The organism is Enterobacter cloacae complex sp. FDA-CDC-AR_0164 (assembly GCF_003071645.1).
Lineage (GTDB): Bacteria > Pseudomonadota > Gammaproteobacteria > Enterobacterales > Enterobacteriaceae > Enterobacter > Enterobacter ludwigii.
This window is the reverse complement of the sequence record NZ_CP028950.1, coordinates 3,506,861-3,622,203: the sequence shown is the minus strand read 5'-3', so window position 1 is coordinate 3,622,203 and position 115,343 is coordinate 3,506,861. Positions and strand designations below refer to the sequence as shown.

General features: G+C 50.7%; 102 protein-coding genes, 2 tRNA genes and 15 pseudogenes (2 of these 119 running past the window's edge). 22 read left to right on the top strand and 97 right to left on the bottom strand.

Going from position 1 to position 115,343, the window contains the following annotated elements:
- The 6 genes from oppF to AM410_RS17885 form a co-directional block, all read right to left on the bottom strand.
- A protein-coding gene (gene oppF, locus AM410_RS17910) for a murein tripeptide/oligopeptide ABC transporter ATP-binding protein OppF (RefSeq protein ID WP_014170444.1) crosses the window boundary here: on the bottom strand, positions 1-494 show its start. 511 nt of this gene lie to the left of the window's left edge; 494 of the gene's 1,005 nt are visible here — the first part of the coding sequence; the start codon lies at positions 492-494; the stop codon falls past the left edge of the window.
- Positions 491-1,504 carry an ABC transporter ATP-binding protein gene (locus AM410_RS17905; protein WP_014170445.1) on the bottom strand — a complete coding sequence of 338 codons (1,014 nt, stop codon included), beginning with the start codon at positions 1,502-1,504 and terminating at the stop codon, positions 491-493. Before AM410_RS17905 ends, oppF begins: the two co-directional genes overlap by 4 nt.
- A gap of 11 nt (positions 1,505-1,515) precedes the next feature.
- Positions 1,516-2,424, bottom strand: a complete 909-nt coding sequence (oppC, locus tag AM410_RS17900) for an oligopeptide ABC transporter permease OppC (protein WP_014170446.1) — start codon at positions 2,422-2,424, stop codon at positions 1,516-1,518.
- Between the two features lie 14 nt (positions 2,425-2,438).
- Positions 2,439-3,359 carry an oligopeptide ABC transporter permease OppB gene (gene oppB, locus AM410_RS17895; protein ID WP_014170447.1) on the bottom strand — a complete coding sequence of 307 codons (921 nt, stop codon included), beginning with the start codon at positions 3,357-3,359 and terminating at the stop codon, positions 2,439-2,441.
- An 83-nt stretch (positions 3,360-3,442) separates the two neighbouring features.
- Positions 3,443-5,074, bottom strand: a complete 1,632-nt coding sequence (oppA, locus tag AM410_RS17890) for an oligopeptide ABC transporter substrate-binding protein OppA (protein WP_020882381.1) — start codon at positions 5,072-5,074, stop codon at positions 3,443-3,445.
- 772 nt (positions 5,075-5,846) lie between these two features.
- Positions 5,847-6,494, bottom strand: a complete 648-nt coding sequence (locus AM410_RS17885; RefSeq protein ID WP_014170449.1) for a YchE family NAAT transporter — start codon at positions 6,492-6,494, stop codon at positions 5,847-5,849.
- A gap of 479 nt (positions 6,495-6,973) precedes the next feature.
- On the opposite strand from AM410_RS17885, the gene adhE reads away from it, so the two are divergent.
- Positions 6,974-9,652 (top strand): bifunctional acetaldehyde-CoA/alcohol dehydrogenase, encoded by a 2,679-nt coding sequence (gene adhE, locus AM410_RS17880; RefSeq protein ID WP_020882380.1) that lies wholly within the window; start codon positions 6,974-6,976, stop codon positions 9,650-9,652.
- 65 nt (positions 9,653-9,717) lie between these two features.
- Here the strand turns inward: adhE and tdk are convergent, their stop codons facing one another.
- Positions 9,718-10,332, bottom strand: a complete 615-nt coding sequence (gene tdk / locus AM410_RS17875; RefSeq protein ID WP_025203928.1) for a thymidine kinase — start codon at positions 10,330-10,332, stop codon at positions 9,718-9,720.
- Positions 10,333-10,881: 549 nt separating this feature from the next.
- Between tdk and hns the strand changes: the two genes are divergently transcribed.
- Positions 10,882-11,295: a histone-like nucleoid-structuring protein H-NS gene (gene hns / locus AM410_RS17870; RefSeq protein ID WP_008502781.1), complete on the top strand. Its 414-nt coding sequence runs from the start codon at positions 10,882-10,884 to the stop codon at positions 11,293-11,295.
- Between the two features lie 199 nt (positions 11,296-11,494).
- Here hns and galU read toward each other — a convergent pair whose 3' ends face one another.
- The 3 genes from galU to rssA all read right to left on the bottom strand — a co-directional run bounded on the left by galU (position 11,495) and on the right by rssA (position 14,611).
- On the bottom strand, positions 11,495-12,403 hold the full coding sequence (galU, locus tag AM410_RS17865) for a UTP--glucose-1-phosphate uridylyltransferase GalU (RefSeq protein ID WP_014170452.1): 909 nt from the start codon (positions 12,401-12,403) through the stop codon (positions 11,495-11,497).
- A 200-nt stretch (positions 12,404-12,603) separates the two neighbouring features.
- Positions 12,604-13,617: a two-component system response regulator RssB gene (rssB, locus tag AM410_RS17860; protein WP_014170453.1), complete on the bottom strand. Its 1,014-nt coding sequence runs from the start codon at positions 13,615-13,617 to the stop codon at positions 12,604-12,606.
- A gap of 91 nt (positions 13,618-13,708) precedes the next feature.
- Positions 13,709-14,611, bottom strand: coding sequence for a patatin-like phospholipase RssA (gene rssA / locus AM410_RS17855; RefSeq protein ID WP_032669742.1), 903 nt, complete (start codon positions 14,609-14,611; stop codon positions 13,709-13,711).
- 114 nt (positions 14,612-14,725) lie between these two features.
- Here rssA and AM410_RS17850 point away from each other — a divergent pair, with 114 nt between their 5' ends.
- From AM410_RS17850 to AM410_RS17835, 4 genes are all read left to right on the top strand, one after another.
- Entirely contained in the window at positions 14,726-15,184 is a 459-nt protein-coding gene (locus AM410_RS17850) for a YchJ family protein (protein WP_025203926.1), read from the top strand.
- Positions 15,185-15,232: 48 nt separating this feature from the next.
- Complete coding sequence (purU, locus tag AM410_RS17845) at positions 15,233-16,075, top strand: formyltetrahydrofolate deformylase (protein WP_014170456.1); 843 nt, start codon at positions 15,233-15,235, stop codon at positions 16,073-16,075.
- Between the two features lie 157 nt (positions 16,076-16,232).
- Positions 16,233-16,317, top strand: a tRNA-Tyr gene (locus AM410_RS17840).
- A 35-nt stretch (positions 16,318-16,352) separates the two neighbouring features.
- Positions 16,353-16,437 (top strand) — tRNA-Tyr (locus tag AM410_RS17835).
- Between the two features lie 61 nt (positions 16,438-16,498).
- Here AM410_RS17835 and AM410_RS17830 read toward each other — a convergent pair.
- Complete coding sequence (locus AM410_RS17830) at positions 16,499-16,942, bottom strand: Lrp/AsnC family transcriptional regulator (protein WP_014170457.1); 444 nt, start codon at positions 16,940-16,942, stop codon at positions 16,499-16,501.
- A gap of 107 nt (positions 16,943-17,049) precedes the next feature.
- Between AM410_RS17830 and AM410_RS17825 the strand changes: the two genes are divergently transcribed.
- Positions 17,050-17,946: a DMT family transporter gene (locus AM410_RS17825; protein WP_083599686.1), complete on the top strand. Its 897-nt coding sequence runs from the start codon at positions 17,050-17,052 to the stop codon at positions 17,944-17,946.
- A gap of 17 nt (positions 17,947-17,963) precedes the next feature.
- Here AM410_RS17825 and AM410_RS17820 read toward each other — a convergent pair whose 3' ends face one another.
- The 15 genes from AM410_RS17820 to AM410_RS17745 all read right to left on the bottom strand — a co-directional run bounded on the left by AM410_RS17820 (position 17,964) and on the right by AM410_RS17745 (position 37,272).
- Positions 17,964-19,154, bottom strand: a complete 1,191-nt coding sequence (locus AM410_RS17820) for a nucleotide disphospho-sugar-binding domain-containing protein (RefSeq protein ID WP_073397365.1) — start codon at positions 19,152-19,154, stop codon at positions 17,964-17,966.
- Positions 19,155-19,719: 565 nt separating this feature from the next.
- The gene (locus AM410_RS17810) at positions 19,720-20,844 is read right to left on the bottom strand and encodes a glycosyltransferase (RefSeq protein WP_073397367.1); all 1,125 of its coding nucleotides are present in this window, start codon (positions 20,842-20,844) and stop codon (positions 19,720-19,722) included.
- The gene (locus tag AM410_RS17805) at positions 20,838-21,812 is read right to left on the bottom strand and encodes an NAD-dependent epimerase/dehydratase family protein (protein WP_073397368.1); all 975 of its coding nucleotides are present in this window, start codon (positions 21,810-21,812) and stop codon (positions 20,838-20,840) included. Before AM410_RS17805 ends, AM410_RS17810 begins: the two co-directional genes overlap by 7 nt.
- Positions 21,803-22,915, bottom strand: coding sequence for a fatty acid desaturase family protein (locus AM410_RS17800; protein ID WP_073397369.1), 1,113 nt, complete (start codon positions 22,913-22,915; stop codon positions 21,803-21,805). Before AM410_RS17800 ends, AM410_RS17805 begins: the two co-directional genes overlap by 10 nt.
- A complete protein-coding gene (locus tag AM410_RS17795) occupies positions 22,902-24,029 on the bottom strand; it encodes a sterol desaturase family protein (protein ID WP_073397372.1) in 1,128 nt (375 codons plus the stop codon). Before AM410_RS17795 ends, AM410_RS17800 begins: the two co-directional genes overlap by 14 nt.
- Complete coding sequence (locus tag AM410_RS17790; protein WP_020882369.1) at positions 24,022-24,639, bottom strand: phosphatase PAP2 family protein; 618 nt, start codon at positions 24,637-24,639, stop codon at positions 24,022-24,024. Before AM410_RS17790 ends, AM410_RS17795 begins: the two co-directional genes overlap by 8 nt.
- Positions 24,636-25,910, bottom strand: a complete 1,275-nt coding sequence (locus AM410_RS17785) for a F390 synthetase-related protein (protein ID WP_073397469.1) — start codon at positions 25,908-25,910, stop codon at positions 24,636-24,638. The genes AM410_RS17790 and AM410_RS17785 overlap by 4 nt, the downstream gene beginning before the upstream one ends.
- 8 nt (positions 25,911-25,918) lie before the next feature.
- Positions 25,919-26,725 carry an MBL fold metallo-hydrolase gene (locus tag AM410_RS17780; RefSeq protein WP_032680838.1) on the bottom strand — a complete coding sequence of 269 codons (807 nt, stop codon included), beginning with the start codon at positions 26,723-26,725 and terminating at the stop codon, positions 25,919-25,921.
- A complete protein-coding gene (locus AM410_RS17775) occupies positions 26,703-27,719 on the bottom strand; it encodes an NAD-dependent epimerase/dehydratase family protein (RefSeq protein ID WP_108648187.1) in 1,017 nt (338 codons plus the stop codon). The genes AM410_RS17780 and AM410_RS17775 overlap by 23 nt, the downstream gene beginning before the upstream one ends.
- Positions 27,716-28,723: a 3-oxoacyl-[acyl-carrier-protein] synthase III C-terminal domain-containing protein gene (locus AM410_RS17770; RefSeq protein WP_050736921.1), complete on the bottom strand. Its 1,008-nt coding sequence runs from the start codon at positions 28,721-28,723 to the stop codon at positions 27,716-27,718. Before AM410_RS17770 ends, AM410_RS17775 begins: the two co-directional genes overlap by 4 nt.
- 110 nt (positions 28,724-28,833) lie before the next feature.
- Positions 28,834-29,511 (bottom strand): respiratory nitrate reductase subunit gamma, encoded by a 678-nt coding sequence (gene narI / locus AM410_RS17765; protein WP_014170469.1) that lies wholly within the window; start codon positions 29,509-29,511, stop codon positions 28,834-28,836.
- Positions 29,511-30,221, bottom strand: a complete 711-nt coding sequence (gene narJ, locus AM410_RS17760) for a nitrate reductase molybdenum cofactor assembly chaperone (protein WP_040017698.1) — start codon at positions 30,219-30,221, stop codon at positions 29,511-29,513. The genes narI and narJ overlap by 1 nt, the downstream gene beginning before the upstream one ends.
- Positions 30,218-31,753: a nitrate reductase subunit beta gene (gene narH / locus AM410_RS17755; protein ID WP_020882363.1), complete on the bottom strand. Its 1,536-nt coding sequence runs from the start codon at positions 31,751-31,753 to the stop codon at positions 30,218-30,220. Before narH ends, narJ begins: the two co-directional genes overlap by 4 nt.
- A complete protein-coding gene (locus tag AM410_RS17750) occupies positions 31,750-35,493 on the bottom strand; it encodes a nitrate reductase subunit alpha (protein ID WP_032680833.1) in 3,744 nt (1,247 codons plus the stop codon). The genes narH and AM410_RS17750 overlap by 4 nt, the downstream gene beginning before the upstream one ends.
- Positions 35,494-35,874: 381 nt before the next feature.
- Positions 35,875-37,272 (bottom strand): NarK family nitrate/nitrite MFS transporter, encoded by a 1,398-nt coding sequence (locus AM410_RS17745; RefSeq protein WP_073397379.1) that lies wholly within the window; start codon positions 37,270-37,272, stop codon positions 35,875-35,877.
- A gap of 309 nt (positions 37,273-37,581) precedes the next feature.
- Between AM410_RS17745 and narX the strand changes: the two genes are divergently transcribed.
- Both narX and narL read left to right on the top strand, forming a co-directional pair.
- Positions 37,582-39,378 carry a nitrate/nitrite two-component system sensor histidine kinase NarX gene (gene narX, locus AM410_RS17735; RefSeq protein ID WP_025203922.1) on the top strand — a complete coding sequence of 599 codons (1,797 nt, stop codon included), beginning with the start codon at positions 37,582-37,584 and terminating at the stop codon, positions 39,376-39,378.
- A complete protein-coding gene (gene narL / locus AM410_RS17730; RefSeq protein WP_003856701.1) occupies positions 39,371-40,021 on the top strand; it encodes a two-component system response regulator NarL in 651 nt (216 codons plus the stop codon). The genes narX and narL overlap by 8 nt, the downstream gene beginning before the upstream one ends.
- 3 nt (positions 40,022-40,024) lie before the next feature.
- Here the strand turns inward: narL and AM410_RS17725 are convergent, their stop codons facing one another.
- From AM410_RS17725 to nasR, 7 genes are all read right to left on the bottom strand, one after another.
- Positions 40,025-41,431: a YchO/YchP family invasin gene (locus AM410_RS17725; protein ID WP_063156524.1), complete on the bottom strand. Its 1,407-nt coding sequence runs from the start codon at positions 41,429-41,431 to the stop codon at positions 40,025-40,027.
- Between the two features lie 75 nt (positions 41,432-41,506).
- A complete protein-coding gene (locus AM410_RS17720; RefSeq protein WP_073397382.1) occupies positions 41,507-44,005 on the bottom strand; it encodes a nitrate reductase in 2,499 nt (832 codons plus the stop codon).
- Positions 44,002-47,988 (bottom strand): nitrite reductase large subunit NirB, encoded by a 3,987-nt coding sequence (nirB, locus tag AM410_RS17715; protein WP_073397386.1) that lies wholly within the window; start codon positions 47,986-47,988, stop codon positions 44,002-44,004. The genes AM410_RS17720 and nirB overlap by 4 nt, the downstream gene beginning before the upstream one ends.
- Positions 47,989-47,999: 11 nt before the next feature.
- Positions 48,000-48,788, bottom strand: coding sequence for an ABC transporter ATP-binding protein (locus AM410_RS17710; RefSeq protein ID WP_014170481.1), 789 nt, complete (start codon positions 48,786-48,788; stop codon positions 48,000-48,002).
- Between the two features lie 9 nt (positions 48,789-48,797).
- Positions 48,798-49,679: a nitrate ABC transporter permease gene (gene ntrB, locus AM410_RS17705; protein ID WP_073397387.1), complete on the bottom strand. Its 882-nt coding sequence runs from the start codon at positions 49,677-49,679 to the stop codon at positions 48,798-48,800.
- Positions 49,680-49,681: 2 nt separating this feature from the next.
- Complete coding sequence (locus AM410_RS17700; RefSeq protein WP_083599687.1) at positions 49,682-50,929, bottom strand: CmpA/NrtA family ABC transporter substrate-binding protein; 1,248 nt, start codon at positions 50,927-50,929, stop codon at positions 49,682-49,684.
- Positions 50,930-51,157: 228 nt separating this feature from the next.
- Positions 51,158-52,342: a nitrate regulatory protein NasR gene (gene nasR, locus AM410_RS17690; RefSeq protein WP_108648186.1), complete on the bottom strand. Its 1,185-nt coding sequence runs from the start codon at positions 52,340-52,342 to the stop codon at positions 51,158-51,160.
- Positions 52,343-52,414: 72 nt separating this feature from the next.
- On the opposite strand from nasR, the gene AM410_RS17685 reads away from it, so the two are divergent.
- The 3 genes from AM410_RS17685 (at position 52,415) to AM410_RS17675 (ending at position 55,110) form a co-directional block, all read left to right on the top strand.
- On the top strand, positions 52,415-52,768 hold the full coding sequence (locus tag AM410_RS17685) for a DsrE/DsrF/TusD sulfur relay family protein (RefSeq protein WP_020882353.1): 354 nt from the start codon (positions 52,415-52,417) through the stop codon (positions 52,766-52,768).
- Between the two features lie 106 nt (positions 52,769-52,874).
- The gene (locus AM410_RS17680) at positions 52,875-54,659 is read left to right on the top strand and encodes a methyl-accepting chemotaxis protein (RefSeq protein WP_014170487.1); all 1,785 of its coding nucleotides are present in this window, start codon (positions 52,875-52,877) and stop codon (positions 54,657-54,659) included.
- Between the two features lie 211 nt (positions 54,660-54,870).
- A complete protein-coding gene (locus AM410_RS17675) occupies positions 54,871-55,110 on the top strand; it encodes a DUF1883 domain-containing protein (protein ID WP_014170489.1) in 240 nt (79 codons plus the stop codon).
- A 40-nt stretch (positions 55,111-55,150) separates the two neighbouring features.
- Here the strand turns inward: AM410_RS17675 and AM410_RS17670 are convergent, their stop codons facing one another.
- Positions 55,151-55,846 (bottom strand): gamma-glutamylcyclotransferase, encoded by a 696-nt coding sequence (locus AM410_RS17670; protein ID WP_020882351.1) that lies wholly within the window; start codon positions 55,844-55,846, stop codon positions 55,151-55,153.
- A 177-nt stretch (positions 55,847-56,023) separates the two neighbouring features.
- Complete coding sequence (chaB, locus tag AM410_RS17665; protein ID WP_032680829.1) at positions 56,024-56,254, bottom strand: putative cation transport regulator ChaB; 231 nt, start codon at positions 56,252-56,254, stop codon at positions 56,024-56,026.
- A gap of 269 nt (positions 56,255-56,523) precedes the next feature.
- Here chaB and chaA point away from each other — a divergent pair, with 269 nt between their 5' ends.
- Positions 56,524-57,618: a sodium-potassium/proton antiporter ChaA gene (chaA, locus tag AM410_RS17660; RefSeq protein ID WP_020882349.1), complete on the top strand. Its 1,095-nt coding sequence runs from the start codon at positions 56,524-56,526 to the stop codon at positions 57,616-57,618.
- Positions 57,619-57,710: 92 nt separating this feature from the next.
- Here chaA and kdsA read toward each other — a convergent pair whose 3' ends face one another.
- From kdsA to hemA, 6 genes are read right to left on the bottom strand one after another with little or no spacing between them, the layout of a single operon-like run.
- Positions 57,711-58,565, bottom strand: coding sequence for a 3-deoxy-8-phosphooctulonate synthase (gene kdsA / locus AM410_RS17655; protein ID WP_014170494.1), 855 nt, complete (start codon positions 58,563-58,565; stop codon positions 57,711-57,713).
- Positions 58,566-58,601: 36 nt separating this feature from the next.
- Positions 58,602-59,411 carry an invasion regulator SirB1 gene (sirB1, locus tag AM410_RS17650; protein WP_014170496.1) on the bottom strand — a complete coding sequence of 270 codons (810 nt, stop codon included), beginning with the start codon at positions 59,409-59,411 and terminating at the stop codon, positions 58,602-58,604.
- 3 nt (positions 59,412-59,414) lie between these two features.
- The gene (gene sirB2 / locus AM410_RS17645; protein ID WP_020882348.1) at positions 59,415-59,807 is read right to left on the bottom strand and encodes an invasion regulator SirB2; all 393 of its coding nucleotides are present in this window, start codon (positions 59,805-59,807) and stop codon (positions 59,415-59,417) included.
- Positions 59,804-60,634 carry a peptide chain release factor N(5)-glutamine methyltransferase gene (gene prmC, locus AM410_RS17640; RefSeq protein ID WP_073397390.1) on the bottom strand — a complete coding sequence of 277 codons (831 nt, stop codon included), beginning with the start codon at positions 60,632-60,634 and terminating at the stop codon, positions 59,804-59,806. The genes sirB2 and prmC overlap by 4 nt, the downstream gene beginning before the upstream one ends.
- Positions 60,634-61,716 (bottom strand): peptide chain release factor 1, encoded by a 1,083-nt coding sequence (gene prfA, locus AM410_RS17635; protein ID WP_020882346.1) that lies wholly within the window; start codon positions 61,714-61,716, stop codon positions 60,634-60,636. The genes prmC and prfA overlap by 1 nt, the downstream gene beginning before the upstream one ends.
- Before the next feature lie 41 nt (positions 61,717-61,757).
- Positions 61,758-63,014, bottom strand: a complete 1,257-nt coding sequence (gene hemA / locus AM410_RS17630; protein ID WP_073397392.1) for a glutamyl-tRNA reductase — start codon at positions 63,012-63,014, stop codon at positions 61,758-61,760.
- A 201-nt stretch (positions 63,015-63,215) separates the two neighbouring features.
- On the opposite strand from hemA, the gene lolB reads away from it, so the two are divergent.
- The 4 genes from lolB to dauA all read left to right on the top strand — a co-directional run bounded on the left by lolB (position 63,216) and on the right by dauA (position 67,571).
- On the top strand, positions 63,216-63,827 hold the full coding sequence (gene lolB / locus AM410_RS17625) for a lipoprotein insertase outer membrane protein LolB (protein WP_025203912.1): 612 nt from the start codon (positions 63,216-63,218) through the stop codon (positions 63,825-63,827).
- Positions 63,824-64,693, top strand: a complete 870-nt coding sequence (gene ispE / locus AM410_RS17620; RefSeq protein WP_073397394.1) for a 4-(cytidine 5'-diphospho)-2-C-methyl-D-erythritol kinase — start codon at positions 63,824-63,826, stop codon at positions 64,691-64,693. The genes lolB and ispE overlap by 4 nt, the downstream gene beginning before the upstream one ends.
- 126 nt (positions 64,694-64,819) lie before the next feature.
- The gene (gene prs, locus AM410_RS17610; protein ID WP_003856663.1) at positions 64,820-65,767 is read left to right on the top strand and encodes a ribose-phosphate diphosphokinase; all 948 of its coding nucleotides are present in this window, start codon (positions 64,820-64,822) and stop codon (positions 65,765-65,767) included.
- Positions 65,768-65,891: 124 nt separating this feature from the next.
- On the top strand, positions 65,892-67,571 hold the full coding sequence (gene dauA / locus AM410_RS17605; RefSeq protein ID WP_108648185.1) for a C4-dicarboxylic acid transporter DauA: 1,680 nt from the start codon (positions 65,892-65,894) through the stop codon (positions 67,569-67,571).
- Here dauA and AM410_RS17600 read toward each other — a convergent pair.
- Positions 67,557-68,615 (bottom strand): MerR family transcriptional regulator, encoded by a 1,059-nt coding sequence (locus tag AM410_RS17600; RefSeq protein ID WP_073397398.1) that lies wholly within the window; start codon positions 68,613-68,615, stop codon positions 67,557-67,559. The genes dauA and AM410_RS17600 overlap by 15 nt on opposite strands.
- Positions 68,616-68,739: 124 nt before the next feature.
- Positions 68,740-69,015: a stress-induced protein YchH gene (gene ychH, locus AM410_RS17595; RefSeq protein WP_014170506.1), complete on the bottom strand. Its 276-nt coding sequence runs from the start codon at positions 69,013-69,015 to the stop codon at positions 68,740-68,742.
- Between the two features lie 274 nt (positions 69,016-69,289).
- Here ychH and pth point away from each other — a divergent pair, with 274 nt between their 5' ends.
- Together pth and ychF are read left to right on the top strand one after the other, a co-directional pair.
- Positions 69,290-69,874 (top strand): aminoacyl-tRNA hydrolase, encoded by a 585-nt coding sequence (pth, locus tag AM410_RS17590; RefSeq protein WP_006175913.1) that lies wholly within the window; start codon positions 69,290-69,292, stop codon positions 69,872-69,874.
- Between the two features lie 126 nt (positions 69,875-70,000).
- A complete protein-coding gene (ychF, locus tag AM410_RS17585) occupies positions 70,001-71,095 on the top strand; it encodes a redox-regulated ATPase YchF (protein WP_014170508.1) in 1,095 nt (364 codons plus the stop codon).
- Positions 71,096-71,149: 54 nt separating this feature from the next.
- Here ychF and AM410_RS17580 read toward each other — a convergent pair whose 3' ends face one another.
- The 10 genes and pseudogenes from AM410_RS17580 to AM410_RS23995 all read right to left on the bottom strand — a co-directional run.
- A complete protein-coding gene (locus AM410_RS17580) occupies positions 71,150-71,443 on the bottom strand; it encodes a YciI family protein (RefSeq protein WP_014170518.1) in 294 nt (97 codons plus the stop codon).
- Positions 71,444-71,930: 487 nt separating this feature from the next.
- On the bottom strand, positions 71,931-72,311 hold the full coding sequence (locus AM410_RS17570) for a hypothetical protein (RefSeq protein WP_073397400.1): 381 nt from the start codon (positions 72,309-72,311) through the stop codon (positions 71,931-71,933).
- Positions 72,312-72,412: 101 nt separating this feature from the next.
- Positions 72,413-72,895: a hypothetical protein gene (locus tag AM410_RS17565; RefSeq protein WP_049022525.1), complete on the bottom strand. Its 483-nt coding sequence runs from the start codon at positions 72,893-72,895 to the stop codon at positions 72,413-72,415.
- 220 nt (positions 72,896-73,115) lie between these two features.
- Positions 73,116-73,361 (bottom strand): hypothetical protein, encoded by a 246-nt coding sequence (locus AM410_RS17560; protein WP_049022524.1) that lies wholly within the window; start codon positions 73,359-73,361, stop codon positions 73,116-73,118.
- 18 nt (positions 73,362-73,379) lie between these two features.
- Positions 73,380-73,787, bottom strand: a complete 408-nt coding sequence (locus tag AM410_RS24185) for a hypothetical protein (RefSeq protein ID WP_131828540.1) — start codon at positions 73,785-73,787, stop codon at positions 73,380-73,382.
- Positions 73,788-73,855: 68 nt separating this feature from the next.
- Positions 73,856-74,614: pseudogene (locus AM410_RS24180) on the bottom strand (RHS repeat-associated core domain-containing protein); the annotation flags it as partial.
- A 205-nt stretch (positions 74,615-74,819) separates the two neighbouring features.
- Positions 74,820-75,302, bottom strand: coding sequence for a competence protein ComJ (gene comJ / locus AM410_RS17550; protein WP_041162703.1), 483 nt, complete (start codon positions 75,300-75,302; stop codon positions 74,820-74,822).
- A 141-nt stretch (positions 75,303-75,443) separates the two neighbouring features.
- Entirely contained in the window at positions 75,444-75,875 is a 432-nt protein-coding gene (locus AM410_RS17545) for an immunity 26/phosphotriesterase HocA family protein (RefSeq protein ID WP_049023296.1), read from the bottom strand.
- The gene (locus tag AM410_RS24050; RefSeq protein ID WP_175556441.1) at positions 75,872-76,192 is read right to left on the bottom strand and encodes a hypothetical protein; all 321 of its coding nucleotides are present in this window, start codon (positions 76,190-76,192) and stop codon (positions 75,872-75,874) included. The genes AM410_RS17545 and AM410_RS24050 overlap by 4 nt, the downstream gene beginning before the upstream one ends.
- A gap of 71 nt (positions 76,193-76,263) precedes the next feature.
- Positions 76,264-76,791: pseudogene (locus AM410_RS23995) on the bottom strand (RHS repeat-associated core domain-containing protein); the annotation flags it as partial.
- Here AM410_RS23995 and AM410_RS17535 point away from each other — a divergent pair.
- Positions 76,787-76,870: pseudogene (locus AM410_RS17535) on the top strand (DUF933 domain-containing protein); the annotation flags it as partial. The pseudogenes AM410_RS23995 and AM410_RS17535 sit on opposite strands and share 5 nt — an antisense overlap.
- Before the next feature lie 19 nt (positions 76,871-76,889).
- On the opposite strand, the pseudogene AM410_RS24175 reads toward AM410_RS17535, so the two are convergent.
- From AM410_RS24175 to AM410_RS24385, 9 genes and pseudogenes are all read right to left on the bottom strand, one after another.
- Positions 76,890-77,183, bottom strand: a pseudogene (locus AM410_RS24175) (YciI family protein).
- Positions 77,184-77,396: 213 nt separating this feature from the next.
- Complete coding sequence (locus AM410_RS17525) at positions 77,397-77,762, bottom strand: hypothetical protein (protein WP_049023180.1); 366 nt, start codon at positions 77,760-77,762, stop codon at positions 77,397-77,399.
- Between the two features lie 276 nt (positions 77,763-78,038).
- Positions 78,039-78,455, bottom strand: a pseudogene (locus AM410_RS17520) (DUF6386 family protein).
- A 166-nt stretch (positions 78,456-78,621) separates the two neighbouring features.
- Positions 78,622-79,092, bottom strand: a complete 471-nt coding sequence (locus AM410_RS17515) for an Imm26 family immunity protein (RefSeq protein WP_049023181.1) — start codon at positions 79,090-79,092, stop codon at positions 78,622-78,624.
- A gap of 369 nt (positions 79,093-79,461) precedes the next feature.
- Positions 79,462-79,931, bottom strand: a pseudogene (locus tag AM410_RS17510) (RHS repeat-associated core domain-containing protein); the annotation flags it as partial.
- A 728-nt stretch (positions 79,932-80,659) separates the two neighbouring features.
- Entirely contained in the window at positions 80,660-81,406 is a 747-nt protein-coding gene (locus tag AM410_RS17495) for a macro domain-containing protein (RefSeq protein ID WP_047744796.1), read from the bottom strand.
- A 430-nt stretch (positions 81,407-81,836) separates the two neighbouring features.
- A complete protein-coding gene (locus tag AM410_RS24395) occupies positions 81,837-81,920 on the bottom strand; it encodes an RHS repeat-associated core domain-containing protein (RefSeq protein WP_376740034.1) in 84 nt (27 codons plus the stop codon).
- Complete coding sequence (locus AM410_RS24390) at positions 81,921-82,043, bottom strand: RHS domain-containing protein (protein ID WP_369827181.1); 123 nt, start codon at positions 82,041-82,043, stop codon at positions 81,921-81,923. It abuts the gene before it with no gap.
- Between the two features lie 73 nt (positions 82,044-82,116).
- The gene (locus tag AM410_RS24385; protein WP_073397411.1) at positions 82,117-82,407 is read right to left on the bottom strand and encodes a hypothetical protein; all 291 of its coding nucleotides are present in this window, start codon (positions 82,405-82,407) and stop codon (positions 82,117-82,119) included.
- 268 nt (positions 82,408-82,675) lie between these two features.
- Here AM410_RS24385 and AM410_RS24380 point away from each other — a divergent pair.
- A pseudogene (locus AM410_RS24380) lies at positions 82,676-82,775 on the top strand (DUF933 domain-containing protein); the annotation flags it as partial.
- 13 nt (positions 82,776-82,788) lie between these two features.
- Here the strand turns inward: AM410_RS24380 and AM410_RS24165 are convergent.
- The 4 genes and pseudogenes from AM410_RS24165 to AM410_RS17470 form a co-directional block, all read right to left on the bottom strand.
- Positions 82,789-83,081, bottom strand: a pseudogene (locus tag AM410_RS24165) (YciI family protein).
- A 394-nt stretch (positions 83,082-83,475) separates the two neighbouring features.
- Positions 83,476-83,994 carry a hypothetical protein gene (locus tag AM410_RS17475; protein WP_073397415.1) on the bottom strand — a complete coding sequence of 173 codons (519 nt, stop codon included), beginning with the start codon at positions 83,992-83,994 and terminating at the stop codon, positions 83,476-83,478.
- 8 nt (positions 83,995-84,002) lie between these two features.
- Entirely contained in the window at positions 84,003-84,308 is a 306-nt protein-coding gene (locus tag AM410_RS23945) for a hypothetical protein (protein WP_126488231.1), read from the bottom strand.
- 139 nt (positions 84,309-84,447) lie between these two features.
- Positions 84,448-85,227 (bottom strand): annotated as a pseudogene (locus AM410_RS17470) (RHS repeat domain-containing protein); the annotation flags it as partial.
- 3 nt (positions 85,228-85,230) lie between these two features.
- Between AM410_RS17470 and AM410_RS24310 the strand changes: the two are divergent.
- Positions 85,231-85,351, top strand: a pseudogene (locus AM410_RS24310) (DUF933 domain-containing protein); the annotation flags it as partial.
- A 70-nt stretch (positions 85,352-85,421) separates the two neighbouring features.
- Here the strand turns inward: AM410_RS24310 and AM410_RS17460 are convergent.
- From AM410_RS17460 to AM410_RS17305, 31 genes and pseudogenes are all read right to left on the bottom strand, one after another.
- A complete protein-coding gene (locus AM410_RS17460; protein ID WP_063215743.1) occupies positions 85,422-85,619 on the bottom strand; it encodes a bacteriocin immunity protein in 198 nt (65 codons plus the stop codon).
- 8 nt (positions 85,620-85,627) lie between these two features.
- A pseudogene (locus AM410_RS24305) lies at positions 85,628-85,932 on the bottom strand (colicin); the annotation flags it as partial.
- Positions 85,933-85,978: 46 nt separating this feature from the next.
- Positions 85,979-86,356: a hypothetical protein gene (locus AM410_RS17455; protein WP_073397423.1), complete on the bottom strand. Its 378-nt coding sequence runs from the start codon at positions 86,354-86,356 to the stop codon at positions 85,979-85,981.
- Positions 86,337-87,858, bottom strand: a pseudogene (locus AM410_RS17445) (glycohydrolase toxin TNT-related protein); the annotation flags it as partial. The pseudogene AM410_RS17445 and the gene AM410_RS17455, both read right to left, overlap by 20 nt.
- 162 nt (positions 87,859-88,020) lie before the next feature.
- Positions 88,021-88,464, bottom strand: coding sequence for a DUF6386 family protein (locus AM410_RS17440; RefSeq protein WP_049021894.1), 444 nt, complete (start codon positions 88,462-88,464; stop codon positions 88,021-88,023).
- Between the two features lie 259 nt (positions 88,465-88,723).
- Positions 88,724-89,089, bottom strand: coding sequence for a hypothetical protein (locus AM410_RS17435; RefSeq protein ID WP_071820438.1), 366 nt, complete (start codon positions 89,087-89,089; stop codon positions 88,724-88,726).
- A gap of 844 nt (positions 89,090-89,933) precedes the next feature.
- Positions 89,934-90,416 carry an SMI1/KNR4 family protein gene (locus AM410_RS17425; protein WP_108648182.1) on the bottom strand — a complete coding sequence of 161 codons (483 nt, stop codon included), beginning with the start codon at positions 90,414-90,416 and terminating at the stop codon, positions 89,934-89,936.
- Between the two features lie 88 nt (positions 90,417-90,504).
- Positions 90,505-90,930: a hypothetical protein gene (locus AM410_RS17420; protein WP_032669715.1), complete on the bottom strand. Its 426-nt coding sequence runs from the start codon at positions 90,928-90,930 to the stop codon at positions 90,505-90,507.
- 126 nt (positions 90,931-91,056) lie between these two features.
- Positions 91,057-91,623, bottom strand: a complete 567-nt coding sequence (locus AM410_RS17415) for a hypothetical protein (RefSeq protein WP_236900080.1) — start codon at positions 91,621-91,623, stop codon at positions 91,057-91,059.
- A gap of 143 nt (positions 91,624-91,766) precedes the next feature.
- Positions 91,767-92,426 carry an Imm43 family immunity protein gene (locus AM410_RS17410; RefSeq protein ID WP_073397437.1) on the bottom strand — a complete coding sequence of 220 codons (660 nt, stop codon included), beginning with the start codon at positions 92,424-92,426 and terminating at the stop codon, positions 91,767-91,769.
- Positions 92,427-92,830: 404 nt separating this feature from the next.
- Positions 92,831-93,413: pseudogene (locus tag AM410_RS17400) on the bottom strand (RHS repeat-associated core domain-containing protein); the annotation flags it as partial.
- Positions 93,414-93,637: 224 nt separating this feature from the next.
- Positions 93,638-94,129, bottom strand: a complete 492-nt coding sequence (locus tag AM410_RS23935; RefSeq protein WP_073397441.1) for a hypothetical protein — start codon at positions 94,127-94,129, stop codon at positions 93,638-93,640.
- 157 nt (positions 94,130-94,286) lie between these two features.
- Positions 94,287-95,507 (bottom strand): annotated as a pseudogene (locus tag AM410_RS17395) (RHS repeat domain-containing protein); the annotation flags it as partial.
- A 456-nt stretch (positions 95,508-95,963) separates the two neighbouring features.
- On the bottom strand, positions 95,964-96,446 hold the full coding sequence (locus AM410_RS17390; RefSeq protein WP_044867402.1) for a hypothetical protein: 483 nt from the start codon (positions 96,444-96,446) through the stop codon (positions 95,964-95,966).
- Between the two features lie 761 nt (positions 96,447-97,207).
- The gene (locus AM410_RS17385) at positions 97,208-98,206 is read right to left on the bottom strand and encodes a hypothetical protein (protein WP_073397445.1); all 999 of its coding nucleotides are present in this window, start codon (positions 98,204-98,206) and stop codon (positions 97,208-97,210) included.
- Complete coding sequence (locus AM410_RS17380; protein WP_108648181.1) at positions 98,206-102,594, bottom strand: RHS repeat-associated core domain-containing protein; 4,389 nt, start codon at positions 102,592-102,594, stop codon at positions 98,206-98,208. The genes AM410_RS17385 and AM410_RS17380 overlap by 1 nt, the downstream gene beginning before the upstream one ends.
- A 3-nt stretch (positions 102,595-102,597) precedes the next feature.
- Positions 102,598-103,038: a DcrB-related protein gene (locus tag AM410_RS17375; protein WP_041162718.1), complete on the bottom strand. Its 441-nt coding sequence runs from the start codon at positions 103,036-103,038 to the stop codon at positions 102,598-102,600.
- A gap of 76 nt (positions 103,039-103,114) precedes the next feature.
- The gene (locus AM410_RS17370; protein WP_073397450.1) at positions 103,115-104,191 is read right to left on the bottom strand and encodes a hypothetical protein; all 1,077 of its coding nucleotides are present in this window, start codon (positions 104,189-104,191) and stop codon (positions 103,115-103,117) included.
- A gap of 3 nt (positions 104,192-104,194) precedes the next feature.
- Positions 104,195-104,749 (bottom strand): hypothetical protein, encoded by a 555-nt coding sequence (locus tag AM410_RS17365; RefSeq protein WP_236900077.1) that lies wholly within the window; start codon positions 104,747-104,749, stop codon positions 104,195-104,197.
- Between the two features lie 75 nt (positions 104,750-104,824).
- Positions 104,825-105,301 carry a hypothetical protein gene (locus tag AM410_RS17360; RefSeq protein WP_232937565.1) on the bottom strand — a complete coding sequence of 159 codons (477 nt, stop codon included), beginning with the start codon at positions 105,299-105,301 and terminating at the stop codon, positions 104,825-104,827.
- A 10-nt stretch (positions 105,302-105,311) separates the two neighbouring features.
- Positions 105,312-107,234, bottom strand: a complete 1,923-nt coding sequence (locus AM410_RS17355; RefSeq protein ID WP_040017724.1) for a type VI secretion system Vgr family protein — start codon at positions 107,232-107,234, stop codon at positions 105,312-105,314.
- 492 nt (positions 107,235-107,726) lie between these two features.
- On the bottom strand, positions 107,727-108,173 hold the full coding sequence (locus AM410_RS17350) for a hypothetical protein (protein ID WP_108648179.1): 447 nt from the start codon (positions 108,171-108,173) through the stop codon (positions 107,727-107,729).
- 231 nt (positions 108,174-108,404) lie between these two features.
- Complete coding sequence (locus AM410_RS17345) at positions 108,405-108,854, bottom strand: hypothetical protein (protein ID WP_050816912.1); 450 nt, start codon at positions 108,852-108,854, stop codon at positions 108,405-108,407.
- Positions 108,855-108,973: 119 nt separating this feature from the next.
- Positions 108,974-110,074, bottom strand: coding sequence for an ADP-ribosylarginine hydrolase Tri1 (tri1, locus tag AM410_RS17340; RefSeq protein WP_032669867.1), 1,101 nt, complete (start codon positions 110,072-110,074; stop codon positions 108,974-108,976).
- Between the two features lie 35 nt (positions 110,075-110,109).
- On the bottom strand, positions 110,110-110,490 hold the full coding sequence (locus AM410_RS17335; RefSeq protein ID WP_108648178.1) for an immunity protein Tsi6 family protein: 381 nt from the start codon (positions 110,488-110,490) through the stop codon (positions 110,110-110,112).
- 300 nt (positions 110,491-110,790) lie between these two features.
- Positions 110,791-110,976 (bottom strand): annotated as a pseudogene (locus AM410_RS17330) (ADP-ribosylglycohydrolase family protein); the annotation flags it as partial.
- Between the two features lie 16 nt (positions 110,977-110,992).
- On the bottom strand, positions 110,993-111,340 hold the full coding sequence (locus AM410_RS17325; RefSeq protein ID WP_108648176.1) for an immunity protein Tsi6 family protein: 348 nt from the start codon (positions 111,338-111,340) through the stop codon (positions 110,993-110,995).
- A 257-nt stretch (positions 111,341-111,597) separates the two neighbouring features.
- Positions 111,598-112,668 (bottom strand): ADP-ribosylarginine hydrolase Tri1, encoded by a 1,071-nt coding sequence (tri1, locus tag AM410_RS17320; RefSeq protein WP_032678389.1) that lies wholly within the window; start codon positions 112,666-112,668, stop codon positions 111,598-111,600.
- On the bottom strand, positions 112,665-113,999 hold the full coding sequence (locus AM410_RS17315) for a PAAR domain-containing protein (RefSeq protein WP_044867268.1): 1,335 nt from the start codon (positions 113,997-113,999) through the stop codon (positions 112,665-112,667). The genes tri1 (AM410_RS17320) and AM410_RS17315 overlap by 4 nt, the downstream gene beginning before the upstream one ends.
- A gap of 2 nt (positions 114,000-114,001) precedes the next feature.
- A complete protein-coding gene (locus AM410_RS17310; RefSeq protein ID WP_108648175.1) occupies positions 114,002-114,796 on the bottom strand; it encodes a DcrB-related protein in 795 nt (264 codons plus the stop codon).
- Between the two features lie 11 nt (positions 114,797-114,807).
- A protein-coding gene (locus AM410_RS17305; RefSeq protein WP_108648174.1) for a type VI secretion system Vgr family protein crosses the window boundary here: on the bottom strand, positions 114,808-115,343 show its 3' portion. The gene runs 1,393 nt beyond the window's last position; only the last 536 of its 1,929 coding nucleotides appear in the window; the start codon falls outside the window, past its right edge — the gene reads right to left on this strand; it ends in the stop codon at positions 114,808-114,810.

The window sequence follows — 115,343 nt, the reverse complement described above, 5'->3', positions numbered from 1 at the left end:
AATTCGTGCGGGTAACGGTTGACGAGGTTAGGCAACAAGCCCACTTTCATCATCATTGCCTTCACACGGTCGCGTACTTCCTGACGCGGCATCTTTGGATGATAGGTCCGCAGTGGCTCAGCAATGATCTCCCCGATGGTCATACGCGGGTTCAATGAGGCCAGCGGATCCTGGAAAATCATCTGGATGTCGCTACGCACATCGCGCCACTCGTCTGGCTTCATGCCCAGCAGATCTTTACCCAGCCAGGCAACTTTGCCGTCGGTGGCTTTCACGAGGCCTATGATGGCACGCGCAAACGTGGATTTACCGCAGCCGGACTCACCCACCACCCCCAGGGTTTCCCCTTCATACAGACGAAGCGTTACGCCATCGACCGCTTTCAGGGTTTTCGGCGGCTGCCAGAACCACTGTTTTCCGTCTTTAATGTCGAAATGCACCTTAAGGTCAGCAATTTCGAGCAGGACATTTCTTTTTTCATCTAATGCGTTCATACCAGATCCTCCTGCGGCTTAAAGCAGGCGCGCAGACGGCCTGGTGCAAACTCTTCCAGCGGCGGCGCGGTATTGCAGATTTCCATCGCGTGCGGGCAGCGTGGCTGGAACGGACAGCCTTTCGGCAGACGCAGCAGGTTTGGCGGGTTGCCAGGGATGGTCAGCAGGGATTCCCCTTCTGCATCGAGGCGCGGCACCGCATTCAGCAGACCAATGGAGTAAGGGTGTGCAGGCTGGTAGAACACGTCGCGCGCCTTACCATATTCCATGGTGCGACCGGCATACATCACCAGTACCTTGTCACAGATACCGGCCACTACGCCCAGATCGTGAGTGATCATGATAATCGCGGTGTTGAACTCACGCTTAAGCTCGTTCAGCAGCGTCATGATCTGTGCCTGGACGGTCACATCAAGCGCGGTGGTCGGTTCATCGGCAATCAGCAGTTTTGGCCGGCACATTAGCGCCATCGCAATCATGACACGCTGACGCATACCGCCGGAGAACTCATGCGGGAACATGCGCATACGCTTGCGCGCTTCCGGCATTTTCACCGCGTCGAGCATTTTGACGGACTCCTCAAAGGCTTCCGCTTTGCCCAGGCCTTTGTGCAGCATCAGCACTTCCATCAGCTGCTCGCCGACACGCATATACGGGTTCAGCGAGGTCATCGGGTCCTGGAATATCATCGAAATCTGCTCAGCGCGCAGCTTGTTCAGCTCGTATTCCGGCAGGTTGAGGATCTCACGCCCGTTGAATTTGGCGGAACCCCCAATGACACCGTTAGACGCCAGCAGCCCCATCAACGCAAAGGCGGTTTGGGATTTACCGGAACCCGACTCGCCCACGATCCCCAGCGTTTCACCCGCACGCAGGTTGAAGTTGAGATCGTTCACGGCGGTCACATCGCCATCCGGCGTTTTAAAGGTCACGCGGAGGTCTTTTACGTCCAGCAGAAGGTTACCCTGCTGTTGCGCCTGTGGCGCAGTGGCCGTTTCAATAATCGTCATGACGGCGCTCCTTAACGGTCTTTCGGGTCGAGGGCATCACGCAGGCCATCGCCGATAAAGTTGAAACAAAACAGGGTGACGACCAGGAAGCCCGCCGGGTACAGAAGCAACCACGGTGAGACTTCCATTGAGTTTGCACCATCACTCAGAAGCGCGCCCCAGCTGCTCAGTGGCTCTTGTGTACCCAGACCCAGGAAGCTCAGGAAAGATTCAAACAGGATCATGCTTGGTACCAGCAGCGAGGCATATACCACCACCACGCCGAGCACGTTAGGAACGATATGGCGAACCACAATATTACCGGTGGAGACACCGCCCACCTGCGCCGCTTCGATAAACTCTTTACGCTTAAGACTCAGCGTCTGACCACGAACGATTCGCGCCATATCCAGCCAGGACACCATCCCGATTGCCACGAAGATCAACAGGATATTCTGGCCAAAGAAGGTCACCAGCAGGATAACGAAGAACATGAACGGGAAGGAGTTTAAGATTTCCAGCATACGCATCATGACGGAGTCCACTTTACCGCCAAGGTAGCCTGAGAGTGAGCCGTAAAGCGTACCCACGATCACCGCCACCAGGGCGGCAGCAATACCGACCATCAGCGAAATGCGGCCACCGATAGCGACACGCACCAGCAGGTCGCGCCCTGAGGAATCCGTACCAAAATAGTGCCCGGACGTCATATCGGGTGCGCTGGACATCATGCCCCAGTCGGTGTCGAAATAGGTAAATTGCGACAGAATCGGTGCCAGGGTGACAAACAGCGCGATGAGCACCAGAACAACCAGACTGGCGACCGCGGCGCGGTTATGCATAAAGCGACGGCGGGCGTCTTGCCAGAGGCTACGACCTTCTACTTCCAGTTTTTCACTGAAGTTTTCCAGCGCCTCGCTGTTTTTCTTACTCAACATCATGGCGTGCTCCAGTATCAGTAACGGATTTTCGGGTCGATAACGGCATACAGCACATCGACGATAGCGTTAAACAAAATGGTCAGTGCGCCGACAAGGATTGTCAGGCTCAGTACCAGTGAATAGTCGCGGTTCAGCGCGCCATTAACGAACAGCTGACCAATGCCCGGCAGACCGTAGATGGTTTCGATAACCATTGAGCCGGTGATGATCCCAACGAATGCCGGCCCCAGGTAGGAGAGCACGGGCAGGAGTGCAGGCTTGAGTGCATGGCGGAATATAATCCGGCGCATCGGCAGCCCTTTCGCACGCGCGGTACGGATGAAGTTCGAGTGCAGGACTTCAATCATGGAACCGCGGGTGATACGCGCGATACTGGCGATATAGGCCAGGGAGAGTGCCACCATTGGCAAAATCATGAACTTCAGCGCCCCACCGTTCCAGCCGCCTCCGGGCAGCCATTTCAGCGTAATGGCAAATATCATCACCAGTAATGGCGCGACAACGAAGCTGGGTATAACCACCCCGGTCATCGCCACCCCCATTACGGTATAATCCCATTTGGTATTTTGTTTGAGCGCGGCAATAACGCCCGCGGTGACGCCGAGAACGACGGCAAGGATGAATGCTGCAGCACCCAGTTTCGCCGAGACAGGGAAGCTGGACGCCACCAGGTCGTTAACGGAATAGTCTTTGTATTTGAATGACGGCCCAAAATCACCGTGCGCCAGTTGCTTCAGATAGTTGAAGTACTGCGTGGAGATAGGATCGTTTAAGTGATACTTCGCTTCGATATTGGCCATCACTTCCGGTGGCAGCGTACGTTCACCGGTAAATGGACTTCCCGGCGCGAGACGCATCATAAAGAAGGAAATCGTAATTAGAATAAATAACGTTGGTATCGCTTCTAAGCAGCGACGCAGGATAAATTTCAACATTGCCCGTACCTTCTGGCGTGTGCCTGATGAATGTTACAAAGTAGACACAGTGGGGCAAGCCAGGCCTGCCCCACGTATTGCCATTAATGCTTGATAATATAAAGATTCTTAACGGAAATATTATCCAACGGGTCTTTACCGGTATAACCCCCTACCCACGGTTTCACCAGGCGGGCGTTAACGTAGTAATAGACCGGTACAATTGCAGAGTCTTTATCGAGCTGCTCTTCTGATTTCGCGTACAGATCAGCGCGCTGCGCATCGTCTGTGACTTTCAGCGTATCAGTAATGATCTTATCGAATGCCGGGCTCTTATAGTGCGCGGTGTTATTCGAACTGTCACTCAGCATGGTGTTCAGGAAGGATGTTGGTTCGTTATAGTCCGCACACCAGCCGGCACGCGCCACGTCGAACGTCCCCTGATGGCGGGTATCCAGGAAGGTTTTCCACTCCTGGTTTTCCAGCTTCACGTTCACGCCCAGGTTTTTCTTCCAGATAGACGCGACGGCGATAGCCAGTTTTTTATGCAGGTCAGACGTGTTGTACAGCAGGTTAAACGTCAGCGGCTTGTCAGCAGTATAACCGGCTTCAGCCAGCAGTTTTTTCGCTTCTTCGTTACGTTTTTCCTGTGACCACTTGAACCACTCAGGCTCAACCAGTTTCATACCGTCGGTATAAGGAGGGGTATAGCTGTATGCCGGCAGATCGCCCTGGTTTTTCACTTTGTTCACGATAATATCGCGATCCAGTGCCAGCTTCAGCGCTGTACGCACGCGCACATCAGTGAATGGTGCTTTCTGGTTGTTGATTTCGTAGTAGTAAGTGCAGAGATACGGATCAACATGCACTTCTTTCGGGATCTCTTTTTTCAGTTTCTGGAACAGTTCAATCGGCATGTTGTTATAGGTCATGTCGATTTCGCCGCTGCGGTAACGGTTAACGTCAGTGACTTCAGAAGAGATTGGCAGGTAGGTTACCTGATTAATGACGGTTTTCGCGTTATCCCAGTACTGCGGGTTACGCTCCAGAACCATACGTTCGTTGACCACCCAGTCTTTCAGTTTATAAGCACCGTTGGTCACGATATTGGCAGGCTGGGTCCATTTTTCACCAAATTTTTCCACCGCGGATTTTGGTACCGGGGAAACGGACGGGTGAACCAGTAATTTGTAGAAGTACGGAACAGGCTCGCTCAACGTCACTTCAAAGGTATTGGCATCAATCGCTTTCACACCCAGGTCGGTGACCGGTTTTTTACCGGCGATGATGTCATCAATATTGGCGATGTGGCCATATTGCAGGTAGCTCGCATACGGAGAGGCGGTGGTTGGATTCGCCAGACGCTGCCAGCTATACACGAAATCTTCGGCGGTAACCGGCGTACCGTCGGACCATTTCGCATCTTTACGCAGATGGAAGGTCCAGACTTTGAAATCTTTATTTTCCCATTTTTCCGCCACACCCGGTGCCGGGTGGCCGTCTACGTCGGTCACCAGCAAGCCTTCGAACAGGTCGCGGTTGACGTTAGACTCCGGAACACCTTCAATTTTGTGCGGGTCAAGAGACTGCACTTCCGCACCGTTGTTACGAACCAGCGTCTGTTTCTCAGCCAGTTGAACGCCTGCAGGAACGTCCGCAGCCATTGCAGCGTTGCCCGCGATTAGCGCAGTTAAAATCCCCGCCGCTACCAGATTTTTTTTTGTGATGATGGACATTGTGTTGGTACTCCACTCATTATAATTACTGGCCTTCGCCAGCTGTGTAATCCCCTGTTGGGGCCTGTACAGCGCAGGAGTTTTTTTTGCTGCTGTCAGGTTCTTCTTTTTACTTCTTGCTATCACCGACTTTTTTATTACTGACCGCTCGTATGGCCGTCTTGCGTCGATTCTTCACAGGTCTCCCCTGTCTGAGGCCTGCGCTGGATATCTGAGAAGAGGACTATATGAAAATAATTCTCATCTGCTTGTTTTATGCTGCAAAATATTAGGCCGGAAAGTATCAAATGGCGTAAACGCGCGCCAATACATTTTGCAAATTTGTTAAGCAATTCTCTTTTACGGTGAGTACCGTATCTCGGGGGGCAGCCCTGCCTGACATCAAATACCGCATAAAAACATTGGTATTCAATATGATAGAGAAAACATTCTCTACAAGCGCGTCGCTGCGCTATCATCGAGTGGTTTTGTACAAAAATTTAACAACTGATTATTATTTAGCACATTCCTCTAGGGGAACGTTGAAATTACTAATATCATTTCGGTTATGACTCAGCAAGCCCCAGAGTATCATGTGAGTAAAATAACAGATCGATTGAAGGTTTTATGCGCAGAGAGGCACGAGGTAAATTGATAACTTATTGAAATATAAGAAAAGCGGATTATTAGTAGAATTTATTATGATATGTGAGCATTTCAACTTTAGTTATATGATTTGCTGATAATCACGTAAAAAAACGGAGCCTCAGGCCCCGTTCTTTCATTTGAAATATTAGTGCAGTAAGCCGGGGAAAATGCTTTTAATACCGGTGACAATAAATTCGATGCCTAACGCCATCAACAACAGCCCCATGATACGCGTAATGACGTTGATGCCCGTTTGCCCCAGCCAGCGCACCAGCCAGGGTGCCATACGGAAAACACCCCAACAACACAGTGCGAAGATAGCGATGGCGACAGAAAAGCCAATCAGGTGCATAAGGCTATGGTAACGTGTCCCCCAGACAATGGTGGAACTGATTGCCCCAGGCCCTGCCATTAAAGGCAACGCAAGCGGGACCACGCCGATACTTTCGCGAATGGCGGTTTCTGATTTCTCCTGTTTGTTCTGTTTATCCTCACCCAGCTTACCGCTGATCATCGACATGGCAATGGTCACCACCAGGATGCCACCCGCGATGCGGAAAGAATCAATTGAAATGCCGAACAGCTGGAGAATGGCATCACCCAGGAAAAGCGAGGTGAGCAAGATAATGGCCACTGACAGGTTAGCGGTGAGGTTGGTTTTGTTCCTGGCCGCCGCCGTCTGGTAACTGGTCATACTAATGAAGACAGGGATGATCCCTACCGGGTTGACCAGGGCAAACAGACCAATAAAAAATTTAAAATACGTTGGAAAATCAAAGAGCGTTTGGATCACGTTTTGCTCCGCTTATGCACATGCCCGGGACTGACACTTTGTCATGAAAAATCGCGCTGAAGATACGCTTTTTATGAGCATACTTCACCAGAAATCTGTGCCTAAACGTTATCCTTTCAGGATGTTAAACAGATGTAGAATCAGTGATAGCATCACTTCCAATAGTTACTTAATTATTTAACACTGGAAATATCTACAATAAATAACCCTGCTGAAAGGTATCAGCTTGGGGAAAAATTGACGCAGATCATGATTTTCGTACTCAGAAGTGAGTAATCTTGATTACGCCCCCCAGGAAGGTCACCTGTCACAAAGGGATGATGTTAAGGTAAGGCTCTTTTAGTAAGTTAGCGCGCCAGAGCATAAAGTAACTCTTTGTTTTACTTTATCTAACGCAAGTCGTAGTGGCTCTGTCTATACTGTCAGACGTATCGAGCGCTGGTTTACTAAAAGAGTTTAAACATTATCAGGAGAGCATTATGGCTGTTACTAATATCGCTGAACTGAACGCACTCGTCGAGCGCGTGAAAAAAGCCCAGCGTGAATACGCCAATTTCACCCAAGAACAGGTTGATAAAATCTTCCGCGCGGCCGCTCTGGCTGCTGCAGATGCTCGAATCCCTCTCGCTAAAATGGCCGTTGCTGAATCCGGCATGGGTATCGTTGAAGATAAAGTGATCAAAAACCACTTTGCTTCAGAGTATATCTATAACGCCTATAAAGATGAGAAGACTTGCGGCGTCCTGGCTGAAGATCATACCTTCGGTACCATCACCATTGCTGAACCTATCGGTATTATTTGCGGTATCGTTCCAACGACTAACCCAACGTCTACTGCCATCTTCAAATCGCTGATCAGTCTGAAGACCCGTAACGCAATCATCTTCTCCCCTCACCCACGTGCTAAAGATGCCACCAACAAAGCAGCGGATATCGTGCTGCAGGCTGCTATCGCTGCGGGTGCGCCAAAAGATCTGATCGGCTGGATCGACCAACCGTCTGTTGAACTGTCTAACGCCCTGATGCACCACCCGGACATTAACCTGATCCTGGCAACCGGTGGTCCTGGCATGGTTAAAGCAGCATACAGCTCCGGTAAACCGGCTATCGGTGTAGGTGCGGGTAACACGCCTGTTGTTATCGACGAAACGGCCGATATTAAACGTGCTGTTGCATCTGTACTGATGTCTAAAACCTTCGACAACGGTGTTATCTGTGCGTCTGAACAGTCCGTTGTTGTTGTAGATTCCGTCTATGATGCGGTTCGCGAACGTTTCGCCAGCCACGGCGGCTACATGCTGCAGGGCAAAGAGCTGAAAGCCGTTCAGGATATCATTCTGAAAAACGGCGCGCTGAACGCCGCCATCGTTGGTCAGCCAGCCTATAAAATCGCTGAACTCGCCGGCTTTACCGTTCCGGCAACCACCAAGATTCTGATCGGCGAAGTTAAAGTTGTCGACGAAAGCGAACCGTTCGCTCACGAAAAACTCTCGCCTACGCTTGCTATGTACCGTGCGAAAGATTTCGAAGACGCGGTAGTAAAAGCGGAGAAACTGGTTGCAATGGGGGGGATCGGTCATACCTCTTGCCTGTACACCGACCAGGATAACCAGCCAGAGCGCGTTGCTCACTTCGGTCAGATGATGAAAACTGCGCGCATCCTGATTAACACCCCGGCTTCTCAGGGTGGTATCGGTGACCTGTACAACTTCAAACTCGCACCTTCCCTGACTCTGGGTTGTGGTTCCTGGGGTGGTAACTCCATCTCTGAAAACGTTGGTCCAAAACACCTGATCAACAAGAAAACCGTTGCTAAGCGAGCTGAAAACATGTTGTGGCACAAACTTCCGAAATCTATCTACTTCCGCCGTGGCTCTCTGCCAATCGCGCTGGATGAAGTGATTACTGATGGCCACAAACGTGCGCTCATCGTGACTGACCGTTTCCTGTTCAACAACGGCTACGCAGATCAGATCACTTCTGTTCTGAAAGCGGCTGGCGTTGAAACTGAAGTGTTCTTTGAAGTTGAAGCTGACCCAACCCTGACCGTAGTGCGTAAAGGTGCTGAACTGGCGAACTCCTTCAAACCCGATGTGATCATCGCACTGGGTGGTGGTTCCCCAATGGACGCCGCGAAAATCATGTGGGTTATGTACGAGCACCCAGAAACACACTTCGAAGAACTGGCGCTGCGCTTTATGGACATCCGTAAACGTATCTACAAGTTCCCGAAAATGGGCGTAAAAGCGAAAATGATCGCCGTTACCACCACTTCCGGTACAGGTTCAGAAGTCACGCCGTTTGCCGTTGTAACCGACGATGCAACCGGTCAGAAATACCCACTGGCTGACTACGCGCTGACGCCAGACATGGCTATCGTTGATGCCAACCTGGTCATGGAAATGCCGAAATCACTCTGTGCGTTCGGTGGTCTGGATGCAGTGACTCACGCCCTGGAAGCTTACGTTTCCGTACTGGCTTCTGAGTTCTCTGACGGTCAGGCTCTGCAGGCTCTGAAACTGCTGAAAGAAAACCTGCCAGCGTCTTATAATGAAGGGTCTAAAAACCCGGTTGCCCGTGAACGTGTTCACAGTGCAGCAACCATCGCCGGTATCGCGTTTGCTAACGCCTTCCTGGGTGTTTGCCACTCAATGGCACACAAACTGGGTTCACAGTTCCACATTCCTCACGGTCTGGCGAACGCCCTGTTGATCAGCAACGTTATCCGTTATAACGCGAACGACAACCCAACCAAGCAGACTGCTTTCAGCCAGTACGACCGTCCACAGGCACGTCGTCGTTACGCTGAAATCGCAGACCACCTGGGTCTGAGCGCACCGGGCGACCGTACTGCGGCGAAGATTGAGAAACTGCTGGCATGGCTGGAAAGCCTTAAAGCTGAGCTGGGTATTCCTAAATCTATCCGTGAAGCGGGCGTTCAGGAAGCTGACTTCCTCGCGCATGTTGATAAGCTGTCTGAAGATGCATTCGATGACCAGTGTACCGGTGCTAACCCGCGTTACCCGCTGATCTCTGAGCTGAAACAGATCCTGCTGGATACCTTCTACGGCCGCGAGTTCAAAGAAAATGACACTGTTGCTGTGAAAGCCGACGCACCTGTCATTAAAGCTGACAAGAAAGCGAAGAAAAACGCGTAACTGACAGCCTGATAAAAAACCCGCCTCTGGCGGGTTTTTTTATGTCTGCATTTTACTGTGAAGGATTATTTGCGGTTGTCAGGCTGAAGCGCCGTCAGTGAGCCGACAATCAACGCTTCCTTATAATGCTTACGGCACACCGATACGTAGCGCTCATTGCCACCTATCACCACCTGCTCGCCATCAGCATAGGGTTTTCCGGCCTGGTCGAGGCGAAGCACCATGCTGGCTTTACGGCCGCAAAAACAGATGGTTTTAAGTTCAACGAGTTTATCCGACCACGCAAGTAAATACTGGCTGCCGGCAAAAAGCTCGCCGCGAAAGTCAGTGCGCAGTCCATAGCACAGAACGGGAATATCAAGCTCATCGACAACCTCTGAAAGCGCATGAACTTGCTCACGCGTCAGAAACTGGCTTTCATCAACCAGAACACAATGGATGGGCTGTGAAGCATGCGCTGTGCGGATATCCTCCAGCAGGTCAGTTTGCGGGTTAAACAGCCTTGCAGGCGATGAGAGGCCTATTCTGGAACTCACCTTCCCTGCACCAAAGCGGTCGTCAATTTCAGCCGTATAAACAACGGTACGCATCCCACGTTCCTGGTAATTGTATGAGGATTGCAGTAGCGCTGTCGATTTCCCGGCATTCATTGCCGAATAGTAGAAATAAAGTTGTGCCATTGGCCGTAAAACCCTAATCAATGTGTAATATTACCGATGATTCATTGTACCATATTTTGTCTGGTTATCAGCGATACGACGCACAGACTATGCGGTTCAGCGCGAGGTTTACCGCCGGCGTTTTGCAAAAATAATGCGTTAAAACATGAAGTAAACGCATCCAACCCAGCCAATATGTTATAGGGTCAGCCAAACATAACACTTCATTTTATAGTGGAATCATCGTTCATTAAAATTCACTATTTATTAACTATTTCTGCCTTAACATACCCGGTGTAAACTAATACAAAAGGCTGATATTTATCCGCCGCAACTATAATTCCTGAGGCAAATGTCACAAAAAAAAGATGCAATCGACTGCGTTAAGCCACTTTACGTGATAACAAGCGAGACTGGCGGGTTATGAAATTTAAGTTAGCGTAATTAATAATAGCGGCAATATTCACTATTTTTTGAATTCCTTACATTCTCAGCTATTGCACAACTGAATTTATCGCTCTATTATTAGGACAACAAACCACCCCCCATTATAAGTTTGAGATTACTACAATGAGCGAAGCACTTAAAATTCTGAACAACATCCGTACTCTTCGTGCGCAGGCAAGAGAATGTACCCTCGAAACGCTTGAAGAAATGCTGGAAAAATTAGAAGTTGTAGTTAATGAACGTCGCGAAGAAGAAAGCGCTGCTGCTGCTGAAATCGAAGAGCGTACTCGTAAACTGCAGCAATATCGTGAAATGCTGATTGCTGATGGTATCGATCCAAATGAATTGCTGAACAGCATGGCTGCAGCTAAAACCGGTACCAAAGCAAAACGCGCTGCTCGTCCTGCTAAATATAGCTATGTTGACGAGAACGGCGAAACTAAAACCTGGACCGGCCAGGGTCGTACTCCCGCTGTTATCAAGAAAGCAATGGACGAGCAAGGTAAACAGCTGGATGACTTCCTGATCAAGGATTAATCATCTCGCTTCCAGAAAAATCCCGCGTAATGCGGGATTTTTTTACCCGTAATTTACCGCAAACATCCCCTTACACTCTGTCATAAAGCGTTATTTGGCTATTTAGCTTGCCTTACAATCGGACGTGATGACGGTGTGTTATGGGCATAAAAAAACCGGTGGGCAGAGCCTCACCGGTTCAGATCAAATGAAGCCTGAGTTATTTCTTAATACCCGCGCTCTCTTTGAGCCAGGCTTTAAATTCTTCACCGAGCGTATTGTGGCGAATGCCATATTCTACAAACGCCTGCATATAACCGAGCTTATTACCGCAGTCATGGCTCTTACCTTTCATATGGTAAGCTTCAACGGTCTCTTTCTCGATCAGCATATCAATGGCATCGGTAAGCTGGATTTCATCACCCGCTCCTGGAGGCGTTTTCGCCAGCAGAGGCCAGATTTCAGCACTCAGGACATAACGACCTACAACCGCCAGATTAGAAGGCGCTACGTCGGCTTTAGGTTTCTCAACCACGCCAATCATCGGCACGCTCTCACCCGGTTCAAGGTTAACGCCTTTGCAGTCAACAACACCGTAAGCGGTAACGTCATCCACAGGTTCAACCATGATCTGGCTGCTGCCTGTTTCATCGAAGCGTTTGATCATCTCAGCCAGATTGTCCTGAGAAAGATCTGATTCATATTCGTCCAGAATAACGTCAGGCAGGATCACCGCAACAGGCTCATCGCCTACAACGGGATGCGCACACATGACTGCGTGGCCCAGACCTTTAGCCAGACCCTGACGCACCTGCATAATGGTGACGTGTGGCGGGCAAATAGACTGAACTTCTTCCAGCAGCTGGCGCTTAACACGTTTTTCCAGCATGGCTTCGAGTTCAAAACTTGTATCGAAATGGTTTTCGATAGAGTTTTTTGATGAATGTGTAACCAGCACAATTTCAGTAATGCCGGCCGCGATACATTCGTTAACGACATACTGAATTAATGGCTTATCAACCAGAGGCAGCATCTCTTTAGGAATCGCCTTAGTTGCTGGTAACATCCTGGTCCCCAATCCCGCTACCGGGATGACGGCCTTTCTGACTTTCGAATTTAGGGCAGCCATTCAAATTCTCCTGAGCTGTTCAAGTTTTGAACTTTTATGCAATAAATAACGCGTTAAGTATATCAGCCTCATCCCGCAGTCCGGGTCTGAAAAGAACGCGTTGCCGATCAATTAGGACAAATACGCATGATTCCGGGCAGCGATAGTAGCACTCCCCATAAATCACAGGTAAAGCAATCTTAAAATTAAGATCCAACTGCTTATTCCGTGGACAACATTAAGCGTAGCCGTCCCCCGGCACCCCAAATTTGGCACTGCCAGGAGGAACAGCGATGGCTAATTTGATTAAGATAAGCCGTACCCAATGTTCCAAGCGGTACACCGTTACTGACCTGAATATGATGTTCCCCGGTATTCAGCGAGGCATTAAGCCCCGCGGAAACGAGGATAAGATTTTTCAAACCGCTGTGGTAATAACCTACCAACAGCGGAAACTGTCCGGGTAAATTGGCCTGACGAAAAAGCTGGTTTACCTGTTTGAGTAAACTGCCTAACTCGGGAAGCCGCTGTCCCTGATGGGAGAGTTGTTCCTGCAGCAACCCGTTAAATAGCGCGCGAAGTAATAACGCGGCTAATACACCATTATCCCCTGCCCGGGTGACATCAAGACAATAAAATGCAAGGTCTGAATCCGATAATGGCGCAATATCGAGCACCAGCCCTGGCTGGTCAGCGGCCACCAGCTGGCGATAATTCACACGACAGTGAGAAATATTTTGTTGCACCGGCGGTTGAAGTTCTTGCAACAGTTTCGCCGCCGCAGGGGGATTACTCACTAAGGCGTCCCAGTCCTGGAAAAGGCGTTCCTCTTCCTCAACCCGGGAATTAAACATATTGGGATAAAGACAGGCTAAGACGGTTTCACGAAGCCGGTTAAGATCTTTAACCGGTTTAAGCAGAATATCCTGAACCCCCAGACGCAAGGCTTTGGCTATATCCGCCATGTTCTCTGTGGCGGAAATCACCAGTATCGGCATCTGGTTGGCTTCATTGCGCAGATGTTCGACCAGCTTCAGTCCATTCATCCGTGGCATCTCAAGGTCACAAATCATCAGATCAGGCGTGATATTGACCATTTTTTCCAGCGCGTCGATGCCATCGTCAGCCAGTGAAGTGTTTGCCCCCAGTGATGATAACCACGAATCCAGTAGCGATCGGAAAACGGGCTCGTCTTCAACAATCAAAATGTGTTTTCCGGCCAATGGCTTCGTCATGGTTCCTCCCCTGGCTGACAGTAACTACATAGTGGCATGCTATCGGCACTGTCGCCTGTCAGATTTTGCTGAAGTAGTCAAAAAAAGGTGCTTAACGTGCTGTTCGCACAAAAGGCAGCAACTCATCTATTTTCTTTTCGACGGCTAACGAGCCCGCTGCGATGGCGGCCTCAGCCCGATGGAAATCAAGGGTAGAAATTTGCGGACAATACGGCTGAAGCAGAATATCCGGCGGGTCGCCAGCCATGCGGTTGCGCTTGAGGCGGTTCTCCAGGACCTGGATTGAGGTCGTCATAATTTCAATCGCCGTGGGTGCAGTTACCGCACGCCGGGCGGCCATGCGCCCGAGACGTCCGCGCAGACGCTCATGCCAGGCCAGTTTTTCGCCCTCGGCATCTTCACTCTGAAGATTGACTGGCATCAGGTCTTGTTGCATCAGATGAGCGTCGTGCTGTAAATCCACAGCAATAACGATATCGGCACCCATAGCGCGGGTCAGGGAAATGGGGACCGGGTTAACAACGCCTCCGTCGACAAGCCAGTAACCGTTGTGCGGAACAGGGGCCATTAAGCCCGGCATGCTGCAGGACGCGCGAACGGCAAGATGGATATCCCCTTCGGTAAGCCAGAGTTCGCGGCCGGTACTGAGGTTCGTCGCAACGGCACCGAAGGGTAACTGACAATGACTGAAGTCATCGAGAGGCATAATCTGACGGAACTGGTTAAAGACCCGTTCACCGCGCAGCAACCCACCGCGCTGCCACGAGAGATCCATCAGGCGCAATACGTCCCAGTAACTGAAGGAGCGTACCCAGGTTTCAAGTTCCGGAAGCTTTCCACACGCGTATGCGGACCCCACAAGCGATCCGATTGAACACCCTGCAACAATATCAACGTCAATGCCCATCTGCTTTAAGGCATTTATCACGCCGATGTGCGACCATCCCCGGGCTGCACCTGAGCCCAGCGCCAGTCCAATTTTAACCTTTCTCATTAGCCCTGTTTTACGTCCCCTGGATTCCTGACATAGCATCAACGCAACTGCTCAGTTAACATGGTGCTACCCGAAGCGTTTAACGCCCTTATTTTTTGTTCCAGGAAGAGAATCGTGTCTCAACTCTGCCCCTGTGGTAGCGCTCTGGAGTATAGCCTATGTTGCCAGCGATATCTGTCTGGCGATCAGGTTGCACCAGACCCGTCACACCTCATGCGTTCACGGTATACTGCTTTTGTGATCAAAGACGCAGACTACCTGATTAAAACCTGGCACCCATCCTGCCACGCTGCCGATTTCAGACAGGATATTGAAGCCGGGTTTGCTAATACCCAATGGCTCGGCCTTACCGTCTATGAATCGTCAACGGGAAGTGATGCTGATGAAGGTTATGTCAGCTTCGTTGCCCGCTTTATCGAACGCAATAAGCCCGGTGCCATTATCGAACGTTCCCGGTTCTTAAAGGAAAGCGGGCAATGGTATTATATTGACGGAACGCGCCCACAGTTTGGTCGTAACGATCCCTGCCCTTGTGGTTCAGGTAAAAAATTTAAAAAGTGTTGCGGGCAGTAATGCCTGACAACCCAGACTTCGCAAATACTCAAACAGGATTTCCCGGCGATGCAATCACTACAACGTAAAGTTCTGCGCACCATCTGTCCCGATCAAAAAGGGCTGATCGCACGAATTACCAACATTTGTTATAAGCATGAACTGAATATCGTGCAGAACAACGAGTTCGTTGACCACCGTACCGGACGCTTCTTTATGCGTACCGAACTCGAAGGGATTTTCAACGACACCACCCTGCTTGCCGATCTCGACAGCGCGCTGCCTGAAGGCTCCGTGCGTGAACTGACACCCGCTGGCCGTCGTCGCGTTGTTATTCTTGTGACGAAAGAAGCCCACTGTCTTGGCGATCTGTTGATGAAAGCAAACTACGGTGGCCTCGATGTTGAAATCGCTGCCGTTATCGGTAACCACGAGACGCTGCGCACGCTGGTTGAACGTTTTGATATTCCGTTTGAGCTGGTCAGCCATGAAGGCCATACCCGTGAAGAACATGACAACCTGATGGCCAATGCTATCGAAGCGCATAACCCGGATTACGTGGTACTGGCGAAATACATGCGTGTGCTGACCCCATCTTTCGTGGCGCGTTTCCCGAACAAGATCATCAACATCCATCACTCATTCCTGCCAGCCTTTATCGGTGCACGTCCTTATCACCAGGCGTACGAACGCGGTGTGAAAATCATCGGTGCCACCGCGCACTACGTGAATGACAATCTGGACGAAGGCCCAATCATTATGCAGGACGTGATTCACGTGGATCATACCTATACCGCAGAAGATATGATGCGCGCCGGGCGTGACGTAGAGAAGAACGTACTCAGTCGTGCGCTCTATCAGGTGCTGGCGCAACGTGTGTTCGTTTACGGTAACAGAACGATTATTCTTTAATCGACAAGAAAATGAACTGGTTAGCTTTACAGCTTAACGCGTAAAATTCAGGCAACCAGTTTATTTTTATTGTGGTAACGCTTTACAGGGGCGTCTCATTTGATATGATGCGCCCCGCTTCCAGCAGGAAGCAGGCCAGTAAATAGCATTACCCCGTGGTGGGGTTCCCGAGCGGCCAAAGGGAGCAGACTGTAAATCTGCCGTCATCGACTTCGAAGGTTCGAATCCTTCCCCCACCACCATCTCTCAGCATTACCTCAAAATTTGAATTACCCCTGGTGGGGTTCCCGAGCGGCCAAAGGGAGCAGACTGTAAATCTGCCGTCATCGACTTCGAAGGTTCGAATCCTTCCCCCACCACCATCATCTCAAAGCCAATCCAGTGATGTATTTCAAACGATGTGTCATGCATAGCAACAGACGATCACATTGGTGGCAACCGGCGCTTCACCGGTGAACTTTTTACGATCGACGTATTACACTGAGCATGTTCCGCCAGACCATCAAGCAACGCATCCAGTTGCTCAATCGACCGCACGACCAGCCTGATAACAAAGCAGTCTTCACCGGTGACTTTATCGCTCTCAATACATTCCGGCATGGCCTGAATGTACTTATCTACCTTTTGCAGCAACCCCGGTAAAGGACGAACCCGCACCAGCGCCTGCAACGTATACCCCAACGCCGTCAGATTGACTCGCGCGCCATACCCTTCAATCACCCCACGCTCTTCCAGTCTTTTCAGACGCTCTGCTGTACTGGGAGATGTCAGTCCAATACGTCCGCTGAGTACCTTTAGCGACATGCGCGCATCCTCAACCAGACAGGCCAGGATTTGGCGATCGATGTCATCGAGAAGGTTTTCCATCGTTTTTACCTAATTTAAAAAAGTCATCACTGTCTTTCACCTTATATCAGCCATGTTATTCCCGACAGCGGTATTCGACAATATCGTCATTAATCAGGAGGTGAATAATGGGTGATGTGCAAAAAGGCGTCTGGCAGATGAGCCTGGCAATGTTAATTTCCGGCTCGATTGGCGCGTTTGTTCTGCTTTCCGGCCTGCCGGTGACGGAAGTGGTTTTCTGGCGATGCCTGATCGGGGCGATGGCCCTTTTTATTTTCATCCGAATAAGTCGAAAACCATTTAGTCAACTCACCCGTTTCACGCTACTGCTGGCAATTCTGGGCGGTGTTGCGTTAGTGGTGAACTGGTTGCTGCTGTTCGCGGCTTATGAACGTATTTCAATCGGCCTTTCTACCGTGGTCTATAACACTCAGCCGTTTATGCTGGTGTTGATGGGGATGTTTTTAGGAGAACGCGTGAGCCTGGTGAAATGGGGTTGGCTCGTTCTCGCCTTTGGCGGCGTGGTCATCCTGCTCTCCAGTGAGCTGAATGGCGCACAGGGCGAAGGCTGGCTCGCAGGAATCGGTCTGGCGATGGGGGCCGCTTTCTTCTACGCACTGACAGCCATAATCGCCCGCAGACTTAAATCAGTTGCGCCCCAGCATATCGCCTTTATTCAGGTACTGACCGGCGTGGTCATGCTGTTGCCCTTCGCCCACCAGCCGGCATTATCAGCTGATTTCCCATGGCCGATTTTACTGGCGTTAGGTGTCGTCCACACCGGGATCATGTATCAGTTGCTGTATAGCGCGATCCAGAAGCTCCCGACGCCCGTTACCGGCTCTCTGTCTTTTATCTATCCCGTGGTGGCCATAATTGTCGATAACGTGGTGTTCGGACACTCGCTGAATATCACGCAACTGGCAGGGGGTGCATTGATACTGTTTGCGGCGGCAGGTAATAACCTGGGCTGGGGCGAGAAAAAACCCCGCGAGTGCGGGGTTAGGATCAAATCAGCACATTAGCGACGGGGGCGAACAGGCTAATCCTTGCGGATTAACGTGAGAAGTTGTTCACGAGCCTGTTCAAGTTGCCTGAGTCCGCCGCGCAGCCAGATACCTTTGCTGAAAAACTCGACCCGGGCGGCATGATCGAACTGATCGTAGTCAACCGGGTACACCAGGGCCGGGATCCCTTTTTGAATACAGTGCCACATAATCCCCGCCCCGCCGTGGTGTATCACGGCATCGTAACGAGATAACCAGGCATCATAATCAACCCAATGCATACGTAAGAAATTCCCTGCCCGCTCACATTCCGCACTTTCCAGGCTGCCATCCGTGAAATGGAACACCCAGTCTGGCATCGTTTTCGCCAGAGCTGTTGCCGCTTTCGCTACGTCATCTTTATGCCAGTCCAGATGTGTACCCAGCGTAATCAAGACATGCCGCTTTCCTTCAATGAAGGTCGGTTTCTCTCCATCTGCAGGCGGTGTGTACAGCGCAGGTCCAATAAAGGCTACCGATTCAGGCCAGGTCCGCTCAAATTCCATCTCTTTTTCGCCCAGAGCGAGAATGCGCAAGGGTGAATATGCCGTTTCACTGCCGTCAGACCGATAAAGCCGAGTTATGCCCGTCTGACGAATCACACCGCGAAAAAACCAAAAAACAAGACTCTTGAACAACCTGACTTTTTTCCTGTGGATCAGGTGGTTTATCCGTTCCCACGCGGTGATGGCCGGCATCAGCCCACCACAATAAGCGGGTGGGCCGTCCGGCGCTTCAAGAACGCAGGGCGACGGCAAGCTACTCCACCAGAGAACATTCATCCGGGTACAGACAGGCCCCACGACGGGAAGTGTAAAGTCGGCGATAGCCAAATCCGGCACGCCTTCCCGATGCCACGCCCTCTCAAGTTCGTCAGCAAAACCCTTAAGCAGGCCCACGACTGAACGAAACTGACGATAAAGCCTCACAGGATGCGTCTTTACGGCATATTTTGGATTGGCAATAGACACTAACGGTGTATCGAAATCGCCGTCAAGAATGAGTCCTTGCAGTCCGGACGCCGCAATCCGCGCGCTGGTACCGCGAGTACTGATAATACGGACCTGATAATGCGCTGAAAGCGCCCTCCCCATTGCCAGCACGGGATGCAAATGTCCGGAAAATGGCGGGGCCAACAAATCAATTCGCGTGACGTTGTCAGGAATCAGATCAAACAAGCGTTGCATATCAGACTCTATTTCCGTATTTGATTTATAAATCGCTGACATAAACAGACCAGCTCCGGCTGCGAGAGATAGTCCATATGACCGCAGGGTATGCGCTCGTCCGCCTGGTGAAACCAAAGGCGAGAAATCCAGTCTTGCTGCCCCTGAACCAAAAGATGATGGCAGTCAGGACGCTGACGAGCCACTGGGCCGTAAGCGAAAATACTCACGCGAGACAGGACTGAGGACGGCAGGTGAAGATTATTAAAGAGTTCCAATCCACAGCTTCCGGAAAGTAACAGCGTGTGATCCGCCGATTCCAGCAACGCGATCGCAATGTTTCGATAGCGCTCGCCAAACGCTGCCCTGCGAGAAGTGAGATAGTCCCGCGCATTGCTGCAACTTGCACGCAATAAACCCGTATCACACCATGGCTGGGTTTGAGGTATCCAGGGGAAATTTTCAGTGACAGGCATGGCCCCCTCCGTCAGCAAAGACTGGAGGAACAAACTCTGCACCGGGCTGAGCGCAAGGTTGCCGGGACGGCTTCTTCCCGTGATAAAAGCGATGTTAAGTCGCATGCCGGTCACAATGAGCTGAAGCGGTCATTGCTGAAAACGCGATAGCGACGCGAGCGCCAGTGAATATTCCGGTTGAACAAGGCATGAATTAAATGCACAGGCTGCAACAGCTCTGATAACACCGACATCACCGGCCTTGCGGAAATAGTCTCTGACACTAAGCGCTGTATACGGCGCAAGGCAACGTGGCGAACGAGAAGGACCACCGCCAGTAACACGCAATTTATCCCCCCACTGAATGCGAGCACCACCATCGCCCAAAGCAGTAACGGATGTAAACCCTGAAGAAGAAAGATTGCCAGATTCGTACCGGCAGGCTTCTCACGCATCAACAATGTGGCGAACAAAAACCAGCGGTGCATCTGACGAAAATACCGTCTGACGTCAGGTACGCTGGTTTGTACGCTCACTGGCGCGACAGACTGTACGATGTTTACCCCTTGCTGAGTAAGAAGCGTTGCCAGCGCGAGATCATCGGTCAGATGTCGAAGGATGGGCGAAAATCCCCCCACGTTTTCCAGCACACGTAAAGGTAACAGGTAGCACATGCCATTTAGCGTTAACGGTCTGACAAAAGGCAGCAACGGCAGATACGTCAGCGCTGAGTTATCATTAACAAATTGTGCCAGCAGTCGCGACGGTAAGTTGTCGGTAGCCACATACCAGGGCAACGCGGTGACAAGCGAATGATCATCAAGCGCGGCAAGCATCGTGTTCAGCGATGTCGCCGTCAGTACCGCATCGTCATCTAAAATCAGGACCGTCAGGGTCTTAACCTGCTTTCTTCCTTGCTCAAGCTTATATAACTTTGGATTTATCCCTTCCGGTGCTTCAGGGTATGCGCAGATATGAATAGCGCTCTGAGGGTAACGCGCCTGCAACCGCTGCGTTACCCTTGCGGCCTCCGCGTCGTCCACGTCAGTCAGCCAAAGAAATGTTGCGCCAGGCAAATTTTGAAGACTCGCGGCCAGCACCGTCTCTAACGCAGGATCACCGCTGAGTATGGGTTGCATGACCGTAATGTCGCTGAAAGAGCGAGAGATGTTATCCCTTGTGGCTGTAAGTATTTTCAGCGTGATACAGACTTTGAAAAGCAGAATGGCCAGCCATGCTATTGCGATAATTAACACAGGTGCTCTTCCTTGAGTTGTTGTAAAAACGTACGCAGGCTGACGTCAAAATCCATTGAAGGTGGACCAAAGTCATCCAGCATACGCGTAACATTCAGGGTGTTAGTGTAGCCAAAGACGGCAACGCCAAAACGGGTAATCGGCGGTTCTCCCGGCAACGGCAGCCAGCACCACAGCCTCTCAAGTATGCCAGCAAAACACATCGCTGTTCCCAGGCGCACGGTTTTATACGGTTGAGGCAAACCCAACTGCTGCAAGACGTCACATAACAGCCGATGGATTTCGACAGATTGACTGGCGGAGATGTTATAACACGGGCGGAGATGACTGCGTTTCACGGCACGCATCAGGTAATCCCCTAGCACATCGACGTGCATAATGTCGGCCTGCACTTTTACACCGCGGCTAAGGATAGAGGGCAGCTTTCCTTTTTTAGCCGCAGCCAACAGAGGCGGTAAGAGCAAGCGATCGCCCTCACCAAATACGGCACAAGGGCGAAAAATGGTTTTCTCACCCTGATACGTCTCAACAAGGCACTCTGCCTGACGTTTTGTGCGCCCATATTGGCTGCTAAATTCGGGGCCGATAGCATCACATTCACGCAGTCCTGGCTGGTGTGCAAAACGGTAATAAACCGCCGCGCTTGAAATAAATATGAGTCGTGGAAAGCCACGATGACGGCAAAAATCGATAACATGCCGGGTCGTCTCAACGTTATCCCGGTAATAATCGTGCTCACTACCCCAGGGCGAAGTCCTTCCTGCCGCGTGAATAACCACATCGGGTACGACATCAAGCGTTTGAAGCTGGTCTAACCCAAGTGCGAAATACTCAACTGATGCGGGCAACGCGACATGTTCACGGCGCCCGACGCCGCACAGCGAAACGCCGTCAGTATCGGCAAAACGCCGGATAAAAGCCCCGCCAATGAAACCCGATGCTCCGGTTACCATAATCTTCACGACCATTCTCCGTGTCGCTCCGGGCGTTCACCCATGCGCCTGAGAAAACGCTGCTGGAGAGACATTAAATCGGCGAGGGTAAGTCGTCGATAATCCAGCCCTTCTCGCGCGGCGACATCCTCGATGATTCGGCTCAACTGAGGATAATGGCGATGACTCCAGTGCGGGAAAAGATGATGAGTCAGATGAAGATTGAGGCCGCCCAGCCAATAACCCATGAACGCGGGCCGTGTCGACCAGTCAAAGGTCGTTGCAAAGGTATGGGAAAGCCTGCCTTGAGCCATTTTGCCCCCGTCAGGGGGGAGCTGAGCGCTGCCCTTTGCCCAGTGCGTCCCGATGACGAGCATGACGAATATCAGAGAAGAGATCATCTGACAGAGCATATAGGTCAGCAAAATTGAACCGGCGCTAAATCTGTCGGCCAACAACCACATGGGTAACACGAGGCTGAACGCTGCGTGCAAGGCTTTACCCGTCAAAAAAAACGTCCAGCCGATAATACCCTGCTGCGCCAGATGAGGCGTCACCGGTGTATATCCCCCTCTGTCGAGCCAGTCAACAATCCAGATATACCAGGGGAAGGTTAATGCGGCGACCAACGGCCAGTAGTAGCGCTGCGCCCGCATAAAGGGGCGCCAGCGCTGCCAGGGCGTCTGGCGCATAAGACCATTTTCTGCGGTGTCCGGATCGTAACATTCTATGTTGGTGAATCCATGATGAAATCTGACATGGCGAACGCGCCAGCAATCGGGATCCAGGCCGAGAGGGATAGCGACAATACGGTTTAACCACGCGTTAGCTTTTTTACTTTTCAGAAAGGCATTATGAGACGCATCATGCACGACGTTCACGGTCAGCAACATCGCGAAAACGATGGCGGCAAAATACCATGAAAAATACAGGGGCAGGTCACTCTGATGAAGCGCTAACGCATAACTTCCAATACAGCCACCAGCCAGCATCACTGTTTTAACCAGCATTCGGCCATCTGCATAGCGATGATCGCCCCGTTCTGTTAACAACGCGCGTGTTTCGCTGTGAAGTGCTGCAACCAGCCCGGGGGGATCGGCGGGAAAGGTCAACCGCTTGTCAGGATTAAACTGGTTCACTTATCCCCCTTTTTGATCTGCGCCCAAGACCATAGGTGAGTGCAATACCGTGTGCGGCCAGTGCCGCCATAACTGCAACCCAATAGACGTGATTCCAGCCCCAATAACCCAAGAAAAGCAGCGGTAAAGAGAGCGTGACCAGACACCACATCATCACTCCCCAGCGCTGACCCTCGCTGATCCCACCCAATGCGACAGAGCCAGCTGCCAGCAATATAAACAACAGGGACTGCGCAGCGCCCACGTTATCTATGCTGTATCCGTAGCGCTGGATGTAGCCCAGGACGAGCGCAAACAACAGAATAGCCCCGACACCTGTCATTAATATCGAACAGTCAAACTGGCGATGTCGGAGGCGAACCGTTTTCAAAATACCTGCCATTTGCAAAAAAGGAAGATTACTTTCCTGCATCGGGTTTAACGATGGCTTCCTGCCTTTTACCCCATAGGTCGACTTCTCCTGCGAGGGCATCTCGCAGAACGTACCGAATAATTTATCCCAGAAAATAAAGGTGCCACCGTAGTTGGTGTCGGCATAGCGCTTATTATTAAGGTGATGAACGCGATGATGTGTCGGGGTAACAAATACCTTTTCTAGCCACCCCAGCGTTGGCGTTAATGCGTTATGGTTAAAAAACTGAATACTGTAATGCACGATGGAAACCGTCAGAAAGACACTCAGCGGTACGCCAGCCAGCGCTAACACCAAAAAGAAAGGGATTGACGTTAATGACGAGTACCAGGAATTTCGCACCCCCAGCGACAGGTTATAGTTCTCCCCCTGATGGTGAACAACGTGAACAGCCCACAGTAGCCGAAGCTGGTGATGGAGACGATGCAGCCAGTAGAAACCAACGTCCCATGCTAACAATGTAAAGAGCCATACCCCGACGGCAGACCATCCCTCAAAAAGATTCAGGCTAAAGTGTTCCAGCACAAATCCGTAGCAAAGCACCTCCAGGCACCGGAAAAACCACAGCATAATGTGCCCGGAATTGAGATTGAAAATGATATCGAGCCAGTCAATATTCTGCCGCCGTGTGAACTGAAGAATACAGGCCTCAGCACACACGAAAAACAGCATAAAAAGAACGGGAAACAGGAGTTCACTCACCGGGTATTCCTTTATATTTTTGTCTGCGCACGTCCAGATGCCCTGCCAGCCATACACTGGCCCCTGCCAGCAAAACACCCGCCATTAAATCAATAAACAGATGCCTTCTCAGCTGAAGGATAGAGTAAGCAATAGCACACGCCCAGATGACGCTTGCAACCGCCATCCAGCGTAAACGCCCTGCCGCTATCGCCCAGACGGCGAGTGCCGTCAGCGCAGCGTGCAAAGAGGGAAAGCAATTTTGACGGGAATCGACAGAGACCAACCATCCTAATACTCTGGAAGAAACACCCTCTCCTGCCAGCGTGGGATACACCATGGTGGTCGGCCATAACAGATATATGATGCCCGCCCCCAGCGCCGAAAATTGCATGGACCGGGCAAGCCACCGCACTCGGTCATACGGCGTTAATAAATATCCCAACGGGACAATTAAGAAAAAGGACAAGTAGAGCCACACCGCATCAGGCGAAAAGGGAATTAACGCGTCAACCCGTAGTGGGGTTAAACGATAACCTTCACCCTGTAACCTGTCGCAAAGCGAATAAACGACCCCGACCGACCCCCACCCCAATAGCATCTGCTTGAGGCGTTGCAGAAACTCACTCATTCCTTTCCCCATTCACGGACTATGCGCCGTCGTTTTGCGTCAAAGTTCGGTGATACGCTTCGGGACTGCAGCACCCATACCAGCCGGGAAGTGTCTATTCCCTGTAACGTAAACAGCTCATTCAGCGCGTCGCGGCAATGAGAAAGTATTGCTGCGTCACAATCCGCGGTAAGACACAGTCTCTCTGCTTCTGTTTGTACCAGGCGATAGTCTGCGGTGAGTGGGAGCGTGACGGCCAGCACGCGGCTGCAGGGGTCGGCAAAAATAACCTGCGGTTTGCCCGTGCTATCCGGGAGAAGGAGTTGATCGTCCTGTCGACCCTCAATACGCTCAATCGCGCGCGCCGCACTTCCACACGGGCACCGCGCCTCGCGGGCAACCAGTATGTCATCAAGGCGGTAACGGACGATGGGCTGCGTGCTGCGGGTGAAATCGGTGATAACAGGCGTAAAGCGCTTCTCATCCAGCCAGTGGGGCTCAACGTGAATAAACTCTTCGTTCAGATGTAACGTCCCAAAAGAACAGGTTGAAGCTAAAAAACCCTCTGTTGCCTGGTAGATTTCACCCACGCTACCAAATACCTGGTGGATAAGTGCCCTGTCCTGTTCCTCCAGAACTTCGGCGACAGAAATCACCTTTTTGACATTCAGCTGCAGCGTTCCGTCCAGTACCGCCAGCGCCAGCGCACGTAATACCTGTGCGGGGGCAACAATGATCGTCGGGGAAAACTGTTCTACATGGCGCAATTGCGGCTGAAACGGCGCCAGTAAATCGTAAAATTCCAGGCTCAACCAGCGGCTGCTCACACTCTGGTAAAGGTTATTATTTGCCCTCAGAAACAGTGCAACCCGTTCCCGGGCAAAAAGACCGTCCGGTAAGGCCCTGGCAAGCATACCTGCAGCCCAAATTTGCTGCTCCTTCGGACTGACAACAAATAACCCGCGTCTGCCGGAAGTACCTGATGACAGGCCCACGCTAAATCGGCCTATTTTCGGACTGAAGTCCCGGCTCTGTTCACTTTTCAGCGCGCAGGCCATCAGCGCGTCACGCTTAAGACCTTCAGTGTTCATCTCATCGAAATGCGTCATCATCAGCGCCTTGTCCATCAGCGGCCACTGTCCGAACGGCACCGCGCGAAATCGCTGAAACCATGGGCTTTTCGATAACACGTTCCGCCTGAAGCGATGCAGTTTTTTTTCCTGCCATCTCTCCAGTTTTTCACGTTCGGTAAAACGCCGTCTGCGGGTGCAGAAATAGCGCCACATCAACATAATGAGGTTCACAAATCGCCCTCATGACACAGACGAATATCCACTTTACCGTTTTTCCAGAGTTGATTGAGTTGCCGGAGCGTCTGGTAATAAGCAGAGGGATCGGACATCACCAGACTGGCAAGCCGTGAAGGACCGCGCATCTCCCGGTAATTGTCAGGAGACCAGGCCGCATCTGCGGCCAAAAGTGTCCAGCCGTCCTCTGTCAGGACGAATGCCCCGAAGTGTCCGGCTGCATGGCCTGCAAGCGGGATCAAAATAATTTCGCCCTGACTGTCCGGCAAAACATAGCCCCGCTCAAACGGAGCAAGCGCCTCGGGCAGCCTCAGGGTTTCGAAACCTTCAATGAAGCGCAATGACGACTCAAACTCGGAGGGGAAAAGTCCTGGCACAAATGCCTGACGCAGGGCGGCAAATCCTCTCAGCGCTCTCACCTGCTGCCAGCCCTCACCAGAACAAATACAGCTAACATCGGGGAAATCACGCAGCCCTGCGACGTGATCGGCATGGAAGTGCGACAAGATAATCGCATCGATATCGCCCCCGACCAGGCCTTGTGCGTAAAGCTGTTGAGCCAGGGACTGTTTGGGGTCGAAATAGACCGGCGTGACTTGCCGGTAAATGCGAAAAATGCCCGAACGCGTGTAGTGTTCAAACCAGGAGGAATAGCCGGTATCCCATAGCCATCGGTGTGAACCGACTTCCAGGAGCCAGGCTCGAGAGGGAAATTTGCACACCCTGAGACCAGCGCCTTTTAGAGCCATGCAGCCGATATGGGTGCAATATCCTGTTTCAAACGCGGTAATCTTTGCCATTCGTCCTCAGCCATTCTCCCGTTAGCGCGATGCCTTCTGCCATAGAGAAACGTGGGGTATAGCCCAACTCCTCTACGGCTTTTTTAGCGCTCAGCGTCATATCGAAACAAACCGTTCCCGCACTGTAACGGGTGACGGGAGGTTCCTTATTGATGCACTTTCCGACTAATTCCATGCCACGCGCGGCCAGTGACACCACCGGCCAGGGAATTGACCGGATCTGATAGCGTAACCCCAGCTGCTGACGCAGCAACGCGTCAAGCATATCAACCAGCCGCTGCGGCTGGTGATTGGTCACGTTATAGATGCTGCCGGAATAAAGAGGCTGGCCCAAGGTTGCACGTTCCATAGCAAAGACCACGTTTTGTACGAAGGTCAAATCCAGAAGCGCTTCTCCTCCCCTGGGCAGGCGCAGTACCCCTCCGTCCTGATGGAGCTGACGCAGCAGGCGAGGAACGATCACCTTATCATGGGGACCGAAAAGCCCACGCGGGCGCAAAATGATGAACGTTGTCGCGCTGAAGTTTGCCACCGCATCTTCAATGATGCGTTCGGCTGCACGTTTGCTGCTGGCATAGTGGCTGGAAAATGTGTTCGCCAGGTAGGTTTCCGGAAGATCGTAGTGATGTTGAAAATCGAAGTAGACCGCAGGGGTAGAAATGTGGACAAAACGCGGAATGCCCGCGGTGCCCGCAGCCATCGCCAGTTTTTTTGTTGCAATGACGTTAGCCTGCCAGAAAGCGTCCCTCCCTCCCCAGGGAGAAGATTTCGCTGCGCAGTGCCACACGGCATCGCACCCCTCCATAAGCCTGGCGCATTGGTCCTGAGACGCCAGGGACAAGTCGAGAGGGATAAACGTCGCGCCCACATGCTTTAAATGTGCACCTTCGACCTGATTACGCCCCGTCGCCACTACGCTAAAGCCACGTTCCAGCAAATAGTGGACAGCGTTACGCCCCAGCCCGCTGGTTGCCCCTGTCACCAGGATCTTCATGGCATAAGTACCATGCCAGCCAGCGTCAGGCCTGCTGCAGTACCAATAAGCATTGCGGGTTTTCCCGGCGTGAAACGACCATGGGTTACCGCTTCATGCAGCGCCGTAGGGATGGAGGCGGCCACCTGGTTGCCGTAGTGACGGTAAACATCAATTAAGATGGATTCAGGGACGCCCAGCCGCTTACGCATGTGTTCAAGAGAAAGATGGCTGGCCTGATGCGGAATGACGGTACCGATATCCGACAGTTGCAGACCGCATTTTCCCAGCAGCCGCGCGAAGTAGTCATCAATCAGCGAAGAGGCATACCGGAACAGCGCCTTACCCTGCATATGGAACATAAAATCACTGTCGCTCATGCCTGCTCTTGGGTTGCGACGCGTTCCTCCCGCACGGATTTCACAGAGTTCGCTGCCATCCGGGTACATCTCGATCAGGCTGGTGATAATCCCACTGTTGCCGTCACCACGCTCCACGATCGCACACGCCGCACCATCACCGAAAATCAACGAAGACTCTTCGTGACTCCAGTCAATGCCGCGCGATGCTAAATCAGCTGAAACAATGGCGATGCGACGATATGCGCCTGTATTCAATAAACCTGCGGCAACTTCTAAAGCGGAAATAAAGCTGACACAGCTGCTGTTAATATCAAACCCCGCCAAACCCGCGGGCATACCCGCCGCCTTGATAATATGAACCGCACTGCAGGGAAGCGCTTGTATGGCAATAGCCGATGCACAAATCAACAGGTCTATGGAATCAGGTGATATCGTTCCGGCATGTAGCGCGTTATGTAGCGCCTGTGCGGCCAACCCGGCCTGGCTGGCGGTGTGAGAAGCGTGGTAGCGGGTAAGTATACCGGACCGTTTTTCAACGTAGCCAGGCGGTTTTCCTAACCATGAATCCAGATCGCTGGATGTCAGTCTTTCAGCAGGCAAGGCAATGCCTGTTGAGATAATTTTTATTGCGGCCGAAATTTCCGGCTCTGTTGATTGACCCACACCAGTGCTCCCTTCACTAGCTAATCCAACCGCTAATAATATAGGAGCCCCTTCTTTACACAATCTGAAATTAACGGGAGCGTCCTGCTCCCGTGTCGGTTTTCAGCAAATTAGCGACGGGCGCGAACAATCTGATATTTGCGCGTCAGATACTCCACCGGTGCGCTCCAGATATGCACCAGACGAGAGAATGGGAACAGCACAAACAGCGTCATCCCGAGCACCAGGTGCACGCGGAAGATAAACGCCACACCGTCAAGGTGCTCAGACGCACCACCGTGGAAAGTCACCACAGACTGCGCCCAGCCGACCAGCTTCATCATTTCGCTGCCATCCATATGCTGAGCCGAGAATGGAATGGTCAGTAGACCCAGCGCACACTGCACCATCAGCAGGGACAAAATCAGAATGTCCGCGCCGGTGGTGGTCGCGCGAACACGCGGGCTGAACAGACGGCGTTTGAGCAGCAGTAAACCGCCCACCAGCGTCATCACGCCGCAGGCACCGCCGGCAATCATCGCCATTTTCTGCTTCACCTCAATCGGCAGGAATGACTCATACATCCAGTGCGGCGTCAGCATTCCGAGGAAGTGACCCGCAAAAATCCCCAGGATCCCGATGTGGAACAGGTTAGAAGCCAGGTTCATCCCTTTGCGATCGAGCATCTGGCTGGAGGCAGCACGCCAGGTGTACTGGCCGTAGTCATAACGCAGCCAGCTTCCCACCAGGAACACGGTGCCCGCGATATACGGGTAAATGTCAAAGAAGAACATATTCAGGAAGTGCATTATTGCTGTCCTCCGTTAGAGATATTCAAATATTGCGGGGCAACGGCTCCGGCAAAACGACGTTGGTGAGCGGAGATTTCAGACTCACCGCAGTTCTGGTCAGCCATGAATTTCACCTGCTCTTCCTCCCAGACCGCATCCAGCGCCTGTGGCGTATCATCGCGGGCTTCATCGGCGATCTTCTCCGCAACTTTTTCACTGTCGACCGATGCGTTGGCCAGTTTCACCAGCAGGTCGAACAGCACCGCGTAACGGCTCTCGCGCTGCTGAAGTCGTGCGCCGAGCAACGCCAGGATCGGCGCGATGTCCTGCAGACCCCCCAGCGCCTCCTCTTTAGGCAACTGCGCCAGATACTCAAGATAGAGCGGCAGGTGGTCCGGCAGCTCGCGGCTGTCGAGCTGCAGGCCGTGTTGCTCGTACTGTCCCATCAGGTCAACCATCGCCTGACCGCGGTCACGTGACTCACCGTGAACATGTTCGAACAGCAGCAGCGACGTCGCGCGTCCGCGGTCAAACAGCTGGCTGTAATCCGCCTGCGCATCCAGTAAATCGCGCGCTAACAGGTCCCGGAGGAAAACGGCCAGTGTCTGGGCATCCTCTTTCTCAAGATTTTCAGATGACGCGAGTGCATCAAAGAGCTCCTGCTGATGCTGCGCAAGCGCAGCATCCGGGTACTCGAGCAGACGCGAAACAATGACAAGTTCAATCATTGGTGCGGCTCCGTTTTGCTCGTCACATCCAGGGCATCAATGCGGCGGCTGTTGAAGAGATTGAATTTCGTGTCTGAACCGTGGCAACCGTCGCCAAAGGTAAAGCCACAGCCATTTTTCTCCGGGAAGGCTTCGCGAGCCAGTTCACGATGGCTGCTCGGCACCACGAAACGGTCTTCGTAATTGGCAATCGCCAGGTAACGGTACATCTCCTGCGCCTGGGCTTCGGTCAGACCTACCGCTTCCAGTGCACGGGTATCGTTAACACCGTCAACGGTTTCAGCGCGTTTGAAGTGGCGCATCGCCAGCATACGTTTCAGCGCCAGCAGGACCGGCTGGGTATCCCCTGCGGTTAACAGGTTTGCCAGATACTGAACCGGGATACGCAGGCTTTCCACGTCTGGCAGAATGCCGTTGCTGCCGAGTTCACCTGCATCCGCAGCAGACTGGATCGGAGACAGCGGCGGCACGTACCAGACCATCGGCAGCGTGCGGTATTCCGGATGCAGCGGCAGCGCCAGCTTCCAGTCCATCGCCATTTTGTACACCGGAGACTGCTGCGCCGCGTCAATCACGCTCTGCGGAATGCCGTCTTTCAGCGCCTGCTCAATCACTTTCGGATCGTTAGGATCAAGGAAAACGTCCAGCTGACGCTGATAGAGATCTTTCTCGTTCTCGGTGCTGGCTGCATTTTCAATCGCGTCCGCGTCGTACAGCAGCACGCCGAGGTAACGAATACGGCCCACGCAGCTCTCAGAGCAGACGGTTGGCATACCGGCTTCAATACGCGGATAGCAGAAGATGCACTTCTCAGACTTGCCGCTCTTCCAGTTGAAGTAGATTTTTTTGTACGGGCAACCGGTAATACACATACGCCAGCCGCGGCACTTATCCTGGTCGATCAGCACAATGCCATCTTCTTCACGCTTATAGATGGCTCCGCTCGGACAGGTCGCCACGCACGCCGGGTTAAGGCAGTGCTCGCACAGACGCGGCAGATACATCATGAAGGTGTTTTCGAACTGGCCGTACATCGCCTTCTGCATGTTCTCGAAGTTCTGGTCTTTGGCGCGTTTTTCGAACTCGCCGCCCAGAATCTCTTCCCAGTTTGGACCGCTGGTGATCTTATCCATACGCTGTCCGGTAATGAGCGAGCGTGGACGTGCGATCGGCTGATGTTTGCTTTCCGGCGCGTTGTGCAGGTTCTGGTAGTCGTAATCAAACGGCTCGTAGTAATCATCGATGCCCGGCAGATGCGGGTTGGCGAAGATTTTACCGAGCAGCATCGCACGGTTACCCATGCGCGGCTGCAGTTTACCGTTGATTTTACGGATCCAGCCGCCCTTCCATTTCTCCTGGTTTTCCCAGTCGGTTGGGAAGCCTGTGCCGGGTTTACTTTCCACGTTATTGAACCACGCGTACTCCATCCCTTCGCGGCTGGTCCAGACGTTTTTACAGGTGACTGAGCAGGTATGACAGCCGATGCATTTATCCAGATTCAGCACCATGCCGACTTGTGAACGAATTTTCATTTTACGCTCTCCTGTACCTGGTCATTACCTTCGCCGTCTAACCAGTTAATATTCTTCATCTTACGTACCACCACGAACTCATCGCGGTTAGAACCTACCGTGCCGTAGTAGTTAAAGCCGTAGGCCAGCTGCGCATAGCCGCCGATCATGTGCGTCGGTTTTGGCGTAATACGGGTCACGGAGTTGTGAATGCCGCCGCGCTGCTCGGTGATTTCAGAACCCGGCAGGTTAACGATACGTTCCTGCGCGTGGTACATCATGGTCATCCCGGCCGGGACACGCTGGCTGACAACCGCACGCGCCGTCAGCGCACCGTTGCTGTTGAACACTTCGATCCAGTCGTTATCTTCAATGCCCAGATCTTTGGCGTCCGTCTCGCTCATCCACACAATCGGGCCACCGCGGGACAACGTCAGCATCAGCAGGTTGTCGCTGTAGGTGGAGTGAATGCCCCACTTCTGGTGCGGCGTCAGGAAGTTCAGCGCCTTCTCCGGGTTACCGTTCGATTTAGTACCCATTACCGCTTTCACGGAGCGGGTATCGATTGGCGGACGATAAACCAGCAGGCTCTCACCGAAGTCGCGCATCCACTGGTGATCCTGATACAGGGACTGACGACCGGACAGGGTACGCCATGGGATCAGTTCGTGAACGTTGGTGTAGCCGGCGTTGTAGGAGACGTGTTCATCTTCCAGGCCAGACCAGGTCGGGCTGGAGATAATTTTGCGCGGCTGAGCCTGAATATCGCGGAAGCGGATCTTCTCTTCCTCTTTATTCGTCGCCAGATGGGTATGATCGCGACCGGTAAACTCACTCAGTGCCGCCCATGCTTTCACCGCCACGTGACCGTTGGTTTCCGGTGCCAGAGTCAGGATCATTTCTGCAGCATCAATGGCCGTGTTCAGCATTGGCTGGCCTTTGGCCGGGCCGTCCGCTTTGGTGTAATTGAGCTTACGCAGCAGGTCCATTTCGCTCTGGGTATTCCACGCAATCCCTTTACCCCCGTTACCGATTTTTTCCATCAGCGGGCCGATAGAGGTAAAGCGTTCGTACGTTGCCGGGTAGTCACGTTCAACGGGAATAATGTGCGGCGCTGTCACCCCCGGGATCAGGTCACACTCGCCTTTTTTCCAGTCCTTCACGTCCAGCGGTTGCGCCAGTTCGGCTGCAGAGTCGTGCTGAATCGGCAGGGTCACCACATCGGTCTCTTTGCCCAGATGTCCTACGCACACTTCGGAGAATTTCTTCGCGATATCTTTGTAGATATCCCAGTCGCTTTTGGATTCCCACGCCGGGTCAACGGCTGCAGACAGCGGATGAATAAACGGATGCATATCCGAGGTATTCATGTCGTCTTTTTCATACCAGGTGGCGGTTGGCAGCACGATATCGGAATACAGGCAGGTACTGGACAGACGGAAGTCCAGCGTCACCACCAGATCCAGCTTGCCGTCCAGACCGTTGTCTTTCCACTCCACTTCTTCTGGTTTCACGCCGCCCTGCTTGCCCAGATCTTTCCCCTGAATACCGTTTTCAGTACCCAGCAGATATTTCAGCATGTACTCGTGGCCTTTACCGGAGGAGCCCAGCAGGTTAGAGCGCCAGATAAACAGGTTACGCGGATGGTTTTTGCCGTTTTCAGGCTGCTCGGCCGCAAAGCGAATGGTGCCTTCTTTCAGTGCCTTGACGGTGTAATCCGCCGGGGTCATGCCCGCTTTCTTCGCCTCGTCAGCAATGCGCAGCGGGTTAGTCCCTAACTGAGGGGCAGATGGCAGCCAGCCCATGCGTTCAGCGCGGACGTTGAAGTCGATCAGGTGGCCGCTGTAGCGGGATTTATCCGCCATTGGCGACAGCAGTTCCTGGGCTGTTACCGTCTCGTAGCGCCACTGGCTGGAGTGGTTGTAGAAGTAAGACGTACTGTTCATATGACGCGCCGGACGCTGCCAGTCGAGAGCAAACGCCAGTGGCTGCCAGCCCGTCTGCGGACGCAGTTTTTCCTGGCCGACATAGTGCGCCCAGCCGCCGCCGCTTTGACCCACACAACCGCAGAAGATCAGCATGTTGATCAGGCCACGATAGTTCATATCAAGGTGATACCAGTGGTTCAGACCGGCACCAACAATGATCATTGAACGGCCATGCGTCTTGTCAGCATTTTCAGCGAATTCACGGGCGATACGGGTGATGTGTGCACGCGGCACGCCGGTGATCTGCTCTGCCCAGGCCGGGGTATACGCTTTGATGTCGTCGTAGCTGGTTGCGCAGTTTTCATCATTCAGGCCGCGCTCCAGGCCGTAGTTGGCCAGCGTCAGGTCATACACGGTGGTCACCAGCGCCGTCGACCCATCCGCCAGCTGCAGACGTTTGACCGGCAGCTTATGCATCAGGATGTTCTGCAGCTCAACTTTGTTGAAATGCTCGGACCCTTCGCCGCCGAAGTACGGGAAGCCCACATCAGCAATTTCGTCCTGGCTACCCAGCATGCTCAGACGCAGTTCAGTCTCTTCACCGGTGGTACCGTTACGCTGCTCGAGGTTCCACTTGCCCTTCTCGCCCCAGCGGAAACCGATAGAGCCGTTGGGTGCCACCAGCTCGCCGTTATTGTTATAGGCGACCGTTTTCCACTCAGGATTGTTTTCCTGACCCAGCGCATCCACCAGATCGGCGGCACGCAGCGTGCGGCCCGCTGCATAGTAGCCATCACGCTCTTCCAGCATGACCAGCATCGGCATGTCGGTATAGCGACGGACATAGTCAGTAAAGTACTGGCTGGGTTTATCGAGGTGGAACTCACGCAGCATCACGTGGCCCATCGCCAGCGCCATCGCGGAGTCGGTACCCTGTTTAGGTGCCAGCCACAGGTCGCACAGCTTGGCAATTTCCGCATAGTCCGGGGTTACCGCAACGGTTTTGGTGCCTTTGTAACGCACTTCCGTGAAGAAGTGGGCATCCGGCGTACGGGTCTGCGGAACGTTAGAGCCCCAGGCAATAATGTAGCTGGAGTTGTACCAGTCAGCAGATTCCGGCACGTCGGTCTGCTCGCCCCAGGTCTGCGGAGAGGCTGGCGGCAGGTCGCAGTACCAGTCGTAGAAGCTCAGACAGGTTCCGCCGATAAGCGACAGATAACGAGCACCTGAGGCGTAAGAGACCATCGACATCGCCGGGATAGGCGAGAAGCCCGCGACGCGGTCCGGTCCGTAGGTTTTGACGGTATAAACGTTAGAGGCAGCAATCAGTTCGTTGACCTCTTTCCAGGAAGAACGAACAAAGCCACCGCGACCGCGCGCCTGCTTAAAGCTTTTTGCTTTGTCGGCATCTTCGATAATGGATGCCCAGGCATCAACCGGATCGCTGTGCAGCACTTTCGCTTCACGCCACATTTTCATCAGGCGTTTGCGCATCAGAGGGTATTTTAGACGGTTGGCGCTGTACAGATACCAGGAGTAGCTTGCACCACGCGGGCAGCCACGAGGTTCGTGGTTTGGCATATCCGGACGGGTACGTGGATAGTCGGTCTGCTGCATTTCCCATGTCACCAGGCCGTTTTTAACGAAAATCTTCCAGCTACATGAGCCAGTGCAGTTCACGCCGTGGGTCGAACGGACGACTTTGTCATGCTGCCAGCGCTGACGGTAACCGTCTTCCCAGTCCCGGTTGGTCTCCAGAACCTGGCCGTGCCCATCGGCAAAAGTTTCACCCTTCTGTTTGAAGTAGCGAAACCGGTCCAAAAATTTGCTCATCGGGTATCTCCTGTGTGGAGCCTGTGGCTCTCTAAATCGACATTGCTGATTTGCAGCGAAGGTAACGCTCTGATAGATGGCGAGAATTGATAACGATCAAGGCGGAGAGGGAGTTTCAGGTGGGGTATTAGATCGGATACCACCAAAGCGGTAGATTTTTAATTTCTATAAGCCATTAATTTATAATGATATTTATAATTTATCGTACAAAAAGCAGGGCTAAATTTAACATCTCAGGTATTAAGGGGTAGAACGCCCTGTAAAGCGATGGCGATCACAGTGTTACCCGCAGGCATTGTTCCTCAAACGCCATCAGTATGTTGTAACTACTGTAATAATAAAAAAACGCGGCCCGAAGGCCGCGCAAACGGATAATCACACTTACTTATTTTTCTTGGTATTACGGCCATATACCAGCCACGTAATCACTACGCAGGCGATATAGAAAACGAGGAAGACTTTCATTGCCCCTGCCGGAGAGCCGGTCAGGTCCAGAGAGATACCGAACGCTTTCGGAATAAAGAAGCCGCCAATTGCGCCGATGGCAGAGATAAAGCCCAGTGCAGCAGCCGTATCCGTCGCGGCTTCACGCATGGCCTGCTCTTCGCTTCCGCCCTGCGCTTTAACGCGATCCATCGTCAGTTTACGGAAGATAACGGAAATCATCTGGAAGGTCGATGCGCTACCCAGACCGGCCGTCAGGAACAGCACCATAAACACGCCGAAGAAGGCGGTAAAGTTGCCACCCTGGCCATTGGCGGGCAGCGTCAGGAACAGCAGCGCACAGAAAACAGCCATGATCACAAAGTTCACCAGCGTCACGCGTGTTCCGCCCAGACGGTCAGACACCATCCCGCCCAGTGAACGCGCCAGGGCACCGATGAACGGACCAAAGAAGGCAAACTGCAGGATCTGCACTTCCGGGAACTGTGTTTTGGACAGCATGGCAAAGCCTGCGGAGAAACCGATAAACGACCCGAAGGTTGCCAGATAAAGCAGCGCCATGACCCACAGGTGCCCGCGTTTCAGCACCGGCAACTGCTCGCTCAGCGAAGCCTTAGATGCCGACAGATCGTTCATAAAGAACCATGCCGCCAGGGTGAAGACCACCAGGAACGGAACCCAAATCCACGCCGCATTCTGCAGGTACAGGGAAGAACCATCCGCCTGCTCGACACCACCGCCACCAAAGGCTGCAAAAATGGAGACAGAGATTGCCAGCGGTGCAATTAACTGCATCACGCTTACGCCCATGTTTCCCAGACCGCCGTTAATACCCAGCGCACCGCCCTGCTTCGCTTTCGGGAAGAAGAAGCTGATGTTCGCCATACTGGAGGCGAAGTTAGCGCCAGCAAAACCGCACAGCAGGGAGATAATCACGAACACGCTGAAAGGCGTGGAGGTATCCTGCACCGCAAAACCCAGCCACACGCAAGGTACGATCATGATGCCCGTACTGAACGCCGTCCAGCGACGACCGCCAAACACCGGCACCATAAACGCGTAAGGGACGCGCAGCAGCGCACCGGACAGCGACGGCAACGCGGTCAGCATAAACAGCTGATCGGTCGTAAAGGTAAAACCCACTTTTGGCAGATTGACTGCCACTGCACTAAACAACATCCATACGCAAAACGCTAACAGCAAACACGGAACGGAAATCCACAGATTCCGGCTCGCTATACGATGGCCGCGCTGTTGCCAGAACGCCGGATCCTCTGGACGCCATTCAGTAATAACGGCACCATTTTCCCTTTCGGGAGCGGATAAGTGACTCATAGACACCTCTGATTCTCGAATGATGCTGCAAACATTAGGGTTTTAGGGCGGAGGTAAGTTGATATAAATCAAAGGAAAAGTGGGAGGTTTTAGAGCGCAAAAAAAGCCCTCATCCTTAGTGAGTAGGCTATTTCAGTAAAAAAGACGTGGTTTTTCACGGCACTGAAGCGTCTCCGATACCGCCTCCTCCTGCCGCTTACTCCGTTGGCAATTTAGGGGTAATCCTTTATTGGTATGGGTATACTCCTGGGTATGCACCAGAATAGCGCCATTCCTGCAAGCAGGCCACGTCAGGAGCCCGGCAACTCTATGTTAAAAAGATGTTTATCTCCGCTAACACTGGTTAACCAGTTGGCACTGATCGTTATGCTGTCCACCGCCCTCGGTGTGACCGGTATGGCGATTTCTGGCTGGCTGGTACAGGGCGTACAGGGTAATGCGCATGCCATCAACGAGGCAGGCTCTCTACGCATGCAGAGTTATCGCCTGCTGGCGTCGGTACCGCTGACGGAAGACGATCAGCCTCTGATCGACGAAATGGAGCGTACCGCGTTCAGCCCGGAGCTGGAACGCGCCGCCATCCGTGACGGGCAGGAATCACAGCTTAAATCCCTGCAAAACTACTGGCACACCCAGCTTCAGCCTGGTCTGAAACAGGCGCGCAATACTGAGACCGTGGCACGGGACGTCGCGGGCTTTGTGTCGCGCATTGACGCGCTGGTCTCCTCTTTCGATCAGACCACAGAATTGCGTATCGACCGGGTGCTGATGGTTCACCGCGCCATGGCGTTGTTTATGGGGCTGCTGCTGATTTTCACCATCCTCTGGCTGCGCGCCCGGCTGTTGAACCCCTGGAAACAGCTGCTGGCAATGGCCCGCGCGGTAACCGCACGCGATTTTACTCAGCGCACACATATCAGCGGGCGTAATGAAATGGCGATGCTGGGCCAGGCGCTCAATACCATGTCGGAAGAACTCTCCGAAAGCTACGCCGTGCTGGAAAAACGCGTGCAGGAGAAAACGGCAGGGCTGGAGCAGAAAAACGAAATCCTCTCCTTCCTGTGGCAGGCCAATCGTCGTCTGCATATGCAGGTGCCGTTATGTGAACGCCTCTCGCCGGTGCTGAATGGCCTGCAAAATCTGACCTTGCTGCATGACCTGGAGCTGCGGGTCTACGATGTGGAAGATGAAGATAATCATCAGGAATTTACCTGTCAGTCCGACATGTCCTGCGATGACAAAGGCTGTCATCTTTGCCCGCGAGGCTTGCCGCCCCTGACCTCCGGCGGTACGACGCTGAAGTGGCGACTGACGGACAGCCATACCCAGTACGGTATCTTGCTGGCCACGCTGCCCGCCGGGCGGCATCTGAGCCACGATCAGCAGCAGCTGGTCGATACGCTGGTCGAGCAGCTGACCGCTACACTGGCGCTCGACCGCCATCAGGAAAAGCAACAACAGCTGATCGTCATGGAAGAGCGTGCGACTATCGCGCGCGAACTGCATGACTCCATCGCCCAGTCGCTCTCCTGTATGAAAATGCAGGTCAGCTGTCTGCAGATGCAGGATGCGGAGATGCCGGAAAGCAACAAACAGCTGCTGAGCCAGATCCGCAACGAACTCAATACCTCATGGATCCAGCTTCGCGAGCTATTAACCACCTTCCGCCTGCAGCTGACCGAGCCTGGCCTGCGCCCCGCGCTGGAGTCCAGCTGCCATGAATTTAGCGCCCGACTGGGGTTCCCGGTGAAGCTTGATTATCAGCTGCCGCCGCGGTTTGTCCCCTCCCATCAGGCGATTCATCTACTGCAGATCGCCCGTGAAGCCCTGAGCAACGTGCTCAAACACGCTGACGCGACGGCGGTCACCGTTACCGTCAGCCAGCACGATAATCAGGTCAGGCTCACGGTTCATGACAACGGCTGCGGCGTGCCGGAAAATGCCGAAAGAACTAACCATTATGGTTTAATTATCATGCGAGACCGCGCCCAAAGCCTGCGCGGTGATTGCCAGGTTCGCCGGCGAGAGACAGGTGGCACGGAAGTCGTGGTCACCTTTATTCCCGAAAAACCGCTCACAACTGCTCAAGGAGAAACCCATGACTAATCAGGAACCGGCATCCATCCTGTTGATCGACGACCATCCGATGCTGCGTACTGGCGTTAAACAGCTGGTCAGCATGGCACCCGATATCACCGTCGTTGGCGAAGCCAGCAATGGCGAACAGGGCATTGAGCTTGCCGAATCGCTTGATCCCGATCTGATTCTGCTCGATCTCAACATGCCGGGCATGAACGGTCTGGAAACGCTCGACAAGCTGCGGGAAAAATCGCTCTCCGGACGCGTAGTGGTTTTTAGCGTCTCGAATCATGAAGAGGATGTGGTGACGGCGCTCAAGCGTGGCGCGGACGGCTACCTGCTGAAAGATATGGAGCCGGAAGATCTGCTCAAGGCCCTGCAACAGGCCGCCGCGGGTGAGATGGTACTGAGCGAAGCCTTAACGCCGGTGCTGGCCGCCAGCCTGCGGGCAAACCGCGCCACCTCGGATCGCGATGTCAGCCAGTTAACGCCGCGTGAGCGCGATATTCTGAAGCTGATTGCCCAGGGCCTGCCGAATAAAATGATTGCGCGTCGCCTGGATATCACCGAAAGCACGGTCAAAGTGCATGTGAAACATATGCTGAAGAAAATGAAGTTAAAATCCCGGGTTGAAGCCGCGGTATGGGTACACCAGGAACGTATTTTTTAAGCATTACTCATCCGGCAGCAGCTTCCAGCGCGGATCGTCGGTGGATAATGCCACAAGCGGTTGCGCCACAGCCAGCGTGATCTCATTGGACGAGACGCGCTTGCCATCATTATCTTCTACCACCACCGAAAGCCGCCAGCGGTTGCTCGCGCCCTCACTGTCATCCCAGGCAGGCATAATCACGCTCCAGCCGTCTTCGCTGGTATTGTTGGCCGGCGATGTCAGACTCAGCGCCTGCGTATCTCCCTGCCAGTGCAGCTGGCGAATCCCGTGCTTACTGCGGATCTGCAGCTTAAGCATCACGGTTTCGCCCCCTTTAAGATCCCACGGCGGTGTCGCCAGGTAGACGGACAACGTTTTGCTCTGGCGGAACTCCATCACCGGCAGGTTATCCCGCTCTGGCGAATCATAGCGACTGCCGCGCAGAGAACGGGTGGCGGCGACTTCACTGGCAGAAAGTTGCTTCACCAGCGGCACGCCAAAGCGGTAGTTGAGCTTGAGGCCAAGATTATTCTGGCTCACCCCACTCTCCCCTTGCTTATGCCCGGCGGTGAGGGTCACCAGCGGAACGGGGGTATAATTCAGCCCAAGATTGACCGCCACCGGGTTGTGATAACCGGTACCGCTGTTGAACAGGTCAACGTTATCACCAAAATATTGCTCAAAACTGACGCTGGTATTCAGGTGATGGAACCACGGCAACCACGCTTTAGCGGTCACGTCGTACCCCCGGGCCATACGTTGTTCCTGAATGTCGGAGCGATCGCGCCAGCCGGCAAAGGGCTGATAATAGTTCGCAGACAGACGCAGGTTCTCGCCCCACACTTCCGCACCTAACCCGGCACGCTGCAGGTTTTCATCCAGCAGGTTGTCGTAAAAGGTGTTGTAGCCGAGCAACCATTTTCCGGCAACCCAGCGCTGCCCAATGCCGGCATTGCTCACCAGACCGTCAGTCTGCTGCGTCAGGCCAAGCTGGCTCCAGCTCAGATAACGGTTGTTATCGTTCCACGGAATAAACCAGCTGCCGCTGCTGCCGTTAAATTTGCCGTCGTCATCCACCAGCAAGTTCACGCTGGCATTCCCCCACGGCGAAAGCCAGGATTCAATATGCTGGTTCACTTCGCCGCTCACCGCGTCACGCACCTTGCCAAAGGCAAACTGACGCGCCTGCTCGCCTGTCGTCAGGCCGTTATCGGTCATACTGGCTTCGCCAAACGCTTTCGCCATTTCTGCCAGATGTTTTTCGCCCTCGGTCGTGGGCGCCGCCATGCCGAGATCGGGCAGATTATCCCCGTTGTTATCAAAGGGGTTCTGTGCCTGTTGCACAAAGGAATTCGGCGCACCGTGAACGGCTCCGACCGGAATGAGGGGGAGTAAAGCAAGCAAACGAAGATGAGATGAAACAGCCATTAACGTCGTAAGAAATACCCGATGCTTACGTGAGAACACCGGGTACCTTACCGTTATTCCTCACGTTTTGCAGCCTTAAGAGGAATTTTCCGGAATATCCTGAAACATTGTTTTTAGTTCAGGCACACAGGAGCCGCAGTTCGTTCCGCAGCGCAGCCTGGCACCCAGCGCCGCGACGGAATCACACCCTCCCCCAATCGCCTCGCGTATGACGGTTTCCCCCACGCTGAAACAGCTGCAGATGATCCGGCCCGGATCGACACTGTCCCCGGTTCCCTGTCCATTCAACAACGCGTGGCGCTCAGCAAGCGTCACGGGAGGTGAACGAAACGCGGCTTCAATTACCGCGTGCGCCAGTGTCGGTAACGCAGTGCCTTCCCAGAACCCGAGCATCAGTTGTCCGTCATGCCAGGCCAGTACGCTGCTGCGCTCGCTGGTCTGCGCGACCTGCAGCTGCCAGCCCCGTTCACTGGCGTACTGCATAACCCACGCCAGCAACGGCTTATCCCCCGCCACCGTCAGACGTGAGACTTTACGCCACCAGCAGACAGAGGGGGGAAGCTCCGGCAGTTCACGGGCATAAAGCTCACCCTGCCAGCCCGGCTGCCAGGGCATAATCCTGACGGACGTCTGTTTACTCTCGGGCTGACCGGACAGCGGGTCACAGCGCCCTTCCACCAGCGCATTCACCTTCCCCTGGCGGGCAAACTGGGCATTCCAGTGCATTGGCACAAACAGCTCACCTTCTCGCTGCCCGTCAGTGATGCGCACTCTTGCCAGCATCACCCCACGCGGAGAGCTGATGCGCGCCAGCTGTCCGTCGTACAGTGAGAAGCGTATGGCATCGGCGGCGCCGATCTCAACACACGGCTCAGCACTATGCTGCATCAGTTTCGGGACGTACCCCGTCCGGGTCATGGTGTGCCACTGATCGCGGATACGTCCGGTATTGAGAATCAGCGGGTATAGTGCGTTTATTGCCGCACCGTGTGGCTGAGGCTCTACCGGCACAATTTCCCGACGCGCAAAGGCCCCCGCTGGCCACTGATAAGGCTCAAGCCGGTCCCATTCCTCACGGGTAAGTGACGCCAGTTCATGAAGGTTAAACGCCCGCGCACCGTCATTTTCAAAGGCCGAGAGCGCTGCATGCTCACAAAAAATTTGCTGCGGATGTTCCCAGGCGAAGGCTTCACCAAAGCCCAGCGCCTGTGCCACCCGGGCGATGACCCACCAGTCCGGTTTGGTCTCGCCTGGCGCCGGCAAAAAGGCGCGCTGGCGCGAAATACGCCGCTCGGAATTGGTTACCGTACCGTCTTTCTCCCCCCACGCCTGCACCGGGAAGCGGATATGGGCATAGCGGCTGGTGTCGGTCTCCTGCATCACCTCGGAGACAATCACCAGCGGGCAATGTTCCAGCGCCTGGCACACTGCGTGGCTGTCCGGCAGCGAGACGGCAGGATTGGTACCCATGATCCACACCGCTTTCACTTCGCCGCGGGCGATCGCATCAAACAACTCCACCGCCATCAGGCCCGGCGTCTGGGCCAGTCTTTCCGTCCCCCAGAAACGCGCCACCCGCGAAAGAGACTCCGGCTCGAAATTCATGTGAGCAGCAAGCTGGTTCGCCAGCCCACCCACCTCCCGCCCCCCCATCGCGTTAGGCTGTCCGGTCAGCGAAAACGGTCCGCAACCCTGACGGGCGAATTTTCCGCTGGCCAGATGAACGTTGATGATGGCATTACACTTGTCGCTGCCGCTTGAGGACTGATTAATGCCCATGGTGTAGAGCGTGATGGCCCGCGGCGCAGTCACAAACCAGTCGTAGAAGGTCCCCACGTCCTCGGTTGAGAGGCCACAAAACTCAGCCACCCGGGCGATGGGCCACGCGTCGGTTCCCTGAATCAGATTGAGTAAACCGACAAACAGCCCGGCGTCACTGCCGGGCGTAAGCGCCAGATGCAGGTCAGCAATATCGCAGGTGGCCGTTTTGCGCGGATCGATAACCACAACTTTCATCGCAGGGTTGTTCTGGCGCGCCTGTACCAGCCGCTGATACAGCACCGGATGGGTCCATGCCGCATTCGACCCGACCAGCACCACCACATCGCTGTTTTCCACATCCTCATAGCTACACGGCACCACATCTTCACCAAACGCGCGCTTGTAGCCCGTCACCGCGGACGACATACAGAGCCGCGAGTTGGTATCAATGTTTGCCGCACCAATAAACCCTTTCATCAGCTTATTGGCGGCGTAATAGTCCTCGGTCAGCAGCTGGCCGGAGGCGTAAAACGCCACCGCCTGTGGTCCCCAGGTGTCGATGATGGTCTGCAGCCGTTCACCAGCCGCCGCCAGCGCCCGGGACCATTCCACCTCCTGCCCGTCGACCACCGGGTGCAGCAATCGCCCCTGCAGACCGGTCGTTTCGCCTAATGCCGAGCCTTTAACGCACAGGCGTCCAAAACTGGCGGGATGTCGTTCATCTCCGCGCACGGTAACCTTCTCACCCTCTACCGTTGCGATCACGCCGCAACCCACCCCGCAGTAAGGGCACGTCGTTCGGGTTTCATTCATGACGCCTCCGCACGCAAGATCTGCGCGTCGTTCCCGACCCACACCTGACCGTTTTCTATTTTCACCGGCCAGGCGCGCACCGCAGGTTCCCCGTTATCGACCTGACAGCCGTCGCGCAGACGGATACGCTGCTTATAGATCGGAGAGATGACCACCGGCTCGCCGGCAGCATCGCCGAGAATACCGCGTGAAAGCACGTTTGCTGTGCTGCCCGGCTCGAGGTCGTCGAGGGCATAGACAGATTGACCAAAGCGGAAAAGCGCAATCGGTTTTCGCCCCAGCCGGGCGCCGATCCCCGCCTGCTCAGGGATCTCATCGATAGCGCAGACCGCTTGCCAGCGTTTATTCTCTTCCACCGGCTGACGGTTCACTTCGGTACGGAACAGCGCCAGGCGGCTCGGATCGTTAAGCGTGGTCTGCCATTCACACTGGTAGGTTTCCACCACGCGGGCCATCTCCTGTTCCAGCTCGTGCGCAATGCCCAGGCTGTCGTGAAGAATCACCTCGCGCAGGTAGTCGATCCCCCCTTCCAGATTGTCCATCCACGTACTGGTACGCTGCAGGCGATCCGCCGTGCGGATGTAGAACATCAGGAAACGGTCGACGGTGCGGATCAGCGTCTCGTCATCCAGATCGCTGGCAAAGAGATCCGCATGGCGCGGTTTCATGCCGCCGTTACCGCAGAGATAAAGGTTCCAGCCTTTGTCGGTCGCAATGACGCCCACGTCCTTGCTCTGAGCCTCCGCACATTCACGGGTACAACCGGACACGGCCATTTTAATTTTGTGCGGCGCGCGTAAGCCTTTATAGCGGTGCTCAAGCGTGACCGCGAGACGCGTTGAATCTTGCACGCCATAGCGGCACCAGGTCGACCCGACGCAGGATTTCACCGTGCGCAGGGATTTACCGTACGCGTGACCGGTCTCAAATCCGGCCTCCACCAGCGCCTGCCAGATCGCCGGCAGCTGGTCGAGCGTGGCGCCAAAGAGGTCGATACGCTGTCCGCCCGTGATTTTGCTGTACAGCTGGTAGCGTTTGGCGATCTGGCCGATAGCTATCAAGCCGTCGGCCGACACTTCCCCTGCAGGCATCCGGGGCACGATGGAGTACGTCCCGTCTTTCTGAATATTGGCAAAATAACGGTCGTTGGTGTCCTGCAGCGGCAGATGTGCCGGTTTCAGCAGGTACTCATTCCAGCAGGAGGCGAGCACTGACCCCACCAGCGGTTTACAGATTTCGCAACCGTGCCCCTGCCCGTAACGGCTGATAAGCTGGTCGAAGGTACGAATATGATTGACGCGCACCAGGTGATAGATTTCCTGACGCGACCACGGGAAGTGTTCGCAGATGTCCTTTTTTACCTCCACGCCCTGCTCCGCAAGCTGGTACTCCATCACCTGTTTCACCAGCGCGCTGCATCCTCCGCAACCGGTCGCGGCTTTGGTGCACTGTTTTATGGCTCCAATATCCGCGGCACCGGCACTTACCGCCTGACAGATATCACCTTTGCTGACGTTATGGCAGGAGCAGATCTGCGCACTGTCAGGCAGTGCCGCCACGCCGAGGGCTTTTGGCGCGCTCCCGGCGAAGGAAGGTAAAATCAGCGTTTCAGGCTCTTTGGGTAGCGCTATGCCGTTGAGCATCATCTGCACCAGGGTCGCATATTCGCTGGCATCCCCCACCAGTACGCCGCCCAACAGGGTTTTATTGTCCTCACTGACCACGATCTTTTTATAGATTTGTTGCGGACCATGCGTCCATTGATAGCTTAGCGCGCCGGGCGTTCTTCCATGGGCATCGCCAAACGAGGCCACATCTACCCCCAGCAGCTTCAGTTTGGTGCTCATGTCAGCCCCGGTAAAGGCGCTCGCCTCTCCCGCCAGCGTGGCCGATGCCACCCGCGCCATCTGATAACCCGGGGCGACCAGGCCAAAAATTTTACCCTCCCACAGCGCACATTCGCCGATAGCGAACACGTCTTTATCGGAAGTCTGGCACTGGTTATCAATGCAAATCCCGCCGCGCTCTCCGGTCACCAGGCCACTGCTGCGCCCCAGTGCATCCTGCGGGCGAATACCTGCAGAGAAGACCACGATGTCAGTTTCCAGCTGTTCACCGTCCGCAAAGCGCATCACCAGCCCGCCGTTCGCAGAGACGATGTCGGTGGTGGCTTTGCTGGTGTGAACGCCCACGCCGATCGCTTCGATTTTTTTGCGCAGCATGGCCGCGCCGTCGTTGTCGAGTTGTACCGCCATCAGGTGTGGCGCAAACTCCACGACATGCGTTTCCAGGCCCAGCTGTTTCAGGGCATTCGCGGCTTCCAGTCCCAGCAGGCCACCGCCAATGACCACCCCGCGACGGGATTGCTTTGCCTGCGCGGCGATGTTATCCAGGTCGTCCAGCGTACGGTAAACAAAGCAGCCCGGCAGCGTGCTGCCCGGTACCGGAGGCACAAACGGGTACGAGCCGGTCGCCAGCACCAGTTTGTCCCAGTGGGTTTCATGCCCACTGGCGGTACACACGACGTGTGCGTCGCGATCGATACTCACAATTTGCTGCGAGAGGCGAAGCTCAATGCCGTGTTCAGCAAAGAAATCACCGTCCACCAGCGAGAGCGATTCTGCGCTTCGTCCGCCAAAATACTCTGACAAATGCACACGATCGTAGGCGGCATAGCGCTCTTCGCCAAAAACGATAATCTGGTACTGCCGGTGCAAATTGCGCTTCACACAGTCTTCGAGAAAATGATGGCCGACCATACCGTGTCCAACCACCACCAGCGTAGGTTTTGTCATAGCGTTTTGTCCTGCAACCTGCGGTTGCGTAGTGAATCGATTGAACAGCCAGTCCGCGTGGGCGGGTGCAGCCGTTGCCAGTAAATCGGTGAATGTTGCCGCGTTGCGGCAATCCCCCATCAGCAGCACGCCAGCAAGCGCACCGCGATGCAGTAACAAACGGCGATAGTGACGGGTCAGCGGATCCCAGGCGCTCCAGACCACATCGTCCGGCAGAACCTCTGCTCGCCCGGCGCTGAACAACTCCACACCGGGCACTTTGAGGCGCATGCCGCTGTCGGTCAGGGCAAATGGCGTGCTAGCCTCCCCAGCCAGCCGGGCGGCGAGGATATCTGCCTGCGCCAGGCAAGGTGCAACCAGGCCGAACGTCTGGCCGTCGATTTCACAGCACTCACCGATGGCGCTGATCGCCGGGACTGAGGTCTGCATCTGGTGGTTAACCACAATGCCGCGGACACAGTGAATGCCGCTGGCTTTTGCCAGTGCGACATTGGGCTGCACGCCGGTCGCCAGCACCACGCGAGAGGCGTTAATCTTGCGTCCGTTGTGTAACGTCACGGCATCCGCCGCAATGGCGGTCATTCCCGATGACAGTTCGCAGCGAACGCCGCGCTCCGCCAGCGCCTCTTCAAGCAAAACGCCTGCCTGGCGATCGAGCTGCTGTTCCATCAGCCACGCACCACGATGCACCAGCGTGACGTTGTCACAAGACCGGGTCAGTGCCGCAGCGACCTCGACGCCGAGCACCCCACCGCCCAGCACTACAGCTGGCCCCGGGTTCTCCTGAATCGCGCGGATATCAGCCAGCGTACGAAAGGTGAAGACATGCGGAGCGTCACCGCCCGGAATGGGGGGTACAAAAGGCGTCGACCCGGTGGCAAAGACCAGTTCGTCCCAGGCCAGCGTGGTTGCTGTGGTATGGACCTCGCGTTTCTCAACATCCACGGAGAGCACCTTTTCGCCCCGTCGTACCGTCACACCCCGTGCGTGATACCAGGCGTCATCCTGCAGGCGGATCTGCTGCGCCTGTTTTTCCCCGCCCAGTACCGGCGAGAGCATGATGCGGTTGTAAGCGTGTTCCGACTCCTCGCCAAACACGGTGATCGTGAAGCGACCGGGCGCACGCTCGGTCAGCGAGGCAATCAGCCGTGTTGCGGCCATCCCATTACCGATAACGATCAGTCGCATCACCGCCTCCGTTACGCCGCTTTAGGCTGTTTTTCATAGAGGAAATGGAGGATCTGCTGACGCATATGGTGATAGCGGCTATCGTCCGCCAGCTGAACCCGATTGCGCGGGCGAGGCAGGTCAACGTGCAGCACCTCGCCGACGGTGGCCGCCGGGCCGTTAGTCATCATCAGTACCCGGTCAGAAAGCAGCACAGCCTCGTCCACATCGTGGGTGATAAGCACGATGGTGGTGTTCAGCGCCTGCTGGATTTGCATCACCGAGTCCTGCAGATGCGCGCGCGTGAGCGCATCCAGCGCGCCAAACGGTTCATCCATCAGCAGGACCTTAGGCTTCATCGCCAGCGCACGGGCAATGCCAACGCGCTGTTTCATGCCGCCGGAGATTTCCGAAGGCCGTTTATGCAGGGCATGCCCCATCTGGACGCGATCGAGGTTGTGTTCAATCCACTCCTTGCGCTCCGCCTTGCTCATGGTGCGGCGAAAGACCTGATCCACCGCCAGCGCAACGTTGTCGAAGCAGGTGAGCCACGGCAGCAGAGAATGGTTCTGAAACACCACCGCACGCTCCGGTCCTGGCCCGGCGATTTCGCGGTTATCGCAAATCAGCCCACCTTCGGTCGGCAGGGTGATCCCGGCAATCAGGTTCAGCAACGTCGATTTGCCGCACCCGGAGTGGCCAATCAGGCTCACGGTTTCGCCTTCGTGAATATCAAAAGAGACGTTCTGCAGCGCCAGAAACTCGCCGCTGGCGGTAGAAAAACGCTGGCTCACGGCCTGGACCTGAATTAATGGTTTCATCTTCGCTCCTTATTTTTCCTGCCAGCTAAAGCGACGGGCGATCAGCATCAGCCCCTGCTCCAGCAGCAACCCGACCACGCCAATGATGACGATGGCAATGAGAATGTTTTCGACGTTGAGGTTGTTCCACTCATTCCAGATCCAGAAGCCGATCCCCAGCCCACCGGTGAGCATCTCGGCGGCGACAATGACCAGCCAGGCGATGCCAATCGAGAGGCGAACCCCGGTCAGCACCGCGGGCAGCACGGCCGGGAAGAGGATCCGCCGCATGATGGTCCACTCGGAGAGCTGCAGCACGCGGGCAACGTTAAGGTAATCCTGCGGAATACGACGTACCCCTTCAGCGGTGTTAATCACCATTGGCCATATTGAGCAGATAAAAATGGTCCAGTTGGAGGCGGGCTCCGCTTTCTGGAACAGCAGCAGGCCGATAGGCAACCAGGCTAAAGGACTGACCGGGCGTAACAGTGCAATCAACGGGCTGAACATGCGCGAACAAAAGGTGAAGCGACCGATCAGGAAACCGAGCGGGATCCCCGCGAGCGCCGCCAGACCAAAGCCCACCGCCACGCGCTGCAGCGAAGCGAGCACGTTCCAGCCGATACCCATATCGTTTGGCCCGTCGCGGTAAAACGGGTCAGCGAAGAGCGTTAATGCGGAATCCAGCGTGCTGAGCGGCGTCGGGAACCCTTTGCTGTTGATCGCGGCCAGTTGCCAGAGCAACACCAGTAACCCGAGCCCCAGTAGCGCCGGAATCACGCGCTGCAGAAGGTCATTCATCCGTCGCGTGAACGTCGGTGCGCGGCGGCGAACCTGTACCGGAGGGAGGGTAATCACTTCCCCGCTCGCCGGCGTCTCGTCTTTCGATTTCGTGCTGTGCAGATGCTGCATAATCAGGCCCCTTTACGGTGAATAGCGAAGCGGTTGGCGTAACCGTCCGGATCGGTACCGTTCCAGACGGTACCGTCCATCAGGGTGCTGCTGCGATACGGTGATGACGGGGTGGATATGCCTCCCACCGCCGTGGCGGCATCCTGCCAGACCGAGGTCTGGTTAATGCGCTGCGCGATGGCGGCATAATCCGGCGCCGATTTGAGCAAGCCCCAGCGGCGGAACTGGGTTAAAAACCACATCCCGTCGGAGAGATACGGATAGCTGACGGCACCCTCGTTGAAGAAACGGATCGGATGCGCATCCTGCCAGCGCTGGCCAAGCCCGTTGTCGTACTCTCCCAGCATCCGTCCGGTGAGATACTGCTCTTTGGTGTTCAGCCACGCCCGGCGAGAGAGGATTTGGGCGGTCTCACGTTTGTTGTCTGGTGATGCATCGATCCAGCGTGCGGCTTCCAGTACCGCACTCACCAGCGCCCGCGCGGTGTTCGGGTTTTTCTCCACCCAGTCGCGACGTGTGCCAAGAATTTTTTCCGGATGATCGGCCCAGATCGACTGGGACGTTGCGGCGGTAAACCCGATGCGGTCGTTAATGGCGCGCGCATTCCACGGCTCACCAACGCAAAAGCCGACCATGTTGCCAATCCGCATGTTCATCACCATTTGCGGCGGCGGCACAACCACGGTCCGGACGTCATCGAACGGATTAATGCCCGCGCTGGCCAGCCAGTAGTACAGCCACATCGCATGCGTACCGGTCGGGAAAGTGTGTGCGAAGGTGTAAGTGCCCGGTGCCTGCTGCCCAATCAGCGTTTTCAGCCCGTCGAGATCGCGAACACCCTTCTCGGCCAGATCGCTGGAGAGCGTGATGGCCTGACCGTTCTGGTTCAGGGTCATCAGGTTTGCCATCTGCTGTGGCTTACCGGCAAGCCCCAGCTCCAGCCCGTACAGCAGGCCGTAAAGAATGTGGGCGGCGTCCAGTTCGCCGGCCACCAGCTTATCGCGCACGGCTGCCCAGCTTGCCTCTTTGGTTGGCACGATGGTGATGCCATATTTTTTATCAAACCCCTTCAGCGCCGCGATAACCACCGGCGCGCAGTCGGTTAACGGTATAAACCCGATGCGCACCGTCTCCTCCTCCGGTTTATCCGAGCCTGCCGCCCACGCGGCCTGCATGACGCCCGGTAACAACATGGCGCCGCTCGCCAGCATGCTGGCCTGTAAAAACCGCCGTCTCGACAAATCCGCCATGACCACTCCTGAAAAAAAGACAAAAAAAAGCGCCCACCCGTGCCGAAGCACCGCTGGACGCCTTTATCCCGAAGACAGATGCACCGCCGTTGGCGCACCGTCAAAAATGGTTAATCAGATAATGCAAAGGGAATGCCAGGTTTTACTGCCCTGTTTTCCGGGCGTTTACCGGGAATTCCCCACGACTGCGCACCTCAATCAGGCACTAAATGCCCACTGATTGTGCAGCTACTCCTTAGGGGTTACCTGCCACAAGCTCTTCACGGTGAGCAACGCGCGGGCGATATCTACCATGCGCTGATTTTTGTCCATCGCCATTTTACGCAGCGCCGTCCATGCCTGTTCCTCACTCATCTTTTGATGGGTCATCAGTACGCTTTTCGCTTTATCGATGGTTTTGCGTTCTTCGAGCGTATCGCGCAGTGACGCGAGCTGACGGGAAAGCTGTTCTATCTCGCGCGCCTGCTGGCGAACCAGGGTTAACAAGGGCTTATCCGGGTAAGAGGCCAGCGGATCGTCCTGCTCCTCAGCCGGGAGCGTGTACTCCTCCTGTCGATGGATACGCTCGTCCACCGCGATCATCAGATCGGCGATAACCATCTCCTCCAGGGTGCGCAGATGCTCAAGGCGTGCCGTTTGCAGAGCAAACCAGGCCAGCGCGGTATGGCCATTGTCAGCGGCTGGCTGGCGGGTACAGGCCACGCGCCTCAGTTGCTCCGTCTCACGTTCAGGCTGGCAATTCTGGGAAAAGGTGGTTTGCACATCCGCCGTGCTGTGGGTCATGAAAATCTCGAAGCAGGCCTGCTGTCCGTCAATCCGGTCCACCAGCCGCTGACGGATGCCATCGTCAAAATAGCCCTGCGTGAAGCCAATGGCGCCCAGCGCCCGCTCTTGTCCCGCCAGCTCTTTACCCTGCATCAGGCTATAAAGCGCGACAAAACGGCCTGCGATTTGCGGATCGTCAATGCTGTCATTAAGCTGCGGTACGATACTGAGCAGATGACGCAGGATGCGACAATAGTGATCCATCGCCTGCGGGGCCGTGATGGTTTGCTGAATAACGCCGTCACGAAGGGCTGACAGGTTATCCAGACTGAGCAGCGCGGCGGCTATACGTTCGCACACGCCGCTGCCCTGGAACGGGGAGTGATTATCCAGAACGTCATAAAGCGCAGTGAGGTTTTCATTTACCAGCGCCCGGCTCGCTTTGCATTCGGCAGCGTACAGCTTACCCTGTGAGCAGAGCCAGACGTTAGAGGCTCCACGCTCGCACTGCAGCATATGCACCAGCAAGCTGATGGCATTAACCAGCACGCCAAGCTGTGCCAGCCTGCTCAGTTGCTCCCGGCGCATCGACCTTGCACGCTGGAGCCATTCGGTCGCACCTGGCGAAATGCCAGCCATTAATGTCATGCTTACTCTCCCGGACAGCGAAACCCTGGATAGCTAAGCAATATTCGTGCCTTTAAAAGAACAGGAGTCAACATGCAGAAGATTGTTATCGTCGCCAACGGTGCGGCTTACGGCAGCGAATCCCTTTTTAACAGCCTGCGTCTGGCGATCGCGCTACGTGATAAAGAGAGTGAACTGGAGTTACGGCTCTTTTTAATGTCGGATGCGGTCACCGCCGGGCTGAAGGGACAAAAACCGGCAGAAGGTTACAACATCCAGCAGATGCTGGAGATCCTGACCGCGCAAAACGTTCCGGTCAAACTGTGCAAGACCTGCACCGATGGGCGCGGTATCACCGGATTGCCGCTGATTGAAGGTGTGGAAATCGGCACGCTCGTTGAACTGGCCGAGTGGACTCTGCGCGCCGATAAAGTATTAACTTTTTAATAATAAACCCGTAAAAATATTATTTTCTTATGGACGCGGTTTCAGCATCAAGTTTACCTGCAGGGTTGCCGATAGGCATGGAAACAACACAGCAGGTATTTCACTTATGTTCAGATCCATTCGTGCACGCATCATTGCCGCGACGACAGGTTGTCTGGTCGTCGCCCTTCTTCTTAATACTGTCATCAATTTTCAGGTCACACGTCAGGATAACCAGCAGTCGCAGCGTGACATCCTGACCAGCACCAGCGCCAGCCATAACATGGCGATTGCGGACTGGGTGAAGAGCAAAATGACGGTTATCGCCTCCGCACAAACCGTTGCGCTCAGTGACGATCCGGTTCCGGTCTTTAAACAGCTTGCCCAGGCGGGTGGGTTCACTAACGTATACGTTGGCTATGCCAGCAAAACGGCGAAATTCTCTGAACCAGCGGGCGTACCGGCGGATTATGACCCCACGATCCGTCCCTGGTATCAGCAGGTCGTAAGCCAGGATAGCCCGGTCGTGACCGCGCCATATGTTGACGCCGGTAGCGGAAAACTGGTGGTGACGTTTGCCGTGCCGGTGAAAGAAAACGGTACCCTGAAAGCCGTGGTGGCTGGCGATGTGGCGATGGACAGCGTTGTTGCTAATGTGCGCGGGATCCACCCAACCCCGGCAAGCAGCGGGCTGCTGCTGAATAGCGATGGCACCGTCATTGCCGCCAGCGACCCTGCCCTGACGCTTAAACCGTTCGCCGAAACCCTCAAAGGCATCGACTTTGCGGCGCTGAAAAGCGGAAACCCGGTAAACGGGACCTTCAATGGCGCCGAAAAAACCTTCGTGGCAACCGCCGTGCCGGGTACGAACTGGATGCTGGTTGTTGCCCTGGACACAGGCGATGCCACCTCCGGAATGCGCTCGCTGCTGAAAGCCTCGGCCATCTCGCTGGTGATCCTGGCCTTACTCAGCGGCGCCATTGTTCACTTCCTGATTGCGCGTCTGCTGAAGCGCCTGTCTGACATTCGCGATGCGATGCATAACATTGCGAACGGCACTAACGATCTGTCGCAACGCCTGCCGGACAGCGGCGATGACGAAGTGGCGCAGATAGCGCAGGCGTTTAACGCCTTCAGCGACAAGCTCTCGGTGGTGATGGTACAACTGCGTGATGCCAGCGCATCGGTGAAAAACGCCGCGCGGGAAATTGCGGCAGGTAACCAGGACCTCTCAGGGCGTACCGAGCAGGCCGCCTCCAGCCTTCGCGAAACGGCCAGCGCCGTGGAAGAGATCACCGCGTCGGTAACCCAGTCGAACGAGTCTGCGGCTGAAGCCAATGACCAGGCGAGTAAGGCCTCTGCGGCGGCGGCTCGCGGTGGCGAGGTGGTATCGCAGGCCATCAGCACCATGCAGTCCATTGAAGTGGCTTCCGCGAAGATTGGCGACATCACCAGCGTGATTGACGGGATTGCCTTCCAGACCAATATCCTGGCGCTGAACGCCTCGGTGGAAGCCGCACGCGCCGGTGAGCAAGGCCGTGGGTTTGCCGTGGTGGCCGGCGAGGTACGTAATCTGGCCAGCCGCAGCGCGCAGGCGGCGAAAGAGATTAAAACGCTTATCGATTCCACCACCAACAGCGTGGCCACCGGCTCCCGCTACGTTCATCTGGCCGGGGAAAGCATGAACGAAATCCGCTCCAGCATCGGTAGCGTGTCGGGCATCATGCGTGAAATCTCCATCGCCACCAGCGAGCAGATGAAAGGTATCCAGGAGATTAACCATGCGGTGACCCATCTGGACAGAATGGTTCAGCAGAACGCCGAACTGGTGGTGCAATCTGCGGCTGCAGCCGGCGCGCTGCAGAGCCAGGCGGGCGACCTTGCTGAAACTGCCGGGCATTTCCGCATTTAATTTTAGGGTGGCGCGCGTTCACCGGGCAAAACGCGCGCCAGAGTAAATTTTCAGGAATTTTGTCATTTTTGTTTAATCGTTACGCCATTTTTTGATCAAAGTCAGCATCCTCACCCTTCCCCTTTGGTGTTATGCCATGAGTGAATTGTGAACAATATCACGCTCGGATATGGCAGCAGGGAGAGCGTTGTTTAAGACTACGGGGTAAAAAATGGCACTGGTAAAAACAAGTTTGAAATTGTTTGGCGGGGATACGGTCGTTGTACGGTGTTCTGAGCGATGCCGCATTCATTTGATGAGTTCGAAAGCACAACAACACTCGCAGGCGGATATCCTGACCGTGCAGGATGACAAGGCATGGCTTACCGTGCCGTACACCGGCACGTGGGATGTCCTGATTGACAGCCATAGCCAGTCACTGGAGCATTCCGTAAGCTACGTTGCTGCATAAGTCACAAACGCCCGGTCTGCTCACGCAGCCGGGCGCATTCTCAGGCAAAACCGGGACGCAGCGTATTATTCAGCGGGTTCCCTTCCAGCAGCGCTTTCACCTTCACCACCAGCTCATTCAGACAATCGTCCTTCATGCCGAGGCGCGTCAGCTCCTGGTCGAGCGAAAAGAGATACTGCGCGTTGGTGCCCAGCGGTCCACTGGCGGCAGCGATCAACGGGGCAATGACCTGCGTGCGGGTATCCGCTTCATACAGCGGATGGCGCGGATCCATAATAAACACCAGCGCGTTAACGGTACGTCCGTCATCGAGTTCCAGCTTGCACCAGCTCGGCATATAGCAGCCGGTGATCATCTCGCGCTTCCACAGCAGCGTCAGTTCGTCTTCCAGCGTTGCATCCGGCAGACGGTAGGCCACCCCCGTGGTGCGTCCGCCTTCTTTTAGTGCAAGCATGCGTCCAGGCTGACACGCGCTACCTCGACCGGCCGTCAGGCGCAAACAAAATGCGCGATGCCAGCCAGGAAGTGTGCCTGTTGCCGATTCGACAAATTCGAGAGCCGGGTTCCACATCAGCGAACCGTAGCCAAAAATCCATACCGGGCCATCATCCGGGCGGCACGCCAGCGTGGCAGCGAGCGACGCCGCACGTTGTTCAGCTGACCAGAGAAGCGATTCCTCAATAGCACCAAATGCCGTCTTACAATCTGCCTTCATTAAGAAATCACGCGTTAACACTTTCCACCTCCGCCACTGCATGCTTCCTTGCGACATCTGTAATCCGCCTTCCCGGCATTGTGTGCTGGTCATTTTGCCAGCAGTTGAGTAACGATAAGCAATTCACGGGCCAGTTGCAATACAACGGAAGTTCAACCGCCTGAAAAGTCAAAACGAAGGCAGCGAATGATTTCACGGCTATTTCTTTTTATGCCATTTATCGTCGTCTCCTTTCTCATATTCATGTTTTACTGCGGCCCAGGCGACTTTGTGCGCGGTCTCTTCACGGCTGGCATCATCACGTCGATCTTCTTTATCTTTGTACTGATCCCAGGCGCTGTTAAAGGCCTCTTTGTAGATATCCTGCGCGTGCGCGGGCAATACGTGTTGCACGCTGTCTGGTAATTCGCGTTTCGTTTTATATGGCATCGCTAACCCCTCTTTTGGTTAAAAAGATAAGTGTGGACGACGATACGGCATGGTGCCAGTCAATTAAGAATTATGCGTAAATGATAATTTTAATATTATGTTATTAAAGGATTAATTACAGAACACACCACATTATCAACACCACGAAGCCAAAACATTACAAACAGTAAAATTGAGTAAAAAATCAAGGGTATTTAACAGAGATCTGTTAATTTAATGACTGAAAATTCTATCTATAATTACAAGCACCTGCATTGATGGAGAAGCACATGACAGCAGCACACGAGGCGGTAAAGACCCGCCACAAGGAGACATCACTCATTTTCCCGGTCCTGGCACTGGCTGTGCTGCTCTTCTGGGGAAGCAGTCAGTCACTGCCAGTGGTAGTTGGTATCAATATTCTTGCTCTGGTGGGTATCTTAACCAGCGCCTTTAGCGTTGTTCGCCATGCGGACGTATTAGCCCACCGCCTGGGTGAGCCTTACGGCTCGTTAATTCTTAGCCTTTCGGTGGTTATCCTCGAAGTCAGCCTGATTTCCGCGCTGATGGCGACCGGTGACGCCGCACCGACCCTGATGCGTGACACCCTCTACTCCATCATTATGATTGTGACAGGTGGTCTGGTGGGCTTTTCACTGTTACTGGGCGGCCGCAAATTTGCGACCCAGTACATGAATCTGTTCGGCATAAAACAGTATCTGATTGCCCTTTTCCCGCTGGCGATTATTGTGCTGGTCTTCCCGATGGCATTGCCGGGAGCCAACTTCTCAACCGGTCAGGCGCTGCTGGTTGCGCTGATTTCCGCAGCGATGTACGGCGTGTTCCTGCTGATTCAGACCAAAACGCACCAGAGCCTGTTCGTCTATGAACATGAAGATGACGGCGACGACCCGCATCACGGTAAGCCATCGGCTCACAGCAGCGCGTGGCATACGGTTTGGCTGATCGTACATCTGATTGCGGTTATCGCCGTGACCAAAATGAACGCCAACCCGCTGGAGACGCTGTTAACCGAGCTGAATGCCCCGGTCGCGTTTACTGGTTTCCTGGTGGCGCTGCTTATCCTGTCGCCTGAGGGGCTGGGGGCACTGAGAGCGGTGCTGAACAATCAGGTGCAACGCGCAATGAATCTGTTCTTTGGCTCGGTCCTGGCGACTATCTCACTCACCGTGCCGGTGGTGACGCTGATTGCCTTTATGACCGGTAACGAGCTGCAGTTTGCGCTGGGTGCGCCAGAGATGATTGTGATGGTGGCTTCACTGCTGCTGTGTCAGATATCCTTCTCAACAGGGCGCACCAACGTGCTGAACGGCGCGGCGCACATGGCGCTGTTTGTGGCCTATCTGATGACGATATTTGCCTAAGCGTTGTTCGGTGAGGCTCTGAGGCCACACCCGACACCTCTTCCATCGGGAGAGGAATAACCAAAAAAAACCCGCCGAAGCGGGTTTTTTTATTAGTGGCTGGTATCCAGCTCGTCGAAACTCTTCACCAGATCGTCAATCGCTTTGATCTGTTTCAGGAACGGCTCCAGTTTAGCCAGCGGCAATGCGGATGGGCCATCGCACTTCGCGTTGTCCGGGTCCGGGTGCGCTTCAATGAACAAACCGGCCAGGCCAGTCGCCATACCGGCGCGCGCCAGCTCGGTGACCTGCGCACGGCGGCCGCCAGAAGCTGCACCAAACGGGTCGCGGCACTGCAGCGCATGCGTCACATCGAAGATAACCGGAGACTGATTGGACACGTTCTTCATCACGCTGAAGCCGAGCATATCAACGACCAGGTTGTCGTAACCGAAGTTTGCGCCACGGTCACACAGGATCACTTTGTCGTTGCCGCCTTCGATAAATTTATCGACGATGTTACCCATCTGGCCAGGGCTCACGAACTGAGGTTTCTTCACGTTGATGACTGCGCCAGTTTTCGCCATCGCTTCCACGAGGTCCGTCTGACGCGCCAGGAACGCCGGCAGCTGGATAACGTCGACAACGTCCGCAACAGGCTGCGCCTGAGAAGCTTCGTGCACGTCGGTGATCACTTTCACGCCAAAGGTCTGTTTCAGTTCCTGGAAAATTTTCATCCCCTCTTCCAGGCCCGGGCCACGGTAAGAGTGAATGGAGGAACGGTTGGCTTTGTCAAAAGAGGCCTTAAACACGTACGGGATACCCAGTTTTTGGGTCACGGTCACGTAGTGCTCGCAGATACGCATCGCGAGATCACGGGATTCCAGCACGTTCATACCGCCAAACAGCACGAACGGCAGGTCGTTTGCCACGTTGATATCACCAATGCTAACCACTTTTTGTTTCATAGGATCGCCTTATTCAGGTGTGAATCGGAATTAAGATTAATGCAGTGTAATTTGTTTGTGCGAGATCGCGTTGATCTGCGCACGAATCATTTCGCTGATCGGGTCTTCCGGGCATTGCTCAACGAAATAATTCAGATCGTTCAGCGCCACATGCTCGCAATCAAGCTGGGCATAAATCAGCCCGCGATCGCGGATTTCGTACGGATCTTCCGGATTAAACTGCAGCAGCACTTCACTGGCACGTAATGCCAGCTCCATCTGACGCTCTTCCATCAGCGCAGATTTCAGCGTATCCAGCAGTTTACGGATCACCTCGGCGTTATCCGCTTCATCGAGATCTTCATTAAAGAGTTCGGCAACCGGGCTGATATTGCCTTTTAACCAGACGTCCAGCGTATGCTCATCCAGCGTATCGCCGTTAAACGGATTGATGAGCCACATCTCACCGTCCAGCCACTCCGCTCGCAGGATCATCTGCGTCGGGAAAATGACCGGCACCAGTGGAATATCCAGACGATGCGCGACCCACAGCAAAATGGAACCCAGCGCAACCGCGCTGCCCTGACGATTTTTTAAGACCTGATCCAGCCATAGTGCGTCAGACAGACGATACACGCCACGCGTGTCGCAGAAACCCCATTCGCCGTAGAAAAGCTCAAGCAGCTTCTCTAATTGCCAGTCCTGCGGGCGCGCCTGATTGATCTCTTCACGCGCCAGGCTGACCAGATTCTCCAGCTCTTCGTAGACGTACTGCGACGTAAAATCGTCGCGGATCATCTCCGAAATCAGGATCATGCCATCGCAAAGCGGCACTTTATTAAATTCGAAATCGGCTAAGGACCTCATGACTTACCCCAGTAACGGTATTCTTGTGGTGGCGAGTTTAATGATGATGTACAGCACCACCAGCCCCAGCAGAAAGGCGATAAAACCGGTCTGCTGGCTGCGCGGACGACGACGCCCAAGCGCGATAAAACCCAAAACGATGTAGATGATAACGCCAAACAGCTTTTCAGTCAGCCATGCGCCTTTATCAGTAAATGGCAGATAGCCGGTCTTCCACATTAATCCGGCCCCTGAGAGAAACAGCACCGTGTCAATACAGTGCGGCGCAATACGCACCCAGCGGGCGTCAATCAGCGGATTATTGCTGTAACGCCACCCGTAACGGACGATGAAAAAGCTGATGGTCAGGGCAACGGCTATCAGGTGGGCCGTGATCAGCACGGTAAAGAGACTCATGCCCATTGTCCCAGCGTCAGACGGTCGTTGCCGCCATAGTCGCGACAGGTTTCCACCGCACGATAACCTGCAGCGATGAACACGTCACGCACCGCGTCCCCTTGCGTCCAGCCGTGCTCGACCAGCAGCCAGCCGCCGGGGAGCAAATGCTGTCGTGACGTTGTCACAATATGCACAATATCCGCCAGCCCTTCGTTGGCAGCGACCAGCGCCGTCAGCGGTTCGAAACGCACGTCCCCCTGCGTCAGGTGCGGGTCATGCTCGTCGATATAGGGAGGGTTGCTGACAATCATCCCGAACGTGCGGTTATCCAGCGCGCTAAACCAGCTGCTTTGCAGAATGGTGACGTTCGGGAAGCCCAGACGCGCCACGTTACGCTGCGCCAGCGCTACCGCATCGGGCATCACGTCAACCGCCGTCACCTCGCAGTCCGGACGCTCGCTTGCCAGCGCCAGGGCAATTGCGCCAGTGCCGGTTCCAAGATCAAGAATTCGGCAGGCTTGTGCGGGTAAACGCGACAGCGCCTGCTCCACCAGACACTCGGTGTCCGGACGTGGGATCAGGGTCGCTGGGGAGACGTACAACGGCAGTGACCAGAACTCACGCTCCCCGACCAGATGCGCCACCGGCTCACCGGTTTTGCGTCGGGCAAGCAGCGTAGCGAGCTGCGCTTCCTGCTCAGCGCTCAGCTGAGTCTCGCCGAAAGCCAGCAGGTAAGTGCGGGCTTTCCCCGTCACAAACTCAAGCAAAATTTCGGCGTCACGTTTAGGGCTTTCGCTCGCGGAAAGCTCACTGGCGGCCTGCCGTAACCAATGCTGAAACTCCATTATTCCTGCTCGGACAGTGCTGCCAGCTGGTCGGCCTGGTATTCCTGCACGATAGGCTCAATCAGCATATCCAGCTTTCCTTCCATCACTTCGTCCAGACGGTACAGGGTCAGGTTGATGCGGTGGTCGGTAACACGGCCCTGCGGGAAGTTATAGGTACGGTTACGGTCGCTGCGATCGCCGCTGCCCAGCAGGTTACGACGCGTGGAGGCTTCCGCCTGCTGACGTTTTGCCATTTCAGCCGCGTGGATACGCGCGCCCAGCACGGATAAGGCTTTGGCTTTGTTCTTGTGCTGTGAACGTTCGTCCTGGCACTCCACCACGATGCCGGTTGGCAGGTGGGTAATACGAATAGCGGAATCGGTGGTGTTAACGTGCTGACCCCCTGCCCCGGAGGAGCGGAAGGTATCGATACGCAGGTCCGCCGGGTTGATGTCCGGCAATTCTGCTTCAGGCAGCTCTGGCATCACCGCAACCGTACAGGCAGAAGTGTGAATTCGCCCCTGAGATTCGGTGGCAGGTACGCGCTGCACTCGATGACCGCCGGATTCAAACTTCAGACGACCGTACACGCCGTCACCGCTGATTTTAGCGATAACCTCTTTGTAGCCGCCATGTTCACCGTCGTTGGCGCTCATGATCTCAACGCGCCAGCGACGCGCTTCGGCGTAGCGGCTGTACATACGGAACAGATCGCCGGCAAACAGTGCCGCTTCGTCACCGCCGGTCCCGGCGCGGACTTCGACAAAGGCATTACGCTCATCGTCCGGATCTTTTGGCAGCAGAAGCACCTGCAACTGTTGCTCCATCTCTTCAGCACGCGCTTTTGCATCCAGCAACTCTTCCTGCGCCATCTCGCGCATTTCAGGGTCGTCGAGCATCATCTGCGCGGTTTCAATATCTTCCTGGACCTGTCGCCAGTCGGTAAAGCATTTTGATACATCACTCAACTGCGCGTATTCACGCGAGAGCGCGCGAAAACGTTCCTGGTCAGCAATGGTCCCGGCATCGCCGAGCAGCGCCTGTACTTCTTCATGGCGCTCGTGCAGAGCTTCCAGTTTAGCGACGATAGAAGGCTTCATAGGCGTAAATGCACCTTGTAATAGAAAATGGGTATAGGGCGCTATTCCAGCCCGAGGCTGTTGCGCAGAATAGTCAGGCGTTCATCATCCCCGTCACGGGCGGCCTGCTGAAGAGATTTGGTTGGTGCATGGATCAGGCGGTTGGTCAGTTTCCAGGCCAGATCCTGCATAATGGCTTCTGCGTCGCCGCCCTGCTGAAGGGCGGCCAGCGCTTTGGCGGTCAGGTCATCACGCACCTGCTCCGCCTGACCGCGGTACTCACGGATAGTCTCGCTGACGCTTTGCGCGCGCAGCCAGGCCATAAACTCACTCGTTTCCTGCTCTACAATGGTTTCCGCCTGAACCGCCGCCGCTTTACGCTGGGCAAGGTTATGCGAAATGATGCTTTGCAGGTCGTCCACGCTGTAAAGGTAGGCGTTCGCCAGTTTACCGACTTCCGGTTCGACATCGCGCGGGACGGCAATATCCACCAGCAGCATCGGTTGATTACGGCGGGATTTCAGCGCTCGCTCGACCATCCCTTTACCGATAATCGGCAGCGGGCTGGCGGTAGAGCTGATGATAATATCTGCCTCTTTCAGGCGCTCATCAATGTCGCTCAGCGCAACCACCTCGGCACCCACTTCGTCCGCCAGTACCTGTGCACGTTCGCGGGTACGGTTAGCGATAATCATCTTTTTAACTTTGTGTTCGCGCAGATGGCGCGCCACAAGTTCGATGGTTTCGCCCGCCCCGACCAGCATCACAGTGACGGTCGACAGGGATTCAAAGATTTGACGGGCCAGGGTACAGGCCGCGAAAGCAACAGAAACCGCACTGGCACCAATGTCGGTTTCGGTTCGCACACGCTTCGCCACGGAGAATGACTTCTGGAACATACGCTCCAGTTCACTGGCTTTCAGATGCCCTTTTTGCGAATCGGCAAACGCCTTTTTCACCTGACCGAGAATTTGCGGCTCGCCGAGCACCAGCGAGTCCAGGCCGCTGGCCACACGCATCAGATGGCTGACTGCATCGTTATCCTGATGCCAGTAGAGGCTATTACGCAGCTCTTCTTCGTTGAGGTTGTGGTAATCACATAACCAGCGGATCAGCACTTCATGCAGGTTGTCCTGCTCTTCAACGCTTAGGTAGAGTTCAGTACGGTTGCACGTCGAGAGCACCACGCCACCCTGCACCATCGGCTGTGCAAGCAGGCTGTCCAGCGCCAGGTCAAGCGTATCCGGCGAAAACGTTACGCGTTCTCGCAGCGAAACCGGGGCTGTTTTGTGGTTAATACCGAGTGCTAATAGGGTCATGTTGAGCGGGAGTAGTACCAGCGTTAATAAGGTTAGCAGAACGCATCATACAGGATGCGCGAGATCAATAAAAGAGACTGCCCCCTTTCGGAGTAATAGCTTATACAATGCTTTGAGATAATTTGAACGTAGACGGTGGCACCCTTCGACGCTAGCATTAACAGTTATAACTGCAACGTATCTCAAGGATTTGTCCTCATTATGACCCGACTGATTCGCCTGCTGCCCCTGGCGGCACTGGTTCTGACCGCATGTACCGTCACCCAACCTAAAGGCCCAGGCAAAAGCCCTGATTCACCGCAGTGGCGTCAGCACCAGCAGGACGTCCGCAATTTGAGCCAGTACCAGACCCGTGGTGCCTTCGCTTATCTCTCTGATGAACAAAAAGTGTATGCGCGTTTCTTCTGGCAGCAAACCGGGCAGGACAACTATCGCCTGCTGCTGTTAAACCCACTGGGCAGCACCGAACTGGAGCTTATCGCCAAACCGGGTGAAGCGCAGATCACCGACAACAAAGGCCAGCACTATACCGCCACCGACGCCGAAGAGATGATCGGCAAGCTGACCGGAATGCCTATTCCGCTGAACAGCCTGCGCCAGTGGATCCTGGGCCTGCCGGGTGACGCGACCGACTACCAGCTTGACGACCAGTACCGTCTGAGCCAGGTGAACTACACCCAGAACGGCAAAACCTGGAAAGTGGTGTACAGCGCCTATGACAGCAACACCAGGCCTTCCCTGCCATCCAACATGGAACTGACCCAGGGTAGCCAGCGCATCAAGCTGAAAATGGACAACTGGATCGTTAAATGATGACCCACTGGCCTTCTCCGGCAAAACTGAACCTGTTTTTATACATCACCGGACAGCGTGCTGACGGATATCATACCCTGCAGACGCTGTTTCAGTTCCTTGATTACGGCGACACGATCGCGATTGGCCCGCGTCAGGACGGCGAGGTTTGCCTGCTGACGCCGGTTGATGGCGTGGCGCATGAAGATAACCTGATCGTGCGCGCTGCACGTCTGCTGATGAAAACGGCGTCGGACACCGGTCGTCTGCCGGCAGGAAGCGGCGCGGATATCCGTATTGAGAAGCGTCTGCCGATGGGCGGTGGACTGGGCGGTGGCTCATCAAATGCCGCCACCGTGTTGGTTGCCCTGAATCACCTCTGGGGCTGCGGATTATCTCAGGATGAGCTGGCAGCGTTAGGCTTAACGCTGGGGGCGGACGTCCCGGTTTTCGTGCGCGGTCATGCGGCGTTTGCTGAAGGGGTTGGCGAAATACTTTCCCCGGTCGAGCCGCCGGAAAAATGGTACCTGGTGGCCCACCCGGGCGTCAGCATTCCGACCCCGGTCATCTTCAACGATCTTGACCTGCCACGGAATACCCCGGTGCGGTCAATAGAAACGTTATTAAATTGTGAATTCAGCAACGATTGCGAGGTTATCGCAAGAAAACGTTTTCGCGAGGTTGATGCGGTGCTTTCCTGGCTGTTAGAATACGCGCCGTCGCGCCTGACTGGCACAGGGGCCTGTGTCTTTGCTGAATTTGACACCGAATCCGCCGCTCGTCAGGTGCTTGAGCAAGCGCCGGTTTGGCTGCATGGTTTTGTAGCACGTGGGATGAACACCTCCCCCCTACAGCAAGCCATTCTGGCGCAGACTGAGTTTCGGTGACAACGTCACCCTGTTCCAGACGTTGCATCGCGCTCTTTAATACACCGCCTGGATAGCATTTCGCCTGGCCCGCACAGTTTGCGGCGAACGCTATCCACCACTGGACGCATGCCTGAGGTTCTTCTCGTGCCTGATATGAAGCTTTTTGCTGGTAACGCCACCCCGGAACTAGCACAACGTATTGCCAACCGCCTGTACACTTCCCTCGGCGACGCCGCTGTAGGTCGCTTTAGCGACGGCGAAGTCAGCGTACAAATCAATGAAAATGTACGCGGTGGTGATATTTTCATCATCCAGTCCACCTGTGCTCCAACAAATGACAACCTGATGGAACTGGTTGTTATGGTCGACGCCCTGCGTCGCGCTTCAGCAGGCCGTATCACTGCTGTTATTCCTTACTTCGGCTATGCCCGTCAGGACCGTCGAGTCCGTTCCGCGCGTGTGCCAATCACTGCCAAAGTTGTCGCTGATTTCCTCTCCAGCGTTGGCGTTGACCGTGTTCTGACCGTTGACCTGCATGCAGAACAGATCCAGGGCTTCTTCGACGTTCCGGTTGATAACGTATTCGGTAGCCCAATCCTGCTGGAAGACATGCTGCAGCTGAATCTGGATAACCCAATCGTGGTTTCTCCGGACATCGGCGGCGTGGTACGTGCTCGTGCTATCGCTAAGCTGCTGAACGATACCGACATGGCAATCATCGACAAACGCCGTCCACGCGCTAACGTTTCTCAGGTGATGCACATCATCGGTGACGTTGCTGGCCGTGACTGCGTGCTGGTTGACGATATGATCGATACCGGCGGTACGCTGTGTAAAGCAGCAGAAGCGCTGAAAGAGCGTGGTGCCAAGCGCGTATTCGCCTACGCGACTCACCCGATCTTCTCCGGTAATGCAGTAAACAACCTCCGCAACTCCGTTATCGACGAAGTAGTGGTGTGCGATACCATCCCACTGAGTGACGAGATCAAAGCGCTGCCAAACGTGCGCACCTTGACCCTGTCCGGGATGCTGGCCGAAGCGATTCGTCGTATCAGCAACGAAGAATCTATCTCAGCAATGTTCGAACACTAATCGAACACGGCCGAAAAACCCGCTGCGGCGGGTTTTTTTGTCTCTGATATTTATTTGTATGATCAATGCCTCCTTCACCTGCCATTCATATGACAGATGATGCGCACACGGATGAGAGATAATTGTGAAACACGTAACCTCCTCACATGTTCTTCCCTTTCGCGCCCTCATCGACGCTTGCTGGAAAGAGAAATACACCGCTTCACGTTTTATGCGTGACCTTATTGCCGGTATCACCGTCGGGATTATCGCCATTCCGCTCGCCATGGCACTGGCGATTGGCAGCGGCGTAGCACCGCAGTATGGGCTTTACACGGCGGCCGTCGCCGGGATTGTGATTGCGCTAACGGGCGGGTCTCGCTTCAGCGTTTCCGGCCCGACAGCTGCATTTGTGGTGATCCTCTATCCCGTTTCTCAGCAGTTTGGCCTGGCAGGCCTGCTGGTCGCCACCCTGATGTCCGGCGTCTTTTTGATCCTGTTTGGTCTGGCCCGTTTTGGCCGGCTGATTGAATACATTCCCCTTTCCGTGACGCTGGGGTTCACCTCCGGGATTGGCATTACCATCGGGACAATGCAGATCAAGGACTTCCTCGGCCTGCAGATAGCCCACGTCCCTGAACATTACCTGCAAAAAGTCGGGGCGCTGTTTATGGCGCTCCCCACCGCCAACCCCGGCGATGCCGCCATCGGGATTGTTACCCTGGGCACGCTGATTATCTGGCCTCGTTTAGGCATTCGTCTGCCTGGCCACCTGCCCGCCCTGCTGCTGGGCTGTGCGGTGATGGCCATCGTTAATCTCTTTGGTGGGCACGTCGCGACCATTGGATCTCAGTTCCACTATGTTCTGGCTGACGGTTCACAGGGAAGCGGTATTCCTCAACTGTTACCACAACTGGTACTGCCATGGGATATGCCGGGTTCCAGCTTCACCTTAAGCTGGGACTCCCTGCGCGCCCTTCTGCCCGCGGCCTTCTCAATGGCGATGCTGGGGGCCATTGAATCCCTGCTCTGTGCCGTCGTGCTGGACGGCATGACCGGCACCAAGCATAAAGCCAACAGCGAACTGGTTGGGCAGGGTCTGGGCAACCTCATCGCCCCGTTCTTTGGCGGTATTACGGCAACAGCGGCCATCGCCCGCTCTGCGGCAAACGTACGTGCCGGGGCGACGTCGCCGGTATCGGCAGTTATCCACTCCGTGCTGGTGATCCTCGCCCTGCTGGTCCTCGCTCCGCTGCTCTCCTGGCTGCCGCTTTCAGCCATGGCTGCCCTGCTGCTGATGGTGGCGTGGAACATGAGCGAAGCACATAAGGTGGTCAATCTGCTGCGTCGCGCACCGAAAGACGACATCATCGTGATGCTGATTTGTATGTCGCTGACCGTGCTGTTCGATATGGTTATCGCCATCAGCGTCGGGATCGTGCTGGCCTCCCTGCTGTTTATGCGCCGTATAGCGCAGATGACGCGCCTTTCCCCGGTTAACGTAGAGGTACCTGACGATGTGCTGGTGCTGCGTGTGATTGGCCCGTTGTTCTTTGCCGCCGCGGAAGGTCTGTTCAGCGAACTGGAAACCCGTATCGTGGGCAAACGCATTGTGGTGCTGAAATGGGATGCCGTGCCGGTGCTGGATGCGGGTGGTCTGGATGCCTTCCAGCGCTTCGTTTCGCGTCTGCCGGAAGGCTGCGAACTGCGGGTGAGTAATCTCGAATTCCAGCCGCTGCGCACCATGGCGCGCGCGGGCGTGCAGCCTATCCCTGGCCGCCTGGCCTTTTATCCCAACCGTGAAGCCGCGTTAGCGGATCTGTGAATGCCCTGATGCAGAGAAACGTCTCTGCATCATCACGGCTATCGCCTGCTGGAGCCATGCAAGCACGGCAGGCGTCATCCATGTCCCTTTCATCAGATGCGCCTCCTGCTGCATGGCAACGCGAAACTTTTGCTGGGTTTCAGGATTCGTTCCCGCGTATGACTGGAACAATACCCGCCAGTGTTCAGCGAGCATTTGCGCCTCATCGGAAGACGGGTCAAGGTTTTCCCGCTGCGCCTGATGCAATTTCGCTACCAGTGGCGGCCACTCCATCATGCGTTCAAAATAGTGTGCGCGGGTAAAGGCCATCTCTTCTGCAGAGAGATACTTTTCCCAGATGGCAAGCTTCGATTCGGCAAACGCCCGCGTAATGTAGTCAGTCATTTCCGCCGTAATACCCGTCTGCTCACGCATCTGCGGCTCGACGCTGTGCATCTCGTTCAGCCGGGTGAGAAATTCCGGCTTACCTCCCGTATCCTGCTCCAGGCGTGACATCCAGCGCGTCGCCAGATCCCTGGCACGGGGATCCGAAACGTCGATATTATGCTTCAGCAGGCTATTTGCCTCAGCGACCAGACCTGACCAGATATCCGCAAGTGCCTCCTTCTGTACGGCAAACGGCAACTGCTGTAACTCCTCTTTGCTAAACCAGCGTTCGTACATATTCATTAACTCCAGAGTCTGTAGCCAGGATTCCAGATTGGGTGCCGCATCGTCGGTAAGCCCGGTACGCAATTCCACCAGCCTCTCGCGCAGCGTCAGCATGCTGCGCAGTTGCTTATCCAGCAAACTGATTTGCGCATCGAGTAATTCGGTTAACGACAGCGACTCCTGTTTCAGAAAATCCCTGATTTCAGCAAGTTCCAGCCCGGCTTTTGCCAGCACCTGAATCATATGCAGACGTTGCACATCCGCCAGATTATACAGCCGGTAACCTGCCGCACTTCTGGCAGAAGGCAGTAACAACCCTGTTTGCTCATAGTGATGCAATGTTCGCACGGTGATCCCGGCACGTTTCGCGAGTTCACCCACCTGAATCAACATAACTGCTCCTTTTACTTTGCCAGTGGCACCACTCTGAAGCCTTACGTTACGTGAGGGTCAACCTTTCATGCAAAAAAAAACGACTCCATAAGGAGCCGTTTCGGTGTTCTTTCGTCGTAGCACGTTAGCTGTGTTTGTGCTGGTCCCTGCGGCAGCGCTTATCGTAATGGCGCACCCACCAGTATTTATCGCAGACTTCCTCATGACCACTCACGCGTGCACCGGCAAGCCATAGCACTGCACCAAGGAAGATACTCAATACCGCGCCATGCGCGAAGTATTGCGGAAGGTCAAGCTGCGGCAATTGGTTTAAAATTGAATAACCCACGCCAGCGACCATCACAAACAGTCCCAACCCCATCAGCACATTACCGAGTATCGAAGCGTTTTTGCGTTTCATATGTCACCTCCGGAACTTTGGGTTGTAAGGGGAAAAGCCCCTGATCCTTGTGTGTAAAGTATAGACAACGGCTCTTTTATGAGTTGCGTGAATGATCACATTTACAGATAACTCCCAGACAAAAGTTTACAAATAAGGCATTGAACAGCTTGAAATTCTAATTGTTCAGATAAGTAATTATTCATATCTCGCGGTTCGGGCAGCAGAATTTTGTCAAGCGGCGCGTCAGACAGTAAACTACGCGCCAGATCTGGAACCCATTAGGAATTGAATCGTGACGATTAAACTGATTGTCGGCCTCGCGAACCCAGGCGCAGAGTACGCGGCGACCCGCCACAATGCCGGCGCCTGGTACGTTGATCTGCTGGCCGAACGGTTACGTGCTCCCCTGCGTGAAGAACCAAAATTCTACGGGTATACCTCACGTATCAATCTTGCTGGCGCAGATGTCCGTCTGCTGGTGCCCACCACCTTTATGAACCTGAGCGGCAAAGCTGTTGCAGCCATGGCGACGTTTTATCGCATTAACCCGGATGAAATTCTGGTGGCCCACGATGAACTGGACCTGCCCCCCGGTGTGGCAAAATTCAAACTGGGCGGTGGTCATGGCGGTCACAATGGTCTGAAAGACATTATCAGCAAGCTGGGCAATAACCCCAATTTCCACCGTTTGCGTGTGGGAATCGGCCATCCGGGCGACAAAAACAAAGTTGTCGGTTTTGTGTTAGGTAAGCCACCGGTTTCTGAGCAGAAACTGATTGACGAAGCGGTTGACGAAGCGGTGCGCTGCACCGAAATCTGGCTGCAGGATGGCCTAACCAAAGCGACAAACCGCTTACACGCTTTCAAAGCGCAATAATCCGCCCGATACGGCTTTTTTACCGCGCGTGGTGCGGGTTACGTGTATAATAGGCGTAGTTATTTACTTTTCATCAATCGGTTATCGTTAACGGATTGATTATCAAGATATTAAGGTGATTTAGAAATGGGATTCAAATGCGGTATCGTCGGTCTGCCAAACGTGGGCAAATCCACCCTGTTCAACGCGCTCACCAAAGCAGGTATTGAAGCGGCGAACTTCCCGTTCTGTACCATCGAACCGAACACCGGCGTTGTGCCAATGCCCGATCCGCGTCTGGACCAGCTCGCGGAAATCGTGAAGCCACAGCGCATTCTGCCGACCACCATGGAGTTCGTGGACATCGCGGGCCTAGTGAAAGGTGCATCCAAAGGCGAAGGCCTCGGTAACCAGTTCCTGACCAACATCCGTGAAACGGAAGCAATTGGTCACGTTGTCCGTTGCTTCGAGAACGACAACATCATCCACGTTAACAACAAAGTGGACCCAGCTGACGACATCGAGGTGATCAACACCGAGCTGGCACTGTCTGACCTCGACACCTGTGAACGCGCTATTCACCGCGTGCAGAAGAAAGCCAAAGGTGGCGACAAAGACGCGAAAGCAGAATTGGCTGCGCTGGAAAAATGTCTGCCACAGCTGGAAAACGCGGGCATGCTGCGCGCGCTGAAAAACCTGACGGAAGAAGACAAGGCGGCAATCAAATACCTGAGCTTCCTGACTCTGAAGCCAACTATGTACATTGCCAACGTTAACGAAGACGGTTTCGAGAACAACCCATACCTGGACAAAGTGCGTGAAATCGCGGCGGCTGAAGGTTCAGTGGTTGTAGCGGTTTGCGCTGCCGTTGAATCCGACATCGCAGAGCTGGACGACGCTGACCGTGATGAATTCATGGCCGAGCTGGGTCTGGAAGAGCCGGGCCTGAACCGCGTGATCCGTGCAGGCTATGAGCTGCTGAACCTACAGACCTACTTCACCGCAGGCGTGAAAGAAGTGCGTGCGTGGACCATCCCTGTCGGTGCGACTGCACCTCAGGCGGCCGGTAAGATCCACACCGACTTCGAGAAAGGCTTCATTCGTGCGCAGACTATCGCATTTGAAGACTTCATCACCTACAAGGGTGAGCAAGGCGCGAAAGAAGCAGGCAAGATGCGTGCGGAAGGGAAAGATTACATCGTTAAAGATGGCGATGTGATGAACTTCCTGTTTAACGTTTGATTTGTTTTGAATGAAAAAAATCCACGCTTTGGCGTGGATTTTTTTATTCCGGGGTTAAAACACATTTTCCAGGAGTTCTGTTTTCATGCTGGGTTCAAAGGGAATGATTTCAACAGTCGCAAGTTTTAACTTCTGAAAAGGATCCTCGCGTAAGCGCTCTTCAAGAGAGGCAAGACTCTCGCACTTAGCGAGAATGACACCGCCGTTTCTTGGGATCCGTCTACCGGACGCCAGAAAAATCCCCTCTGCATACCCCTTTTTTAGCCACTCAACATGAGCAGGTATCGCTGCGTCGATTTCATCGAGTGGTTTTATATAGGTCAAAATGACAATGTAAACCGTGCTCATCCTTTGCCTCTTAACTCTGTTTTTTTAAATCGCTTGTTGGAACTGCTGATACAGTCCCTGTTTTGCCACCGGTTATAGTTATCATTTTTTTTAGCTCTTTTGATCTTAATATGCAGGGCCCGATTGAGACAACGCGTTACGCTTCATATCCCAGGAATAAAACCAATCATGCCAACCATTTTGTTTTGCTGGATAGCTACAGAAAACGACCACTTCCTTTGACAGATTGAATGTTAAGTAATAGAAAGTCGCACCTTCAGGAGGTGCAGATCAAAATAATTTTTCGCCCTGAGTATCGAAGATGGTCAAAACGGTTGGTAATGGCTTAGACTCGCTTAACGCAAAGACTAACTGGCGTGTTGAGTCGACCATTGCATGGTCTAAAAATGGCATACTAACCACTCTGTTACTTTCACCACTAGCCCAATGAAGCAGGTTATTTTCTTTAAAATAAATGAGATTTTCAATCCTTCGTAAACCTCAACTTTTAAAGTTTGATTTTTTCCAAATAACCTTCAAAAAGCCCCACAAGATATACCCGGCATCGTGCTGGTTGCACTTCTTTATACGTTAATACACTAGAAAAATCTTTCAAACACTTTGAACATGTATTTTTCGAAACATCTAATTGGCTATCGCCGTAGCTATATTTCTTATGTTCACTAACAAGCTTCACACCTCTCATTTTCTTAACCAAAAAGCTTTTTACCTCTTCAGTAAGCGTGTCAAACTCATATGAGTTTACGATAGAGTAGACTATTACCCCGTCACATTCAGGGCATGATATTTCCTTTCCATACTCTATGAAATCATTGTCAATGCCATCGAGGACTAATAACTTCTTTTTAAGTCGATTAGTTATTTTCATTTCCTCTATAACCTTTAACTCCAATAATAACAAGTAAGATTAAAAGTAAATGAATGATGTTATTAGTCAATAACTTAATTTAGGCAAGCCTTGGTTATTGATTATATTGAATTCCAAACTATATATATACCATGGTTGAATGACTTTGTCTCATACGAGACAGAAATTCGACCCCATTCATAATCCCATCTAATCATTTCTGTTTTCGTAACATCAGGAACCCCTAAATTCAGAGAAAGGCTTAGCCAATCAGACAAGCTTTTCACTGAGTTATTTAGCATGTTAATATTAGTTCTCGCATCCCAGTCCTTTAGGGATTTATAATATTCACTATCCTTATCGACAAGATGAACCATAAAAGGAAAACCAAAACATATTGGACGTATAATAGCTTGAAATTCTTTTTCGAAAAATACTGTTGAGTCAATAAGATAGTGATGAGGCATAATGTTTTTTATAGCTTTGTGCTTTATTGATTTGTGGTAAAAGTCACAATTACAAAATCCTTCTTCACTATCTATCTCTAAACTTAGACCATCCAGGTTTAGCTCACCGGTAATCGGGTTTAAATTTAATTCAAGCATATTGCCTTGCTCCAATTTTGAGTAACCCATAGATAATGGCAATATAATTACCTTCTCATAGCACTTATATGAAAAGCATTTTCCATGCGTGCAAATCACATACTTTATACGCAAGGCGCATGCTGGAATTTTCACCATGGCACCAAAATTCACTTACATCAATTTATTCACGCTGGTATGTAAGAACCATTTCCAATGGAATCTTTGTGACAATAAAACCTTATTGCCAATGGTTCAATAAATTAATCCACATTTCTTTTTCTCCAGCGATGACTTTTATATTTTCTCTATTTTCTTTTACATACTGCATGTACGTTTCATAAATAGCTCTTATTGTCACAGTTTTGTCAGAGCGAGAAGCTTCAATCAAAGTTATTAGCTTTTCTAAATAACGTGCTGACTCTACTCTTGACTTAAAAAACTCCTTGAGATAGTCGAGCACCTCATTGTATGAATCGTAATTCATTATTCCTCCGGAAAAATATCAATTTTGTCGAAAGTAATTCCCCGTTTTTCTGCGTGCATTTGTTCTACGCCCCCCTTTCCCATACTGCGGATAAGCATTTGTAAATTGTTCTAATGGTGCACCAACTTCATCCCCAAACATTCTTGGATGCCTCACTTGAGAAGTACCATTTTCATAAGGTTGCAATGTATCAAATATCCCTCTAATTCTTGCATCACTCCAAGAAACATCCGCTGGTAAAGTCGGATCAACTTTATCAGGACCTTTTATCTGAAACGCATCACGAGTCGCTTTACCCATATAAAATTTTTCGAATCCAAAATACGTTACAGGCGCTTTTTTAGTTTCGAGAAGACCAGGAACCCATTTATCTAAACTGCCATCGTCATTCAAATATCGGACATAACGATAAGCAGTTGAAGGCATTGTAGCGCCTGGACCAGCAGGCCCAACATAGAAATCAGGTTTTGTTTTACCGCTACACTCACGACTCCCCCCCACAGATCCACCCATCCCAGCGCATTCGGCGCATACTGGTAAAGGTTTATCCCCCCCCGCCAGCCCTATCGGGTCCTGCTGCGTAAACCGCCCGCAGTCCGGGTCGTAATACCGGAACAGATTCTAGTGCAGCCCTGTCTCACGGTCCAGGTATTGCCCCTGCATCCGCAGGTTCTGAGAATATCCTGATACCTACGTTTCACTTTCCTGCAGCAGACGGAACCCTTCCCAGAAAAACCGGATGCTGACCCGGCTTGCCTGTTGGCTGTCCGCCCATCATCTGGCGTCGCGTTTTATTGATGCGGCGGCCGAGCGGATCGTAGCGGAAGCTGACCTGCGTCTGCGTTTTGTTGCGGTCCCGTGGCTGGCTGATGACTTCCGTCAGACGGTGCTCGCCGTCGTAGCGGTAATGCCAGCGGGTCTGGCTGTTATCCTTCTCCATGGTGCGGGCGTGTATGTTACAACTCCAGCGAATGTCGTTCAGCTGCGTCAGGCGGTTGTGCGTGACCTTCTCAGCAGAGTCTTCCTGCGGGTTACCGGCAGCGTACCGTTCTGAACCAGCAAACGCCCGGCGCTGTCGTACTGCCAGCTGAACGGGTTATCGTCACGCTCTTCCCGCACCAGTTATTGCGCTAGTCGTAATCCCAGCGGCGCTGGGCATCGTCAGTGAATACATCCCGACGATGCAGTCGACCAAGAAGTTCGTACTCGCTGAGGGTGGTCAGCAACCCCTGGGTGCGGCTGGCCTCCCGGTGGGACCTCACGGGTATGCTGACACTTGTTGTGAATAAGGATAAGCAAGGAGCGTAAGAGGCAGCCAAAACGCGTGCGGAAGGGAAAGATTATCGTTATACATGACGATGTGATGAACTTCTTGTTTAGCATTTGATTTGAATGAAAAAATCCACGTCAAAGCGTGGTTTTTATATTTCTTAAGTTTTAATTTAATTACTATTAACCTTAAAAAATACCATCTTTGAGAGGATGTTCCTTAATCCCCCCCCAAGGGTCGTCTAACAAAAACTTAGCAGCAATAGCTTCTTTTGTAGGTACAAGGGTGAAATTATAGTAAATTTCATCTCCTTCACAAACCTCATAGAAGAGCGAATAAAGTTCATCGTGCAACTCTAAATTCAAATAAAACTTCTCAGTTGCAGAAGCGATTTGCAGCTTATGTTTATCCGTAATGAAAAATGGTACAACAATACAGCGCTGAGCATTTTCATCCAATTTGAAAGCATTCTCTATTTTGATATTGACGTTTGCTCCAAACGCGTCCTCTGGTAATGGATCGAATATAACATAATCCTTGTGAAGAACAGCACCTTGAGAAACATTACCCTTTCCCCACTGACTCAGCTTTTCGTCATAGTCTCGGGATCGTAACACTATTTGACTATGTGAAATCAGTAGATCAACTATTTGTATTTTTTTATCATTCATTACATTACCTCGATTTTTATTATCGTTCTACCAATAATGTGAGTCCAGGCCATCAAAAATAAAATACCTGTGATATTTTTAAGGTGTTAATGAGTGGCGGTAATACGAAATCTGACAGGGGAAGCACCCTACCCCTGATGCTCAAATATTGGTCAGGATATTATCGGCAAGCTCAAACCCTGAAACCCCCATTGTTGTGTAATTAGGGTATTCGGCAACAGATAACCGCCTGATTTCGTCCTCTCCATTATATAAACCACCAGCATAATTAAATATTTTCAATTGTTTTTTTTCTTCTGTAAGATCAGTGTGACCAATAATTTTCCAAACGCCCTTGCTGATATTTTGGTTGCCGGTAAAGATAACTTTCGTCTCTTTACCAAACCTTTCAAAACTTAGCGGTGTTAATGAACCGCCATCAATAAGTTCTTCAGCCTGCTGTATTGATAATATGCAGAACCCTATTGCTTGCTTAAATTTTTTGCTTGGAGCAAAAAAAATATGACAAATCGCATATTTCCCATTGCTCAATGGAATGACAAAGATGTCACCCTCTTTGTATTTTACTTTCATAAGCCATTACCTTTCAGTATTGATAACGCATCATTCAATACTTTTCCACCCCAATCACTGTTTTGACCCACAATATCATATGTGCCAGCCTTTGGGTTATTAGGACTATACGATCTGATTTCATTGAGGAGATTTGTTAAAGAATTCGTTGACTTAGCTCCACCATTAAGATCCATAATTCTTTGTTCCAAGTATTTAGCTTCAGCTATGGTCAACTGTTCCAAATGAGATTTACCCTGTGTATTCGCATGGCTATTCAAACGCGTTGGTGCATCCCCACGTCCTACATAGATAATATTCTTTCCATCGTGTAGCACATACAACCCTTGTCCATTTACAGGATCATAATGTTTACCTGCCCCCCACCCCTACGTGTAGAAGGTAAAACCTTACAAGGTGTTAGACCTAAAGGATCAGTCCAGATTATAGGATTAGGAGCATAGCTGTAAAGATTTAACCCGCCATTTAACCCTATCGGGTCCTGCTGCGTAAACCGCCCGCAGTCCGGGTCGTAATACCGGAACAGATTGTAGTGTAGCCCTGTCTCACGGTCCAAGTATTGCCCCTGCATGCGCAGGTTCTGAGAATATCCTGATACCTGCGTCTCGCTTTCCCACAGCAGCTTGCCCCGGCGCTGTTCACCGCTTCCCTGCGCACCTGCCCAGGCAGCGTACCGTCCTGAACCAGCAAACGCCCGGCGCTGTCGTATTGCCAGCGGTACCAGCTGAACGGGTTATCGTCATGCTCTTCCCGCACCAGATTATTGCGGTAGTCGTAATCCCAGCGGCGATGCAGTCGGCTAAGACGGACAGGTGGTCAGCAACCCTTGGGTGCGGCTGATCTCACGGTGAAGTTCGTCGCGGCTAAAATCTGAGACCGACAGCTTATTGAGAGCAGGATGAACAAGGCGCGAAGAAGCAGGCAAGATGCGTGCGGAAGGGAAAGATTACATTGTTAAAGATGGCGATGTGATGAACTTCTTGTTTAACGTTTGATTTATTTTTTATTGCAGGGTCAAAATACATTTTCCAGGAGTTCTGTTTTCATGCTGGGTTCAAAAGGAATGGGATCAGCAGTCGCAAGCTTTAACCTCTGAAAAGGATCTTCGCGCAAGCGCTCTTCAAGAGAGGCAAGACTCTCACACTTAGCGAGAATGACACCATCGTTTCTTGGGATCCGTCTACCGGACGTCAGGAAAATTCCTTCTGCGTATCCCTTTTTAAGCTACTCAACATGAGCAGGTATCGCTGCGTCAATCTCTTCGAGTGGTTTTATAAAGGTCAAAATAACTATGTAAACCGTGCTCATCCTTTGCCTTTCCGTTAGGTTTTTCTCTAAGTAATAATTAAGTCGTTCGTTGGACCTACAGAAACAGTTCCTCTTATGCCATAAGATCACGTTATAATTTTTAGCGGAAACTTTAATCTTAAAAGGGATCACTATGAGATATTATTTTACGCTTCACCATAATAATTCCATAACATACGATACAAACTGGTAAGCTCTTTATTTTTAAGCTTTTTATTTCACTTGATCACTAAAAATAAAGTTTTCTTCTGCCAGTTTATTTTTTTCCTTGTATTCCTTTTCCCACTCGAAGTATCCGTCAGGTTCATTTGGAGAAACTCCTGTTGTCCAATATTGATCACCATAAGCAATTAACATTGCCCAATGATATTCATTTTCATGACTGCGCAAAGCAATAGACATGTAATCATTTTCCGTAAAACGAACAAGTGGAGAGGCTAATACTATTCGTTCAGCCTCACTCTCTGTTTTATTCGCATATTTAACAATGATCGCTTTAATTAACTCAACCCAACTATAGTAATTAAAAACAACACTTTCATTTGAATCATTAAATTGGATACCATTGATAATATTCATTGCCCTTTACACCTTTGTTTTACTTTGTAACGATCAAACACGGTTGCAGCTTTATTTAAGAAAATAGCAAGCTGTGAACCTATGGGCTTAGCCTTTCCTCCTTTTTTTACAGCACCAGGGTTTGCTAACATTGGCATCATAACTATGTGCAAGTGTATTGGCTCTACCCTGAGTTACAAATTTAGCCCATTCATTATCAGCAGACTCAAATACTTTTATATTTAGTTTATTCAGGTCTCAATTCTGCCCATTTAATAGCCGGTGATTTATCAGTATTTAGAGATAAATACCCTCTTCTAATGCATTTTCAGTAAACGCTGCTTTTGTAAAGGAAAAGAGAACATCCGCACCTTGTTTTGTATATTTAACTTCATAATTACCAGGTTCTAAAGTAATAAACTCATCTGACATAGCTTCGGAGTCATCAGGATCAAGGGCGCCGCCCGTAACATTCTCCCCCGCCCCGATGAAAACTTTCCCAGAAGATACGCTTAAGAATTATGCAACTGTATACTTACCAACATCGTATCTAATATTGACATTATAGGTTCCGTCACCACCAAGATTGGAGATCACATATTGCATTTTTATTTCTTCATCTTTTGGTTGACTGCACCAATCTTCATCCTCATTAATTCTATGCTTTAATAGCATCAAATCATAAATAACTAATACGGCAGTATCGGTTTCTATAGTTATAAATTATCAAGTAATAAATGAAGGGATTAGGTTAAAAATAGGTATAAGCCCACCTGGCACTCAAAAATCTTACAATATGTTTTTTTATAAGCTAATCATCATAACATGCTGCGGTAAAAATAAAAGACCGAAAAACACAAACTACTCACCGACCTGCATATTAGTTAATTATACTTTCTATAGATTTTACAACGCTTTTATAGAATTGAATCGACTCTTCACCGATTAGTATATTCTCAATCGGCGAGTTTACTGCCACGCCATGATGATCATATATTTTATTTCTAACAGGGTTTTTAAAATAATGTTGAGGTAAGACATCCACTTCGCGCATGTCGATAGTTTTAAACGTTACGAAATAACCGTTTTTCCAACATGAATTATCAGTAATAATTGGCGACAGCAGCAAATTATCTTTTGCCAATACAGCATCTTCTTGAAGCGAAGATGTAAAATAGTTATATATATATATAACTATGGCATTCTTGAACGGGCCGACATCTATTTTACCCAAAGAGACCATGCCATAGCCTAACCGACCATCATTTAACTGAAAGTAAAAAACATCGCCTTCTTTAGGCCATTTTTTTTGATTTTCTTTTGCTGGCACTATAGTAAGTCTATCGGCCATTTTCCATTAACCCTATTATTTAAGCCAATTTCCGCCACACATAATAGCATCCGAGTATAACTTTCTTGTCGGACTTATGCTATTGATAGAATTTTAAAAGTGGGGATTATTGTGAATAATTTCTGGTTCTCTGATCCACGCATGACCGCAATTTAACAGTTCTTCAGTAATTCTAACTATTTTGTCGAACATTTCACCAAGTCACCAAGCTGTACAGCACGGATATCTACATCCTTAGTGATCCCTACATAGATAGGTCTGACATCTTTATATCTTAAATACACATGGGTATTATTTCTACTTTTTTCTTTTAATCCACTCAGCAAAAGACATGTTTCTCATTGATCGTTTAGGGCATCAGTTTTTGCAAACGGTTAAACCAACAGGATCCACCCACCCCAGCGCATTCGGCGCATACGGGTAAAGGTTTATCGCCCCACCAGCCCTATCGGCCCCTGCTGCGTAAACCGCCCGCTGTCCGGATCGTAATACCGGAACAGATTGTATGCAGCCCGGTCTCACAGTCCAGGTATTGCCCCTGCATACGCAGATCCTGGGAATAACATGATATCTGCGTCTCGCCTTTTCGCAGCAACTTGCACCAGGCGTTGTCTACCCCTCTCCAGCGCACCTGCCCTTCACTATCCATCATTCGCTCCGGCATGCCGTTAGGATGGCAGTAGAACCAGGAAATCTCAGGTCAGCAACGCCATCAATACGCGCCAGCGGATCGTAGCTCTCCTGATCGCTGTAGACATAGGTCAACGGCACATTCCCCGCACTTCCTGCAGCAGGCGGACCCCCTCTCAAGCAAACCGGGTGGTGATGGGCTTACCGGTTAGCTTTACGCCAGCGAATACCATTCAGCTGTGTCAGCCAATCTTACTCGCTACGGATGGTCAGCAGCCCTGCGTAAGGCTGGTCTCACGGTGGAGTACGTCGCGAGTATACTAACCGCTAATCGAGAGCAAGGTGCAAAAGAAGCAGACGAGGTTCGTGCGGAAGGGAAAGACTATATTTTTAAAGATGGCATCGTGTTAACCTATTGTTTAAATTGTAAATTTAACAAGTTAACTATCTTATGCCCTCTTGCGCATAGAGAACTTAAGGTATTTTTAGGCCGATCCTGAAAAGCACGCTGTTTTCCATAAACATAAGCATCGTTAAAATATTTATTCGCTTCCTCGAATAATTCCACTCGTAACGGACCGTACCGAGGTCGATCAATGGCGCAGTGCCTATATTCGTTCGACGTGTGCGTAATGTGGTCTCTCCCCATTTCTTCGCCTTATCATACTCCGCGAGATCGAAGTAAAGGCTGTACAAGCATACAAATATCCAGTTGGCAAGTTCCAATGCACCCTTCAGCTAAGATAGCGCTTTCTGGACTTGTTGTTATTGCTCAAAGCCTCGATGTAGTTCTTGTTATCGTGTAACTCGTTTCCTTTTCAATAGTATTTATTATAGATATTTGCATACTAAAGTCCTTGCCTATGTCAATAATGCATTTATTTTAGAGCGGCAAATAAGCCTTACTAAAAAAACCGTATCTAAATTTAACTTAAAATTATAAAGTCAATACAGTACAATCAATCATCTTATAACAAATATTTTTTAATATTAATGACTCTATAATACTCCAATCACCACCACCAAGGCCAGCTCCTATTCTTGGCATTTGTACTGAAAGACGATTCACCAACGCAAAGTCAGACAATTTTGCGAGACAAACATCTAAGAATTCATAGCATACATATTGATTATCATCATTGTTATTTTTCTTGATCCCATCCTGTGCAAACATATTAGCAACAAATATCCTTTTTTGATCATCAACCATAACAAAATCTACCGTACCTAATTCTGGAACGCCGTTATCTTTAAAATTGTTGTGATAGTTTTCCTTCGAAGCAGGATATTTTTTCGAAAGAGACAAAACAAATCCCTTTCCCCATTTGCCTTTGTTATTTACAATGTGAGCAATGATTGTGGATTTGTTCAAACACTTTACAGCATCTCCGGATAAATACTTTATTCGGTTTTTTTCTTTAAATGAATCGAGTGAATCCATCCAGACACTTTCAAATTCTTCATTTGAAATCTCTTCAGAGTCACTTAAGTCTAAGTCGCTTTTCTTACCATCATAAAGCAGGAAACCTACTTGTTCGTTTTTATCTAACAAAGAGGAAGAAGCATAATACTCACCATCAACAATATTTATTTGACGTGTCGCGACATCTCCTATAAATTCACTAAGAATGCACCCTTGCCCAGAGATAAAATCAACGTTTCCTTTAAAATATTTTTTCTCCAACTACAATCCCTCCCTCTTTTAACAATTCTTTTAGAATCATCAAAATCTTTTATATACAAGATCAAAAGTGTATTTTCTCGTGATTCAATTACCATCTAAGCCAATAGCAGCTATTTCGGCAAAATGGCTTATTCCTTTTAATTTTCTTGCATTACCATATCTATCAACTTCTAATTGGCCTAGTAACATTTTCACAATTGCATCAATATCTTTGAAGTGTTAGTCCGCCAATCATTTCAGGTATGATATTAATGAAGTATTGTCCATCCTCGAAGCGGACAAGTATATCTCCTGTTGAAGGTCTTATTACACCACTCTTCGTGATATCTTTCATCTCTTCTTCGGCTGTATCATGAATCAATGTGTAAGAAGTCAACCCCACCCAATCGCATTCGGCGCCTACGGGTAAAGGTTTATCCTCCCACTAGCCCTATGTGTCCTGCTGCGTAAACCGCCCGCAGTCGGGGTCGTAATACCGGAACAGATTGTAGTGCAGTCCTGTCTTATGGTTCATCTATTGCGCCGGCATACGCTGGCTCAGAGAATATCCAGATACCATCGTCTCACTTTCTCGCAGCAGCTTGCCCCAGGCGCTGTTCACCGCTTCCCAGCGCACCTGCCCTTCGCTATCCGTCATCCGCGCCGTTCGGCTGACAGTAGAAACAGAAAATCTCCGGTGCTTCCACGCCGTCAATGCGCGCCAGCGGGTCCTAGCTGTCCTGATCGCTGTAGACACAGTTCAGCGGCACATCCCCGTGCACTTCCTGCAGCAGACGGAACCCTTCCCAGACAAACCGGGTGGTGACCGGCTTGCCGGTTGGCTGTCCGCCCAGCATCTGGCGTCGCGTTTTGCTGATGCGGCGACCGAGTGGATCGTAGCGGAAGCTGACCTGCGTCAGGCGGTTGTGCGTGACCTTCTCAACAGAATCTTCCAGCGTGTTACCGGCAGCATCCCAGCGCCACTGCTCCTTGCCGGGCAGCGTGCCGTCCTGAACAAGCAAACGCCCGGCGCTGTCGTACTGCCAGCGGTACCAGCTAAACGGGTTATCGTCCCGCTATTCCCGTATCAGGTTATTACGGTAGTCATAATCCCAGCGGCGATACCCGCATCGCGGTGCCGGACGTTGGGCATTGCCAGTAAAGACGTCCCGGCGATGCAGTCGACCAAGACGGTCGTACTCACTGCGGGTGGTCAGCAGCCCTGGGTGCGGCTGGTTTCACGGTGAAGTTCGTCGCGGCTAAAATCTGAGACCGACAGCTTATTGAGAGCAGGGTGAACAAGGGGCGAAGAAGCAGGCAAGATGCGTGCGGAAGGCAAAGATTACATCGTTAAAGATGGCGATGTGATGAACTCTTGTTTAACGTTTGATTTCCTTACGGGGTCAAAACACATTTTCCAGGAGTTCTGTCTTCATACTGGGTTCAAAAGGAATGATTTCGGCAGTCGCAAGTTTTAACCTCTGAAAAGGATCCTCGCATAAGCGCTCTTCATGAGAGGCAAGACTCTCACACTTAGGGAGAATGACATCACCGTTTCTTGGGATCCGTCTACCGGACGTCAGGCCCCCCCCTCTACGTATCCTTTTTTAAGCCACTCAACATGAGCAGGTATCGCTGCGTCAATCTCTTCGAGTGGTTTTATATAGGTTAAAATAACTATGTAAACCGTGCTCATCCTTTGCCTCTCAGTTAGGTTTTTACGCCGATTGTTGGAACTGTTTATGCAGCTCCTCTTTTGCCACCCGGTATTGTTATAACGTTTATGTGTATTTTAATCTTAATACGCGGGTCCGGATTGGGAAAATACGTTATGCATCATATGAAAAACCAATCATGCCAGCCGTTTTTTTACCGCATAACTACAGACAATGATGACTTCCCTTGGAAGAGTGAATGTTAAGCAATAAAAAAGTCCCTTGGGGAGGTGCAGACAAATATACTTTGTCACACAGTGCATTGAAGTTTGTCAAAACGGCTGGTAACGGCTTTTGTTCATTTAATACAAAGACTAATTAACGTGTTGAATCTAACATTGCATAGTCTAATAATGATATGCCGAAAGTATATTTTTACCGTTTAACGATCACAATGCTTCTATAATCTGTTTCATTTTTTATCCAGAATATTTCATCTTGAGGTAACGTTCCATCACTGCAGAAATCAACAAGTTCACCTAACCATCCATCAGGAACATATTTGTGATAATGCGTATTCTCAACATATTCAGAATATAGTCGCTTACTATCAAAGTCTATAAATAAATCCGGCATTAGATCATATATATCCCACCAGGTTGTTTTTTCTGAAAGCCTATTGTAAAACGCCACAGACATATCATCCTTATTGTATAAATAACCCTCTTTAATTAAGTTATCAATGAATATTTGTACGTTTTCTTCATTTACTACTGGTATGTCATATCTTTCTTTATGGATATCCTGTAAGTTAATTTCCACCCCGTTTTTCACAAAATCGTCTACCCATTTAACTCTGTCCAAAACCCACATTTCTTTAAAGGCAACGAACCAGTAAAATCTTCCTTCGTTCTTCACTATTACAAGGAGTTCATCATCTTTATTAACATTCATATAGTAACCTATTTTACATTCCCCGAGCCTGGAATCGCTACTTCTTCAAGCCATTCTGCCCACATTGATGGTAATTCATACGATCTACCTGGCGTTGTCGGATCGACACGCTTAGGAGCTAACCAACCTTGATTTAACGGATTAGTACGATAAACGGCCTGAGGTATTGCACTTTCTTCTATGAAATCCGCCATCCACTTAGGAAGTTGAAAGGAGACAATTTCTGCATTACCACCTCTAATATCAAGGAAATGCTGAGCATGCGAGCTATCTCCAATACTGATATTTAAGGTTCCACTATTTAAGTGGTCCACGCTGAATTTTGGGGTTATTAGCAGAATCTAATTTGATTCTGACCCGACTTGCATTTGGTGGAATTCCCGCTTGAACCCTAAATATAGACTCAGTTGCATTGGGATCCCCTCTCTTGCATAGACCCAGCGGAGCTATTCAACCTAATGGATTAGGAGCATAGCTGTAAAGATTTAACCCGCCATATAGCCCTATCAGATCCTGCTGCGTAAACCGTCCGCAGCCCGGGCCGTAATACCGGAACAGTTTGTAGTGCAGCCCTGTCTCACGATCCAGGTATTGCCCCTGCATCCGCAGGTTCTGGGAATATCCTGATACCTGCGTTTCACTTTCCCGCAGCAGCTTGCCCCAGGCGCTGTTCATCCCTTCCCAGCGCACCTGCCCTTCAATATCCGTCATCCGCTCCGGCGTGCCGTTCGGCTGATAGTGGAACCAGAAGATCTCCGGGGCATCCACGCCATCAATGCGCGCCAGCGGGTCGTAGCTGTCCTGATCGCTTTAGACACAGGTCAGCGGCACGACCCCGTGCACCTCCTGCAGCAGGCGGACCCCTTCCCAGACAAACCGGGTAGTGACCGGCTTGACGGTTGGCTGTCCGCCCATCATCTGGCGTCGCGTTTTGCTGATGCGGCGACCGAGCGGATCGTAGCGGAAGCTGACCTGCGTCTGCGGTTTGTTGCGGTCCCGCGGCTGGCTAATCACTTCCGTCAGGCGATCTTCACCGTCGTAGCGGTAGTGCCAGCGGGTCTGGCCGTTATCCTTCTCCACAGTGCGGCCGTGGATATCATAGCGCCAGCGAATGCCGTTCAGCTGCGTCAGGCGGTTGTCCGTGACCTTCTCAGCAGAACCTTCCAGCGGGTTACCGGCAGCATCCCAGCGGCACTGCTCCTGGCCAGGCAACGTGCTGTCCTGTACAAGCAAAATATTGAGGGTAAGGGTCAGCAAGGTGCGTAAGGAGGAAGCCCGAATGCCTGTTGAAGGTAAAGATTACATCGTTAAAGATGGCGACGTGGTGAACATCTTGTTAACGTTTGATCTGTTTTGAATGGAAAAAATCCACGCTTTGGCATGGATTTTTTTCATATGGGGGACTCATTTCGCCACCAGAATAATATTTATAGTTGGATTGGTTTGTAGTTTATAATTTTATCAGCAATTTCTTCTGCGCTAAGTTCTTCATAATAAATGTAATTGGCTGCCTGAGGGTCTGCGACACTTCTACAAAGTAGGTCAATGTTGTTATCAGCTTCCTCTTCTGTACCTTCACTACGTTGGATTTTTTTTATCAGTTCAATAAGCTCTTGTCTTTGCATATTACTCCTTAAAAAGGATAAGCACGGTCTAGTGTGTCAAGGTGATATCTTGGCGTAATAATTACCAGATTATCAACATCATATACACCGCCTCCAGGTTGGGCAGGGGTTCTATGGTGTAGTACAAAATATCTATTTTTCACGTTCCATTGCATAGCATGCGCTATTGGAGCTTTCCGCCCCGCATTCTGGTAACATTTGATGAACAACATTGCTTTGAAAGATGCGAATCGAAATATCCCCCTATACAGAAGTTCTCGCTAAAATCATCAAAGGATTTTACTTCCCGGCCTCGTAATTTATCGACAATAGAAGATGGGAATAAACTTGCATCACCATGCTATTTCGCTGAAATAGCGTTAATTGCAGTCAGTTAATACAAACCCTAATAATATGATTTTATATCTGACAGCCTGACTTTCACCCTCAGCTAAAACTATATGCAAAACATTGCCTGCAAACAAACTGGAATAAACATAAATATCTAAATCGTTATATTTATAGGAGGGGCTTAGATCATCGCTATATGTTTTAACCTTTATCCCAGAGATATTTTTCAAGATTTGTTTTTTTAAATCATCATGTATACCCCAAAGAGGTTTGGCATCTTCATTTTTGAAAACAATCTCGCAATCTAACTTTGGTATGGATATTTTTTCTGAATAATCATAAAAATCATCATCCTTTCCATCATATATTGTTCTCTTGGGTTTAAAATTATAACTTCCCAGACTCATGAAATTTATTTCTCTCTAATTTTTTATCAGCCAATAGTTGTTTTATTGATTTAGATAGTGCATATTGAGTTCCCCCTCCTGGTTGTTCAAACCAAGGTATCGCGGGTCCTGCATATGCATGTACCGGAGCAACCGCTTCGTAGGTTTTATATGTTTTATCTAGCGTATCCAAAGGCAAGGCTCGGCTTTCGAAAGATGCTCCAGCAGGAGATACGAAAGTTCCTGTATCACTGAAAGTCCCATCGTTGATACGACCACCATATCTGTCAATTTTAGTTCCCGGTTTCAATGTTATCGGCGTAGCTTTGGTAAGCCCTTTATTTGGAGGCCATGCTCCAGGTCCCATAAAGGATTCTAAGCTTTGCCAGTCTTGGTTTTTCCATAATTTATATGCTTTTGAAGCATCTGTCCGTGTTTTGAAAAACACCTTTTGATTTGGATTGGAAACCATTCCATTCATTTTGACACCGACTCACCCCCCACGGATCCACCCCAGCGCATTCGGCGCATACTGGTAAAGGTTTATCCCCCCGCCAGCCCTATCGGGTCCTGCTGCGTAAACCGCCCGCAGTCCGCGTCGTAATACCGGAACAGATGTAGTGCAGCCCTGTCTCACGGTCCAGGTATTGCCCCTGCATCCGCAGGTTCTGAGAATATCCTGATACCTGCATCTCGCTTTCCCGCAGCAGCTTGCCCCAGGCGCTGTTCACCCCTTCCCAGCGCACCTGCCCTACGCTATCCGTCATCCGCTCCGGCGTGCCGTTCGGCTGACAGTGAAACCAGAAGATCTCCGGTGCTTCCACGCCATCAATACGCGCCAGCGGATCGTAGCAGTCCTGACCGCTATAGACACAGGTCAGCGGCACGTCCCCGTGCACTTCCTGCAGCAGGCGGAACCCTTCCCAGACAAACCGGATGCTGACCGGCTTGCCGGTTGGCTGTCCGCCCAGCATCTGGCGTCGCGTTTTGCTGATGCGTCGTCCGAGCGGATCGTAGCGGAAGCTGACCTGCGTCTGAGGTTTGTTGCGGTCCCGCGGCTGGCTGATGACTTCCGTCAGACGGTGCTCACCGTCGTAGCGGTAGTGCCAGCGGGTCTGGCCGTTATCTTTCTCTATGGTGCGGCCGTGAACGTCATAGCGCCAGCGAATGCCGTTCAGCTGCGTCAGGCGGTTGTGCGTAACCTTCTCAGCAGAGCCTTCCAGCGGGTTACCGGCAGCAACCCAGCGCCACTGCTCCTGGCCGGGCAGCGGGCCGTCCTGAACAAGCAAACGCCGGGCGCTGTCGTACTGCCAGCGGTACCAGCTGAACGGGTTATCGTCCCGCTCTTCCCGTACCAGGTTATTACGGTAGTCATAATCCCAGCGGCGCGGCGACGGACGCTGCGCATTGCCAGTGAATACATCCCGGCGATGCAGTCGACCAAGACGGTCGTACTCGCTGCGGGTTGTAAGCAGTACCCGGGGGCGGCGATTCTCAAGGTGGAGTCGTTCGTCGCGGGTATACTGACAATTTATTGAGGGAAAGGGTAAGCGAGGCGCAAAAAACAAGCAAGATACATGCAAAAGGAAAAAAATGATATTGTCAAAAATGGCTACGTGATGAACTAATTGTTTAACATTTGTTTTTTTGAATCAAAAAATCCACACCAAGGCGTGGATTTTCATTCAGAGATAAACTCCCTCTTCTAATGAGTTTTCAATAAACGTTGCTTTTGTAAAGGAAATTAGAACATCTGAACCTTGCTTTTTAAATTTAACTTTGTAACTACCAGGTTCTAAAATAATAAACTCACCAGAAATAGCATCTGAGTCATCAGGCTCAAGATCTCCGCCCGTGACATCCTCTCCCGCTCCAATGAAAACCTTTCCAGAAGGTACGTTTAAAAATAGTGCCCCAACATATTCGTCAACATTATTTTTTATATGAATTTTATAGGCACCATCCTCTCCAAGATTGAGAAATAATACATTCCCTTTATTTATTTCTTCAATTTCATCTTCTGGAAGACTCCACCAATCTGCATCATTATCAATTCTATGTTTTAATGACATCAAATCATAAATAACTAATGTGGCAGTATCCGTCTGGACATAAATGGATTTATTCATTTTACCCCCCCTATTGAAATATTATTTCCCTGATGACATCCCCAGCGGAAATCCCGCCTTTCTACCTGTATTTTCCATGAACTACCGACACTTTTATTAATTGTTTCATTCAGCATTTATACTCTTTGTACAGGCAAATCTTCAACAATTAAATGAACAGATGATCAGCATTTTACTTACTTAGATCAGGAGCTGAGCCGAACATCTTTTCAAAGCACACAGAAACAGCTTGCCTTATCATTTATAAGGGCATTTGATCTTAATACGCTGAGCCAGTTCGAGTTAACGCATTACGCTTCATATCAAAGGAATAAAACCAATCATACCAGCCATTCTCTTGTACTGCATAACTACAGACGACAACCACTTCCTTTGATAGATTGAATGTTAAGTAATAGAAAATAGCGCCTTCAGGAGGTGCAGACGACAACAGTGTTTCGCCCCGAGCATTGAAAATTGTCAAAACGGTTGGTAATGGCTTTGGTTCGCTTAACGCAAAGACTAATTGGCGTGTTGAATCTATCATTGCACAGTCTAAAAATGGCATAGTAATCAGTACGTTACTTTCACCATGCGTCCATTCAAGCAGATCATTTTCTTTAATACAATTGAGATTTTCAATCATAGGTAAATCTAAAATTACAATATTTGATCTGTTTCAAGTCACCTTCAAAAAACCCCACAAGATATACACGGTACCGGGCTGGCTGAACTTCTTTATACGTAAAGACAGTTGAAAAGTCTTTTAAACAGTTTTGATATGTGTTTTTCGAAACATACAATTGGCTTTCATCATAGCTATATTTATTATCTTCACTAAGATACTTCACACCTCTCATTTTCTTAACAAGAAAGCATTTTACCTCTTCGGTGAGCGAGTCAAAACCATATGAATTTACTATGGAATATATTATTACACCTTCGCATTCAGGGCATGCTAGTTCCTTTCCATACTCTATGAAATCATTGTCATTGCCATCCAGGACTAATAACTTCTTTTTCAGTCGATTTGTTATTTTCACTTTATCTAAACCTTTAACTCCATTAATAGACAGGTTAGGTGATAAGCAAATGGGGGGATTTTATTAATTGATAATTTCATTTAGTCAAACATTCCATTCGATATAAATTCCACAGTCGAAGTTTTTTTTCATTAGACTGTACAACAATTCTTCCCCATTCATGATCCCATTGAATTCCATATTGAGGATTGTTAATTTCAAGCTTAGGGTTTGAGGTTATTTCATTCTCAACCTATTCTTCGTTTGAACAGTAATTGGTCCTAAAGGGTAGTTACTATTTCTGAGAAATAACAAATTCATGACCAAAGATGGTAATTGTTAATTAAAGGGAAAAATACGTTGCATTTTTAGTTTTTAACTAGAAATTTATGGCTTGCTACAGAGTTTCATAAAAAATAGACTTCACAGCAGCAGAATTAAATAAGTCGCAAACTTATTAATTATTCTTTAAGGAAGACTCTCTTCTGTTACCAATCCATCAACAAAGTTGGAAAATGAATTTGTCAGATATCTTTGAATTTTTATATGATTCTCTTGCATAGTCAAATCTTCATCAAAAGAATCTGTAGCAAAATATACAATTGAATAATTATCTAAATTCAGACAAAAGAAATTCCCTCCCCAATCATTTGCGAAAGGAAGCAGGTTCCTAGGAATCACTTCCCTATCCAACATGCTAATATAACAACCGTCAATTAAAGACCTAGGATCATCATTTGTCTGAGTATTATAAACAAACGGTTTAAATCCTGCTACCTCTACTGGCTCAAAACCTTCACCACCGTCCCACCAACTTTTCTCAGGAATGCCACCATTAAATTGCAGATAATGTGATACGAAATCATCCGGAAGGGTAATAGATAATTTACTTTCCGTTTTATAAATATCTGCACGTCCAATCTTTTTTTCACATTTTTTGAAGTTATTCATGAGATTATTAAGTAGTAATTACACTCCGTAAGCAATTATATGGAACATATTTATTCAAGCCACCTTTAAAAGGTAAATAACGATGTATTCATGTTCTTTTGCGCAAAAAAAACTCAAGGTATTTTCTAGGTCTATCCTGAAATGCACGCTCTTTGCCGTAGTTATAAGCATCGTTAAAATATTTATACGCTTCCTCAAATTGATTCAACTCATAACAGACCATGCCGAGATCGATTAAGGGTGCAGTGTCTATATCCGATCCACATGTCCGTAATGTCGTCTCTCCCCATTTCTTTGCCTCAGCATAATCCGCCAGATCAAAATATGCGCTGTATATGCATGCACAGATCCAGTTGGCAATTTCCCATTCGAGCTTCGGCTCAGGAAGAGCTTGCCAGGCTTTGTGGTATTGCTCTAACGCCTCAGTATATTTTTTATCATCATGAAACTCATTTCCTTTTTCTATAAAAGATGTAACTCTTTTTTCATCAAATTTATCGTAACCGATTTTCATGTGTTTATTGATGGTGAATCGCAAAGAAACCTCCTAACCAATATAAAAGCTGACATGAGCCATAAATACTTTTTGAATAAAGAAGTTCTCTAAAAAATGTTATTTTTAATATTAAAAAATAAAAAGTTAACCAAAAAAGAATTGCTTAAACCCTTTTGCCTCAACATCCTTTAGTTTGCTTTTAAGCATAAAATCGATATCTTCCAGAAAATCCTCTCTGAAATTAAAATCATCATCTGTACCATCACCATCATATTTACTTTGCTCTATCTCAATGGCAGAACAAAAAACATCCAAAAAGTCAGCTAAGGAACCGGAAATGATAAAGTTTCGTTTTTGAATACTACCATAAACAGGAGATGTTATATTTCGGGTGTCACAAAAAAGAACGTCTCCATTTCTTTCAGCAAAGATTATATACTCATCGTGCCAGGCCGTATCATTTTGAACTCGCCAACCTGATAATATTTCATTGAGATCTTGAAACTCAACAATTTGTATAAAGAAAGTACCATAAAATGTTGGATGGTCATTTAAAATCAAATGGCTATAAAAAAATCGAATTTCGCCATTTAAATTCACAGGGAGAGAACTTTCATTTTCTTCTGCTGTAAAGTCTATCTCTCCCATATTTAAATCATTCGTTTTGAATTTGATAACAAAGTCTTGAATAGTATTTTTTATATACATCATTCCTCTTTAAGAGTTAACATTACTGATTACTCGTAAAACTACTATGATTTATAGTTGAAAAATGGACTCATCATCCAAAGAAGTTTTTCGCGCCATTAAAAAAGAAAAATAAAGAATCAGTGATGGCACGACACCATTCAATATTAAGGTAGTTTATTGCCCTTTCTCTTACGATTTGAGTCTATTTCGTAGAAATAATCTTCACAGAAAACGTCTAAAGCATTTTCCAGTTGAACAAGCTTCAAACCCCGGAAGCCTTTACTTTCAATAACTTCCTTAACCTCTTTTTTAATAATGATAAACCCTCCTAATAATGTGCCGCTAAACGAAAAAATATCATATTCAATCGCATCATTCTTTAATTCAATTTTAATAGGTATGATATCTCCGAATTTATCATCTTCAAGAATAGATTTTTCTTCATCTATAACATCCACGCCGGGAAAATATACATATTTAAAATCATCTCGAAGAACTTGTCCATTCCCAATCGAAACTGGTGTTATATCTCGGTCAAAAATAACATTGTGCTTATAATTTTCTAAAATTGAAAATAAAGACTTGTCCATCAAGTGCCCAAAGTCTTTTTTATAATAGTCAAATTTCAAAGCCCCAACATTTTTATTGCACAACAAATAAATACGTTCTGGACATGCATCGTCTGTTATTCGATAAGGGAAGGAAAATGCAGAGCCTTCTATTTCGCAGTTTTCATCGATCTGTAATCTTTCATCAACCGTGCCCTGTAAATTTCTTGGCATGAGTGATGATTCAAAGTCATTCATGATCACATAATAGGACATTAATTCATTCCCCTGAATTTTGTTGTGGGAATATGACCCATCCAAATTTAATTCTTCATATCAATCTGGGTCCGCCTTATAGCTATCCTCGTCCCTTTATCATCTAATATCCCAGAATTATATCGTTGCTCAACACGAGCAATTCGCTGGCGGACAATACCACTATAGTTATGATGATTACTGCTATGGAAAACATCCATTCCTTTCCTGCATCTTGTTTCATTGCTGTTGCGCTGCCTGGCAAATAAATACCATTAAATGCAGAGTCCATGTCTTTACCGATGCCAATATTATTGAAGAATGATCGGTTCTCTTTCCACACCTCAGCGGGTATAACATGGTAAGCAGAGAGTCGATCTCCAACTTTGCCAGACTTATCTTTAACTAATATACCGCTATTAAATAACCCCCCACGGATCCACCCATCCCAGCGCATTCGGCGCATACTGGTAAAGGTTTATCCCCCGCCAGCCCTATCGGGTCCTGATGCGTAAACCGCCCACAGTCCGGGTCATAATACCGAAACAGATTGTTGTCAGTCCTATCTCACGGTCCAGGTATTGCCCCTGCATACGTAGGTTCTGAGAATATCCTGATAGCTGCGTCCCGCTTCCCTGCAGCATTTTTTCCAGGCACTATTCGCCCCTTCCCAGCGCATCTGCTCCTGGCCAGGCAGCGTGTCGTCCTGAACAAGCAAACGCCCGGCGCTGTCATACTGCCAGCGGTACCAGCTGAACGGGTTGTCGTCACGCTCTTCCCGCACCAGGTTATTGCGGTAGTCGTAATCCCAGCGGCGGGACTCGCATCGCGGTGCCGGACGTTGGCATTGTCGGTAAAGACGTTCCGGCAATGCAGTCGATCAAGGCGGTCATATTCGCTGCGGGTGGTCAGCAGCCCCTGGGGGCGGCTGGTCTCACGGTGAAGTTCGTCGCGGCTAAAATCTGAGACCGACAGCTTATTGAGAGCAGGGTGAACAAGGGACGAAGAAGCAGGCAAGATGCGTGCGTAAGGAAAAGATTACATCGTTAAAGATGGCGATGTGATGAACTCTTGTTTAACGTTTGATTTTCTTACGGGGTTAAAACACATTTTTCCAGGAGTTCTGTCTTCACACTGGCCTCAAAAGGTATGCTTTCAACAGTCGCAAGCTTTATTTTCGACACACCATCATTAAATAATTGCGAGGTTTTTAACACCAATGCGCATTCAATTCATGATTTTATATTATTCCATTTGCAATAATCCCTCCAGGATTTTTCATCTCTGAAACCAGAACGATAATTACAATAAATTGCACCTGAACAATTCCAATGGTCATATGCCGCATTAATATGGCCCCATGCACCATGAATTGGGAGGTCAACATTAGTTTTTTCTTTGAACCAATCCCTTAATTTTTTTATGACTTTCCCCTCTGGATTTTTTTGCTCCCCATCAATTAATTTATAAGGTGCGAAACTCCAACTACCTATAATAGCATTTTCATCATTAGGTTGAATAAAGTTAACTATCAAATAAATATCACCATGCGTGTTTCCTTTTATGTTAAAAATAGCTCTATAAGAGACTGTATCACATCCCTTATCTGGCCAAGGCTCCCAATTTAAATTATTATTATTCATTATTTCTTTTTTGGTTATAAGTGGTGTCAGCATCAGCATTTTATTGAAGAAAAAAGCGCCTGTATCTATAGCAAGATTCATAGTCATATTCCGATATCAAAAGGCTTGCTAATAGGCTCAAGCACAATTTTATAATTTGAAAGGAAAATTATGTTCCTCCTCCCTGACCAAAAACAACAGGATCTTATGATAATGCTTGTCCCGTTCCAGCAACTGCATCTCGTTTTACACGGTACGCCTAAATTTTGCTACGGAATCCAAATATTCTATGTGGCTGTACCTGCAAACTCTCCCATAGTTTTTGTCTACTACCGCCAGCGGCATCGAGAGTTGCCTTATCAAAATAAAAACCAGATTGTCCAGGAGCACCACCGTAGATGACATCACCTTCTTTTAACATTGTGTTAGACCATAAGTCGCGTCCTTTGTACTCCCCATGACCTTGCCACTGCCTGCCGAAAGCAGCCTGATTATGGTCATTTGCTTTCGTCGGTGCACATCTTGGTTTCAACCCCCACGGATCCCCCCATCCCAGCGCATTCGGCGCATACTGGTAAAGGTTTATCCCCCCGCCAGCCCTATCGGGTCCTGATGCGTAAACCGCCCACAGTCCGGGTCGTAATACCGGAATAGAATGTAGTGCAGACCTGTCTCACGATCCGGGTATTGCCCCGCATACGCAGGTTCTGAGAATATCCTGATAACTGCGTCTCGCTTTCCCGCAACAGCTTGCCCCAGGCGCTGTTCACCCCTCCCCAGCGCACCTGCCCTTCGCTATCCGTCATCCGCTCCGGCGTACCGTTGGGCTGGCAGTGGAACCAGAAGATCTCCGGGGCATCCACGCCATCAATACGCGCCAGCGGATCGTAGCTGTCCTGGTAGCAGTAGACACAGGTCAGCGGCACGTCCCCGTGCACTTCCTGCAGCAGGCGGAACCCTTCCCAGACAAACCGGGTGGTGACAAGCTTACCGGTTGGCTGCCCGCCCAGCATCTGGTGTCGCATTTTGCTGATGCGGCGACCGAGCAGATCGTAGCGGAAACTTACCTGCGTCTGCGGTTTGTTGCGGTTCCTCGGGTTTGGCCGTTATCCTTCTCTACGGTGCGAGCATGGATATTATTATGCCAGCGAATACCATTCAGCTGCGTCAGGCGGTTGTGCGTAACCTTCTTAGCAGAACCTTCAAGCGGTTTACCGGCAGCATCCCAGCGCCACTGCTCCTGCCCGGGTAGCGTGCCGTCCTGAACAAGCAAACGCCCGACCCTTTCGTATTGCCAGCGGTACCAGCTGAACGGGTTATCATCCCGATCTTCCCGTACCAGGTTATTGCGGTAGTCGTAATCCCAGTGGCGGGACTCGCATCGTGGTGTCGGACGCTGGGCATTGCCGGTAAAGACGTCCCGGCGATGCAGTCGACCAAAATAGTCGTACTCGTTGCGGGTGGTCAGCGCCCCCTGCGTGCAGAATGGAAAAATTGCACTGTTAAAGATGGCGACATACTAAACTTCCTGAGTAAAGTTTAAATAGTTTCAGTTGTGTCTTGAGACTCTCTTTACCTTATGGCATTTACAAATAACCAACGCCATATCTTGATTTTTTATTGAAAGATCAACTAAGGTGTATATAGTGAATCCTGAAAGTGAGTAATTCATCTCGCCATAAATCCAATTTTTACAAAATTATTATCTAACTATTCTTTATGCATTTCATTATACATTTCTCTTTTTTAGACTCATTTTTAAAAGATGTACAAAGAAGATTATTATTTCATTTAGAAAAAAGGGATTAATCCGAGTTTTTATCTCGTATACCAAATAAGGCAGTCATCTATAATAAATTTAAATATCACTATTGGACAATATGACTTCCGTTACATGAATGGATAACTCATATATGTAATGTACGATTTATTACCATCAGAGATTAAGATCCCATCCAATATATATCCCACAATCAAAGGATCTTTCATTTGATTGCACTGTTATCTCTCCCCATTCATAAGTCCATTTTGTTCCATATGGAGGCTTATTTATCTTTCCCATATTGTTTCTGGAAAATTTATTTTGAACCCATTCTGTCAATCGTCTTTCTTCCTCTTCTAGATTTTTTAACGATGCCCTCTTATCCCAATCTTTGAGTGATTGATAAAAATCTCCGTCTTTACTTGTAAGAAAAAGAGATGGGTTAAATGAGAAAATTGCTGGTCTGAACTCTACGATAAAGTTCTGCCCTTCCCATTCAATATCATTTTTCGAAAAATAAAATTTACCTATCTTAGTGAATTGCGGATGGGTTTTGTAAAATTCAGATGAAGTGAATGTTTCAAAAGAGCTAAGTTCAATAGGATAACCATCAATTTTAACATTCCCATTTTTAACATTAAATGTCATCTTCTTCATATATCTATAATCTTACCTGGAATTAATTTACCTCTTGCTTCTTCAGGTATGTAAAACTGCCCCCCCCTTTCCGGATTGAGGATTCGCCGTTGCACAACCCCTAGAAACAAATATATCCTTAATACATAATATTCCCTAACTTTGGTTCCTATAGGGAAATCTGAGTTAAGTGTCACTTGTGACACCTCATGATATCCTAATGAATCACCTTTAGATTGCCTAACTGTAGTATGAGTTATGGTGTATGCAGGTAACTGATCACCATTTGAATGCAATGCATAGAGGATCGTTCTTTTTTAAGCGTTCTGTTCGAGTAACTATCAATACCTTTATAATCTTTATTATGAGGTCCTTGCCACTTACCACATTAGCACCATCAACTTCGCGATAAACATTCCAGTATTCATTACCATGAATATGAGGTTGAGAGGAAATCTGGACGTTATCTTTCAACACATTCGGTAAGTTTATGGAGTCATAGCGCCAGCGAATGCAACAAAGTCGTCTGTGGTTTGTTAGCATAACCTTAAATACCGAACATCAATAAAATTTATATGATACTTTTTGTTAAGAAAATAATCTGTAATCTTTATAGCAGCGTACACTAATGCACTGTAAGAGGTATACATATTGTTCTATTGACAACATGCGTACCGTAAAGTTATTAACAGTCCATAACCTGGTTTTTTAGAATCGAGGGTTCCACAGCGGATTCATTATTCAAATCCTAACACCCTCGATTGTGGTCGAACATTAACATTTTAAATCGAATATATTAAATTAAATAATTTCCGATCTTCACCTTCAGGTCCGAATTTATATTCATCACCAACTAACCTCAGTATTTTTTCTTCATCTACAAAGAAACCTCTGTATACTATAGCGGAAATTACCCTTCCAAATATATCTGAAGAAACGTGTCTTCTCAATGTTTTAAGATCTGCTAAATTATCTCTAAGAATATAATAAGCGTAATTCATTAGAATGAAGTTGGATATTAATAAATTTTTTGTAGATTGATACTTATCAAAACACTGCTCCAAAGCTTTATATATTATTTTTTTAGATTTTTTATATGCATTAATAAAATTGCCAGGATCGATAAGATAGCAATTTTTATCATTAAACAACAGGTGATTATCTTCGTTATTCGCAACAAACAAAAAATTCAATACCGATGATTGATAGTATTTTATAGCCTTAATATCTCCAAAGTTTTTCTTTTTTTCAAATTGTGCATAAAATTGCTCAAGCAATGATAATACAGTTACATTGCCATGCTGAACAGTATTTATACAGAGCCCATCATTAGTAATGCATAGTAAATTATAAGAGTCATCATCCATGCCCATTTCAAAACACAAAAACCTTAAAAAAAAGTCTTTTGCTTTTATTGCGTAATCTTCTTTGCTGTTTTTTAAGGAAAGAAGTTGATGTATATAAAATAATATAACGATATCTTTATCTATACGCTGTCGATTATCTATTTGAAACAGATAACCTAATCGAGAAAGAAAAACTTCAAATGCATATTTCCCTTCTTCACTTAGGCCTAGCTTCTTTAATGCACGCTGTAACATAACCTTAGGAAAGCAAGTTTGCCAACGACTCAACTCTGCATACTTCCCATTTTCTTTTTTAAAATAAACGGGAAAAAGGTCTGGTTCATCTTGAACATAGACATAATTTCCAAAACTTTCAATCTCTGCTCTCGCATTAGTGAAGTGTTCAATTTTATGTAGATACATTTCAAAAATCATTAAGTAATCCTCTTACCACATTTCTTCCAATTACCTTTAGCATCTTTCTTTTCAATCTGGAATGAAGTGATTTTATCATTAAAACGAGAAAGGATATTTTTACCGATGCCCCTTGCTCCAGGTTCATTTCTCTTTGATAGAACTCCATCTTTCAGCCCGGTTTCTTTGTAATCAACTTTTGATATATCACTATGTTGATTAAGAAGCTCAACCCCAGAGTCATTTACGGTCATAACGGCACGATACTTTTCATTTCCAGGGTTAAACCCTGGTCGGCTATCATGATTAACCCATATGGCTTTTTCACCACGATTATTAGAAACCAATCCGCCTTTACCATCGCGTTCAGAAGCTGATGCAATCGCTTCATCTTTACTCATATAGCGTATAACTTCCTCTTGTTTTAATCCCAGAGGGTCTATTCGGGTTAAACTATTTGCACCATACTGGTAAAGGTTTATCCCCCCCGCCAGCCCTATCGGGTCCTGCTGCGTAAACCGCCCGCAGTCCGGGTCATAATACCGGAACAGATTGTAGTGCAGCCCTGTCTCACGGTCCAGGTATTGCCCCTGCATCCGCAGGTTCTGAGAATATCCTGATACTTGCGTCTCGCTTTCCCGCAGCAGCTTGCCCCAGGCGCTGTTCACCCCTTCCCAGCGCACCTGCCCTTCGATATCCGTCATCCGCTCCGGCGTGCCGTTCGGCTGACAGTGGAACCAGAAGGTCTCCGGGGCATCAACGCCGTCAATACGCGCCAGCGGGTCGTAGCTGTCCTGATCGCTGTAGACGTAGGTCAGCGGCACGTCCCCGTGCACTTCCTGCAGCAGACGGAACCCTTCCCAGACAAACCGGGTAGTGATCGGCTTGCAGGTTGGCTTTCCGCCCAGCATCTGACGTCGCGTTTTGCTGATGCGTCGCCCAAGCGGATCGTAGCGGAAGCTGACCTGCGTCTGCGGTTTGTTGCGGTCCCGCGGCTGGCTGATGACTTCCGTCAGACGGTGCTCACCGTCGTAGCGGTAGTGCCAGCGGGTCTGGCCGTTATCCTTCTCCACGGTGCGGCCGTGGATGTCATAACGCCAGCGAATGCCGTTCAGCTGCGTCAGGCGGTTGTGCGTGACCTTCTCAGCAGATCCTTCCAGCGGGTTACCGGCAGCATCCCAGCGCCACTGCTCCTGGCCGGGCAGCGTGCCGTCCTGAATCAGCAGACGCCCGGCGCTGTCGTACTGCCAGCGGTACCAGCTGAACGGGTTATCGTCCCGCTCTTCCCGCACCAGGTTATTGCGGTAGTCGTAATCCCAGCGGCGGGACCAGCGGCGCGGCGACGGGCGCTGCGCATTGCCGGTAAAGACGTCCCGGCGATGCAGTCGACCAAGACGATCGTACTCACTGCGGGTGGTCAGCAGCCCCTGGGTGCGGCTGGTCTCCCGGTGGAGTTCATCGCGGGTAAAATCGGAGACCGACAGCTTATCGAGGGCAATGCTGAGCAGATGCCCGCTGCCGTAGTAAAACTGCTTCAGCTCGCGGCCATCGGGCAGCGTGACGGAGGTGCGGTTGCCGAGAGCATCATACTCCCATGTCAGCTCACCGTGCTCGCCCACTTCACGCGTGACACGCCCCAGGGCGTCATAGTCAAAGGCAAGTTCCTGTTCTGCCTCTGCACTCCAGGCATCAACGGAAAGTGCCGGATGAAGTCCAATACGACTCAGCAAACCTGACGGTGTGTAGTGATAACGGGTCTGCCCTTCCGGCGTGGTGCGGGCAACCAGCTGGCCACTCGCGCTCCAGGCGAAGGCATGGGTGATGGCTTCCGGATGACCGGCGGCAAACGTGCGCGCTATCGTACGCCCGCAGGCGTCATAGCGATACTGCGAGGCTACGCCATCGAGCCCCACCTCTTCCAGCAGCAGCGAGTCCGCACCCCAGCGGAACTGGTACGCTTCGCCGTTTTCGTTTTCCAGGGCAATCAGTCGCCCGCGGCTGTCCCAGCGGCGGCGGACCTCTTCACCCTGAGTATTACGTGTAGCGGTTAATCGTCCTGCCTCGTCGTATTTAAACTCACTTTCTTTGCCATCAGCGCCCGCATGCGTCACCGGCAGACCGCGTTCGTTCCATGCAAGTGACTCTGTCCAGCCTTCCGGTCGATCGAGTTGCACCGGACGCCCTGCGGCATCGTAGCGATAGCGCGTCTCTTCGCCGTCAGCGCCGATCTCAGTCGTTAACCAGCCCAGCGGATGATAGGTATAGCGGGTTATTCGTCCTGAACAGTCTGTGGCACGAATGACCTGCCCGGCCTCGTTGTACTCCTGGTAGCGACGGTTTCCCGCGGCATCAACTTCTTCAACGACCTGACCAAACTCGTCCCGGCGCAGCAATGTTGTCTGCCCCATCGGGTCTACCACACGCTTCAGCCCGTGATGTTCGTCGTACCAGAAACGGGTCGCACTGCCGTCGGCTTCAATGATGGCTGACGGCAGCGCGCGGTGCTCCAGCCAGGTGGTGGTGCGGGTATTGCCGTCGGCGTCGATTTCCTGCACCCGGTTGCCCATTTCGTCGTAGACGAAGGTGACGGCGTTCCCGAGGGGATCGACGCGACGGGTCAGAAGTTCGTTTTCATCCCACTCGTAGCACCAGTTTTCACCGCGCTCGTCAACGTAGCGGACAATCAGATTTTGCGCGTTCCAGTAGTGCTTACGCGTCTGGCCATCGTAGTGCTCGACGGTCGTCAGCCCGGCGGCTAAATCGTAGGTGAAGCGGCAGCCGTCGCCGGTGCTGGTGCGGTTTTCCACCACGCGCCAGTGGTCGAATTTTTGCCAGCGGTATTCGCTCTCCAGCCCGCCTGGCAGGCGGTGCCAGACCATCAGGCCGTGGTCGTTATAGCGGTATTCACGCGTTACTACGCCAGAGGCATCCGTCACACTCGCCAGCTGGCCACGCGCATCGTAACCCCACTGCATCAGCGGCCAGGTACGGTTGCCGTCAAAATGGCTGGCAGAGGTGGCGCGCTGTGGGAAACGCTCATCTTCATAGCGCAGGGTGACATCAATCGCCCGTGGCTCATCGTGAAGATTGACCAGCCTGCCGTGTTCATCCCACTCCGTCAGCAGCGCGTTACCGTATTCGTCGCTGAGGGAGGCCAGACGCAGGATGGTGGGATTCGCCCGGGTCGGTTTATACAGACGCCATACCGCGCCGTCATCGTCGGCAATCGCCACGTCGCCGCTCTCATTGCGGCGGATGATGATGCCTTCGCTGATGCTGTAAAACGCGCGATCGACGGGCGGCAGCTCAAAGCTTAGCTCACGGCCGGTTTCGTCGAACCAGGTCGCGTTGTTCTCTTCGAGCGTCAGATAGCTGTCAAAGGTTGTCGCCCAACCCAGACCAAACAGCCCTTCACGGGTGGTCAGGCTGTTGTAGCTGCGCTGCCAGCGCAGCGGGAAGCGCCCCGGCAGCGAGAAATCGAGTTCATCGTCATCATTCAGCACCTTCACGCCGGTTGCAGCATGTACCGGGTGCGAGGAGCCAAACACAGCATTAACGGCCATATCGGCCAGCATGCCACCGCCGGCTGCCGCCAGTGCACAGGGCATATTTTTCAGGATTTTACCCGGACGTCCGCGCAGCAGGGAGAGCGCAATCATCCCCAGCGCCAGACCCGGCGTTTTACCGCTTTTGATATCGCGGACCGTGAGCGTGTCCCCGCCGATGATCACATTCGGGGAGACATCGTCGGAAACGGTGCCTTCGCAGGTGGTGCGATCTTTTGCACGTACCGCGGGCTGCCCGTTAATGAAGACGCTTTTAGAGCCTTCCGCCAGATACTGCGGCCCGGAGTGCTTTTCGCACGCCACCTTGTCTTCTTCCAGCGGCGAGGTTCCCGCGGCGGCAGAAGCCACGCTCGGCTGCCACATCTCGCTGCCAAACTGTCCAGCGGCGGAAAGCAGCATGCCGGCGTAATCGGCAAAGCTGCCCGGAGACTGTGGTTCAGGTGACGGTGTGTCGGCGGGCGTCAGCGTCCCGGCCGCTCGTGCAGCGGGAATCGCGTTCGTCAGAACGTTATCAGACCCGGTGGTGATTTTGCCCGCTGGCGACGGTGGGAACAGCGCGTTGCCTAAGCCTTCGGCGGCGTTGCTGATATCGTCAGTTATACCTGCCACGTTTGCCAGTACGCCGCCAATGATCCCACTTAACAGACAGCTGGATCCAATAGCCGCCACGCCCGCAGCGGCGGCACCCGCCCCCAGCAGCGGAGCAGCAACGGTTGCCGCCGCGCCCACGGCAGCGCCGATAACGGCATAGGCCGCACCTTCCGCCACAATACTGGTGATATCCGCAAAAATGCTGGAGTGAATGATCTCGTCGCCCTGACGGGCCGCGTTGTTATCGCTCATGCCTTACACATTCCGGTTGTCGTTTAGCGTCAGACTCTGCTTAAGTGCGCTCCAGCGCACCTCATCCTCTGCGGTGAATGCTCTGAGCGCCGAGAGGGTAAAAATCATCAACACCGGCTTGCCCGGCGTTTGTACGGCCAGCTGTTTTTGCCAAATGCGCTGTCCGTTACTGTCAAAAGTCGTCTCGACTTCCAGCGCGTTAATTTTTCCGTCAGGCCCGACCTTTACGCTCTGGAATGCGCTTTGGGCAATCTCGCCCATTTGCGGACGTAGTAGTTCCCACTGGCGGTGAAACTCTTTCTCATAGTCGCTGCCATCCGGAATAACACCGCGACTGACCACCACGGACAACCCGCTTTCGTCGTCGCGAATAATGTTCATACTGTTATCCTGCCACGCGGCAGGAAAAAGGGAGAAGGAACCTTCCTGGAGGGTATATTTCATATGGGAACTCGGGATGATTAATAGTGTGAGAAACAAAAGAGGCCAATCCACACTGGCCTTTTGGCTGGCGAATGCATTATTTAAGCCACTGACCTGACTGTTCAACTAACACATGGCTGCCTTTGCTCACGACCAATTTCACGGGTGAGTAAGTCACGGTGTAAGCGATCTCGCCATTCTTATAGGTAGAGCCAATTATTTTGCCTGCAGGATCGTGCAACGTTTTCCCCTTAAGGGAGATCGTACTATTATCACTTTTGCGCACGCCGAGATAATACATCTGGTCACATTCACTAGTAAAACGCCCGCATTTATTGACCAGAGAAATAGCGAACTTTTCAGTATTGAGTTTTCGGGTTTCAACTGTCTGAGCCGAAGCAGCTTTCTGTAACGTATAACGCTGCGGAGCATAATAATTTCCTTTTTGAGGAGGAGTAACTAAACGCCATTCCATTTCACTCCCCTTAATTTCCAGAACAGCCCGTCCGCCTATACCGCCAAACGATGAGTTGAACTCAACATTGGCACGATTGCCCGCGATCGTACCGCTAAGATTACGCTCATCATCTTCCGGGCAATCAATGCGGTTTCCTCTTTGAGAAATATAGCAATAAGATCCGGAGATACGGCCACCTGATTCAGCTAACCGCAGAGTTAACGTCGAGTCGTTCGCGTACTCGCCTGACCATACTCCGCCAAATGCGGGACCAGATTGGCTTATCGTTTCAAAATGCAGTGTGCCAAATCTTGCAGCCCATTTTTTAATATCGCCGTTAATATCCTGACGATGTTCAGAAGACTGATAATGAATAACGTCAGACTCGGGTATGACCCAGGCAGCGTAGATTTTGCCATCTGGTTCGATAACCAAAGCAGAGGCGTTTTCCAGATAAAGATCTTTTAGCCAGCCTTCAATCAACAATCCTCCGTCAGCCGTGGAATGCGGTTCACCAAATACATCAAAATTGTTGATAAACGTCTGGTAATCGCTTCCCAGGGCCTTTCTGAGGAGGTCTGTCACTTCGCTATCGTTAACGATGCGACTGACCGTATTGAGCTTATTGTATTGTGATAACTCTAGCGCAGTTGCAGTTTCAGTTGCATCTGCCAAGAAAGCGGTGAGCAATACGGCTGCCAGATATTTCCTTTTCATAAATTACTCTGGATTTCCATTGTCGTAATTCATTGTTATCTTAACAATTTTACTGTCTTTGATCTCAAAAGAGAGGACCTTTTTACCCAACTCATAGGTAATCCATTGTTCTCCAGCATCCTTTGCGACCTGACCGTCACCGTATGCTGTGTTCAAGTCCGTTCTCGTTGAACCAACATGGACACCACGCGGCGTTGCGACATCTGTAGCAGTCAGCGTGATCTGCGACACGATATATTCATCAACGCTTCGTTCCGCTTTATCCCACCAGAGATTGGAACTGAAAATGTCTAACCCAGACTTATGATGCTGGAAGAATTTATAGTTAGCTCCGTCAAAAGGAACCTCACCGGTAAAACTGCCTTCCACTGGCACGTCAATTCTGCGCGCAACGTCAGGAGTCCATCTGTCACCCAATTCGACAGGCTGGCTTTTTATCTGCACAGAAAAATCGTGATTTGTCAGAACGGGCGGTATAACTTGAGCCAATACCGCACTGCTGCACAGACAGGTAAGCATCAGAACAAAACAAAGATATGTCGGAGTCTGTTTTTTCACGTTAATCGTCATTTTCTCAATCTAAATTACGCTTCTCACCGATGTGGGAAACCGCGAGTCATGGAAGCTGTTTTCTTAGTCAGCGCTAATAACAACAGAGCTCAGACAGTCAGGTTTTTTTACGGTGAAACTGAAACTCACTTTTTGCCCATTCATATCTTTTGGTGCTGTATAACTGGTCACTTCATTCTCCGAGCGGCCTCGGGGATAATCAGTTAACGTCAGTTGTGGGTAATGCTTTTTAACGGTTTGAAGTGTGATGCACTGGCCTGATGGTGAAAAATTCAGTAATGGAGCCATGCCATCATTTTCTTTGCTTACTCGTAAATCAATGGTAGTAATGCTCGTACCCTCCAAAAGCTTGAAATCATCAGCATGGTAGAGGTTCATATATGCATTATTTTTCATGTAGGTAAAATGCAACGGCATGTCATTTAGACTCGTAACGGATAACGTTTTGAGTGAGGCGCTCATTTGTGAAATGAACGCCCAGAGATCCTTTTTCTCTGAATTTCCCTCAGCCATTCCCGTCGTTAATAATGCAATAAGCACTGCTACGACCTTACTCACCTTTAGTCGTAAATTTCTCCTGCACCGCCGCATCAATATCCCCTTTATGCCCGGAACCCGGCGCCGTGGTGCCCGGTTGTGTGCCAGACGTATTCAGGTGCAGCTTACCGCCGGTGGTGATATGACCATCCCCTTCAACGAAGAAATTAAACTCTTTGCCGATGAGGTTAATCTTGCCGTTAGCGTTCAGCTCAATTGCGCTTTCACCAGAGACCAGCCGTAGCTTCGTACCGGAAGCAATGACATATTGCTCCACCGCCGCATCCAGCTTGCCTTTGCCCGTCAGGATCTCTGTTCCGCCTTTCACCGCCTGGATCTGATTCGCTTCCACCCGATGCAGTTCATTTTTCTTCACATAATGGCTGCGCTCGCCACCGACGCTGTGCGTTTCATCGTTCTTAATGCTGGTGTCCATGTTGCGCTCAGCCTGGATCCACACCTGCTCTGCACCCGCCTTGTCCTCAAAGCGCAGGGCGTTGGCATTATCCACGGAGCCATCCTTCGTGCGGCTCATAAAACCCATCTGCGTGGCCGCCGCCGGCAGCGCCCACGGCGGCATGCTCGCCTCGTTGTACACGCGACCAGTAATAATCGGACGGTCCGGATCGCCGTTGATAAAGTCCACCACCACCTCATCGCCGACCCGCGGAATTTGCACCCCGCCGTACCCCTGACCCGCCCAGGCGCTCGACACACGCACCCAGCAGGAGCTGGTGTCATCCCCCTTCGCCAGACGGTCCCAGTGGAATTTCACCTTCACGCGGCCATATTTGTCCGTCCAGATACTCTCCCCATTTGGCCCCACAACCTTTGCCGTCTGCGGGCCGTAGGTGCGCGGCCACGCCGTGCTCTGCGCCGGACGGTATGACACCGACGCCGGGATGACCGCGAAATCTGTGCGGTGAAGGGTTTCACCCTCGCCGCTCGCGTAGCGGTTCTCCTCGAAATGGTAACCCGCCGCCGTGACCAGATAGTCACCGTTATCACTGAAGAACGGGGCGTTAGTCAGGGTGAAGGTGTGTCCCGGTGCAATACCCGCGGCCGTGGCCGTCGCCTGAATCTGCTGGTGCTCCACCTGCCAGCGCTCCTGACGGATACGGGCGTAGAACTCCGCATGCCCGGTCTCAACAAACCGTCCCGGCCAGTCGTACACGTCGATACTGCCCGGTTTCGGTGACGCCGGGTTCTGCTGCGCCTGGAACAGCCACGCGTTCGGCTTGCGGAAGTCGTAGTCATCGAGGCTGTAAATCCCCGGGGTGACGCTGTCCTCCAGCGCCCACTGGCTGATACCTTCTTCATCCGTACTGCCGCCTGACGGCGTCTGGTGGTAAGGAATGACTTCGTAGCCGCTGAACGGCTGATGCTGCGTCGCGGCGTCGGTGAGCACCAGGGTGTGCTTGTCCGCCTCGTGGCTGAAGTGATACGCAATCCCCTCCAGCTCCATCAGACGGCTGATGAAGTCCAGGCTCGACTCCTGATACTGCACGCAGTAGTCCCACACCCGGTAGCTGCCGGTGAGCTTATCCTCCACGTTGACCTGATGTTCAGCCAGCAGGGTTTTCACAATCTGCGGCACCGTCTGACCCTGGAAGATACGCAGATTACGGTCGCGCTTCATCGGCCACAGGTCCGGCTCCACCGTCAGCTGGTACACCGCATAGCGGGTGCCCGTCAGCTCGACGGCACTCACCGCCACGCGGGTGATTTTTCCATTGATATAGCGGGGCGTCAGCAGGCTCTGCGTCGGGATGGTCACCGTGACCGGCTGACCCAGCAGTTTGCTGCGGTCAATGCGCGCATCCGTGCCAAGCAGGGTCAGCGTCAGGGCGAACGACTCGGACATCGCCTCGCGGCCCGTCAGTTTCCAGAACAGAAGCCCCTCCACCGGGAGCTGAACGGTAATTCGGTTGAGCATAATCTTTATTCCGTAATGGTTTTATGCTGGAGAAGATAATAAAAAACGGATAAATGAAAAAAGTCATTTACTATTACATGTAACCAGGCAGATGAAAAATCACCTGGGGGAAATCGACGAGGAATCTATCATTTAATATGGAACACTTAATTAACTAATTAAAAATACACCCTACGCATAGCACCATACTTTCCCCATGCTAAAAACAAAGCATTGGTATAAAGCACACATTTCTTCCGCAGCGATGAAATTTCCCCAGCACGTCCACAGTGTTACTCCGGAGATGGATAACCCCCTATCATTCGTCAAGCCGACTTCAGTAATGTGTGGTGGAGTCAAACCTGCTGGCTTAACACGCATGGGAAATATCACCTGGTAATGAAGTATTTCCTTGTCAGTTGAGGTGTACAGCCATTTCCAGTCATTCGGTTACTGGTAGCGGAGGCTATGGGAAACGGATAGATGTTCTAAGTGTTTATAATTTCTCTTCACTTAGGCCGCGGAGGCTAACCAGATACCATAGAATATAAGAATGCAACCAAATGATGCCAGACATTTCGCCAGTAAAAGCAATCCGGGGCTATATCTGTTTGCCAGTGATGACAAAATCGAATAATTTTGCTCCGTGTTATATCGCTGATGAAAACGCATTATAGCTTCAAATATTGTGCAAAGCATAACGACGAAAAACTTAGCCAATAACAGTGTGACAAATGAAGGCGGAATAACGATTAGTACAAACTCACCATCTTCTTTTGTCATCGAGGGGAAAATTTCCCGCAATCCGATCAACACGAAAACCAGAATAAAAGTGCCGACTAATATAAAAGATAATTTTACGAAAAAAACTACCCATTCTTTTTTGTTAAAACTATCTTTGCCATTCCAGATATAGGCAAGAGCGACCAATGAAAAAATAATAAACCCGAGAAACTTCATTGAATCCGCTGCTCCTTATTCGCTCGCCCGACTATGACAGTCACACCCCCAGTATTAACAATTGGCGCATGGCGGGTTGCGTGAGGATGATCACCGCAACCAGTTGACCGAGCTGCCTGCTGCGGTCGATGCACGCATCCGGATCGGGTCAAGGGCATGACGCAAAGCGGAGACGTGGTTGCGATAACAGTAGAAACAACGGTATCCGTTATGCAACCTTAATCATTGTGCTTACTTTAGCCAAAGACCCGAAAACATAAGGACGCTTCCGAGGGAAATTAAGCTTTTAGCAACGATAAGTAAGCCAGGCGCGACGATGCGTGATATAGACGATATTTTTTCATAATTTTCCACATTGTAGCTTTTGTGCCCCCTCAGAATCCCCGAGAAAACAGTACAGAGCAGCACAACTGTGACCTTTAAACCCCATACGCACAGAAAAGACATAGAAAAAATGATCGAATATTGTTTGGCCGTTGCGATGGAAAACAATGACATCGACTGAGAAAGCCATTTAAACGTAAAGCCAATGACAACTGTGGCTACTAACACCAGAACCAACATCATCCCCGCCAGGAGCCACTTTTTCTTGTTAAAAAAATCTTTTCCATTCCAGATAAGCGCTAGTGTCCAAATCATAAAGAAAATAAAGAAAAACCAATGCATTACAATATTTCCCATTTATCCTCTTTAATCTTTTTTCAAAAGGGCAACACACTCAGCAATACCATTAATTCCGCCATCTGCCTGAGCGGAAATTACGACCAGCTCAAACCCTCACTATCCAAATATGAAAACAATTACAAGAAAGTATCTTCAGGAGCCCTGTCGAATAATTCACCTGCCATTCTGGCGATACGTTCGTGTTGTACCAATTTGTCTTTCCACTCCTGTGGGATACCGGAATAACCATACAGCGCACCCGCGATTTGCCCCGCCGTCGCCGCAACGCTGTCAGCATCATCGGCAAGATTGGCGGCCAACAGAATAGCATCTCTGAAATTATCCGTATTCCATACGGACCACATCGCGGCCTCAAGCGTATCGATGACATAACCACTTGAACGAATCTGATCGCGAGTTTTTTGCTTATATTCACCCGCGTTGATAATCATTACACGTGGCTGAAGCGGCATGACGTGTGGAGCAAAAACAAAATCTTTATTGCTGCCATTAATCATATGTACAAGTAAATAACTTAAATACTGTGTGCTATTTATTGCTTCCGCGGCACCGTGCGTGGCGATGCTCTGTTTTTTAGCTTCATAAAACGCTTTGCTTAATGACTTTCTAAAAAAAATTGAGACAGGCGCTTGTCTGATAATAGAAGCATTACCTGCAGTTTCTGGCGAAGTATTACCGCTCCACCCAGGACCAACAGTTAAATATTGTTCTAAAGCAAAGCGAGTTGTATTACCTATATCAAAACAGATGCCATTTGAACTGTTATAACCATGCTGATACCATTCCAGAAGCTTATTCCTGAAGCATATAGTATCAGCATCACCCTTCTCAAGAAGCGTTTCCGCAAGACATAATGCCATGGATGTGTCATCCGTCCATTCGCCTGCGCGAAGTCGAAATGGCCCACCTCCTGTCATATCTTTGACGTATGCTCTGTCACGAGGTAGAAATTCGAGCGTCGTCCCTACAGCATCTCCAACAGCAAGACCAATAAGCGCACCAACAGCACGATCTCGCGATTCCACTAGTGAGATGTTGCATGATGGTGTTAAGTCCCATTGTTTTTGGGCATCGCAATCAAAAGATGATTCTAATAGTTTATCATTATATTTATACTGCATTTTCTGCTGGACTGAAAGACTACTAACAGGTAAGTACTTACGATATCTATCTACATATTTTAACAATACATTCAAATTAGCATGTAAATCAATCACCATCCACCCATAATAAAATATATTTAACATCAACCCTAAAATTCATCAGGATATTTCATTTTAAGATTTTGTTGTTTTATTCTATAATTGGCATCAATCTCATGCGGGAGCCTAACCTTTAATCCTCGGCGGATTTGATCAACAATAAACCAGGCATCCGACAGCCTTTCAAAAAACAACTCATCCGAATTATCAAACTCCTTCGCTGCATACATACCGAACGTCATCTTCCATAATTTCGCCTTATCCTTTTCCTTGCCTTCGATGAGGTCCCGCAGAAATAGTAATTGTTGTACTGTAGGGTCGTACATTTGCAAAAGCGGGGATTGGGGATTACTTTTTCTGACTTCAGCATATCTCTTTTGAGATAAACTTAATGCTTTTTCAACATAATCCAAGACTGTTATTTCATTCATTGTATTGAGTTAAATTATTAGAGTGAGAGCGCGCCTATTATTCCCGACCACTTTTGCCTGATAAAATCAGTCACCACATTTTATTAAAGGAAGATAATAGAATTAAGAGGGGAAATTAAAAAATCACTTTCTTTATTAATGAGTGACTATCATCAAATATGGTCGACTTGATGTTTCGGTATATTTCAATACTGGAAAAGTGAGTTGTTTCGTCTCACATCCAACTTCGCATCAACACAACATTTTCTATTCAACTTAATAGCACGCTATAATAGCCGCGTCATATGATTTATACAATTACTAGAAATTATCCTCAAGTGCTCTATCGAATAGTTCACCTGCCATTGTGGTGATACGTTCGTGTTGCTCGAGTTTATTTTTCCAATCCTGGGGAATACAGGAATCACCATATAATGCTCCAGCTATTTGCCCCACCGTCGCCGCAACGATGTCAGCGTCATAGGCAAGATTGGCGGCCAGCAGAATTCAAAAAAACTGCCTATCACTTACGATATCTTTTTTGTCTTTTCAAATATTCCACATCTTGTTCATGAGGAAGAATGATCTTCAATCCTTTCCCCATCTGCGAAGCTATATAATTAGCATTAGATAAATGCTCAGCAAGTTCGGCATCTGTTGTATCAAATTCTTTAGATGCAAGTACTCCAAGATTCAATGAATGTAATTTACTTTTATCTTTTTCAGCGTCAACCAAAACAGATTTAATATAATCCAACTGGCACTTCACCATAACATACAGTGAAAAATCAGGTTTTGTTTCCAATCGTTTATTGATTATATCAATGGCATCATTGATATAATTCAGCTCGTTATAATTTTCTTTATTCATGAGCACTCTTAGACATATTTTTATCTTAATAAATTCTGTACCCCCTACCTTTTGGCTGGTAGGGATATTTTTAACTAGCCAAATACCAGGCACGGGAAGCAATATTACCGAACTACTCTACTTTTTTTGCATAATTCAGTATATTTTCTATGCTGGCAAAGTGAGTTGTTTTCCTCACATGTAACTTCACATTAACCCAACATTTTCTCTCCAACTGAATGGCACGCTACAATAGCCGTGCCATATGAATTATTCAATTATAAAAAATTATCCTCAGGAGCTCTATCAAACAGTTCACCTGCCATTTTGGCGATACGCTCGTGTTGTACAAGTTTGTTTTTCCACTCCGACGGAATACCAGAATAACCATATAATGCTCCCGCTATTTGTCCTGCCGTCGCCGCAACGCTGTCAGCATCATCGGCAAGATTGGCGGCCAACAGAATAGCATCTCTGAAATTATCCGTATTCCATACGGACCACATCGCGGCCTCAAGCGTATCGATGACATAACCACTTGAACGAATCTGATCGCGAGTTTTTTGCTTATATTCACCCGCATTTATGATCATTACACGCGCGCATAATGGGAAAACATGAGGGGAAAAAGCTTCTTCTTTTTTATAACCGTTAATTAAATAGTGCAATACCAATCCGAGAAATTGGCATGCATTAATTGACTCTACCGCGCCATGAGTTGCGCGACTCTGAGCCTGGGATTCGAAGTAAATCGCGCGCAGCGATTTTCGACGAAAGATAGACACCGGAGCTTGACGAATAACCCCAGCATTACCAGCAGTGTGTTTCTCGGTATTACCATACCAGGAAGGCCCAATACGCAAATACTGTTCAAGCGCAAATCGCGTCGTATTGCCAATATCGAAACACCGACCATTACTGCTATTATCACCGTTAAGATACCATTTAACGAGATATTTTCTAAGTATATCGGTATGCATTCTGTTTTCTGAAAGATAAGTTTCCGCCAGACATAATGCCATGGACGTATCATCCGTCCATTCACCGGGTTTTAAATGAAAAGGTCCGCCACCAATCATATCCGCTACATGTTCACTGTCTCTTTTCTTAAACTCAAGAGTAGTGCCGACTGCGTCCCCAACAGCCAAACCGACCAGCGCCCCAAGTGCTTTATCACGTGAAATATCTTCAGTCGTAATTAAAGGTAATGTTTCATCCCAGGCTTGTGAAGAACTCAAACCATCAATACCGTCATTTTTTATTGCCTTACGGACATTAATTGGCATGTATGTACGATAGCGATCGGCATAATGATTGATTACAGAGTCTTCAGTATGAAGGTCGATCATGGTATTTCCCTTAATTCTATATTTGTTATCCCAAGTTCATCTGACCTGCTGATAACCTCAAACGATGTATTAGGCTTAAATAGCACTTCAGTCTCTGTTGCATTGAATTCTGAAAGGAAGTCAATTTTCCGGCCGGAAAAACCTTCAATACGCATTTGGATAGGACCGCTGAAGCCTTGATTAACATCAGTACTAACAAAGGCTGGATCGATAACTGTTTTGCCCGGAGTATATCCATCCAAGATGTGTGAAGGTAAGCTGTTCATCCCGCGGTATGTCTCTCCACTAAAAGCAGGAAGCTGGTCCAAGCCATCATTTATATGTTGAGTAAATGCTTCCATTTCTTTAGTCATTGGTTTCATACCTCGTAATGCTGGGTTTACCATTTGGTAGCCAGGATCGGTAGTATAACCATACAATGCGCCTACTTGCTCATCACTGAGTAAAGCAGACAAAGCAGGATCACGATTATCTGCCAATTCTCTGCCACGAGTAATCCATTTTTCAGCTCGTTGTTTCCCTACGGCTTCGCTTAAGCTCATCCTCGGCGAAGCTGGGGCTGTAATGGGTTCCGCACTAACGCGCGGCATTGATTTACCAGCTCGCCACGCATCAAACCGCGCCCCGCCTTTCATGCCAGCCCCGCCGCCGATAACCGAGCCGATCAGCATCCCCCATTTCTGACCGTCGCTACCTTCGCCAAACAGCATCCCACCTGCGTAGCTACCAACCGTTCCACCCCCCATCGCCCCGAGGGTACTCAGAAGTGCGATAGCAGGACTGGCGAGCACCGCCATCGCTCCGGCACCAACGGCGAGCATCGTCCAGTTCACCCATTCCGGGATTTCAGGACTTATTTCATCGGTCTGGACCTTGCTTCCGCCGATAATAACATTACGCGATCCCTGACTAATCTCAGCGCTGCATGTCAATTTATCGCCTGTGCGAGAGGCGGGGAAGTTGTTGATGTAAACTTTTATCGAACCTTCCGCGACCCGTTGCAGGCTGCCGCTGTGCTCATCACACTCTCCGGCTGATAGATGTGCGCGGATCGCCTTTCGGCTGTTGATAAAGACATTGGGTGAACCTTCTTTCAGCGTACCTGTCGTGTGACGCGGTGCCCATGACATACTGCCGAGGAGTTCACCCAACCCACCCGCAGCACATGCCCCAGCCGCAACGGCAGAAACAGCAACCAGCGCGGTCCCTCCGGTGACGACAACGGCAGCAGCGCCCAGAATTGCCCCACCCACCAATCCTGCGATCATCCAGCCTTTTGAGGCTGTATGAGCAATCTCATCATCTACGCGTGCGGCCAGACATTCTGACATAACTATTCGGCTCGCTGTGCCATCAGATACCCACGTATCCGATCGGGTGTATTAAGTTGGTCAGAACCAGAGACCTGGCGGCATACGGAAAGTTGTGAAAGCAAGTGATGTGATTTGTCTGAGGAAGTCGTCCAGAGCGCATAACGAAGGGGTTGGCTGTCCGGAACGGGTGCAATACTGAGTGGTTTACCTTTTTTTTCATAAAGCAAATATTGACCCTCTTTCGCCCGCTGAAGCGAAAGATGTCCATAAAGTTCCTGAATGTTTTCAAAGACACGGAGAACTTTACTCTCACTATCAAGCGCAAAAAAAGGCCCCTGGCTGTCGGCAGCGAGCATTTCTTTGGGATCCGTTTGAGCAGGTTTGTGAAACTTAATACTACGGATAATTTCCTGGTATTGATTATGATAATAATCTCTAAATTCGCCCGGGCATGTGCCGATGTAACACACCATCTTTTGCCCACCAGGATGGTCAGCGAGTAAAATCACCGTCTGCTTCTGAAAAATGACCGAGTTATCATTTTTAAACTGATAAAAAAGCTCTACCGCCGGATGACCATCAACAGAAGTCATCTGAGAGGATTCTAGACGAAAGTCGGGCACTGTAATTTCCAGTTCATGCGCCAGTCGGGTAGCCGCATCATGGACTTTATCTTCGTTTTTTGCCGTCGCACGAGAAACAACAAAAGTAAACTCGCTAGCTCCGTTATCACTCATGGTGAATAAATTCATGGTTCTGTCTTTAAATACATCGGGTAAGGCGAGTGTTGCTTCCTGAAGAATATAATCAGCCATTCGGGTTACTCTTACTTGTTGCCATTAATAACAAAAAAACTATCCACTTCCTGTTGGATTTCACCCTGAAGGGATGCACCAGGCGGATCGATGACATTTCGTCCGTCATCAGGGTTCAAATGCAATTCGCCGGAAAGCGTATTAATTTGTGCGTTCTGTTTTGCAGTAAAGTTAAAGTTATTACCAATGATATGAACGCTACCGTCTTTTGATAGCTCGATGGCGCTTTCACCACATTCCAGTCTCAGCGTATTACCTGCGGAAAGTATAAAATTATTAACGACCTTATCGTTTCGACTGTTCCCCGTCAGGCATACCACATCGCCTTTAATCCCTGATTTCTGGTTTTTCGCTACCCGTAAGATTTCATCTTCACCAACAAACTGGGTACGATTTTTTTCGGTAGAGTGAGACTCGTCATTTTTGACGTTAATATCCAGATTCCGCTCAGCCTGGATCCACACCTGCTCTGCGCCCGCCTTGTCCTCAAAGCGCAGGGCATTGGCATTATCCACGGAGCCATCCTTCGTGCGGCTCATAAAGCCCA

What these genes read in the sequence shown, in the direction of transcription:
- AM410_RS17460 (WP_063215743.1), bottom strand. Translation starts at nt 85,619, where the DNA reads ATGCAAAGACAAGAGCTTATTGAACTGATAAAAAAAATCCAACGTAGT.
- AM410_RS17410 (WP_073397437.1), bottom strand. Translation starts at nt 92,426, where the DNA reads ATGTCCTATTATGTGATCATGAATGACTTTGAATCATCACTCATGCCA.
- kdsA (WP_014170494.1), bottom strand. Translation starts at nt 58,565, where the DNA reads ATGAAACAAAAAGTGGTTAGCATTGGTGATATCAACGTGGCAAACGAC.
- AM410_RS17820 (WP_073397365.1), bottom strand. Translation starts at nt 19,154, where the DNA reads ATGCAACGCTTGTTTGATCTGATTCCTGACAACGTCACGCGAATTGAT.
- AM410_RS17380 (WP_108648181.1), bottom strand. Translation starts at nt 102,594, where the DNA reads ATGAGCGATAACAACGCGGCCCGTCAGGGCGACGAGATCATTCACTCC.
- AM410_RS17560 (WP_049022524.1), bottom strand. Translation starts at nt 73,361, where the DNA reads ATGAATTACGATTCATACAATGAGGTGCTCGACTATCTCAAGGAGTTT.
- AM410_RS17545 (WP_049023296.1), bottom strand. Translation starts at nt 75,875, where the DNA reads ATGAAAGTAAAATACAAAGAGGGTGACATCTTTGTCATTCCATTGAGC.
- rssA (WP_032669742.1), bottom strand. Translation starts at nt 14,611, where the DNA reads ATGAGAAAGGTTAAAATTGGACTGGCGCTGGGCTCAGGTGCAGCCCGG.
- AM410_RS17675 (WP_014170489.1), top strand. Translation starts at nt 54,871, where the DNA reads ATGGCACTGGTAAAAACAAGTTTGAAATTGTTTGGCGGGGATACGGTC.
- AM410_RS17370 (WP_073397450.1), bottom strand. Translation starts at nt 104,191, where the DNA reads ATGAAAAGGAAATATCTGGCAGCCGTATTGCTCACCGCTTTCTTGGCA.
- narH (WP_020882363.1), bottom strand. Translation starts at nt 31,753, where the DNA reads ATGAAAATTCGTTCACAAGTCGGCATGGTGCTGAATCTGGATAAATGC.
- AM410_RS24395 (WP_376740034.1), bottom strand. Translation starts at nt 81,920, where the DNA reads ATGAACCATAAGACAGGACTGCACTACAATCTGTTCCGGTATTACGAC.
- AM410_RS17680 (WP_014170487.1), top strand. Translation starts at nt 52,875, where the DNA reads ATGTTCAGATCCATTCGTGCACGCATCATTGCCGCGACGACAGGTTGT.
- AM410_RS17390 (WP_044867402.1), bottom strand. Translation starts at nt 96,446, where the DNA reads ATGAAGAAGATGACATTTAATGTTAAAAATGGGAATGTTAAAATTGAT.
- AM410_RS17570 (WP_073397400.1), bottom strand. Translation starts at nt 72,311, where the DNA reads ATGAAAATAACTAATCGACTTAAAAAGAAGTTATTAGTCCTCGATGGC.
- adhE (WP_020882380.1), top strand. Translation starts at nt 6,974, where the DNA reads ATGGCTGTTACTAATATCGCTGAACTGAACGCACTCGTCGAGCGCGTG.
- AM410_RS17905 (WP_014170445.1), bottom strand. Translation starts at nt 1,504, where the DNA reads ATGACGATTATTGAAACGGCCACTGCGCCACAGGCGCAACAGCAGGGT.
- AM410_RS17415 (WP_236900080.1), bottom strand. Translation starts at nt 91,623, where the DNA reads ATGATGTATATAAAAAATACTATTCAAGACTTTGTTATCAAATTCAAA.
- AM410_RS17685 (WP_020882353.1), top strand. Translation starts at nt 52,415, where the DNA reads ATGCAGAAGATTGTTATCGTCGCCAACGGTGCGGCTTACGGCAGCGAA.
- AM410_RS17745 (WP_073397379.1), bottom strand. Translation starts at nt 37,272, where the DNA reads ATGAGTCACTTATCCGCTCCCGAAAGGGAAAATGGTGCCGTTATTACT.
- AM410_RS17455 (WP_073397423.1), bottom strand. Translation starts at nt 86,356, where the DNA reads ATGAGTCTGGGAAGTTATAATTTTAAACCCAAGAGAACAATATATGAT.
- AM410_RS17345 (WP_050816912.1), bottom strand. Translation starts at nt 108,854, where the DNA reads ATGGGAAATATTGTAATGCATTGGTTTTTCTTTATTTTCTTTATGATT.
- oppB (WP_014170447.1), bottom strand. Translation starts at nt 3,359, where the DNA reads ATGTTGAAATTTATCCTGCGTCGCTGCTTAGAAGCGATACCAACGTTA.
- ychF (WP_014170508.1), top strand. Translation starts at nt 70,001, where the DNA reads ATGGGATTCAAATGCGGTATCGTCGGTCTGCCAAACGTGGGCAAATCC.
- narJ (WP_040017698.1), bottom strand. Translation starts at nt 30,221, where the DNA reads ATGATTGAACTTGTCATTGTTTCGCGTCTGCTCGAGTACCCGGATGCT.
- tri1 (WP_032678389.1), bottom strand. Translation starts at nt 112,668, where the DNA reads ATGATCGACCTTCATACTGAAGACTCTGTAATCAATCATTATGCCGAT.
- nasR (WP_108648186.1), bottom strand. Translation starts at nt 52,342, where the DNA reads ATGACATTAATGGCTGGCATTTCGCCAGGTGCGACCGAATGGCTCCAG.
- AM410_RS17785 (WP_073397469.1), bottom strand. Translation starts at nt 25,910, where the DNA reads ATGTTGATGTGGCGCTATTTCTGCACCCGCAGACGGCGTTTTACCGAA.
- AM410_RS24390 (WP_369827181.1), bottom strand. Translation starts at nt 82,043, where the DNA reads ATGACGGATAGCGAAGGGCAGGTGCGCTGGGAAGCGGTGAACAGCGCC.
- AM410_RS17435 (WP_071820438.1), bottom strand. Translation starts at nt 89,089, where the DNA reads ATGATTGAAAATCTCAATTGTATTAAAGAAAATGATCTGCTTGAATGG.
- comJ (WP_041162703.1), bottom strand. Translation starts at nt 75,302, where the DNA reads ATGAATGATAAAAAAATACAAATAGTTGATCTACTGATTTCACATAGT.
- AM410_RS17830 (WP_014170457.1), bottom strand. Translation starts at nt 16,942, where the DNA reads ATGGAAAACCTTCTCGATGACATCGATCGCCAAATCCTGGCCTGTCTG.
- AM410_RS17325 (WP_108648176.1), bottom strand. Translation starts at nt 111,340, where the DNA reads ATGAATAAAGAAAATTATAACGAGCTGAATTATATCAATGATGCCATT.
- narL (WP_003856701.1), top strand. Translation starts at nt 39,371, where the DNA reads ATGACTAATCAGGAACCGGCATCCATCCTGTTGATCGACGACCATCCG.
- AM410_RS17720 (WP_073397382.1), bottom strand. Translation starts at nt 44,005, where the DNA reads ATGAATGAAACCCGAACGACGTGCCCTTACTGCGGGGTGGGTTGCGGC.
- purU (WP_014170456.1), top strand. Translation starts at nt 15,233, where the DNA reads ATGCAATCACTACAACGTAAAGTTCTGCGCACCATCTGTCCCGATCAA.
- AM410_RS17425 (WP_108648182.1), bottom strand. Translation starts at nt 90,416, where the DNA reads ATGAATAACTTCAAAAAATGTGAAAAAAAGATTGGACGTGCAGATATT.
- AM410_RS17600 (WP_073397398.1), bottom strand. Translation starts at nt 68,615, where the DNA reads ATGTTGATTCAGGTGGGTGAACTCGCGAAACGTGCCGGGATCACCGTG.
- AM410_RS17580 (WP_014170518.1), bottom strand. Translation starts at nt 71,443, where the DNA reads ATGAGCACGGTTTACATTGTCATTTTGACCTATATAAAACCACTCGAT.
- AM410_RS17420 (WP_032669715.1), bottom strand. Translation starts at nt 90,930, where the DNA reads ATGAAAATCGGTTACGATAAATTTGATGAAAAAAGAGTTACATCTTTT.
- rssB (WP_014170453.1), bottom strand. Translation starts at nt 13,617, where the DNA reads ATGACGAAGCCATTGGCCGGAAAACACATTTTGATTGTTGAAGACGAG.
- AM410_RS17310 (WP_108648175.1), bottom strand. Translation starts at nt 114,796, where the DNA reads ATGGCTGATTATATTCTTCAGGAAGCAACACTCGCCTTACCCGATGTA.
- AM410_RS17775 (WP_108648187.1), bottom strand. Translation starts at nt 27,719, where the DNA reads ATGAAGATCCTGGTGACAGGGGCAACCAGCGGGCTGGGGCGTAACGCT.
- ntrB (WP_073397387.1), bottom strand. Translation starts at nt 49,679, where the DNA reads ATGCAGCATCTGCACAGCACGAAATCGAAAGACGAGACGCCGGCGAGC.
- AM410_RS17385 (WP_073397445.1), bottom strand. Translation starts at nt 98,206, where the DNA reads ATGATTTTTGAAATGTATCTACATAAAATTGAACACTTCACTAATGCG.
- nirB (WP_073397386.1), bottom strand. Translation starts at nt 47,988, where the DNA reads ATGCGACTGATCGTTATCGGTAATGGGATGGCCGCAACACGGCTGATT.
- AM410_RS17515 (WP_049023181.1), bottom strand. Translation starts at nt 79,092, where the DNA reads ATGGCCGATAGACTTACTATAGTGCCAGCAAAAGAAAATCAAAAAAAA.
- ispE (WP_073397394.1), top strand. Translation starts at nt 63,824, where the DNA reads ATGATGACCCACTGGCCTTCTCCGGCAAAACTGAACCTGTTTTTATAC.
- AM410_RS17335 (WP_108648178.1), bottom strand. Translation starts at nt 110,490, where the DNA reads ATGAATGAAATAACAGTCTTGGATTATGTTGAAAAAGCATTAAGTTTA.
- AM410_RS17725 (WP_063156524.1), bottom strand. Translation starts at nt 41,431, where the DNA reads ATGGCTGTTTCATCTCATCTTCGTTTGCTTGCTTTACTCCCCCTCATT.
- AM410_RS17565 (WP_049022525.1), bottom strand. Translation starts at nt 72,895, where the DNA reads ATGCTTGAATTAAATTTAAACCCGATTACCGGTGAGCTAAACCTGGAT.
- AM410_RS17780 (WP_032680838.1), bottom strand. Translation starts at nt 26,725, where the DNA reads ATGGCAAAGATTACCGCGTTTGAAACAGGATATTGCACCCATATCGGC.
- sirB1 (WP_014170496.1), bottom strand. Translation starts at nt 59,411, where the DNA reads ATGAGGTCCTTAGCCGATTTCGAATTTAATAAAGTGCCGCTTTGCGAT.
- AM410_RS24185 (WP_131828540.1), bottom strand. Translation starts at nt 73,787, where the DNA reads ATGCCTTCAACTGCTTATCGTTATGTCCGATATTTGAATGACGATGGC.
- lolB (WP_025203912.1), top strand. Translation starts at nt 63,216, where the DNA reads ATGACCCGACTGATTCGCCTGCTGCCCCTGGCGGCACTGGTTCTGACC.
- galU (WP_014170452.1), bottom strand. Translation starts at nt 12,403, where the DNA reads ATGGCTGCCCTAAATTCGAAAGTCAGAAAGGCCGTCATCCCGGTAGCG.
- AM410_RS17440 (WP_049021894.1), bottom strand. Translation starts at nt 88,464, where the DNA reads ATGAATAAATCCATTTATGTCCAGACGGATACTGCCACATTAGTTATT.
- narX (WP_025203922.1), top strand. Translation starts at nt 37,582, where the DNA reads ATGTTAAAAAGATGTTTATCTCCGCTAACACTGGTTAACCAGTTGGCA.
- prmC (WP_073397390.1), bottom strand. Translation starts at nt 60,634, where the DNA reads ATGGAGTTTCAGCATTGGTTACGGCAGGCCGCCAGTGAGCTTTCCGCG.
- oppC (WP_014170446.1), bottom strand. Translation starts at nt 2,424, where the DNA reads ATGATGTTGAGTAAGAAAAACAGCGAGGCGCTGGAAAACTTCAGTGAA.
- AM410_RS23935 (WP_073397441.1), bottom strand. Translation starts at nt 94,129, where the DNA reads ATGAATCTTGCTATAGATACAGGCGCTTTTTTCTTCAATAAAATGCTG.
- hns (WP_008502781.1), top strand. Translation starts at nt 10,882, where the DNA reads ATGAGCGAAGCACTTAAAATTCTGAACAACATCCGTACTCTTCGTGCG.
- prfA (WP_020882346.1), bottom strand. Translation starts at nt 61,716, where the DNA reads ATGAAGCCTTCTATCGTCGCTAAACTGGAAGCTCTGCACGAGCGCCAT.
- tdk (WP_025203928.1), bottom strand. Translation starts at nt 10,332, where the DNA reads ATGGCACAACTTTATTTCTACTATTCGGCAATGAATGCCGGGAAATCG.
- oppA (WP_020882381.1), bottom strand. Translation starts at nt 5,074, where the DNA reads ATGTCCATCATCACAAAAAAAAATCTGGTAGCGGCGGGGATTTTAACT.
- ychH (WP_014170506.1), bottom strand. Translation starts at nt 69,015, where the DNA reads ATGAAACGCAAAAACGCTTCGATACTCGGTAATGTGCTGATGGGGTTG.
- chaA (WP_020882349.1), top strand. Translation starts at nt 56,524, where the DNA reads ATGACAGCAGCACACGAGGCGGTAAAGACCCGCCACAAGGAGACATCA.
- AM410_RS17375 (WP_041162718.1), bottom strand. Translation starts at nt 103,038, where the DNA reads ATGAAATATACCCTCCAGGAAGGTTCCTTCTCCCTTTTTCCTGCCGCG.
- AM410_RS17350 (WP_108648179.1), bottom strand. Translation starts at nt 108,173, where the DNA reads ATGAAGTTTCTCGGGTTTATTATTTTTTCATTGGTCGCTCTTGCCTAT.
- chaB (WP_032680829.1), bottom strand. Translation starts at nt 56,254, where the DNA reads ATGCCATATAAAACGAAACGCGAATTACCAGACAGCGTGCAACACGTA.
- hemA (WP_073397392.1), bottom strand. Translation starts at nt 63,014, where the DNA reads ATGACCCTATTAGCACTCGGTATTAACCACAAAACAGCCCCGGTTTCG.
- AM410_RS17805 (WP_073397368.1), bottom strand. Translation starts at nt 21,812, where the DNA reads ATGGTCGTGAAGATTATGGTAACCGGAGCATCGGGTTTCATTGGCGGG.
- AM410_RS17525 (WP_049023180.1), bottom strand. Translation starts at nt 77,762, where the DNA reads ATGAATATTATCAATGGTATCCAATTTAATGATTCAAATGAAAGTGTT.
- sirB2 (WP_020882348.1), bottom strand. Translation starts at nt 59,807, where the DNA reads ATGAGTCTCTTTACCGTGCTGATCACGGCCCACCTGATAGCCGTTGCC.
- AM410_RS17790 (WP_020882369.1), bottom strand. Translation starts at nt 24,639, where the DNA reads ATGAGTGAGTTTCTGCAACGCCTCAAGCAGATGCTATTGGGGTGGGGG.
- AM410_RS17750 (WP_032680833.1), bottom strand. Translation starts at nt 35,493, where the DNA reads ATGAGCAAATTTTTGGACCGGTTTCGCTACTTCAAACAGAAGGGTGAA.
- AM410_RS17315 (WP_044867268.1), bottom strand. Translation starts at nt 113,999, where the DNA reads ATGTCAGAATGTCTGGCCGCACGCGTAGATGATGAGATTGCTCATACA.
- AM410_RS17475 (WP_073397415.1), bottom strand. Translation starts at nt 83,994, where the DNA reads ATGAATGTTAATAAAGATGATGAACTCCTTGTAATAGTGAAGAACGAA.
- AM410_RS17355 (WP_040017724.1), bottom strand. Translation starts at nt 107,234, where the DNA reads ATGCTCAACCGAATTACCGTTCAGCTCCCGGTGGAGGGGCTTCTGTTC.
- AM410_RS17710 (WP_014170481.1), bottom strand. Translation starts at nt 48,788, where the DNA reads ATGAAACCATTAATTCAGGTCCAGGCCGTGAGCCAGCGTTTTTCTACC.
- AM410_RS17825 (WP_083599686.1), top strand. Translation starts at nt 17,050, where the DNA reads ATGGGTGATGTGCAAAAAGGCGTCTGGCAGATGAGCCTGGCAATGTTA.
- AM410_RS17700 (WP_083599687.1), bottom strand. Translation starts at nt 50,929, where the DNA reads ATGGCGGATTTGTCGAGACGGCGGTTTTTACAGGCCAGCATGCTGGCG.
- narI (WP_014170469.1), bottom strand. Translation starts at nt 29,511, where the DNA reads ATGCACTTCCTGAATATGTTCTTCTTTGACATTTACCCGTATATCGCG.